This is a genomic window from Polaromonas sp. CG_9.7, assembly GCF_015752205.1.
Classification (GTDB): Bacteria; Pseudomonadota; Gammaproteobacteria; order Burkholderiales; family Burkholderiaceae_C; genus Polaromonas.
The window spans coordinates 55,803-168,501 of sequence record NZ_JADOVG010000004.1 but is presented as its reverse complement, the minus strand read 5'-3'; the positions used below and the strand labels follow the sequence as shown (position 1 = coordinate 168,501).

The following is a 112,699-nucleotide window of genomic DNA, read 5'->3' as shown; positions in this document are numbered from 1 at the left end:
AGCAACAGCTTTGCCGGCACGCGCAGCACCGTGCTGTATGACCTGGACGCCGCCAGCAGCGTGCTGGCCCAGCAGGTCCCGCCGAACGACGGCACGCTGGTCAATGTGGGGGCGCTGGCCGTGCCGTTCAGCGGTGCCGCATCAATGGACATCGCCGGCGGCGCCAACGGGCTGGTGCTGGCGGCCTTGCGCACTGGCGCCAGCGGCCCGTACACGCTGTACACCGTGTCGCTGACCACCGGCGCCGCCACGCTGTACCGCAACACCACGGGCGATGCCACGCGCTCGCTGATTGGCGGCAGCGCCGGGCCGTCGGTGCTGGACCTTGCCATCAGGTTTTAGCAACTGCTCAGCGCCCTTCAAGCTGTTTGCATTCTCTTTTGTCATTGCGGACTTGATGAGCCTGCCCCGGACTTGATCCGGGGCAATCCATGCTCCCGTTTGGGGAGAAGTCATGGTTCCCGGGTCAAGCCCGGGATGACAGAGGTTCATTTCATTGCGCTTTAAACTGAAAAGTGACCTGAGTAGTTACCAGATTTAAGCCAAATCAGGCTTTTGCGCAATAGGGACGGGCGTAAGCAGCTACTTTTTCAATAGCATTGAAGATTGTCAGCTGCTCGCCCGCACCACCAGTTCGTAGCCCAGGTCAACGCAGGGCGCAGCCACGGCGTCGCCACGCATCAGCGACAGCAGCATGCGCGCAGCCGCCGTACCAATCTCGGCGCGCGGCGTGCGCACCGTGGTCAGCGGCGGCAGCATCTGGTCGCTGCCGGTCAGGTCGTTGAAGCCGGCCACCGCCACGCGCTGCGGCACGGCCAGCCCCAGGCGCAGTGCGGCCAGCAGGGCGCCCTGCGCCAGGTCGTCGTTGCAAAAGAACACCGCGTCCACATCGGGCTGCTCGCGCATGATCTGAGCGAACATCTGCGCGCCCAGCGCCATCGACGACGGCGCGGGGTCCAGCCATTCCAGCGCCGCATCGTGCAGGCCGGCCGCGCCCAGTTCGCGGCGCCAGCCATCGAGCCGCTGCAGCGTGCGTGCATCCAGCTGCGCAGCGGCAAAGGCGATGCGCCGGCGGCCACGCGCCAGCAGGTGCCGCGTCATCTCGGCGCCGGCTTCAAACTGCGAAAATCCGACGCTGTAGACGCCCGGTGCCTGGGACATTTCCATCAGGTGGACACAAGGCACGCGGCTTTGCGCAATCAAGGCGCGGGCGGCGTCGCTGCGCGCCAGCCCGGTCACCAGCAGGCCGGCCGGGCGCTGCAGCAGTTGCTCGCGCAGCAGCAGTTCTTCTTCGTCGAGGTTGTAGTGCGTCACGCCCATCAGCGTCTGGTAGCCGGCCGGCCGCAGGCTGCGCTGCACCGCTTCGAACACATCGACGAACAGCGCATTCGACAGCATCGGGATCAGAACCGTGACATGCGCGCTGCGCTGCGACGCCAGCGCGCGGGCCGCTGGGTCGGGCACGTAGCCGAGCGTGCACGCCGCCGCCTGCACCCGCTCGACCAGCGCCGGATCGACGGCGCGCTCGCCGCGCAGCGCACGCGACACGGTGATGGGGCTGACGCCGGCGGCCTGCGCCACATCGGCCAGGGTGACGCGACCGGTGGCGCGCGAGCGGATGGGTGCTGAAGTCATGAATCCTAGGGAAACTACTGAGTTGTCGATATGGGATGCTCGCATAGGATAGCGCTATCCCAAGGTGAACGCCAGCCGGAAAATCCCTGAGTTGCCGCTTCCTGGCCATTTTTAAAAAGATTTTCCCGGCATTCGCCTTTTATTTTGGCTCGGCAGGATAGCGCTATCCAAACTTTGAACATATGACGGAATCTTTGGTAATCATGGGGGTGGCCGGTTGCGGCAAGTCCAGCCTGGGGGCCGCCGTGGCGCAAGCCACCGGCCTGGCGCTGGTCGAAGGCGACGACTTCCACAGCCCGGCGAGCCGCGCCAAGATGAGCCAGGGCATTGCCCTGACAGACGCCGACCGCGAAGGCTGGCTTGGCGTGCTGGGCGAGCAGCTGCGCAGCCACCCGGAAGGCCTGGTGCTGAGCTGCTCGGCGCTGAAACTCACCTACCGCGAGCGCCTGCGCCAGGCTGCGCCCGGGCTGCGCTTCGTTTTCCTCGACATCAGCCGCGAACAGTCGCAGGCGCGGGTGTCGGCCCGGGCACAACAGCATTTTTTCTCGACCACGCTGGTGGACAGCCAGTTCGCCACGCTGGAAGACCCCACCGGCGAAGCCGGCGTGCTGCGCGTCGATGCGCTCAAACCGCTGGCCACGCTGCAAGCCGACGTCAGCCAATGGCTGGCCACTGACAAGGAGCAGGCATGCACCCCGAAACCCTGATCGAAGCGCCGAAAAGCCGCTTCCAGCGCATCAGCAACATGCTGCTGGCCGGGTGCCTGGGCGTGATGGCGCTGGCGGTGTTCGTCAATGTCGTGCTGCGCTACGGCTTTGGCAGCGGCCTGCCCGCCAGCGAAGAACTCTCGCGCCTGCTGTTCGTCTGGATGGTGTTCATCGGCGCGACCGCTGCCTACCCGGCGGGCGAGCACATGGCTTTTACCAGCCTGGTCGGCATGCTGAAGCACCGGCCCGCGCTGTTCATGGCCATGACGATTTTCATTCGGCTGCTGGTGCTGCTGGCCTGCGTGCTGATCGGCTGGGGCGCTTGGCAGCAAGTGGTGGTCGGTTATGGCAGCCGGTCGGTGGTGCTGGGCTATTCAACGGCGCTGCTGCCGCTGCCGGCCTTTTTGTGCGCCACGGCCATCGGCCTGATGGCGCTGTTCGAGATCGTCCGGCGCACGCCGCTGGACCTGGGCCACAACGTGGAAGTCGAGTAACACCATGAGCAACGAAGGCCTCGCATTCATCGTTTTTTCCGTCGGCATGCTGACGCTCATGGGCATCGGCATGAACATGGGCCTGGCGCTGGTGCTGACCGGCGCCGGCATGGCCTGGGTGCTGGACTTCTGGGACACCCAGCTGCTGGCGCAAAACCTGGTCGCCGGGGTCGACAGCTTTCCGCTGCTGGCCGTGCCGTTCTTCATCTTGGCCGGCGAGCTGATGAACTCGGGCGGCATCAGCCAGCGCATCATTGCCATGGCGCAGGCTTGGGTCGGCCACATTCGCGGCGGCCTGGGCTATGTGGCGATTGGCGCGTCGGTGCTGATGGCCAGCATGAGCGGCTCGGCGCTGGCCGACACCGCCGCGCTGGCCACCATTTTGCTGCCGATGATGCGCAAGCAGGGCTACCCGATGCACACCTCGGCCGGGCTGGTGGCCTCGGGCGGCATCATCGCGCCGATCATTCCGCCGTCACTGCCCTTCGTGATTTACGGCGTCACCACAAACACGTCGATCTCGTCGCTGTTCCTGGCTGGCATCGTGCCGGGCATCGTCATGGGCGTGGGCCTGATCGTGGCCTGGAAATGGGTGCTGCGCAGCACCGACCTGTCTGAAGGCCAGCCGCTGCCCATGAAGGAACGGCTGCGCGCCACGGTCAAGGCGTTCTGGGCGCTCCTGATGCCGATCATCATCATCGGCGGCATGAAGACCGGCCTTTTCACGCCGACCGAAGCGGCCGTGGTGGCGGCGTTTTACGCGCTGTTCGTTGCGCTGTTCGTGCACCGCGAAATGAAGCTTCCCGAGATACAGGGCGTGCTGGTGCGTGCCGCCAAGACGACGGCCATCGTGATGTTCCTGTGCGCCGGCGCCCAGGTCGCCAGCTACATGATCACGCTGGCCGACCTGCCCAGCACCCTGACCGGCTGGCTGGGTCCGCTGGTGGACAGCCCGCGCCTGCTGATGGCGGTGATGATGATCGTGCTGGTGGTCGTCGGCACCGCGCTCGACCTGACGCCGACCATCCTGATCTTTGCGCCGGTGATGCTGCCGATTGCGGTCAAGGCCGGCATCGACCCGGTGTACTTCGGCCTGATGTTTGTGCTCAATGGCGCCATCGGCCTGATCACGCCGCCGGTCGGCACAGTGCTCAATGTGGTGGCCGGCGTCGGCCGCATGCCGCTGCACCAGGTGATTCGCGGCGTGAACCCGTTTTTGATCACTTACACGCTGATCCTGTTTTTGTTCGTGCTGTTCCCCCAGATCGTCACCGCACCTGTTGCGTGGATGCGCTGAAACCCAGTTCCTTTTTCCTTTTCCTTTTTCCTTTCCCCCTTAACTCCAGGAGACTCCCATGACTTTTCTTCGCAGAACCGTTGTTGCCGCCGCTACCGTCGCGGTGCTCAGCGCCTCGTTTTCCGCGCTGGCGCAGGACATCAAGCCACGCCTGATCCGTTTCGGCTACGGCCTGAACGAAGCCAGCAACCAGGGCCGTGCTGCCAAGGTGTTTGCCGATGAAGTGGCCAAGGCCTCGGGCGGCAAGATGAAGGTGCGCGCCATCGGCGCGGCCGCGCTCGGCCCCGACACGCAGATGCAGCAAGCCTTGATTGGCGGCGCGCAGGAAATGATGGTCGGCTCGACCGCCACGCTGGTTGGCATCACCAAGGAAATGGCGCTGTGGGACACGCCTTTCCTCATCAGCAACACCAAGGAAGCCGACACGCTGCTCGACGGCCCGGTTGGCGACAAGATCAAGGACAAGCTGCAGGAAAAAGGCCTGGTCGGGCTCGTGTACTGGGAAAACGGTTTTCGCAACCTGACCAACAGCAAGCGCCCGGTCACCAAGGTCGAAGACCTGGACGGCATCAAGCTGCGCGTCATGCAGAACAACGTGTTCCTGGACAGCTTCAAGACACTGGGCGCCAACGCGATTCCGATGGCGTTTTCAGAGTTGTTCGGCGCGCTGGAAACCAAGACGGTCGATGGCCAGGAAAATCCGTACAACACGATCTTGTCGAGCAAGTTCTACGAGGTGCAAAAGTACCTGACGGTGACCAACCACGTCTACAGCCCGTGGATCGTGCTGGTCAGCAAGAAATGGTGGGACCAGCTGTCCAAGACCGAGCAGAAGATCTTGACCGATGCCGCCAAAATCAGCCGTGACTTTGAACGCAAGGACACGCGCGAAGAAGCCTCCAGTGCCATGGCCGACCTCAAGTCCAAGGGCATGCTGGTCAATGAGCTGCCACCCGCCGAGGCCGAGCGCATGCGCAGCAAGCTGACCGGCGTGTACGCCGACATCAGCAAGGAAGTCGGCATGGACCTGTGGAATGAAACCCAAAAAGAACTGGCCCGGATTCGCGGCACGAAGTAATCGACGGGGCGGGGCGTCAGGTTTTGCGCTCTGCGCTGACAGGCCGCCCGGTTAAAATTACTATCAAATAAATAGCTGCTTGTGCTTAGCCGTATTGCGCAAACAGCAATTTTTTCTTGTAATTTTGTAACTACTCAGGTCACTTTTCAGTTTAAAGCGCAATGAAATGAGCCTCTGTCATCCCGGCCCCGGATCAAGCCCGGGGTTTCAGCACCCGGGAACCATGACTTCTCCGCAAACGGGGTCATGCATTGCCCCGGATCAAGTCCGGGGCAGGCTCATCAAGTCCGCAATGACAAAAGAGATTACGGAGAGCTTCGAGGGAGCTGAGTCATTACGTAATTTTGCTTTGGCGGCAATAACGGCTTGGTCATGCTCGCATTTTCAGCAAGACAGACTGCCGGAAATCTTTCACGCCGGGCACAACGGCGGCGGTCTGCGGCTTGAATAGTGGCCGGCATCCTGAATGGCAACACGATGCGCCTGTTGGGCACGGCGCAAACGTCGTTTTGAAACAGGCCGGCATTCGTCTTGCAGGCAGTCGGGAATAAACACTGCGCGCGCCAGTCTGGCAGCGACCTATAGTGAATGACATCACCTCGCGTTGGTGGCACGGCTTTTTTACGGGCCAAGCGCGCGTTGTTTTATCAGGAGTTTTTATGTTTCCCGAATACCGCGACCTCATCACCCAACTGAAAACCACGGACAACCACTTCACCCGCCTGTTCGACGAACACAATGCCGCGGACCAGAAGATCACGAACATGGAGTCGGGCATCGACATGGCAACGCCCGACGAGATCGAAGTGCTGAAAAAGGAAAAACTGCAGCTCAAGGACCAGCTTTACGCGATCCTGAAAAAGGCTGAAACCGAAAGCTGAAACGCCAGGACCTTGAACTGGCCATGCAGCCGGTTCAAGCCAGCAGGGCTGCCACCTCGGCACGGGTCGGGATGCCGGTGACCGCGCCATGCCGCGTCACCGACAGCGCGGCGGCCGCGTTGGCCCACTGCATCGCCGCAGGCAGCGCTTCGCCACGCGCCAGGGCTGCGGCCAGCGTGCCGGTGAAGGTGTCGCCGGCGCCTATGGTGTCGGCCACCGGCATGGCGCGGCCTGCCAGATCGACCGGCGACTGGCCACGCTGGTAGAGCCGGCAACCTGCGGCGCCCAGCGTCACCAGCACGTTGCGCATGCCGCGTGCCAGCAAGGCCAGGGCAGCCGCATCGACCGACCCCGCGCAGCCGGGTCCGGCCAGTTCAAGCAACTCGCTTTCATTCGGCGTCAGCACATCGACCAGCGCCAGCAGTTCCTCGGGCAGCGGGCGCGCTGGCGCAGGATTCAGCACGGTGAGGGCATTGGCCTGCCGAGCCAGCCGAAAAGCCTGCAGCGTGGCCTCGACCGGTACTTCGCACGAGGCCATGACGACCCGGCAATGCGCCAGCAGGTCCGTGGCCGCCAGCGCATGCCGCGCGCCCAGGCCGGCGCCGGCGCCCGGGTACACCGCGATGCTGTTGTCGCCGTCGTCATACACCAGAATTTGCGCCACGCCGCTGCGCTCGCCGGCAGCCTGCTCGACATGGCTTGTCGCAATGCCTTCGGCCTTCCACAGGTCCATGCCCATGCGGCCGAAGTCGTCGTCGCCGATGCGCGCGATCAGCGCCACGCGGGTGCCCTGGCGGGCGGCGGCGACGGCGGCGTTGCTGCCCTTGCCACCGGGGCTGATACTGAAGGCGCGGGCCATCAGCGTCTCGCCGCGCGCCACGGGACGGGCGACATGCGACACCAGGTCGGCGTTCCAGCTGGCGACGCAGACCACGTCGAAGGATTGGCTCGCCGTCATGTGCCGCCGTAGCCCATTTTGTGCGGCAGCCACAGGACGATTTGCGGAAACACCGTCATCAGCACCAGCGCCACCAGCAATACGCCGATGAACAGCCAGGCCTCCCGGATCATGCCCTTGAGCGACACGCCGGCCAGCGCATTGATGACGAACAGCAGCATGCCGAAAGGCGGCGTGACCAGCCCGATCATCATGTTGACGGCCAGCACCACGCCCAGGTGCACTAGGTCGATGCCCAGCAGCTTGGCGGTGGGCAGCAAAATGGGCACCAGCACCAGCAGCATGATGGAGGTGTCCAGGAAGCAGCCGAGCACCAAAAACAGCACATTGACCAGCAGCAAAAAACCCAGCGGCGACAGTTCCATGCCCGTCAGCCACGCGGCCACCAGCCCGGGAACGTTTTCGGCCGTGAAGGCGTAGTTGATGACAAACGCCGAGGCAATGATCAGCGTGACCGAGGCGCTGGCCTTGGACGACTCGACCAGGATCTCGTAGAACCGCCGCCAGCTGAGCGCGCGGTAGACGATGCTGGCCAGGAACAATGCATACAGCGCCGCCACCGACGCCGCTTCGGTCGGCGTGAAAATACCGGTGTAGATGCCGCCGAGCAGCACCACCGGCAACGTCAGCGGCAGGATGCCGCGCAGCAAGATGCGCGGATAGGCCTGCAGCGCAATCTTCTCGCCGCGCGGCAGATTGCGTTTGGCAGCGACAAAGTGCACCGCCAGCATCAGCGCCACGGCCATCAGCAGACCGGGAACGACGCCACCCAAAAACAGCGCGCCCACCGACGCACCCGACACCATGGCATAGATCACCAAGGGAATCGACGGCGGAATGATCGGGCCGATGGTCGATGAAGCGGCCGTCAGCGCGCCGGCAAATTCGGCGCTGTAGCCGTTTTTCTGCATCATGCGGATGCTCACGATGCCGGGTCCGGCCGCGTCAGCAATCGCGCTGCCGCTCATGCCCGAGAAAATCACGCTGACGATGATGTTGACATGCGCCAGCCCGCCGCGCAGGCGTCCGACAATGGCCAGCGCAAAGTCGAACAGCCGCTCGCTGACGGTGCCCGAGTTCATCACCGACGCGGCAAAGATGAACAGCGGCACAGCCAGCAAAATATAGCTGTTGTACAGGCCGTTGAGCACCTGCTCGGCCACCAGCCCCAGGTCCTGGCGCTTGAACACCAGGTAGGACACGCCGCTGATCAGCATGCCAAAGCCGATCGGCAGGCGCAGCACCAGCGTCACGACCAGCATGCCGAGCAACACCATCAAGGCCTGGCTCATAGCTGCTCCTTCCAGTTGCGCCCGAGCAAACGGACAAACTTGACGACATATTGAAGGCCGATAACCGCCACAAAGAGGATGAAGGGCGCAAACACATAGGAAAAGGGAATGTCCAGCACCGGCGTTTTCTCGCGGTGCATGAAGCGCACATAGTCAAACGCCTCGGGCAGCATCCACAGCAGCAGCCCGGCCGTCAGGGCGGCGCCCAGCAGGCCGAAAATCCGCTGCCCGCCGGGCGGCAGGGCGGAGTACACCAAATCGAGCATGACGTGTTCTTTTTCCTTGAGCAGCGTGGCCGCGCTCCAGAACACCATCAGGATGTACAGCACCACGATCAGCTCGTCCGACCAGGCCAGCGGCCGGTTGAACAGGAAGCGCATGCCGACCTGCACCACGAACACCCCGAAAAGCAGGGCGAAAACGGCCGCCGCCACGCCTTCGGCGATACGCCGTGAACGCTCCAGCATGGACATCTCCTTTATTTGGTCTGGTTCACGCGCTCAAGCAGCCCCTTGGGCCAGACCTTGGCGTAGTCCGAGTTCTGGTAGGTCGCTTGCACCGACTTGCGAAAGGCATCCACATCGGGCGTCGTCACCTGCAGGCCCTGCTGCTTGAAGAATTCGACCAGCTGGCCTTCTTCCTTGAGGCGGTTGTCGTTGTTGTAGGTGGACGCGGCCTGCGCCGCTGCCGTGACCTTCTGCTTTTGCGCCGCATTCATGGCGCCCCAGGCCTTGTTGGAAATGGCAATGAAGATGCCGTCCACCAGGTGACTGGTCATCACGATCTGCTTGGTCACTTCGTAGAACTTGGCAGCCCGCACCGACGGCAGCGGATTGTCCTGGCCATCGATGGTGCCGGTCTTCAGCCCCAGATAGACCTCGCCAAAGGCCAGCGGCGTGGCGGTGGCGCCCAGTGCTTCGCCCAGGAACAGCCATTCCTTGGTGCCCGGCATGCGCAGCTTCACGCCTTTCAGGTCGGCCGGCGTCTTGACATTGCGCACTTCGCGCAGGTTGACCTGGCGGGTGCCCAGGTAGACGGTGGACAACGGCGTCACGTCCATCTTTTCCGCCACCGTCTTGAACATCTCGGCGCCGATCGGGCCGTTGAACACCTTTTGCTGGTGCGCCGGGTCGCGAATGACATAGCCGGCGGTGAAGAGCGAAAACTCCGGCACCAGCTTGGCGATGTCGAAGGCGGAAATCGACGACAGCTCCAGGTTGCCGCGCGCCATGGCGGCCGGCTCGGTGCCCTGCTTGAACAGCGAGGCGTTCAGGTTGATCTGCACGTCGAATTCACCGGGCGCGGATTGTTCCAGGTTGTCCTTGAACACCGTCCACATCTTGGCGTGCCAGTCGTCGGGCACGGCCGGGGTGGACACGCGCAGCACCACCTTGTTCTGGGCCTGGGCGGGGGACAGCAGCGAGCCCATCAGCAGCACGGCTGAAGCACTGGCCAGCAGGGTGCGGCGAAGCAGGGGAATGTTCATGAATTTGTCTCCTTGTTGTTTATCGGTGGCTAACGTGTCAAAACCGGCTCCATCGGCTGAAACGGGCTCAGTCGGATTCTGGATCAATGCCGAAATCCCGAAGGGTTTTTTCCAGCCGCTGGAACGCTTCGGGCGTCAGGGCGACCAGCGGCGGGCGCACGCGCAGCCAGCCGGGCTCGCCGCTGAGCATCGCCATGATGCCCTTGAGCGCCGGCATCAGCGAATAGTCGTCCAGCAGGCCGATCAGCCGGACCACACGTTCGCGTTCGGCCGGCGTGGCCGGCGCATCGGGTTGCGTCACCAAACGGCTGACCACGCGCGGCATGAAGTTGGCCAGGCCGCTGATGGCCCCGGTGCTGCCGCGCCGGCCCATCTCCGGCAGGTCGGGCTCGAAGCCGACGTACACCGTCAGGTCTTGCATGAAGGCCTCGGCCAGTCCGATGGAATGCGCGGTCGAACAGGCGCTGTCCTTGATGCCCAGGATGGTGTCGGGGTACATCGCCTTGAGCGTGGCGATGACGTGGTGCGACAGGCTGACGCCGCTGACCTGCGGGATGTGGTACAGGTACAGCTTGAGTCGGGGCAGGTCGCTGCCCATGCCGTCAATGACATGGCGGTAGCCGTCGATCACGCCCTGGTCGGACACGCCCTTGAGGAAAAACGGCGGCAGCATCAGGCAGCCGTGCACGCCGGCGCTGACCGCATGGCGCGTGAGTTCGAGCGTTTCCGGCAGCGCGGCGCAGCTGGTGGACACCATGATCTGCGCGGCCGGAATGCCGTTGGCAATCAGCTGCTCGATGGCCTCCTTGCGCTCGGCCATGGAAAAAGACGGCCCTTCGCCGGTGGTGCCAAAGGCCGTCACGCCGTGGCAGCCCCGGGCAATCAGCGACTTGCAATGGGCCGCCAGCAGGGCGTGGTCAATGCCCAGGTCGGCCTTGAGCGGGGTGAGCAATGCCGGCCAGATGCCACGGAAGGCGGCGGATTTTTGTTCAGGATTGGGGGGCATGCTCATCCAGGGTTCTCCAAAGACCACGGCATTGCAGGCCGTGGCAGTCCAAGCACGCGAAGGTGCGCGCTTTCAATGTGGTGGCCCAGCCGCTCCAGCACGGCCTGCGCGTCGCGCCGCTTGAGGGCCTCGATAAACCAGAGGTGTTCTTGCATGGCCGGCACCAGCACCTGCGGCGACAGGGTCGAGCCTTCGAGCTTGATCAGTCGCACGCGCAGGCTGTTGATGCGGTACACCTCGGAAATCAGCTCGTTGCCCAATGCGTCGATCATCAGGTCGTGCAGGCCCCAGTCCACCGCCGTGGCGTCCTTGAGCAGCGCATCGTCAATCGCTCTTCCGCTGCGCGCGCGCTGCACGATGTCCAGATGGCTTTGCTCGATGGCGGCCAGGTCGCGGTCGGACACCGTGGTGACGAAACGGCTGGCGGCTTCGCGTTCGAGCAGCTGGCGCAGCTGGAAGGCGTTGTTGATCAGCTTCAGATCGACATGCGCCACCTGCAGGCCGCGTTGCGGCACGGTCTTGAGCAGCCCTTCGGCTTCCAGGCGCGGAATCAGTTCGCGCACCGCGCCCAGCGGCATGCCGAGCAGCTGCATCAGTTCGCGCTGCGAGATGAACTGGCCGGGCCGGATATTGGCATCGACGATCTGCTGCTGAAAGCTTGCGTAAGCCTGTGCGCGCAGGCTCAAAGGCGAGGCGTGGGGCAGGGTGCTCATGCGTCGTCCCCCGCGTCGCTGGCGATGACGCCCTTGCGCAGCAAAATGTTGCCGTACTTGCGCGTCTCGCCGGTGCGCAGGATCAGGAAAGCCGACTGTGCGCGCTGGTAAAAATCAAAGCGTTCCAGGGTGGCAGCGGGCACTTCTCCGGCTTGACGCAGTTCGGCCGCGAACTCGGCCACGGGTTCGGGAATCGCATCCGCGTCGCCGACCACCTGCATGGTCCAGGCCGCTTGCGGCACAAAATCGTCGAGCGGCAGGACCTGCAGCACGGCCTTGAGCGCCTGCGTGGCACTGGCGCCGGCCAGCTGCACCAGCCGCGCGCCCCTTTTGCCGGCCATGCCGGCTGCCGGAAAATTCGCATCGACGATCGCCACGTCATCGCCATGGCCCATGCTGGCCAGCGCATGCAGGGCATCGGGTGTCAGCAGCGCAGGGATATTTTTCAGCATGGGTCAAGCGTGGTTTGCGGATCAGTGAAGCGTTTTTCAGGGCATGAAAGGCGTGCAATTCATAACAGAAACTCCGGGATATCCCGGTATCAATGACTGACATGTTAGCTATACGATAGTTAAACTTTTATTGGGATTTACCCTGAAATGACCTTTTTCTTTCCTCCCTGCGCCGGCAGCGGCCTGCGGCTCGGTCTGGGTGGCGCGCCGCTGGGCAACCTGTTTGAAGCGGTCGGCGACGACGCAGCGCGGCAACTGGTGGAGGCGGCCTGGCAGAGCGGCTGCCGCAGTTTTGACACCGCGCCGCATTACGGCCACGGCCTGTCCGAGCACCGGCTGGGCGCGGCCCTGCGCGGCCAGCCGCGCGGCGACTTCGTGCTGTCCAGCAAGGTGGGAAGGCTGCTCGCGCCCGATGCGGACGCCCCTCGCGCCCAGCATGGCTATGTGGACATCCTGCCGTTCCGGCAAAGCTGGGATTACAGCGCCGCCGGCACGCGCCGCAGTGTCGAGGACAGCCTGCAGCGCCTGGGCCTGGCCCGGCTCGACGTGGCCTACGTGCACGACCCCGATGCGGCCACGCACGGGGCGAACGCGCCAAGCGTGCTGCGGCAGGTGCTGGACGACACCCTGCCGGCGCTGCGGCAGCTTCAGGCCGAAGGCCTGGTCGGCGCCATCGGCCTGGGCACAAACGATGTCGAGGTGGTGCTGCAGGTGCTCGCCGAGGGCGACCTGGATGTGCTGATGCTGGCCGGCCGCTACAGCCTGCTGGACCCCAGCGCCCTGCCCGAGCTGCTGCCGCAGTGCACGGCGCGCGGCGTGCGCGTGGCGCTGGGCGGGGTGTTCAATTCGGGCATTTTGGCCACCGGCACGCGCGCCGTGGCGCCCACCTTCAACTACGCACCGGCCGCGCGTGAATGGCTGGAACGCACGGCGCAGATCGAGTCGGTGTGCGAGAACTTTGGCGTCCCCCTGCGGGCAGCGGCGCTGCAGTTTCCCCTGGCGCATCCGGCGGTGGACATCGTCATGCTGGGCGCACGCACCGTGGCGCAATGGGAAGACGCACACGCCATGCTGCGGCATGCGGTGGCGCCTGAATTCTGGACCGCGCTGCGGGCGCAGGGGCTGATTTCGGCCGAGGCACCGACCCCATGAGCATCGACGCCCACTTCCATTGCTGGCAACTGGCGCGCGGCGACTATGGCTGGCTGACGCCCGCACTGGCGCCCCTCTACCGCGATGTGACGGTTGGCGACTGGCAGGCGCAATCAGCGCCGCACGGCGTGACCAGCGGCGTGCTGGTGCAGGCCGCGCCCACGGAAGCGGAAACCGCTTTCCTGCTGGCGCAGGCCGACGCCCACCCGGCCGTGCTGGGCGTGGTCGGCTGGGCCGATCTGGCCGCTGGCGATGCACCCGCGCGCATCGAACAACTGGCGCGCCATCCCCGGCTCAAGGGCCTGCGTCCCATGCTGCAGGACCTGCCGGACGCCGAATGGATCTTGCAGCCCGCACTCACACCCGCGCTGCAGGCCATGGCCGACTGCCATCTGGTGTTCGATGCCCTGGTCAAGCCGGTGCATCTGCCGCACCTCCTGACGCTGGCACAGCGCCATCCCGATTTGCGCATCGTCATCGACCACGCCGGCAAGCCCGACATTGGCGCCGGCCAGTGGCAGCCGTGGGCCGACGCCATGGCCCGGCTGGCTTCGCAGACCAGCGCCTGGTGCAAGCTCTCCGGCCTGCTGACCGAGGCCGGACCCGCACCCGCGCCTGGCGCCGTGCAGCCGTGGGCTGCGCATGTGCTGGCCTGCTTTGGCGCCGGCCGGCTGGTGTGGGGCAGCGACTGGCCGGTGCTTGAACTGGCTGGCCGCTTTGGCCCATGGTTTGCCGAAACGCGGCAATTGCTCGCTGGACTGAGTCCGCAGGCGCAGCACGCCGTGATGGAGGGCAATGCCCGGCGGCTTTACCGGCTGCCGCCGGCATCCGATATCTGAATCTTTCCATTTCACGCAATCACCACTTAAAAACGGAGACATTCCCATGAAAAAACCGCCTGCCACGCATTGGCTGCCTGACGACGGACTCACCGGAACACTGGTGGGCCGCGCGTGGGTTCCCGGCCCGGTGCCGGGGCCATCGGTCATCGTGCTGCGCCCGGACGGGGTGTACGACCTGTCGGCGCATTTCGCCACCATGAGCGACCTGCTCGATGCGGCCGATCCGGTGGCAGAGGTGCGCGCCGCCCCCGGGCGCCGGGTCGGCAGCATCGAGCAACTGATGCCCGGCGCGCAGGTGCAATCCGACGACCCGCAGGCGCTGCGCCTGCTCGCGCCTTGCGACCTGCAGGTTATCAAGGCGGCCGGCGTGACCTTTGCCGCCAGCCTGATCGAGCGGGTGATCGAGGAGCAGGCCCGGGGCGACGCTGGTCAGGCAGTTGCCGTGCGCCAGCAGGTGGTGGAACTGCTGGGCGGCGACCTGGCCGCCATCCGCCCCGGCTCGCCGCAGGCGATGCAGCTCAAGGCATTGCTGATCGAAAAAGGCCTGTGGTCGCAATACCTCGAAGTGGGTATCGGCCCCGATGCCGAGGTGTTCACCAAGGCGCCGGTGCTGTCCAGCGTCGGCAGCGGCGCGCAGATCGGCATCCATCCCGGTTCGGCCTGGAACAACCCCGAGCCCGAGATCGTGCTGGCCGTCAACAGCCGGGGCGACACCGTGGGCGCCAGCCTGGGCAACGACGTGAACCTGCGCGATTTCGAGGGCCGCAGCGCGTTGCTGCTGGGCAAGGCCAAGGACAACAACGCCTCGTGCGCCATCGGGCCCTTCATCCGCCTGTTCGACGCCAGCTATTGCCTGGACGACGTGCGCCGCTGCACCGTCAGCCTGCGGGTAGCAGGGCTTGACGGTTTCGAGTTGCAGGGCAGCAGCTCGATGGCGCAGATCAGCCGCGACCCGCTGGACCTGGTGGCGCAGACGCTGGGTGCACACCACCAGTATCCCGATGGCGTGATGCTGTTCCTTGGCACCATGTTTGCGCCGACGCAAGACCGGGGACAGCCCGGCAGCGGCTTTACCCACCGGTTGGGCGACGCAGTGCACATTTCCAGCCCGCAACTCGGCCGGCTGGTGAACGAAGTGAACCACACTGACCGGGTGGCGCCGTGGACCTTCGGGCTGCGCGCGTTCTATGCCAACCTGTCGGCACGCGGACTTCTGACGCAAACCGCAGACGCTACGACGCCTTGACAGGGTAACCAATGGCCATTTCAAAATGGCTTTTTGCTTGCGACTTTTTCATCAGGGTGAAATAAATCCCCGCGAAGGCTGAAAGCCTGCCAAGCAGGCTTTCAGCCTTCGCGGGCCAAAGCACGCTTTTGCAAACTTTGCAACGTATTGTTGTGGGGTCTTGAAGGCTTGCATTGCCGGGATATCGTCGGCCGATGAGCATCACCAGGCGTTTAGTAGAATTTTTCGCGAAGCGTACGGTGTCCGGCGCAGTGCCTCAGGCACAAGCGTGGAACGCACCGCGCTCGCCAACCACCGGTGAATTGCCCAAGGCCGAAGCTGCGCCGCCAGCACCTGCGCCGGAACCAACGCCAGCCCTCGGCCCATCGGCCCTGCTGGATGCCCGGAAAGCTCAGGGGTTCGCATTGAGCGACGCGCCTGATCCACCAAAGTCCGAGGGGTTTTCGTTTCCGCAAGGGCTGGGTCCGCGAGAACCAGTTGCCCCTGCGCTGGGGCCGGTCATGGCACAGCCAAGGCACCTTGCGGCCTTTGCCCCGTGGTTTATCGCCATTGGCGGAGCCCTGGGACTGGGTGGATGGCTGCTGCTGAACAGCGGCCCGTCAAACCTGCCTGGCGGAGAAAACCCGAATGCTGCACGGTCCGGATCGGCCGGGCCGGTATCGGCGCAAGCCGTCATGTGTCCGTCTGAGCCAGTGGTGCCTGCGGCGGGTGACAAGGACGGAAAGTTTCCCATGCAGGCCGACGTGACCGGTCTGGCGGCCATTGACATTGCCTCTTTCGTCGTCCTGAGCAATGAAGCCTCGGCGGCAGGTCGCGAACGCGACGCCGAAGTGGGTTTGTTGATGTCGTGCAGGATCTCGGACAAGCTCAAGGGCGCGGCCTCGGTCGAGTCTGCCGACGCGAAATACCGGCTGGGACAACACTATGCGGACTTGAGTCTTCGGAAAAATCCTGCAAACGCGCCCCATCGCGCCGAATGGTTGGCGCGCGCGCAAATGCTGCTGGCAGACAGCCTGCGGACGTATTCCACCCGATTTGGCGACGACGACAACCGGTCACGGCTTGCGGCCAGCGGGCTGGCGTCTGTTCGTCAGGGACTGGCGCAAAAAATGCAGCCGCAAGCTGCACTTGCTGCAGCGCCATCAGCCCCTGCTGCCCCTGTAGCACCCGTACTGTCTGTCGCGCCTGCATCGCCTGTGCTGGCGGCATCGCCGGGTGCCAGAGGTGTTACCGAAGCCGCCAAACTGCCCGCGCCTTCACGGCCCGACAGGGCGGCCCAACCGCTTGCCAGCCCTTCACCGCCGGTTCAAGCCAGGGAAAAATCCCGCCCCGCCCCGCCGGCCCTTAAAGAATGTCCTCCGGCCGTTGAAACTTTGGGGCTCTGCAATTGAGCTCCATGAACTGAAAGAAAAACAGCATGCACAAACAGGTCTTGAGCGCATTACTGACAGCCGCCATGCTTTGTCACGCCTCGATGGCGGCAGCGGAAGTAAATTACAAAATCGTCACCGCCTCTGAGCGCGGCACCTACATCAAGATCGGGCGCGATCTCGCGCAGTTCGTGGCGCCGGTTGCCGACATCCAGCTCGAAGCGGTGCCTTCAGCCGGATCGGCCGAGAACGTCAAGCTGCTGCGTTACGAGCCCGGCGTCAAGCTGGCACTGGTGCAGTCCGACGTCTACCAGTCGTTTCTTGATGTGGCAGCCGCCGGAAATTCTGCCGCACGCGACTTGATCAAGCCACTGCGCGTGATCATGCCGCTCTACAACGAGGAAATCTACTTCATCGTGCGGGCCGATTCGGAGCGCAACTTCATCCACGAGATCAGGAACGCCAAGCTCAACGCCGGCGAGTCCGGAAGCGGCACGGCGCTGACATCGGCCACGCTTTACCGCCTGATGTTTAAAGAAACCATGCCCGAGAGCACCAGCTACCTGTCTAACGAAGAAGCCCTGGCCAAACTGGTCACCGACAAGACGCTCGATGTGGTCGCCGTCATTGCGGGCCAGCCCGCCAAGCTGCTGGTGGACATGAAGCCCGAGTCGCGAAAGCTGATCAAGCTGCTCAAGTTCGACCCCGGCCATGCCTCCAGCGAAGCCGTTCTCAAGACCTACTTTCCAGTCAACGTGCGCGCCAGCAATTACCCCAGCCTGCTTGAAACCGACATTCCGGGACTGGCGGTCAAGGCCTTTTTGGTGACCTACGACTTTCAGCTCAGGGACACCGAAAACCACCTGCGCGGCATGGCGCGGTCGCTATGCCAGAATTTTTCGCAGCTCAGGGAAAAAGGCCATCCGAAGTGGGGCGAGGTGGAACTGGCCCTGCCCGAACTCGGCCGGGGCTGGATCTACTACCGCCCGACGACGCGCGAACTGCGGAACTGTGTGGCCGAAACCGCCCGGCCGGCTGCAGCGGTCAAATCACGCCAGCCGGCCAAAATGTGTTCGCAGCAGGAACGCATTCTTGGCCTGTGTCCATAACGCCCCAGGCATTGGTACCTCAACCCGGTGGAATCAAATGCTGGCCCCAACCTTGCCGGCGGCCAGGACAATTTCCTGCCAGGTCTGCAGGTCTATTTCAATGCCGTCCTGCTCGCGCTGCAGGCGCATCGCCCGCTCGGGCTCGCCGGCAATCTGCACAGTGTCAAATCCTTCTGCCGGCGGGCTCTGGCGCAGCCAGTCCACAAAAGCCCGGGCCTCGGTGTCAAACGCCGCCTGGGTGCCCAGCTTGGCCGGGTCAATCAGCACCGTCAGCATGCTGTTGAGGATCGCCCGGCTGTGGACGTTGGTGGAATGCCAGGTGCCGCCGCCGGTCAGCGCGCCGCCCAGCAGTTCACAGGCAATGGCCAGTCCGTAACCCTTGTGTTCGCCAAAGGGCATCAAGGCACCAAAAAATCCGTTCGGCTGCGGCACGACGACCACGCCGGGGTCGGTGGTCGGCTGGCCGTGCGCGTCCATCAGCAGGCCGGGCGCCACCGTCTTGCCCTGGTTGTAGGCGACGCGCATCTTGCCCTGGGCCACGCGGCTGGTCGCAAAGTCCAACACGAAGGGCGGCTGGTCTTTCAGCGGAATGCCGATACAGCACGGGTTGGTGCCAAAGCGCCCGTCGCTGCCGCCCCAGGGCGCGACCACGGCGCGCGACTTGACGTTGACAAAATGCAGCGACACCAGCCCTTCGGCCACGGCCATTTCGGCAAAGTGGCCGATGCGCCCCAGGTGGTGCGATTCGGCCAGCGCCATGATGCAGCTGCCGTGCAGCCTGGCGCTGGCGATGCCCAGTGCCATCGCCTGCTCGCCGATGACCTGGCCGTAGCCGCGCTGGCCGTTCAGGCTGAGCAGGGCGCCGGCATCGAGTACCGTTTGCACGCTGGCGTTGGGCACCAGGCCGCCTTCGAGCACTGCATCGACATAGCGCGGCAGCATGCCCACGCCATGGGAGTCGTGGCCGCTCAGGTTGGCCATGACCAGGTTGGCGGCGACTTTTTCGGCTTCTGCCGCCGAACTGCCGGCCGCTATTAAAACGCTAGCGCATTGCGCACGCAGGGTATGCGCCGGAATCACTTTTTGCATAAAAATCCTTGGGTTTACATCACCGCGCCAACTTGCCACGGTACAAACTCGTTCTGCCCGTAGCCGTGCTGCTCGCTCTTGCTTTGCCGGCCCGACGCCGTGGCCAGCACCTGCTCGAAAATGCGTTGCCCCATGGCCTGCACCGACACGCCGCCGTCGATGATCTCGCCGCAGTTGATGTCCATGTCTTCTTCCTGCCGCTGCCAGAGCGCCGAGTTGGTGGCAATTTTTAGTGATGGCGAGGGCGCGCAGCCATACGCCGAGCCGCGTCCGGTGGTGAAGCAGATCACGTTGGCGCCGCCCGCCACCTGGCCGGTGGCGCTGACCGGGTCGTAGCCGGGCGTGTCCATGTAGACAAAACCGTGGGTGCTGACCGGCTCGGCATATTCGTAGACCGCTTCGAGGTTGCTGGTGCCGCCCTTGGCGACCGCGCCCAGCGACTTTTCCAGGATCGTCGTCAGCCCGCCCGCCTTGTTGCCGGGGGACGGGTTGTTGTTCATCTCGCCGCCGTTGATCTCGGTGTAATGCTCCCACCACTTGATGCGGGCAATCAGCTTTTCGGCGATGTCGGGGCGCACGGCGCGGCGCGTCAGCAGGTGTTCGGCGCCATAGATTTCAGGCGTTTCGCTCAGGATGGCGGTGCCGCCGTGAGCCACCAGCAAGTCCACTGCCGCGCCGAGTGCCGGGTTGGCGCTGATGCCCGAGTAACCGTCCGAGCCGCCGCATTGCAGGCCGATGGTGATGTGCGCGGCGCTGCACGGCTCGCGCTGCACGTCGTTGGCGCGCGGCAGCATCTCCCGCACCAGCGCAATGCCTTTTTCCACCGTCTTTCGCGTGCCGCCGCTGTCCTGGATGTTGAAGACGCGAAAATTGTCGCCTTCCTTCAGCGCGCTGTGCGCCAGCCAGGCATTGATCTGGTTGGCCTCGCAGCCCAGGCCGACGACCAACACACCGGCAAAGTTGGCATGCGTGGCATAGCCCGCCAGCGTGCGCTCCAGAATCTGCATCCCCATGCCCTCGGTGTCCATGCCGCAGCCGGTGCCGTGGGTCAGTGCCACCACGCCATCGACGTTCGGAAAATCCTGCAGCGCCGACGGGTGGGTCTGGCGCGAGAAATGGTCGGCAATGGCGCGTGCCGCCGTGGCCGAGCAGTTGACGCTGGACAAAATACCGATGTAATTGCGCGTCGCCACGCGGCCGTCAGCCCGCCTGATGCCCATGAACGTGGCTTCTCGCAGCGGCGCGGGCGGCCTCACGTCGGCGCCAATGGCGTAGTCGCGTGCAAAGTCGCCCTTGTCGGGCCCCATGTCCAGGTTGTGGGTGTGCACATGCTCGCCGGGCGCAATCGGCTTGCTGGCAAACCCGATGATCTGGTTGTAGCGCCGCACCGGCTCGCCGGCCGCCAGCGCGCGCGTGGCGACCTTGTGGCCGGGCGGGATCAGGCCCTTGACGGTGATGTGCTCAACCTGGGTGCCACCGACCAGCTGGGCCCGGGCAATCAGCACGTCGTCGGCGGGATGAAGGCGGATAAAGGGAGTCATAAAAATAGCCTCTGCAATCGATTCATCGGGTCAGTAAAACATTTTCGGCAGCCACAGCACCGCCTTGGGAAAGTAGGTGATCAGCCCCAGGCTGACCAGCAAGGGCACCAGCCACGGCAGGATCGCCATGGTGGTGCGCTCGACCGACAGCTTGGCCACCCGCGCCAGCACGAACAGCACCATGCCCATCGGCGGGTGCAGCAAGCCGATCATCAAATTGAGCACCATCACCAGCCCGAAATGCACCGGGTCGATGCCCAGCTTTTGCGTGATTGGCAGCAAGATGGGCACCAGGATGGTGATGGCGGCGGTGGGCTCCAGGAAGCAGCCGACGAACAGCATCAAGAGGTTGGCCAGCAGCAAGAACACCCAGGCTTCCTGCGTGAAACCCAGCACCCATTCGGCAATCCCGGCGGTCACGCCGGTGGCCGTCAGCATCCAGCCAAAAATCGATGCAGCGGCGACGATGAACAGCACGGTGGCTGTGGTTTCCACCGTGTCCAGGCAGACCTTGACGAACATCCTGAACTTGAGCGTGCGGTACCAGGCAAAGCCCAGCACCATGGCCCAGACGCAGGCCGCAATCGCGCCTTCGGTTGGCGTGAACAATCCGGTGGTCATGCCGCCGATCAGCAGCACCGGCGTCATGATGGGCAGCACGGCTTCAAAGCGGAAGACCTTGTCCAGCACGAACAGCAGGACCAGCCCCAGAAACACCGTGAGCTGCGACGGCGCGCCCGCCTGGATCAGCCCCCACATCGCCAGCGGCCAGCCCGCCACCACGGCCAGCTCGACCATCGCCTTGCCAAAGCGGCTGCCTGAAAAGTGGATGTCGCCGCCCCATTTGTTCTTGTGGGCAAAGTAAGCCACGGTCACCATCATCAACAGTGCCAGCATCAGGCCCGGCAACAACCCGGCCAGGAACAGCGAGCCGATGGACACATTGGCCATCATCCCGTAAATCACGAAGGGCAGGCTGGGCGGAATGATCGGGCCGAGCGTGGCCGACGCCGCTGTCACGCCGACGGCGAATTCGGATGAATAGCCGTGCTCTTTCATCGCCTTGATCTCGATGGTGCCCAGCCCGGCCGCGTCGGCAATCGCCGTGCCGCTCATGCCGGCAAAAATCACCGAGCCGACGATGTTGACATGGCCGAGCCCGCCCTTGAGCCAGCCGACCAGCGCCAGCGCGAAGTTGTAGATGCGCGTGGTGATGCCGGCGTTGTTCATCAGGTTGCCGGCCAATATGAAAAAGGGCACAGCCAGCAGCGGAAAGCTGTCAATGCCCGAGACCATGCGGTGAATCACCACAAACGGCGGCAAGCTGCCGCTGAACAGGATGTAGACCAGCGATGCGCCCGCCATGGCGATGGCCACCGGAATGCCGGCGCCCATGAAGATCAGGAAGAAAATTTTCAGCATGTCGTAGCCTGTTGAATGACAGAGGATTTACCGGTCCTGCATGGTGGAGTCGGGCCGCTCCAGCACGCTGTAGCCGCGCCGGTAATGGACCACGGCGACCTGCACCGAGCGCAGCAGCATCACGGCAAAGCCCAGCAGGCACAACCCATAGACGATGTTCATCGGCAGGTCCACCACCGTCATTCGCGTCTGGTTGCCGATCTTGAGCATCATCTGCACCGTCATGACCACGGCGGCGGCAAAAAAGGCGATGCGCACCCAGTCCACGAAGCCCGACATCAGCCGGCCCATGCGTGTGGGCATGTGGCGGTAAAAGAAATCGACATGGATGTGGTTGTTCTTCACAACGCCGATGGCCGCGCCGATGAACACCACCGCAATCAACTGGTAGCGGGCGATTTCCTCGGTCCAGGCGGCCGAGTCGTTGAACACATAGCGGGTGATGAACTGGTAGAACACCGTCAGCCCGAGCAGCCAGAAAAAGGCCAGTGCCAGCCAGGCCTCGGGTGTGGTGGTGGACAGGTCGAATTCCTCATCCTCGGTGTGGAATTCGCCGTCGTCGCTAATGATTTTGTCGTTCATGGGCACTCCGCAAACAGTCAATCGGGTCACAAGACGGGCCGCCAGGCCCGAAAGCAAGGCGGCCAGCGCGCATCGCTTATTTCAGCGCGGTGATGCGGTCGTAGTCCTGCTGGCGGTAGCCGTGGTCGGTCGGCTTGGTGTTTTTCAGCACCGCTTCGCGAAAGGCGTTCTTGTCCACCGTGATGACGTTGTTGCCCCTTTTCTTGAACTCCTCGGCCAGGCGGATTTCAGAAGCGATGATCTCGCGGCCGGTCTTTTCGGCGGCTTCCTGCATCACATCGGAAAAAATCTTTTTCTCGTCGGCCGACAGCTTGCTCCACAACTGGCCCGAGGTGATGGTCAGCAGCGAGTCAATGATGTGGCCGGTCAGCGAGATGTTCTTTTGCACCTCGAAAAACTTTTTCGCCTCGATGGTTGGCAGCGGGTTTTCCTGCGCATCGACGGTGCCGTTTTGCAGCGCCAGGTAGACCTCGGCAAAGGCAATCGGCGTGGCATTGGCGCCCAGCGCCTTGGGGAAGGCCAGGTAGGCCGGCGCGTCGGGCACGCGGATCTTCAGGCCCTTCATGTCCTCGGGCTTGGTCACCGGCTTGGCCGCGCTCGACGTGACATGGCGCGCGCCGTAATAATTCAGGGCGGTGATGTGGTTGCCGCTCTTGTCGTCATAGCCCTTGGCGAGTTCCTTGAACACATCGCTCTTGGCATAACTCAGCAGGTGCTCGGCGTCGCGAAAGATAAAGGGAAAGTAGGTGACAGCCAGCGGCTTGTAGGTGTTGCCGGCAAAGCTGGCGCCGCTCAGGATGATGTCCACCGAACCCAGCGTCAGGCCCTGGTTGATGTCGGCTTCCTTGCCCAGCGTGGACGCCGGGAACACCTGCACCTCGTACTTGCCGTTGGTGCGTTTCTTGATTTCGTCGCCGGCCCACACCGACCATTTGTGAAACGGCTCGGAGGTTTCATAGACATGCGCCCATTTCAGCTTGGTTTGCGCCGATGCAATGCCGGATATGCCAATTGCGCAGGCTAACAGGGCGCAGGACGCTATGGTTTTAATAGTATTTCGCTTTTCTGGACAGTTCATGATGTCTCCTCTATGGGTGGGTTGCTGGCTTGGCGGGGCGGGGCGGGCGATGCACATGCCAGTCGTGCACCGCTTGTGGGGTAGGGGCGCTATCGGGGCTTTTGCGCCTGCCGCCAGCTCACGCTGAAACGGGTGTGCGAGTTGTCCATGTGCTGGTGCATCGCCAGCCGTGCAGCGGCCGGGTCGTGGCTGCGGATGGCCAGCAGGATCGCGTCATGCTCGGCAATGGCGGCGCGCCAGGAATCCAGGGTTTCAAAATAGCCGGTCAGCCGCTCGAACAGCGGCCCGCGCCGCGAGTCCCAGAAGCGCTGGACGGTCTCGATCAGCACCACATTGCTGCAGGCTTCAACGATGGCGGTGTGAAAGTCGCGGTCGCCTGCCAGCGGCAGCACGTCCTGATCGGCGTCAAGTTGCATCCGGGCCAGCGCCTGGGTCATGGCCGCGATGTGCCCGGGCCTGGCCTCGGTGGCGGCGAGGGCGGCGGTTTCGCCTTCGACCACCCGGCGGGCACGAATCAGCTCCAGCGGCCCCCATTCGTCGGCCGGAATCTGCGGCTGGCGGGCGGCGGCATGGCTGGCCTGGCTGCTGCGGTCCAGCACATACACGCCCGAGCCGGTGCGCACCTCGACCCAGCCTTCGACTTCCAGCGCAATCAGCGCCTCGCGCACCGACGGCCGGCTCACGCCCAGTTGTTTGGCCAGGTCGCGCTCGGCCGGCAGGCGGCTGCCGACGGCCAGTTCACCTGCGCTGATCAGCGTGCGCAACTGCGCGGCAATCTGCCGGTACAGGCGCTGGGGTTCGACGGTTTGCAGGGACTTCATGCGACAAGGTGTAAAACCGAGAATTAAGGGTTAGCCAGAATGGGTCAAGTGGTAAGGCCAATTAATAATCCCATGAAACCGGTTTCTCCCCATCAGGCAAAACCCTGAGCCTGTGCTTTTTATCGATCAGGCACGCGGGCCTGCTGGTGAAAAACAGGGCGCGTGGCCGGTCTGTCGTTGAAAAACCCAAGGAAGCAAACATGAGACTCGAAGGAAAAACTGCACTCGTCACGGCGGCCGGCCAAGGCATTGGCAAAGCCAGTGTGCTGGCGATGGCTGCCGAAGGCGCCCAGGTCTGGGCGACCGATGTCAATGCCGCGCTGCTGGCCGGTTATGAGGGCGTAGCCAATGTCCGGACGGCGGTGCTCGATGTGCTCGACAAGCAGGCGATTCAAACGCTGGTCAACGACTTGCCGCCGCTCGATGTGCTGTTCAACTGCGCGGGATTCGTGCATGCCGGATCGATTTTGCAGGCCACCGATGCCGAATGGGACTTTGCCTTTCAGCTCAACGTGCGCGCGCAGTTCTGGATGATTCAGGCGGTGCTGCCCAAGATGCTGGCCAACCAGGGCGGCAGCATCGTCAACATGGCCAGCGTCTGCGGCTTCAAGGGCTTGCCAAACCGCTTTCTGTATGGCGCCTCCAAGGCTGCCGTCATCGGCCTGACCAAAAGCGTCGCCGCCGACTATGTGGGGCAGGGCGTGCGCTGCAATGCGGTCTGTCCCGGCACCGTCGATACGCCGTCGCTGCAGCAGCGCATCAACGTGTTTGACGACCCGGTCGAGGCACGCAAGGGATTTGTCGCCCGCCAGCCGATGGGCCGGCTGGCGCAGGCGCATGAAATTGCACCGCTGGTGGTGTTTCTGGCCAGTGACGAGTCGGCGTTTGTCACCGGCCAGGCCTACAACATCGACGGCGGCATGTCGATCTGACGCTCAATTGATTCACCCCAGTAAAAAAGGAAACCCATGAAACTCGTTCGTTATGGCCCACCCGGCCAGGAAAAACCCGGCCTCATCGATGCGTCTGGCCAGCTGCGCGACCTCAGCAGCGTGGTCGGCGACATCGGCCCCGAGCAGCTTGGCGATGCGGCGCTCGACGCGCTGCGCCGGCACGACGCCAGTGCGCTGGCGGCGGTCGACGGCTCGCCGCGCCTGGGCAGCCCGCTGACCGGCGTGCGCAAGTTCATCGCCATTGGCCTGAATTACGCCGACCATGCCGCTGAATCCGGCCTGCCGATTCCCGCCGAACCCATTGTTTTCATGAAAGCCACCAGCTGCATCCAGGGGCCAAATGATGCAGTCATGCTGCCCCGGGGCTCGGTCAAGACCGACTGGGAGGTCGAGCTGGGCGTGGTCATCGGCACCCGTGCGCGCTATGTGGACGAAGGCGAGGCACTGAACCACGTCGCTGGCTACTGCACCATCAACGACATCAGCGAGCGCGAATTCCAGATCGAGCGCGGCGGCACCTGGGACAAGGGCAAAGGCTGCGACACCTTCGGACCGCTTGGCCCCTGGCTGGTCACGCGCGACGAGGTTGCCGACCCGCAGAACCTGGGCATGTGGCTGGATGTCAACGGCCGGCGCATGCAAACCGGATCAACCCGGACGATGATTTTCAGCGTCGCCAAAATCGTCAGCTATGTCAGCCAGTTCATGACGCTGGAGCCCGGCGATGTGCTGACCACCGGCACGCCGCCCGGTGTCGGCATGGGCATGAAGCCGCCGGTTTACCTGAAGGCGGGCGACGAAATGGCACTGGGGATTGAAGGGCTGGGCGAGCAGCGGCAGGTGGTGGTCGCCTTCCTGCGCTAGGCGAAGGTTGCACGGAAAAGCGTAACGGCGCAACACCCTCAGAGCTTTTCGTATGCTCTTTTGCCATTGTGGCTTCCATTCCAATGGCACTGCCTTGAACGCCAGCCTCAGTCCTTGAGCGGCGTGGCTGCTGTGAAGTTGACCTGTGAGTAAAGCGCGGGGCCGGGTTCAAAAGATCATTTTTTTAGCCGCTGCTTGCTCACAGGGCTTGAGGCGCGGCCTGGTCATTTGCGCAGAAACAGACGCCGTCGGCTGCATGGGGTTAGGGGACGTTGCATGGTTGCGAAAGTTCAAGCGGCCACCAACCGCAGGAAGGTAATTTCCGAAGGCGAGCCAAACCGGTTCGGCGGTCCCCAGTAACCTGTCCCCCGACTGGTATAGACCCACAGCGTTTCCCACCGGTGCAGGCCCGCCGTGAACGGCTGCTGCAAGGGCACGAACAAATTCCACGGGTAAAACTGCCCGCCATGGGTATGCCCTGACAGCTGAAGGTCGAATCCGGCTTCAGCCGCAGCGGCAGCGCTGCGCGGCTGGTGCGCCAGCAGCACCCGCACCGCATCCGGCGGCGAGCCCGCCAGCGCCCGCACCGGGTCGCTGTGGTGGGCCGGGTCAAAATGCCCTGCGTTGAAATCGGTCACGCCGGCCAGCACCAGCGGCCTGGCCGCCACGCCGGCAACATTTAGGGCCTCCACGGCCGGAATCACCACATGCTCGTTGAGCAGCACCGTCAATCCCAGGCGCCGCAGTTCCTCGATCCAGGCAGATGCACCCGAATAGTATTCATGGTTGCCGGTCACGAAAAACGTGCCGTGGCGCGAACGCAGGTCCGCCAGCGGCGCCACGTGTTCTGACAGTTCAGACACCCGGCCATCGACCAGGTCGCCGGTCACCGCCACCAGATCGGCCTGCAGCGTGTTGACGCGCTCGACGATGCGGCGCACATAGTGCTGGCGGATGGTCGGCCCGACATGGATGTCGCTGATCTGCGCCACGGTAAAGCCGTGCCACGCTGGCGGCAAGCCGGAAATCGGCACATCGATCCGCACCACCGGCGCCGTGCGCCGGGCACTCAGCAATCCCAGCAACGCCGACAGCCCACCGAGCAAGGGAACGGCTTGCGCCGAAAGCGTTCGCCAGGGTGCCAGTTTCAGCCCGCCAGACAGCAGAAAATTCAGCATCCACAGCAGGCCCAGCGCCGCATCGCGCAGCAGCGTCAGCACCATCAGCGTGGAAAACAAACCCATGCACAGCAGGCCAGCCCAGCCCAGCCGGTTGGCCAGCGGCACATTGGCCAACCGGCGGGCCATCAGCCCCAGCGGAATCAGCATCGCCGAGAGCAGCAGCACAGCGCCCAGCCCAAGCTCGGCTGACGCGAATGGCGCCAAGTCCGGAATCAGGCGCAGGGCGACGTATCCATGAAGCACGGCGCTCATGGCGGCCAGGGTTAGAAAGTTCATCAAGTTCCGGGATAATGGCGATTTTTGTTTTCAACGTTTTCAGATGGGCGCAATCTGCATGCATTCAATGCCTGAGGCGACTCGGACGCCGGGTCATTTCTCCGCAGCGTTTCACACGCTAACAAATGCCGCTTCGCGCCGCCGGGAAGGCCGCGCTTCCTGCGCTACCCTCGGGTCTCCAGACAGCAGGGGCATCACCACCCCGTCGGTTTCTGCCTTTCTTCGTTCACCAAGCCCTGCCCGCCCATGACTGTCGCCACGCCCACCACCTTTGAAATCAAGAGCGCCAATTTACCGCTGGTCGCGCTGCTGCTCAAGTCCACGGACCTGAGGGCGCTGGCGCGCGAGATGACGCTGCGCTTCGGCGACATTCCCGATTTTTTCGACCAGGACGCGCTGGTCATCGACCTGTCGCCGCTGCAGGGCCGGGATGTGGCCGACATTGACTTTCCCGCGCTGCTGGACCTGCTGGCCAGCTATCGGCTGGTGCCCATTGCCGTCAAGGGCGGCAATTCGGTACAAATGGCCGCTGCCTTCAAGGCCGGCCTGGTACCCGGCAACGATGCACACCTGCTGACGCCCCGGCCCGCGCCGGTGTCACCCGAACAGCCGCAAGAACCGCAACAGCAGGTACATGCGCCACCGCTGGGGGCGCTGGTCATCGACAAGCCGCTGCGTTCCGGCCAGCAGGTGTATGCGCGCGGACGCGACCTGGTCGTTCTGGCGATGGTCAATGCCGGGGCGGAAGTGATTGCCGACGGCCACATCCATGTGTATGCGCCGTTGCGCGGCCGGGCCATTGCCGGTGCGCGCGGCAATGGCGAAGCGCGTATCTTTGCCTTGAACCTGGAGGCTGAACTGCTGTCGATTGCCGGCATCTACCGCACCAGCGAGAACCCGCTGCCGCCCGAAGTCACCGGCCGCCCCACGCAGGTCCGGCTGGTGGATGGCCCGGACGGCGAAAAGCTGATCATGACGCCGATGCTGTGAAATTGAAGCATTCAAGGCTCACTCCGCATCAATGCGCCTATTAAACCTTACTGTCGAGCTGGATTTGATGCATGATGCTGCACTCACGGCCTGCCGACCTGACTGACTTACCTACCGTTTTCAAAAGGACTTTTTCGAATGGCAAAAATCATTGTGGTCACCTCCGGCAAGGGCGGCGTCGGCAAAACCACCACCAGTGCCAGCTTTTCATCCGGCTTGGCCCTGCGCGGGCACAAGACCGTCGTGATCGATTTTGACGTGGGCCTGCGCAACCTGGACCTCATCATGGGCTGCGAGCGCCGGGTGGTGTACGACCTGATCAACGTCATCCAGGGCGAAGCCACGCTCAACCAGGCGCTGATCAAGGACAAGCAGTGTCCTGAACTCTTCGTGCTGGCCGCCTCGCAAACCCGTGACAAGGATGCGCTGACGATGGAAGGCGTGAAAAAAATCCTTGACGACCTGGCGGCCATGGACTTTGAATACATCATTTGCGACTCGCCCGCCGGCATCGAAACCGGCGCGCTGATGGCGATGCATTTCGCCGACGAGGCGCTGGTGGTGACCAACCCCGAGGTCTCGTCGGTGCGCGACTCGGACCGCATCCTGGGCATGCTGTCGAGCAAGACGCAGCGCGCCATCGACGGCGGCGACCCGATCAAGGAACACCTGCTCATCACCCGCTACAACCCGAGCCGTGTCGACCAGGGGCAGATGCTGTCGCTCGAAGACATCCAGGACATCCTGCGCATCAAGCTGATCGGCGTGATTCCCGAATCCGAAACCGTGTTGCAGGCGTCCAACCAGGGCGTGCCGGCGGTCCACATGGAGGGCAGCGACGTGTCGGAAGCCTACAAGGACGTGATTGACCGCTTTCTGGGCGAAAACAAGCCGATGCGCTTCATCGATGCGCAAAAACCCGGATTCTTCAAACGCCTGTTTGGGGGAAAGTAAAAAGCCATGGCCTCATTTTTCTCCTTCCTTCTGGGTGAAAAGAAGAAAACGGCTAACGTTGCCAAAGAGCGGCTGCAGATCATCCTGTCGCATGAACGCTCGGGACGCACCAGCTACGAACCCGACTATTTGCCGGCCCTGCAGCGCGACCTGATTGCCGTGATCGCCAAATACATCAACATCAACCCGGACGACATCAAGCTCAACCTGGAGCGGCAAGACAATCTTGACGTGCTTGAAGTCAAGATCGAGTTGCCCGACAAGTAATTGCTGCTTTTCTCGTTACCCGTTCGAGACATGCACGGTAACGGGTTCTTTTTGGGGAAAACTCCGGTTGCTTGTGGCAACCGGACCCCGTCAAAGGCAACATGCTCAGCCTTTCGAACTGTTCAGGTGCGCCCTGATACGGTTTCGCAAGGCATGGCTACCGGCGCGCTGTAACCGGACTCAAAAAAACATCACGCCTGGCGGCTAATGGCCGCCCGAAGTGCCACCGCTTTTCCCCTGCCGTGACTGCGAATGGTTGCCACTGCCAATATGCGCCACGCGGTCGCTCCGGCTTTCCGCGGTTCGCCGGCCTTCGTTCTTTTGCGTGGGCTCCTGGTCGCCCACCTTGTTGGTGTCGTTTTCAACCTTGCCGCCGTGTCCCTGGCCAGTTTCCTCGTCTTGTGCGGGTGGGTTGTCAGTCTGGGTCGGTTTTTTGGACATACGCATCCTTCTGGAGTGTGAAGAAAATCGGAATTTTTAAATCCCTTCGCGGTTCGCCCGGCTTGCCATCCCTTCCCGAAAGTTCTCCCCGCGCCCATAAAGCACAGGAAAAATGTCTGTGAAACGTTGACACCGGCCGATGGTGTCATTCTGCGCGCCCGGCACCAGCGTGCGGTGTCAGACAACGACGCCATCCACGGCGAAAGGGCGGGCAAGGGAAATATGGCGTTGTTCCGGATTTTTTAAGCTGCTATATTTTTAGTAGCATAAAACGCTTGGCAGATAAGCGGAAATGACACATTCGTCATCACTGAAATTTTGCCCTCAGCCATTGGCCTGCAGCGCAAAACAGGCGGACCATGGCTGGCCAGCCAATCCCGCAGTTTTTCCGAGTTACTGCCCTTTTGCTAAGCTGGCTTGAATGAATGATTTTCTTAACTGGTTTCAAACCACCGGTATTTTTTCCTTGTCCCTTGCCAGCCTGTCACTGGCCATTGCCGCCACGCTGATTTCCTACCTGCTGATGCGCATGGCCTTGCGTTTTTCCGTGGGGCGCATGCGCAAGATTGCAGCGCACACCACCAACCGTGTCGATGACACGGTGGTCGAAGTGCTGAGCAGCACCAACCGCTGGCTGATGCTGCTGGCTGCACTGCTCATCGGCTTGGGCATGCTCGATATGAACGACCGCTGGAATTCACGTGTCGGGCAGTTGTGGTTTGTCGCCGTTGCCCTGCAACTTGGGCTGTGGCTCACGCGGGCCATCACCATCGGCCTGCGCCGCTACCAGGACCGCCACACGCCCTCCGGCATGACGCAGGCAGGTGCCTCGGCCACGCTGATGTCGTGGGCGCTGCGCACCGTGCTGTGGGCGGTGGTGCTGCTGGCCGTGCTGTCCAATGTCGGGGTTAACATCACCGCCTTTGTCGCCAGCCTGGGCGTGGGTGGCATCGCGGTGGCGCTGGCGGTGCAGAACATCCTGGGCGATTTGTTCGCCTCGCTGTCGATTGCAGTGGACAAGCCATTCGAGGTCGGCGACTTCATCGGCATCGACAGCTTTGTCGGCACGGTGCAGTTCATCGGCCTCAAGACAACGCGCATCCGCAGCCTGAACGGCGAGCAGATCATCATCAGCAACACCGACCTGCTCAAGCAGGTGGTGAAGAATTACAAGCGCATGGAAGAGCGCCGCATCGTCTTCAAGTTTGGCGTGACCTACAGCACCACGCCGGAGCAGGCCGAGGCGATTCCGGAACTTGTCAAGCGGCTGGTCGAAGCCATCGACACGCTGCGTTTTGACCGCGCGCACCTCTTGGGTTTTGGCGACAGCTCGCTCGATTACGAAGTGGTTTATATCGTCAAGGAGCCAAGCTACAACGCCTACATGGACGCCCAGCAGACGCTGAACCTGCAACTAATGCGCGAGCTGGCCGCACTGGGCGTCGATTTCGCCTTCCCGACGCGCACGGTGTACCTGGTGCCGGGAAGCGAGGCCGCTGTGTTGGCGGATGCGCCTGCAAGCGCTGTTGAGAATGCAAACAGAGGCGCTTGGCGTGCGCCGACCGGGCCGACGCTCAACGCCTAATCAGCTTGGCCTGGCAAGGCGGCCATCCGGGCAATCGCTTCAGCCACGCAGCACACTGAACTTACGAAACAACTCGGCTGGCAAGGGTGCCTGAAGCCGCCAAGTGATGGAAATGGGCCGGTCGCCTTCATGCGAAACCAGGTGAACCGGCCCGACCGCAACATAAGCTGCATCGCGATGCTCCCGGACAAAAAGCTGAAACGACCAGCCATTGCCAGGACTCTGAACATAGCGGCGCCCCGTCATGTTGTCCGGTCCCGCTCTGTTTTGCGTTTGCCAGTGGAACAATTCCGGACTGATCGCATAATCATTAAACTGGACGTTTTCAGCAAACCCTTCGCGCTTGTCCAGCGTGACAAACAACAGCTCAATCCTGCAATCTTCCAAAACCAGGCAGCCGCCGTCCGATAGAGGCCGCACCGATGCATTGGCATGCCCGACGGCGGCCAAAAGCTCCGTCCTCGTGTAGCGTCCATGCAAAATCAGGGTCCAGGCATCTGGCGTACCCGGCAGATGAACGGGCGCCAGTGAACTGCGCTCTCTGAGCAATTCGCAAATCTCGCGAAGCTCCGCCAGCACCACCGGGTTGCTGCCGATTAACGCCAAAAATGCCTTGGGCGTCACCAACTCGCTGCGCGACGGCAGCAACTGATGCGCGAGCATCTGAACGCGGCGCCCATTGGCAGGTTTGCCGTCAAAGGCATCAAGCCAGGCGCCCAACAGCAAGGGATCGTCAGCATGCAAAATGCTGAAAATTCGCCTTGCGATATCCGGCTCGCGTTCTCCCACGGCGCGGGTTTCAAGCCCTGCGCGCCGCTTCAGGCTGGTCCAGGAGCGCGCCTGGCTGCCGCTGGTGTAGATCTCGGACAGGTCCAACTGGCAGTCCAGCAAAAATTCGCGCAGCGACACGGACCGGCCGTTTTGAAGCGAAGCCCAGGCCGTCAACTCGCTGCACAAGCGGGCAGCATTCAGGTTCAGCGATTGCTTCAAATTTTCCAGCACCCGATGACGCGCCACGCGATCAAACTGGATATGAACACCAGCGGGCAAGGTGCCAAAGCCGTTGGCCACTGCGTTCTGGATGTGGCGCCGAGACATGCCAGTGAGGGCGCGCAGCAGCACATCAAAGCGGAAACTGGCGTTGTGCACCCCCACAAAATCAAGCACCAGGCAGGCTTCCTTGCCGCTCGCCAAGCGCAGGCCACGGCCGATTTGTTGCTGAAAAATAACCGGACTCTGCGTCGGGCGCAGCAGAAAGACTGCATTGGCTTCGGGTATGTCGATGCCTTCGTTGAACACATCACAGCTGCAAATAATCTTGATTTCACCGCTACGCAGCCGGTGCACGGCAGCCGCCCGCTCTGCCTGTGAATCAGCACCCGACAAGGCGACGGCCGGCAAACCGGAACGGCAGAAATACGCCGCCATGAGCCTGGCATGGGCAACGCTGACGCAAAACGCCAGGCCCTTCAATGCATCCAGGTCTGACACATACGTGGAAACGGCGTTCACCACAGTTCGAGCGCGAATATCGTTGCCGGTCACGAGGTTCGACAACTGCGCAACTTCCGAACCACGGCCCCATTCGACCGCGCTCAGGTCCGTGTCATCGGCGCTTGCGTAGTATTCAAACGGGGCCAGCAGTTGTTGATCGAGCGCATCCCACAGCCGCAGCGAAACGGCAGGCGAGCCGTCCGGCCGGGAATCGAAATAGGGGCTGAGGCTTTGTCCGTCTGAGCGTTCCGGGGTTGCCGTCAAGCCCAGCAAATAGTGCGGCCGCACGGCGCGCATGAATTGATCGAAGGTGGCTGCGGGCAAATGGTGTGCCTCGTCAACAATGACCACGCGCCAGAAGTCTGCGCCCAACTGCCCCACCAGGCGGCGGCCGTGAATGGTGTTGATCGTGGCGAACAAATGCCCGTATTGCTCTGGCGTGTTGTTGCCATCGAGCAACTCGCCAAAAGCCGGATCACGAAGCACTTGCCGAAAGGTGGAAAGCGCTTGCGCGAGGATTTGAGATTGATGCGCAATGAACAAAAGCCTGGGCGCCGTACCTTCTTCATTTTTCAGGCGGAGATAGTCAAAAGCCGCGACCACGGTTTTCCCAGTTCCTGTCGCGGCCACCACCAGGTTCCGGCGTCGCCCAAGCCGGCGTTCAGCGGCCAGCCGGTCCAGCATTTCCTGCTGATAGGACTTGGGCTGCAGGTCAAACCAGGTTTGAATCGCGACGACATTGCCGTTGGCGCTGGCAGCGCCTTGCTTATTTCCATGTCCACGCTCATTGGCCAGTGCACGCGTCAGGGCTTCTCTGTGTTGCGCATCGTGGGGATCGTAGGGCTGGAACTCCCGGTCATTCCAGAGCGTTTCGAAGTTTGCGACAGCTGCCGAAAACAGCGACGACCCGCTGGCTTGTGCAAATTTCACGGTCTATTCGATACCGCCAATCAATGCCGATTCAGACAGGTTGGCGCTGCCGACAAAGGCCGTTCCAAAGTGAGTTTTCCGGTGAAAAATCCACGCTTTGGCATGCAGCCTCGTTCGGCGACCATCGAGCGAAATACGCAATTCGACACCCGGCAGTTTTGCAAATGCATCGACCGCACGCACTTCGGTGGCGCCGATGTAGGTGGTGGTGAGAATCCTGAATTTCGTCCTGGGCTGACCGTTGGCATCGAGCGCCGTCACCTGCGTCAGCACATCGAGCAATTTGCGCACGCCGCTCCAGGTGATAAAGCTGACCAAGATATCCACGCGGTCCACGTTGCGCAGTTCCGCGCGCAGTTCGTTGAGCAAGGACGGATCAGCCCTGGCTGAAGTGAACAGCCAGGGATGGCGCAATCCGGTGGCCGGGAAGGCAATTTCTGCGTTCGGTGCATGAACCGACTTCAGCAGCTGCGGAGGCATCGCCAGCGGGCGCTCGCCATTGTTCTGTGAACGCAAGGTCATCAGGAGATGGCTGATCAGTTCGATTTCAGCTTTCGCTTTTTCGCTGGCCTCGGTCTGAGCGGAGCCTGCCGCATCCAGCAACTCAGGAAGCCGATGAATCAATTCAGCAATGAACTGCTCTCGCCGCTGGTGCGATGTTGGCGCTTCCATCAAGGCCTGGTGTTGATCGGAAAGACGGGTCAGCTCGCCCATCTCGTCCGCATACACGAGTCGGTCATACAAGCCCGATGGAAGATTCATGGCTACCTTTTTGTCATCCACAACGCAGCGCGCAAGCGCACAAAACGGTCATCCAGACCGATTTATGTCAGCAGCACCATGCACCCATCGCCTTGCAAAAATTCACGCTGGCGCCAGCACCGCCAAACGCCGCGCCCGCACCGCCGCCGCCAGCGTCTCCAGCACCGGCACGGTCTGCGCAAAACTGATGCAGGCATCCGTCACCGACACGCCGTGCTTCAGGGGTTGGCCAGCGACGATGTCCTGCCGGCCTTCGTTCAGGTGGCTTTCGATCATCAGGCCCATGATGCGGTGGTCGCCCGCCGCCACCTGGCCGGCCACGTCGGCGGCGACCTCGATCTGCCGCTGGTGCTGCTTGCTGCTGTTGGCGTGCGACACGTCGATCATCACCTGCTCGCGCAGGCCGGCGGCCAAAAGCTGCGCGCAGGTCGCATCGACATCGGCTTTGGCGTAGTTGGTCTGCTTGCCGCCGCGCAAAATCACATGGCAATCGTCGTTGCCACGGGTTTCAAAAATCGCCGCCTGGCCCATCTTGGTCATTCCCATGAAAGCGTGCGGCGCTTGCGCGGCCTGGATGGCGTCGGCTGCAACTTTGACGCCGCCGTCGGTGCCGTTCTTGAAACCGACCGGGCACGACAGGCCGCTGGCGAGCTGGCGGTGGCTCTGGCTTTCGGTGGTGCGCGCGCCAATCGCGCCCCAGCTCACCAAGTCGCTGATGAACTGCGGGCTCAGCAAATCGAGAAATTCTGTGCCGACCGGCAGGCCCAGCGCCAGCACGTCGAGCAGCAGCTGGCGCGCCATTTCCAGCCCTTCGTTGATGGCAAAGCTGCCGTCCAGGTGCGGGTCGTTGATGTAGCCCTTCCAGCCGACGGTGGTGCGCGGCTTTTCAAAATACACGCGCATCACGATCAGCAAATCGTCCTGCAGTGCATCGGCTTGGGCTTTGAGCTGGCGGGCGTAGTCCATGGCTTGCGCGTGGTCATGGATGGAACACGGCCCGACCACCACCACCAACCGGTCATCGGCGCCGTGCAGCACGCGCGAAATCGCAGCGCGGCTGGTGGCCACCAGCGCCTGTGCGCTGTCGGGGGCCGGCAGCCATTCCTGCAGCAGCGCCGGCGTGATCAGCGGACGCACCGCGCCGATGCGCAGGTCGTCGATGCGGGTGGTGTCGTGGGTGGAAAGTGGCGTAGCGGGGCGGACACGATTGTTCATAAGCTGGATTTTTGGTGTTTATGGGCTCTAGCGCACGTCAGGAGAGCGCTGATAGCTATTTATTTAATAGCAAATAGAAAAATTCACGCTTGGGCGTGCCTGGCCATGAAATTGCCGACTGCCGCTTTGGCGCAACGCTGCAAGGCCATCAGCAAGGCGTTGTCGGGTTGCGCCACGCCGTGGCGGGTACGCAAATCGTGGTGGATCTGGCCCAGCAGGCCGGCGGCCATTTCCGCATCGGCCAAGGCCCGGTGCGCCTGGCCGGTGCGCGGCAAACGGTGGTAATCGACCAGCGATCCGAGCTTGTGATTCGGTGCCAGCGGGTAGAGCCGGCGCGACAGCAACAGGGTGCAAATAAAGGGTTGCGGTGCATCCAGCCCGGCCTGGGCCAGTTCGGCCTGCCAGAACTTGCGGTCAAACGCAGCATTGTGCGCCACCAGCGGCACCGCGCCAACAAACCGGCTGGCGTCCCGCATGACCTGCCCGGCATCTGGGGCGCTGGTCACCATGGCGTTGGTGATGCCGGTCAACTGCGTGATGAAGGATGGAATGCGGACGCCCGCATTCATCAGGCTCTGGAAACGGTCAACCACCTGGCCGCCTTCGAGCAGCACAATGGCGACCTCGGTGGCGCGGTCGCCGCAGCCGGGCGAAATGCCGGTGGTTTCAAAGTCGATGACAGCAGTAAGGGTCATGGGAAACAGATCATAAAACGCGTGACGTCAGGGCTGATCAAGGCTTGCCTTGTCGCATGCTCCAGAAAACCTGAAGCATCGCCAGGCCCGGAGGCGTGAACGGTGAAAAATTCAATTCACTGTTCAATTGGCTCCACTGCGCGGTCGAGAGCGCCAGATGTTCCGACCGCGTCGTCAAGGCAGAACCCATGGCCCAGTCGCTGAAGGTCCGCTTTTGAATTGGTAGGTTCATGAACTCAAGCACATCGGTGTGCTGGCGACTGCCAAGGATGCGTTGGTACACCCGCTGCACGGCATCTTCAGGGCCTTCGAAGCATTGCATGAAATTATCGCCACTTTGGAGCAGTACGCCCGTGATCGCATTCTGGCGATTGAAATTCCTCGCATCTACAAGCAGCGCCTCCAGATCACCGGAGTTCATTGGACTCACAGCAGTGCTGGTGTAAACAATGGAACGAAGTGGTGACATGTTGGACTTTCCTGATTCGAGGTCGCGAGCTAAATACAGCTTTCAATAATTCACAGATTCAATTTTTGGCACCAAATCCGTTTGACTGGTATCTCAACAGACAACACATCAGTATTTTTAGCTATTTAAATAATAGCTACTAACGCTTACCCAGTGTGCGCTAGAGGCGTATTTTGTTATAAAGAATGCAACTATGCAGATCACTTTTCAGATTGAAGTGCAGTGACATTACCCTCTGTCATCCCGGGCCTGACCCGGAAACCATGAATTTTTCCAACACGGTCATGGATTGCGGATCCCCAGATCGAGTCCGGGGCACAGGCTCAGATCGCAATGACAGAAAACAATACGAAAAGCATGGAGAAAGCTGAACAGTTGCCAAAAATTTGCTTGCCGGCCAGAACGCATGCGCCTTGGCGCTTACCTTGAGCAGCAAGCCCTTGCTCACACCTGAAAAAACATCAAATATCGATATTCCCGGCGCGCAGCGCGTTTTGTTCGATGAACTCGCGGCGCGGCTCGACCTCGTCGCCCATCAGCATGGTGAACACGCGGTCGGCTTCGATGGCGTCGTCGATCTGCACCTTGAGCAGGCGGCGCACTTTCGGGTCAAGCGTGGTTTCCCAAAGCTGCGAGGGGTTCATTTCACCCAGGCCTTTGTAGCGCTGGCGTGAGCTGCCGTTTTCAGCCTGGCCGATCAGCCAGCGCATGGCCTGGCGAAAGTCAGTGATCTTTTCTTCCTTGCGCCGGTCGCCTTCACCGCGCATGACCTTGGCACCACTGCCGATCAGGCCACGGAACGCAGAAGCCGCTTCGGCCAGGGTGGCGTAGTCGGCACCGATCACGAAGTCCTGCGTCAGCACGCTGCTTTTGACATTGCCATGGTGGCGACGGCTGATACGCAAAATCGGCTTGTCGCTGCGTTCGTCGAACTCGCCCGCAACGTCGGCGGGAGCACCGGTTGTGTTCAGTTCCCGCAGTTTGGCTTGCAGTGCAACAGCGGACGCTTCGGCGTCAAGCACCGTGTCGAGGTTGATTGACACGCCATCGGCAACGGCGCGCAGCGCTTCGGCATCCATGAAACCGCTCAGGCGGTTGATGACCGACTCGGCACGCTGGTGCTTGCGTGCCAGTTCAGCCAGCGCTTCGCCGGTCAACACGGCGTTTTCATCGACGCTGGTTTGAACCGCTGCGTCCCTGAGCGCAATTCGCAGCAAGAAGCCGTCGAGTGCAGCGGTGTCTTTCAGGTACTGCTCTTCCTTGCCGGCCTTGACTTTGTACAGCGGCGGCTGGGCAATGTAGATGTGGCCGCGCTCGATCAGCTCGGGCATCTGGCGGTAGAAAAAGGTGAGCAGCAGGGTGCGGATGTGCGCGCCGTCCACGTCGGCATCGGTCATGATGATGATGCGGTGGTAACGCAGCTTGGCCACGTTGAAGTCGTCGGTGCCGGGTGTGCCGCCCACGCCGCCGCCCTTGCCGATGCCGGTGCCCAGGGCAGTGATCAAAATCAGGATTTCGTTGCTGGTCAGCAGCTTTTCATAGCGCGCTTTTTCAACATTCAGAATCTTGCCCTTGAGCGGCAAAATCGCCTGAAATTTCCGGTCGCGTCCCTGCTTGGCCGAGCCGCCCGCGGAGTCGCCCTCGACCAGGTAGATTTCACACATCGCCGGGTCTTTTTCCTGGCAGTCGGCCAGCTTGCCGGGCAGGCCCATGCCGTCGAGTACGCCCTTGCGCCGCGTCATGTCGCGCGCCTTGCGGGCGGCTTCACGGGCGCGGGCCGCTTCGATGATCTTGCCGACGATGATCTTGGCGTCGTTCGGCCGCTCCTGCAGGTAGTCGTGCAGCAGCTTGCTGACAATGTCTTCGACCGGGCCGCGCACTTCGCTGGACACCAGCTTGTCCTTGGTCTGGCTACTGAATTTTGGCTCGGGCACCTTGACCGAGAGCACGCAACACAGGCCTTCACGCATGTCGTCGCCGGTGACCTCGACCTTCGCTTTTTTCGCCAGCTCGCTGTCGTCAATGTATTTGTTGATGACGCGCGTCATCGCCGCGCGCAGGCCGGTCAGGTGGGTGCCACCGTCACGCTGCGGAATGTTGTTGGTGAAACACAGCACCTGCTCGCTGTAGCCGCTGTTCCACTGCATCGCCACTTCGACGCCGATATTCGTGCCCTGGTCGCTCTGGCGGTCGCCCATGGCGGCAAACACGTTCGGGTGCAGGATGGTCTTGCCCTTGTTGATGAAGGCGACAAAACCCTTGACGCCGCCGGTGCCAGAGAAGTCGTCTTCCTTGCCGGTGCGCTCGTCCTTGAGGCGAATGCGCACGCCGTTGTTCAAAAAGCTCAGTTCGCGCAGGCGCTTGCTCAGGATTTCGTAATGGAAATCACTGTTTTCCCTGAAGATGTCGGTGTCCGGCAAAAAGTGGACTTCGGTGCCGCGCTTGTCGGTCGGCCCCATCACCTTCATCGGGGACACCTCGATGCCGTTGACCGATTCCAGGATGCGGTTTTGCACAAAGCCCCTGGAGAACTCCATGACATGCACCTTGCCGTCGCGGCGAATCGTCAGCCGCAGCATTTTCGACAGCGCGTTCACGCAGCTGACACCCACGCCGTGCAGGCCGCCCGACACCTTGTAACTGTTCTGGTTAAATTTGCCGCCGGCGTGCAGTTCGGTCAGCGAAATCTCGGCCGCCGAACGCTTGGGCTCATGCTTGTCGTCCATCTTGATGCCGGTCGGAATGCCCCGGCCGTTGTCCACCACGCTGACCGAGTTGTCGGTGTGGATGGTCACCAAAATGTCATCGCAATGGCCGGCCAGCGACTCGTCGATCGAGTTGTCCACCACCTCGAACACCAGGTGGTGCAGGCCGGTGCCGTCCGAGGTGTCGCCAATGTACATGCCGGGCCGCTTGCGCACGGCTTCCAGGCCTTCGAGGATCTGGATGGAGCCTTCGCCATAGGCTTCGGACGCGCCGGCCTGGTTGGTGTCGATCTTGGGCTGGAAATTGGAGCTTCCTTCGCCCGCCAATCCGTCCGAGACGTGGACTTGATCGGCTTCGTTCAGTTTGTTTTCTTCAGTCATGGCCAGCTGTTCCCAATTTCTTCAATCTCTTGAATGACCAAACCCGCGAAGCGTCGCGGGTCTGTCTTACGTTTCAGGCGTATTGCGCTTCCGATTGCCTCAAATGCGCATCGGCATCACGACGTATTTAAAGGCGGTATTGTCCGGAATGGTGAGCAGGGCCGAACTGTTGGAGTCGGACAGTTCGATTTTCACCATGTCCTGACTCATGTTGTTCAGGGCGTCAATCAGGTAGGTCACGTTGAAGCCGATCTCGATCGAGTCACCGCCGTAGTCAATGTCAAGTTCATCAATGGCTTCTTCCTGCTCGGCATTGTTCGAGGCCACGCGCAATGTGCCAGGCTCGATGTTCAGCCGCACGCCCTTGAATTTTTCACTGGTCAGAATAGCGGTGCGTTGCAGGCTGGCCAGCAGAGGCGCGCGGCCCAGTGTGATGATGTTCTTGTGGTTTTTCGGAATGACGCGGTTGTAGTCGGGAAACTTGCCTTCGACCAGCTTGGTGACAAATTCCATGCCTTCAAAGCTGAACTTGGCCTGGTTGCCAGCAAACTGCATTTCGATCGCGCCTTCCTTGTCGCTGAGCAGACGCTGCATTTCCAGCACCGTCTTGCGCGGCAGGATCACTTCCTGCTTGGGCACTTCGACGTCGAGCGTCGCCGACGAAAACGCCAGCCGGTGGCCATCGGTGGCAACCAGGCTCAGCTGCTTGCCTTCGGCAACAAACAAGATGCCGTTGAGGTAATAGCGGATGTCGTGCACCGCCATGGCAAACGACACCTGGTTCAGCAATTCCTTGAGCACCTTTTGTGGCACCGAGAACACCGGGCCGAAGCTGGCCGCTTCCTGCACCAGCGGAAAGTCCTCGGCGGGCAGGGTTTGCAACGTGAAGCGGCTTTTCCCGCCTTTGAGAATCAGCTTGTTCTGGCTGGATTCGAGCGACACCGTCTGGTCGTTCGGCATGGACCGCAGTACATCGATCAGCTTGCGGGCGCCCACCGTGGTGGTGAAGTCACCGTCATCCCCGCCAAGCTCGGCCGTCGTGCGAATCTGGATTTCCAGGTCGCTGGTGGTCAGCTGCAACTGCGCACCCGTCTTGCGGATCAGCACATTGGCCAGAATGGGCAAGGTATGCCTGCGCTCCACGATTCCGGCAACCGATTGCAGGACGCCTAAAAACTTGTCTTGGGTGGCTTTCAGAACGATCATGTTTTCCTCTGTCTTATCTCTTTAATTCTTTAATTCAAATTAGTAGCAGTAGTAAAGGAGGCGCTTTTCTGTGGACAGCACCATTATTCCCTTTCCGATCAATCACTTGGCAGTTGTTTAACCATGTGCTGCCACACCCTGCGAAGGGTATGTCCAACATGAACAACTTCTGATTGTCATCTGCTCCTGTGGATAAGTGGTGACTTGTTCAAAACTTGTCCACAGCTTTTAAAAGTGTCTGGTTTTCAGCCCTTGAGTGTTTGCTCCAGCACATGGAGCTGCTGGTTGAGTTCGGTCATCAGCTGCCGTTCGGCCGCCATTTTTCGTACAGCATGCAATACCGTCGTGTGGTCACGCCCGCCAAACAGCTCGCCGATTTCAGGCAGGCTCTTTTGCGTCAACTCCTTGGCAAGATACATGGCGATCTGGCGCGGCCGGGCAATGCTGGCCGGCCGTTTCTTGGAATACATGTCGGCGACCTTGATCTTGTAGTAGTCGGCCACCGTTTTCTGGATGTTCTCAACCGAAATCTGCCGGTTCTGAATCGACAACAGGTCGCGCAATGCCTCGCGTGCCAACTGGATGGAAATTTCCTTGTGGTTGAAGCGCGAGTACGCCAAGATCTTGCGCAATGCGCCTTCGAGTTCCCTCACATTGGAGCGGACATTCTTGGCAACGAAAAACGCCACTTCCTCGGGCATCACCGCGCCCTCGACATCCGCCTTGCGGATCAGGATGGCAACGCGCATTTCCAGCTCGGGCGGCTCGATCGCCACCGTCAAGCCGGAGTCAAAGCGTGACACCAGTCGTTCGTGGATGTCGGTCAGCCCCTTGGGGTAGGTGTCGCTGGTCATCACGATGTGCGATTTTTTCGTCAGCAAGGCTTCAAACGCATTGAAAAACTCTTCCTGCGTGCGGTCCTTGTTGGCCAAAAACTGCACATCGTCGATCAGCAGCAGGTCCAGCGAGTGGTAACGTTCCTTGAATTCGTCAAACGTCTTGCGCTGGTAAGCCTTGACCACATCCGAGACAAACTGCTCGGCATGGATATACAGCACTTTCGCGGCCGGATTGTCAGCAATCAGCTTGTTGCCGATCGCATGCATCAAGTGGGTTTTCCCCAAGCCGACGCCGCCATAAATAAACAACGGGTTGTAGAGCTGGCCCAAACTGCTGGCAACATGCAGCGCTGCAGCCCGGCCCATGCGGTTGGCCGTGCCTTCGATCAGCGTGTCGAACGTCAGTGCGGAATTGAGTCTGTTTTTGAAGGCTGAACCCGCATCTTCTGCCGTTGCGACCGTTGGGGCCTGTTCGGCGATGCCTGCGACAGCATCGAATTTTCGAATCAGCGGCTCTGACTTCGTGGGCGCATCCCGAGGTGCGAGAGTCAACTCTATCGGAATTCGCTGGCCAGAAAACTGTTCGAGCAGCGCCGCAATACGCGCCGCGTATTGCGCCCGCACCCAGTCGAGTTTGAAGCGATTGCCAACTTGGACAGTCGCCTTGGACAAGTCGGCTTCAACCACCACGACGAGAGGCTTTATCCAGGTGTTGAACTGCTGTTCAGGCAACTCCTGGGCCAGATGATCAATGCAGATTTGCCACAAGTCATCGGTTTGATCCGAAACAGAAGCTTTGCTCATGACAATTTATGTCCTGCAAGCCAAAGCAAAGCAGCAGCCCGCTGCTTGTGGATATTGTTAATTTTGAGCACCCGCAATTGTAGTCGGGGTGGCCAGTTATCCACAAATCAGGGATTTCCCAAACCTGTCGGACAACTTAAACATCGTCCTGCGGTGTTTTTTTGTTTATTAGCCAACCGGCATAAGGTCTGCACTCCACAGATGCGGGCCAAACGCTGGGGATAACTTTTTAGCAAGTGATGACTTATCCACAGGCTTCTGGAAAAACGTAAAGTTGTTCATATTCCGCCGACTACTTTCATAGCGTTTTGCTATGTGGTTAAACAAACGCCAAGCCTTTGATATAAAACACAAAAATCGGGCTGTCCACAGAAAAGCGCGCCCCTTACTACTGCTACTAATTTGAATTAAAGAATTAAAGAATTAAAGAATTAAAGAATTAAAGATGAAGACAGCGGCAGCAACTCCAGCGAAGCAGATGACCGGTTTGAGGCCTTGCCCTCGTTTCAGGGCTTGAATCGGTTCCCTGTCGGCCTGGATTTCGGTCTGTACCAGCAGTCTGTCAATTTCCCCGGTTGCCACCGCCAAGAAATCTGTGATAATCACGGGTTTTCCCGATTCGTAGCGGCTTGATGTTGCCTGCGCAGCTTTGTGTGTGACTTCGTATCGAATTCACCTGTCAGGGTGAAGCAGATGTGACGCCGGTTGTTGAGACTTGCCAGATTGGTCGTGGTTTCGTACAGCCACCAAGATCATTCGAATCGCCAAATGAAGCTTTACAGCTGACAGCCCAGTAACAAGCCCGTGAGGGCCACCAGGATTTATCATGAAACGCACCTACCAACCTTCCAAAGTCAAACGCGCCCGTACCCACGGTTTCCTGACCCGCATGAAAACACGCGGTGGCCGTGCCGTGATCGCTGCGCGTCGCGCCAAAGGCCGTAAACGTCTGGCTGTTTAATCTGATTTTTCTGCAGGCAATCTCATTTTTTTGCGCTTCAACTGATGCTGGGTGCCAGTGCTTCGGCTTAAAACGCGGGCACAGTTTCAGGCCGTTTTAGCTGGAACCATCATTGCAAAAACACCACACTTTGCTCTGCACCGGAATCGGCTCGATGCCAGGATTGCGCTATTGCCGACGGTCGAACCGGCCAAGATCGACAGATTGTTTCACCCACAGGACACGTGGATCGGTGCGATGGTTCCAAAACGCTGGGCCAAACGGGCTGTGACCCGAAATGCCATCAAAAGACAAATTTACGCGGTGAGTGCCGATTTTTCCCAGATGTATCCCCAGGCTGCGTTTGTGGTTCGCTTGCGCAGCGGTTTTGCACGAACGGAATTTGTCAGTGCTGTTTCAGATCAGCTCAGGGAAGCGGTTCGTCGTGAAATTCAAACCCTGATGCAAGCTGGAGCCAAGGCCGCATGAGCCGCATTTTGACCACCTTGGTATGCCTTCCGCAAAAAACCTTGATGGGTCTGGTTATGGCTTACCGCTTGCTGATCAGCCCTTCGCTGGGTTCAAACTGCCGTTTTGAGCCGAGTTGCTCAGCTTATTCTCTGCAGGCATTGCGCCAGCATGGTGCAGCGACGGGCAGTTACCTGACATTGCGCCGCCTGGCGCGCTGTCATCCCTGGTGCGATGGGGGACATGATCCGGTGCCGCCGCCACAATCCGCCTCTTTTTTCAGCCGCCTGTTTACGCCTGCGGCTTCCATTCCTTCTAAAAAGACGCCGTCATGAACGACATCCGCCGCACCATCTTGTGGGTGATTTTTGGTTTTTCCATGGTTTTATTGTGGGATCAGTGGCAGGTCTCTCATGGCAACAAAGCCACTTTTTTCCCCTCGAGTACCCAGACGGCCAAAGCGCCCGTTGCCGCTGCACCAGCGTCTGCAGGCAGCGCTGCCGTGCCGACTCCCGCAGCCAGCGTCGCGTCCGGTTCTCCGGCAGCGGTACCTTCAGGCGCGCCATCGGTTGCACCGTCTGCTGCCAGGGAACGCCTGGTCGTCAATACCGATGTACTCTCCCTGACGTTCGACAGCGAGGGTGGGACACTGGTTCACTCGGCTTTCGTCAAGTACAAGGACATGGTCAACAAGGACAAGGGATTTGTGCTTCTTGATGAAAGCGCCAACCGCGTCTATGTGGCGCAAACCGGCTTGATTGCCGGCGCCAGTGGTGGTACTTTCCCCACCCACAAGACATCAATGACCTTGTTGCCAGGCGAGCGCACATTCAAGGATGGACAAAACGAATTGCAGGTGCAATTTGAATCAGCCGACCTGGGCGGTGTGAAACTGCTCAAGACCTACACCATCAAGCGCGGCGCCTATGACCTGGCGGTGCGCCATGAAGTTATCAACACCGGCAGCACGCCAGTGGCTCCGCAGCTTTACCTGCAACTCGTGCGCGACGGAAACAAGCCGCCCGGCGAATCGTCGTTTTATTCAACTTTCACTGGCCCGGCAATTTACACCGAAGCCCAGAAGTACCAGAAAGTTGAATTCAAGAAAATCGAAGACAACTCGGTGGATGTAGAAAAACAGGCGACAAACGGCTACGTGGCCATGGTGCAGCATTATTTTGCATCGGCCTGGATACTGCCCGACGGCCTGAAACGCGACCTGTTTTTTCGCAAGGTGGACGCCAACCTTTATGCCGTCGGCATGATCACACCACTGGATTCAATCGCGCCGGGTGCGACAAAAACCATCGATTCGAAATTTTTCGTCGGTCCTCAAGAGGAAAAAGTTCTGGAAGCCCTGTCGCCAGGACTGGAACTCGTCAAGGACTATGGTTGGCTGACGATTCTGGCCAAACCGCTCTACTGGCTGCTCGACAGATTGCACAGCTTCATCCAGAACTGGGGCTGGTCTATCGTGGCCTTGGTGTTGCTGCTGAAAATGGCTTTTTACTGGCTCAACGCCAAGGCCTATGCCAGCATGGCCAAGATGAAGGCCATCAATCCCAAGATCACGGAAATGCGTGAGCGCCTCAAGGACAAGCCGCAGGAAATGCAGCAGGCGATGATGAAAATCTACCGCGAGGAAAAGGTCAACCCGATGGGGGGCTGCTTCCCAATCATGGTCCAGATTCCGGTTTTTATCGCGTTGTACTGGGTGCTGCTTTCCAGCGTCGAGATGCGGGGTGCACCCTGGATATTGTGGATCAGGGACTTGTCGTCGCCAGACCCCTATTACATTTTGCCTGTCGTGATGGCCTTGACCACCATGTTGCAGACGGCACTGAACCCCGCGCCGCCTGATCCGATGCAGGCCAAACTGATGTGGTTCATGCCGCTGATTTTCAGTGTGATGTTCTTCTTCTTCCCCGCCGGTCTGGTGCTGTACTGGATTACCAACAACATCTTGTCGATTGCCCAGCAGTGGGTCATCAATACCCGGATGGGTGTTCCTCCGCAGTTCAACCTGCCGAAGTTCAAATAATAAAAAGGGCCGCTCAGCGGCCCTTTACCATTGAGGCGTCATGCTGGCTCGCCATCACCATCCCATTGTTGCGATTGCCACTGCGCCGGGTCGCGGCGCCGTGGGTATCGTCCGTGTTTCAGGCCGTGGCATTGCGCCGGTGGTTCAGGCACTGTGCGGTCGCGCGCTTTCTCCACGCCTGGCGACCTACTTGGCCATCCGGGATGCCCACGGGCAGGTGATTGACAAGGGACTGGCGATTTTTTTCCCCGCCCCGCATTCTTTTACCGGTGAAGACGTGCTGGAACTGCAGGCGCATGGTGGCCCGGTCGTTCTGCAGCTGTTGCTGGCACGGTGCCTTGAAGCAGCGGCTGCGACTGATCCGGTAACCGGCCAGCCAGTGCTGGCAGGGATACGGGTGGCCGAGCCTGGCGAATTTTCCGAGCGGGCTTTTCTCAATGACAAGATTGATCTGGCGCAGGCCGAAGCCATTGCCGACCTGATTGACGCGAGCACTGAAACAGCTGCGCGGTCCGCCGCGCGTTCGATGTCAGGCGAGTTTTCGCAGGCAATCAATCTGTTGCTGGAGCAACTGATTCATTTGCGCATGCTGGTCGAGGCGACGCTGGATTTTCCGGAAGAGGACATTGATTTTCTGCAGCAGGCCGATGCGCAAGGCCAGTTGCTGCGGCTGCAGGCTACTCTGGCCAGCGTGTTGCAGCGTGCGACCCAGGGAGCGATTCTGCGCGAAGGCATCAAGGTGGTAATTGCCGGACAACCCAACGTCGGAAAAAGCTCATTGCTCAATGCCCTGGCGGGTGCCGAACTGGCCATCGTCACCCCAATAGCCGGCACCACCCGCGACAAGGTGTCACAACTGATCCAGATTGAAGGCGTGCCGCTGCATGTGGTGGACACGGCTGGCTTGCGCGAGGCACTCGACGAAGTTGAAAAAATCGGCATTCAGCGCGCATGGGTGGAGATCGAAAGTGCCGACGCCGTGCTGTTCCTGCGTGACCTGTCCCAAAAGAATACCGGCGACAGCGTTGAAAGCGCTATTAATTACATAGCTGAAGACCTTCGTCTGCAAAGCGCGCTGGCTGTAAAACTTCATAAAAATACACCAGTCATCGATGTCTGGAACAAATCCGACATGGCCAGCCCGGAAGCCTTGAATCAAGTGAACGGCGGCGTGTTGATTTCTGCCAAGACCGGCGCCGGCCTTCAAAGCCTGCGAGAGCAGTTGCTAAAGGTCGTCGGCTGGCAGGCTTCGCCTGAAGGGGTTTTCATGGCGCGTGAACGCCATGTCAGCGCCTTGCGCAAGGTGGACCTGCAGTTGATGACTGCCCAGGACCAGTTGGCCTCGGTGATGCCCGCACTCGACCTGCTGGCTGAGGATTTGCGGCAAGCGCAGTTGCATCTGAGTTCGATCACGGGTGCCTTCAGCGCTGATGATTTGCTGGGCGAGATTTTTTCCAAATTCTGCATTGGGAAATAGAACTCACCAGATGACGGTTTTTTCAGCCGACTGGCGGCTCAACGAGAGGGCTGCAGCGAGCAAGGTAAATCCGACTCCACCCTTGCCATAACAACCGTGTCGGGCTGCGCTGTGAACCAAAAATCCTGTCCCGACATCCCGTTGGCTAAAAAAATGAAAGAAGCTGACCGGCAAGAAGTGAGCCGGGTGACATGTCATTTTTGCAAAAGAGGTCTTGATTCAACGGACCTTGTGCAGACCGCTGTAGTTTCAAGCAAAAGTACTTCGGGCAAGGACAGTTCCTGTGGTGTCCAGCACCAGCGCCTCACCCATTGCCATGCCTTCCCCGGTCAGTGCGGTCATGTTGACCTGGTGCGTGATCCACACCTCAAACCTACCTGCGGGTATTTCCTTCAAAGCAGCGCGCAACTGCGCTGTCTGGGGTTCTCTGGTGCGGGATTCAGTAAAAAATGAATTGAGCGCCGGCCATACCTTGTGACGGCCAAACGCCAGGTCTGCAGTGTCCTTGCAGCGGCACCAGGCGCTGGACTGGACGGCGCTGGGTTCCAAACCGCGCGATTTGAACCATTCGCCGATGCGTTCGGCGTCGGCACGTCCTTCCGCGCTCAAATTGCGCTGGGTACTGCACTGGTCCAGTTGAAAGCCCGAGGGGTCACCAATGCCGGAGTCAGTTGGCGCATGGCGCAAAAGCACAACGCAAGCGCCAGCGCGCAATCGCGCGCTCAGCGCATCGGGTTGCGCCTGCGCCAGCCAGGGTGTAGCCAGCAATACGCCGGTAAAGTGTCGTCTGAGCATGCAGGTGTGAATCGTTAGCCGTCCAAAAGTTTCTGCTCGGCCAGCGCCAGTGCCTCCGGTTTGCCCGACAGGACCAAGGTGTCACCCCCCTCGAGGCTGATGTCGTCGAGCGGCTTGAGCGTCTTGCCATTGTTTCGCCGCAGGCTGACCACGCGCACATCGACCATCTGCAGTGCCATGTCGCCGAGTGTCTGGCCAACAGAACTGAGACCCGGAACCAGCATCACGGTAGACAGACGCTCCTGCTCCAGCTCGTCTGCCGTGTCGTCGTCAGCACCCCGAAAATAACCCCGCAGCAGGTTATAGCGTTCGTCACGCTGGTCCTGCACCACGCGGATCACGCGGCGCATGGGAACCCCTACCAGCGCCAGTGCATGGCTGGCCAGCATCAGGCTGCCTTCAATCGCCTCCGGAACGACTTCCGTTGCACCGCCTGCCTTGAGCTTTTCCAGGTCGCGGTCATCCACCGTGCGCACAATAATTGGCACCGTGGGCGCGTGCGTGCGTGCGTTGGCCAGCACTTTCAAGGCGCTGGCTGTGTCCAGATAGGTCACTACCACGGCGCTGGCCCGTACCAGTCCGGCCGCGATCAATGCCTGCAAGCGAACCGCGTCGCCAAACACCACCGAGCTGCCTGCGGCAGCAGCTTGGCGCACGCGGTCCGGGTCCAGGTCCAGCGCAATATAGGGAATGCCTTCGCGTTCCAGCATGCGGCCCAGATTCTGGCCGCAACGCCCGTAGCCGCAAATGATCACGTGCCTGTTGGCGCTCATGGACTTGCTGGCAATCGTGGTCATCTGAAGCGACTGCTGCAGCCATTCGCTTGAGACCAGCTTCATCACGATACGGTTGGCGTAGAGGATGATGAAGGGCGTGGCCAGCATCGACAGCACCATGCTGGCCAGGACGGGGTTCATCAAGGCGGGCGGAATGAGCTTGCTGTCTTGCGCCAGCGACAGCAAGACAAAACCAAACTCACCGGCTTGCGCCAGGTACAGGCCGGTGCGCAGCGATACACCCTCGGTCGCGCCCAGAACGCGTGCCAGCAGCGTGACCAGGATCAGTTTGAACAAGATTGGCAGTGTCAGCAGCAGCAACACCAACGCCCAATGGTCAACGACCTGGTGCCAGTCCAGCATCATGCCCACGCTGATGAAAAAAAGGCCCAGCAGCACATCGTGAAAAGGCCGGATGTCGGTCTCGACCTGGTGCTTGTACTGGGTTTCGGAAATCAGCATGCCTGCGATAAAAGCGCCCAGCGCCAGGCTCAGTCCAGCGAGTTCGGTCAGCCATGCCAGCGCCAGTGTCACCAGCAGCAGATTGAGTACGAACAACTCTTCACTTTTTCGCCGCGCCACGATCGTGAGCCACCAGCGCATGACGTGCTGCCCGCCTGTCAGTAGCAGACCCAGCAGCACCGTAGCCTTCAACGCGGCAATGCCCAGGCTCATGAACAACTCGTCGGCAGGCGAACCGAGTGCCGGAATCAGCACCAGCAGCGGTACCACGGCCAGATCCTGGAAAAGCAGCACGCCCATCACCCGCTTGCCATGTTCGGACGCCATTTCCAGCCGCTCGGCCAGCAGTTTGACCACGATGGCGGTGCTGCTCATGGCCATGGCGCCGGACAGCGACAATGCGGTTTGCCACTGCATGCTCCAGAGCGTCGGCGCCATGACCGTTAAAAACAGCGAACCGGCCGTGACCAGCAGCATCGTGAGCGCAACCTGAAGCAGGCCAAGGCCGAACACATGGCGGCGCATCGATCGCAGCTTGGGCAGGTTGAATTCCAGCCCGATCACGAACATCAGAAACACCACGCCGAATTCGCCCAGGTGGCGCACGCCTTCGGAGTCCTGCGACAGAGCCAGCGCATGCGGGCCGATCACCACGCCGACGGCAAGGTAGCCCAGCATGGGCGGCAATTTGAACGAGCGGCAAACAACCACCCCCAGTACGGCGGCCAGCAGGTACAAAAGGGTCAGTTCAAGCGCACTCATTGAGTGATGGTAGCTGAAGGCTATTGCATGACTGGCCAGTCTTGAGGGCCTTTTGGCATGGCTGTCGGTGACCGGCATCGATAGAATGCAGCCATGAATTTTGATGCTGCGACTATTGATGCCGGGCAGGCTTTGAGCCTGGCCAGGAAAACGTTTGAAATCGAAGCCGCGGCTGTGCTGGACCTGGCCAGCCGCATCGGCGATGAGTTTGTTCAGGCGGTCGGGTTGATGGTGGCCTGCCCTGGCCGCGTGGTCGTCATGGGCATGGGGAAAAGCGGTCATATTGGGCGAAAGATTGCTGCCACGCTGGCGTCGACCGGTACAGCCGCCTTGTTCGTGCATCCGGCTGAAGCCAGCCACGGCGATCTGGGGATGATCCAGGCCAGCGACGTGGTGCTGGCCATTTCAAACAGTGGCGAAAGCGAGGAACTGGTCGCGATTCTTCCCGTATTGGGCCGCTTGGGCGTGGCGCTGGTTGCCATGACTGGCGGCCGGGAATCCACGCTGGCCAGACAGGCCCGCATCACGCTTGATACCAGCGTTGCCAGGGAAGCCTGCCCGCTGAATCTTGCGCCCACAGCCAGCACCACGGCGCAACTCGCCATGGGCGATGCGCTGGCCGTGGCGCTGCTTGATGCGCGCGGCTTTCGCGAAGAAGATTTTGCCCGTTCACACCCTGGCGGTGCGCTGGGCCGCAAGTTGCTGACCCATGTGAGCGACGTGATGCGCAGCGGCAGCGCTGTTCCGCAGGTGCTTGCAGAAACTTCATTTACCGAACTCATGCGCGAAATGAGCGCCAAGGGATTGGGCGCTGCCGCTGTCGTGGACAGAAGCCAGCAGGTCCTTGGAATTTTTACAGATGGCGACTTGCGCCGGCTGGTTGAGAAAGGCGCGGATTTGCGAAGCCTTCACGCCGCTGACGTGATGCATGTCGATCCGCGCACCGTAAGCAAAAGCGCGCTTGCCGTGGAAGCTGTGGCGTTGATGGAACTGCACCGCATCAACAGCATGCTGGTGGTGGATGAAGCTGGAAGGCTTTGTGGCGCTCTCAGTACCAACGACCTGATGCGTGCAAAGGTCATCTGACATGCCAACTACTTGTCTTACAACGACTGTGCCGTTCCTGAATTTTCCACCGGAACTTCTGCTGAAAGGCCAAAGCATCAAGGTGGCATTTTTTGATGTGGATGGCGTCCTGACCGATGGCGGCTTGTATTTTTCGGAATATCCGGACGGACACGAACACGCTCGGGTGGAAGATGGGTTCAGAGCGTCTGGCGAAACCATCAAGCGCTTCAACACGCTGGACGGTCACGGACTCAAGTTGCTGCAAAAAGCAGGCATTACGCCTGTTGTCATCACGGGCCGGGACAGCGCCGTGCTGCGTGGGCGACTGCGCGCGCTGGGAATCCAGCATTGCCACTTCGGAACCGAAGACAAGCGCCCGGCCGCCGAGCAAACCCTCACAGCGCTTGGACTGGACTGGAATGCCGCTGCTGCAATGGGCGACGACTGGCCCGACCTGCCGGTCATGAGCAGGGCGGCATTGAGTTGCGCGCCTGCCCATGCCCATCTTGAAGTCAGGTCACGCGCCCATCACATCACACAGGCCCGCGGAGGCCAGGGGGCGGTTCGCGAATTTTGTGATTTGCTGCTGGTGGCCAGCGGCCACTATGCCGGGCTGTTGCGCGGGTATTTGGAATGACGGAAAGCTCGATCAGCCGTACCAGCGGCGGCAATGTCTCAATGCCGCATAAAAGTGGATGGCGAAGAGTTCTATCGCTCTGGGACCGGACGGCTATGTACATGCCGCTTCTCATGATGGGAGCGCTGGCTTTGGGAACCTATTGGCTGGTGCGCAATACGCCAACTTTCAGCGCGCCGGAGGCCGTCAGGGAAGTGGGCCATGAAATTGATTATTTCATGCAGAATTTCACTATTAAAACCTTTGATGTAGACGGCAAACTCAAAAGTGAAATTACGGGAACAGAAGCCCGTCATTTTGTAGATACCGACATTTTGGAAATCGATCAGGCACGTATTCACAGCATCAACATCAACAGTCAACTCACGACTGCCACTGCCAACCGGGCTTATTCAAATGGCGACGGCTCGGAGGTTCAATTGACTGGCAACGCACGGGTTGTACGTAAAGCAAGTCGTGATGCACAGGGAAAGGAATCACCCAGGCTGGAGTTTCGTGGTGAATTTCTTCATGCTTTTTTGAATGAAGAACGCGTCCAGTCGCATTTGCCTGTGGTGTTGATTCGAGGGGCTGACCAGTTCACCGGCAATGTCTTTAGCTATAACAATCTGGACCAGGTCGCCGTTTTGACGGGCCGGGTTCGTGGCGTGTTGATGCCAAATTCAGCAAACCGATCCCTTGCACCTGCTCCCGCGCCATAGCGGGCAAATATTTGCTGCTGCCAGCCCGATGAAATGCTCGCCCAAATGAGATTCAGACCTGATGAACGCAATGGCTGGATGCAGAAATTTCCTGCACTGATCACGACCTTGCGCTTTGCGCAGGGCGGTCACGAAAATTAACCAATCACATCCAGATTTCCAGTAGGGAAAGAACCACCCCGGTTCTTTATTGGCCTTGGAAAATTGTGAGCTGAAATGCAAAACGGCTTCAAAACCTGAGTCCTGAAGCCGTTTCAAGCGCTTTTGGTCAGAAACCAAAAGCGCTGTTTTTACAGGCCAGCTGGCCTGTCGGGAAATAGCAGGGCTTAGTAGCCGCCGCGTCCACCGCCGCCGCCACCGGAACGTCCGCCGCCAGCGCCGCCGCCACCGTATGGGCTGCGGAAACCACCGTCGCCGCCGCCACCACCGGAAGAACGACCGCCGCCGCCGCCATATCCACCACCACCGCCACCACCGCCGGAACGATCGCCACCACCGTAGCCGCCACCGCCGGAGCGTTCGCCACCACCGTAGCCGCCGCCACCGCCGAAGCCGCCGGTGCGTGGAGGACGGGCCTCCATCGGACGGGCTTCATTCACCACGACGCTACGGCCACCCAAAGGTTGACCGTTCATGCCGTTGATGGCTGCTTGTGCTTCCGCATCGCTGGCCATTTCGACAAAGCCAAAGCCCTTGGAGCGACCGGTGTCGCGTTCCATCATGACTTTGGCGCTGGTCACAGCGCCGAATTGACCAAAAGATTGCTGCAGGTCTTCGTCACGCACCGAGTAAGGCAGGTTGCCGACGTATAGTTTGTTGCCCATGAAGGGACTCCTCTAAAACACATAAATAAAAGCGATGGGGTCCCGAAAGCACAACAAACTTTCAATGTACCGCTGTAGCGCGCGAAACTGACCGATCACCTAACAAGTACAAACTCTAAATTTGTACCCGCACATTATGCTTTACTTCCCCGAAAGAACAACACTGGAATTCGTTCTGAAAGTCTTGGTTATTAAAATTTGGTAGGTACATATACTTATATTTGAGAAGATTTTTTTAACTTCGAAGTTGTTTCAAACCGACCTCTATATCCAACACAACAAAAGCCCGAATTTCTTTTGTTTGCACTGGTTGCATAAAGTTACCAATTGACTTCGTTTTCAGGTGTTGCGCTAATGCGGTGAATTGAGCGGTCGGCACCTTCGAATTCCTCCTCGTGCGTCAATCTCAATCCCAAAGTCATTTTGAGTGCGCCATACACGACGCATCCCATTAGCACTGCCCATGTCACGCCCATTGCCGTTCCAATCAGTTGCGCGCCAAAACTGACACCGCCCAGGCCGCCGAACGCTTTGCTGCCAAAAATGCCTGCAGCCAACCCGCCCCAAGTGCCGCATATTCCATGCAGCGGCCAGACACCGAGCACGTCGTCGATTTTCCATTTGTTCTGCGTCAGCGTGAACATCACGACAAACACGGCGCCAGCCACGCCGCCGACAACCAGCGCGCCCAGTGGATGCATCACATCGGACCCTGCGCACACGGCCACCAGTCCGGCCAGCGGCCCGTTGTGCACAAAACCCGGGTCGTTTTTGCCAAATGCCAGCGCTGCCAATGTACCTCCCACCATCGCCATCAATGAATTAACTGCGACCAGACCGGAAATCTTGTCAAGTGTCTGCGCGCTCATCACGTTGAAGCCGAACCATCCGACGATCAGTATCCAAGCGCCCAGCGCCAGGAAAGGAATGCTTGAGGGCGGATGTGCCGATATCGCGCCGTCCTTTCGGTAACGGTTGCTGCGTGCGCCAAGCAACAGCACGGCAGGAAGCGCCAGCCAGCCACCCAGCGCATGAACGACGACAGAACCGGCAAAATCATGAAATTCGCTTCCGGTCAACGACTTGATCCAACCCTGTATGCCAAAGTGTTGATTCCAGACGATGCCTTCAAAAAAGGGATAGACAAATCCGACGATGACCGCCGTTGCAATCAATTGAGGATAAAAGCGTGCGCGCTCGGCAATCCCACCCGAGATAATCGCCGGAATGGCAGCGGCGAAAGTGAGCAGGAAAAAGAAACGGACCAGTTCATAGCCGTTTTTGGCGGCCAGTTCCTCAGCACCCACAAAAAAGTGGGTGCCGTACGCCACGCCGTAGCCAACGGCAAAATAAACCACGGTAGAGACTGAAAAATCGACCAGGATCTTGGCCAGTGCATTGACCTGGTTCTTTTTACGCACCGTGCCGAGTTCCAGAAATGCAAAACCGGCATGCATCGCCAACACCATGATGCCGCCTAACAAAATGAACAAGGCATTTGAGCCCTGATTTGGTGCTTCCATAACGCGCCTCTTGAATAAATATGATTTGTTGGTGCGTTTTTTGAGGAATTCGAAAAACCGCACCAAAACAAAGCAAGAAATGCGCCGTCAAAAAAACGCCGTTATGGTGCGGAGCGGTCATTCCCCGAATGGAATTCCACCTTCGCTGGTCTTGCAAGCCACCCCTATAATTCTGGCTGTCATTGGGGAGTAGCCGCCCTTCTTCACTGAGAGGGGTTTGCGTCAACAGACTTGTGGGGCCTTGCAACAAGGCCAGCATGGCGCAAACAGTTTTCAAGCCTGGCGAGACCTTTGACTGCACAGCCTCCAGAACTTTTAAAAGCTTCGGGCCGGGGACGTCGTGCAGTCATTGGTTTTTTTGAGCCGGCCTGGGCTGTTTTTTTGCATGGAAGCTTTCCTCGTCTCCACCGGTATCGTCGGCCTTGCCGAAATGGGTGACAAAACCCAGCTGCTTGCGCTGGTGCTGGCCGCGCGCTATCAAAAACCCTGGCCCATCGTTTTCGGCATCCTGGTGGCCACGTTGGTCAACCATGCGATGGCTGGCGCACTTGGCGCCTGGGCGACCACCTTTCTCGGTCCTCAAATCCTGCGCTGGATTCTGGGGGTTTCCTTTATCGCCATGGCGGTGTGGATGCTGATTCCGGACAAGCTCGATGAAGAAGACCTTGACAGGAAGCCGCCCCGCTTCGGCGTGTTTGCCACCACGCTGCTGGTATTTTTTCTGGCTGAAATGGGCGACAAGACGCAAATCGCGACGGTGATGCTGGCCGCACGCTATGAGGCTTACTACTTCTGGGTCGTGGCCGGCACCACGCTGGGCATGATGCTGGCCAATGCGCCGGTGGTCTGGCTCGGCAGCCGCTTCATGCACCTGATTCCGCTGCGCGTGGTGCATGTCGTGTCGGCACTGGTTTTTGCCGCGCTGGGCGGGCTGGCGCTGCTGATGCCGGCCTAAGGGTCTGCCGGATGTCCGGATTGCTATACTGATAAAGCGCCGATTTGCTCAGCTTGCGGGCGCTTAAAAAGTACGGCTAAAGACGATTCTCCCCCTCAACCCGGACTCGCCTTGGCGATGCCGGGTTTTCTTTTTTTATGCCTCGTCTGGCTGTTTTTCCTGTCCTGATCTTGAGTCTGTTTTACCGTGGATCCAACTACAGTGCCTATTGCCCCTCTACTTGTCGCCACGCCGGAATCGATGCATTTTGCCGAGGCCTTGCCCTTGCGCAGCGGTGCCTCGATTCGTGCCTACGACCTGAGTTATGAAACCTATGGCCAGCTCAATGCCGACAAGTCCAATGCGGTGCTGGTCTGTCATGCGCTGAACGCCTCGCACCATGTGGCGGGCGTCTACCTGGACGAAGCCGGGCAGGTCACGAAAAAGTCCGAAGGCTGGTGGGACACCATGATCGGCCCCGGCAAGCCGGTGGACACCGACCGGTTTTTTGTCATTGGCGTGAACAACCTGGGCTCGTGCTTCGGCTCCACCGGACCGATGCAGACCCACCCGGACACGGGCGAGGTGTACGGCGCCGATTTTCCGGTCGTCACGGTGCAGGACTGGGTCAACTCCCAGGCCCGGTTGCTTGATGTGCTCGGCATCCAGACGCTGGCCGCCGTCATGGGTGGCAGCCTGGGCGGCATGCAGGCACTGGCCTGGACACTGCAGTACCCCGAGCGCGTGCGCCATGCGGTGGTGGTGGCCAGCGCACCCAACCTGACGGCCGAAAACATTGCCTTCAACGAAGTTGCGCGCCGCGCCATCGTCACCGACCCCGACTTTCACGGCGGGCACTTCTACCGGCACGGCGTACTGCCCAAGCGCGGCCTGCGCATCGCCCGCATGATCGGCCACATCACCTATTTGAGCGACGACGTGATGAACGCGAAGTTTGGACGACAGTTACGAGCCCCCACGCTCCCCGCTGCGCGTGGTTCGCTGCCCCCCGAGGGGGCCGCTGCGCCTGCGAACCGGCAAAGCCGGATTCGCGGCCCTGGCTTGGACGGACTGCCAGCCGCTTTGGCCAACGCTGCGCCCTACCGCTACACCACCCAGGACGTCGAGTTTGAAATTGAAAGCTATCTACGCCACCAGGGCGACAAGTTCGCCGAATACTTTGACGCCAACACTTATTTGCTGATCACCCGGGCACTCGACTATTTCGACCCGGGGGCTGAATTCGGCGGCGATCTGAGCCGTGCCCTGGCCAACGCCAGCGCCAAATTTCTGCTGGTGAGCTTCACCACCGACTGGCGATTTTCCCCGGCGCGCAGCCGCGAAATCGTCAAGGCCCTGCTCGACAACCAGATCGATGTGAGTTACGCCGAGATCGACGCGCCGCACGGGCATGATGCCTTTTTGCTCGATGACGCACGCTACATGGGCGTAGTGCGCTCTTATTTCGAAAGCAAGGTGGCCGCATGACCGGAACCACGCAAACCGGCTCTCCGCTGTCACCGGACCAGTTGTCGATTGCCCGACTGGTGCCCAAGGAGTCCCGTGTGCTCGACCTGGGCTGCGGCACCGGCGCGCTGCTCGACTACCTGATCAAAGTGCGCGGCTGCTCGGGTTATGGCGTCGAGATTGACGACGCCAACGTGCAGGCTTGCGTGGCGCGTGGCGTCAACGTGATCCAGTTCAACCTTGAAGAAGGGCTGGCGCTGTTTGGCGACGCTTCGTTCGACGTGGTGCTGCAGATCGACACGCTGCAGCATCTGCGCAACGCCGAAGTCATGCTGCGCGAAACGGCCCGCGTGGGGCGCATCGGCATCGTTGCCTTCCCCAACTTTGGCCACTGGCCGAACCGGCTGGCCGTTCTGCGTGGCCGCATGCCTGTGACCAAGGTGCTGCCCTACCAGTGGTACGACACGCCCAATATCCGCGTCGGCACACTGCGTGACTTTGCCGCGCTGGCCCGTCAAAACCAGTTGCAGATTCTGGATTCCTTCGGCCTGCAGGACGGCCAGGAAATCCGCTTTTGGCCCAACGCACGCGCCAGCCGGGCGGTGTTCAAGCTGCAGCGCGCTTGAACACCGCCCGGTGCATTAAATAAATCAAGACGACACATGAACCATTCCACGGCTAAAAAGCCATCTCCCGTTTCCTTCGCCGAAGCCTTTCGCTTCTGGCTGCAACTCGGCTTCATCAGTTTTGGCGGCCCGGCCGGACAGATCGCCATCATGCACCGCGAGCTGGTGGAAAAGCGCCGCTGGGTGTCTGAAAAGCGCTTTTTGCACGCGCTCAACTTTTGCATGGTGCTGCCCGGCCCCGAGGCGCAGCAGCTGGCCACCTACCTGGGCTGGCTGATGCACCGGACCTGGGGCGGCGTGGTGGCGGGCAGCCTGTTTTTCCTGCCGTCGCTGGTGCTGCTGATTGCCTTGAGCTGGGTTTACATGGCGTTTGGCGAGCAGCCGCTGGTGGCGGGGATTTTCTATGGCATCAAGCCGGCGGTGGCGGCAATTGTGTTGCACGCGCTGCACCGCATTGCCACAAAATCATTAGGAAATCCAATGTTTTCGCCCGTCCCATGGGCGATAACAGCTATGAGTTTTATAGCAATCTGGGCGTTGAAGCTGCCTTTTCCGCTGGTCGTTCTGAGCGCGATGCTGACCGGCGCCGTGCTGGCGCGCATTGCCCCGGGCAGCCTGGCGCACGGCAAAGGCCATGCGTCGGCCAACCCCGCCCTGCGCGAGACTGCCCTGATTGATGACGACACGCCCACGCCACCCCATGCGCTGTTCAGCCTGTCGCGTCTGGCCATGGTGTTGCTGGCGGGCGCGGCGCTCTGGCTGCTGCCGATGGCCGCGCTGTTTTTGACCTACGGCTGGAGCGACACGCTGACGCAGATCGGCTGGTTTTTCACCAAGGCCGCGCTGCTGACGTTTGGCGGGGCCTACGCCGTGCTGCCTTACGTCAACCAGATGGCGGTCGAGCATTACCAGTGGCTGAGCACGGCGCAAATGATGGACGGTCTTGCCTTGGGCGAAACCACGCCCGGCCCGCTCATCATGGTGGTGGCGTTTGTCGGCTTTGTTGGCGGCTGGGCCAAGCAGGTGCTGGGGCCGGAGGCTTTGTTTCTGGGCGCTGCAGTGGCCGCCTGCGTGGCGACCTGGTTCACCTTTTTACCGTCCTTCATCTTCATCCTGGCGGGCGGGCCGTGGGTCGAATCAACCCGTGACAACCTCAAACTGACTGCACCGCTGGCGGCCGTGACGGCCGCCGTGGTCGGGGTGATTGCCAATCTTGCTCTGTTTTTCATAGCTGCTGTCGCTTATCCCGTAAGCGCAGGCAGCGGTTTTGATGAAAAACCTGACGCCGTGGCGCTGACGCTGGTCGCGCTGGCGGCGCTGGCCTTGTGGCGGCTCAAGTGGGGGGTGATTTCGGTGATTGCCGCTTCGGCCGCTGCCGGCCTTGCGCTGCGGCTGCTGGGCTGGGCTTGACCACGGCGGCGCCGGCCTCAAGCCTGCCGTGCGCTGCCGGCGCTTTCAGCGTAATCAGCGTAATCAGCGTAATCATCGCTATCGGCCAGCGGTATGCTCAAGACCATGAACGCCGCCCCTGAAAGTCCCCGCGCTGCCTCGGCGCGCCGCTTCGCCAGCCGACTGCTGGAGCGACTGTTCGGTCACTGGGTCCACTGGGTCACGCCGACCACGCTGCGCGCCGATGCCATGGCCGGCCTGCTGGGCGCGGTGCTGGTGCTGCCGCAGGGCATTGCGTTTGCCACGCTGGCCGGGCTGCCTCCCGAATATGGCCTGTACACGGCGGTGGTGCCGTGCATCATTGCCGCGCTGTTTGGCTCCAGCTGGCATGTCATGTCGGGGCCGACCAACGCCAATTCACTGGCACTGTTTGCCATGCTGTCGCCGCTGGCCCTGGCTTTCAGCCCGTCCTACATTCAACTGGCGCTGGCCGTGACCGTGATGGTGGGTGTGCTGCAGTGGCTGATTGGCGCACTGCGGCTGGGCATGCTGGCCAATTTCATTTCGCCGTCCGTGCTGTTCGGTTTCACCTCCGGTGCGGCATTGCTGATTGGCGTGCATGCCTTGCCCGATTTTTTGGGGATTGCCGCCTCGCCCGAACACGGTGCGGGCGCGGTGCTGGCGCATGTGTTCACGCAACTCCTGTCTGCCAAACCTGCTGCACTGGCCGTGGCCGCCATCACGCTGGCGGCTGCGCTGGGACTGCGCCGCTACCGCCGCAACTGGCCCTACATGCTGATCGGGCTGGTGGTGGCGACGGCGCTGGCGTGGGTGTGGACTCGCTTTCTGGGCGGCGGCGCAACACCGGCTTCGGCACTGCGCCTGATCGGGCAAATCGCCACGCCATGGCCGCGTTTCGAGCTGCCGCACATCAGCTGGGCGCAGGCGTCGGACCTGGTCGGCCTGGCGTTTGCACTGACCATCGTGGCGCTGGGGCAAGCGATTTCGATTGCCAAGACCGTGGCGATGCACTCGGGCCAGCGCATCGATGCCAACCGCGAGTTCAGAGGGCAGGGGCTGTCGAACATCATCGGCGGGTTTTTTTCCAGCTATGTGTCCTGCGGCTCGATGAACCGCTCCATGCCGAATCTGCAAGCCGGTGCCCGAACACCGCTGGCGTCGGTGTTCTCGGCGCTGCTGCTGCTGGCGCTGGTGGCGGTCAGCTCGCAATTGCTGGCGCAAATTCCGATGGCCGCGTTGTCGGCGCTGCTGCTGCTGGTGGCGGTGAGCCTGCTGGACTTTGCGCGCTGGCGCCAGCTGTTCAGCCTGAGTCGCACCGATTTTGGCGTGGCCCTGGCCACCATGGTCGCCACCGTCACCATCCGGCTTGAAATGGCCATTTTGCTCGGCATGCTGCTGTCGCTGATGTCGTTTCTGTACCGCACCTCACGGCCCGCGATGCGCAGCATGGGCTTTGACAGCCGCGGACCAGACCGGCAGTTGGTGGTGATTGACGATGCGCCGCAATCATTCGAAGACGCCAGGGCAGCGCCTTCATCTGGGGGCAGCGCAGAGCATGTCGTGGCAAGCGTGGGGGCAACGGCCGCCAGCGCCGGGCAGCCCCAAGCCAGGCCAGCCCCCTCGGGGGGCAGCGCAGCACACGAAGTGGCAAGCGTGGGGGGAACGGCCGCCAGCGCCGGGCCGCCCCAAGCCAGGCCAGCCCCCTCGGGGGGCAGCGCAGCACACGAAGTGGCAAGCGTGGGGGCAACGGCCGCCAGCGCCGGGCCGCCCCAAGCCAGGCCAGCCCCCTCGGGGGGCAGCGCAGCACACGAAGTGGCAAGCGTGGGGGCAACGGCCGCCAGCGCCGGGCCGCCCCAAGCCAGGCCAGCCCCCTCGGGGGGCAGCGCAGCACACGAAGTGGCAAGCGTGGGGGCCACATTCCTCCCGGAGTGCCCGCAACTCAAGCTGCTGCGCATGGAGGGCGAGGTGTATTTCGGCGCGACCCAGCATGTTGCCGACATCCTGCACGCCCTGCGCAGTCAGCCGAATCCGCAAAAGCACCTGCTGGTGATGGCCAAGAGCATGAACTTCATTGACCTGGCGGGTGCTGAACTGTGGGAGTCCGAACTGGCCGCGCGCCGGGCCATGGGCGGCAACCTGTACTTTCACCGGCCGCGCCCGGAGGTGATCAGCATGTGGCGCAAGACCGGCTTTACCAACGTGCTGGGATGGGAGCACCAGTTCTCAGACAAATTCACAGCCATTTCCACCATTTTCAGCAAGCTCGACCCGGACATCTGCCGGCATTGCAGTGCCCGGATTTTCGAGGAATGCAAGACGGCTGCGGGCGCTGACGATCCCGCGAATCAGCCTGCGCGCTGAAGGCTCTGCTCAAAGCAAACGGCCTGCCTGGTCATTCCAGCGCAGTTTGACACCGGAATGTCCCAGCCGCCGGGTTACGCGCAAGCACCGGACTGTCCGCGCATCCGCGTCATGGCGGGCGTGCTGGCGAGTGAGAAGCCTGTCGCGCCAAGCCACCATTTCAAACATCAACCCGCGCGGCGAAACGTGAGGTTGATGCGCTGGCGCCCCGCGCGCGGGTGGTCGCCGTCGGCCAGCGGTGACACACCGTGAAACGCCAGCCGCGATGCGCCCCCCCACACCGCCACGTCTGCGTGCACCATCCGCCAGCGGGCAGGGTGGTCGCTGCGCTGCAAACCGCCAAACAAAAAAACCGCCGGCAGTCCCAGCGACACCGAGACGATGGGCGCGCCCGGGTCGCTTTCGTCGCGGTCCTGGTGCAGCGACATGCGCGCGCCCGGTTCGTAGCGGTTGATCAGGCAGGCGTCGGGCGCGAAGCCTTCATAACCCGCCTCAGCCGCTGCCCGCGTCGCCAGGTCGGCAAAACAGGCGGGCATGGACGGCCAGGGCTGGCCCGAGAGCGGGTCGGCGCTGCTGTAACGGTAGCCCGTGCGGTCGGAAACCCAGCCCAGTGCGCCGCAGTTGCTCATTGCGACCGACATGACGTGTCCGCCCGGCGTCAAAAGATGGCGCAAGGGCGCGACCGCGATGATCTGCTGCACGGCCTGAAGCAGCGCTTCAGCCTGGTCCAAGGCAAAACCCCGCAGCAGAAAAGCGCCTGGTGCGATGGATTCGGGCGCGGTGTAGTGCGTTAGCGGTTCATCGAAAAGGCTGCGGGTCAAAAATCGCCTCTATTTCTGACTGATTTCATGATGAAAAGTGCCATTTGCGCAATGGACATAAGCTTAAGCTGCTATTAAAAATATAGTTGAGTAAAGCCTGGCCATAAATTTCCAGGCAAGCGTGTCATGGCGCTTTCGTGTGGCGGCTTCGCTGTCCAGCCGCTACTTTAATGAAACTTGGATTCTTGACTTGAGCAGTTCGGCTATCAGGTCTTCAATGTTTTTCCTTGCCGCGCCTTCGTTTGCTAATTTAAGTCGTTCGCTCCCAACAAACGCATCACCCATTTTTGCGGTGTACGGCGTCGGAATCGAGCGCAAGAAAATCTCTCTTCCTGAGCTTCGCTCAATAAGTGAATAGCTGACCGTTGCGGTGACCGTCATGTTGAAACCAACCATCGGCTGATCAAGACCCGTCTAGTCAGCCGTTGGCTGGTAAGGACCATAGCGGCCAACAGGGCTGAGCAGTCCAGTAGTCCGCAGAGAGTTCTCCAGCGCGCGCTGGAAATCTGAACTATCAACCTGAGAGGTCCACATTGGACTGGTTTCCTTGCCACCAGTGACATCCGTTACGGAAAGGCTGTTTTCAAGTTTAGTGTCTGCAGGCGCTGGTCGGATGCGGCGCTGAAGCGGATTGACATACGCATGGGCGACGTGCGTGGCGTTGACCCGACGCGCCTTGGGGTCTGCGAGCCGCGCTGCGCAGGGCAGCGCTGCACCATCGAGAACACCCAGGGTCTGGTGCGTCAATATCCGGCGCGTTGGCCGGGTGTTTCAGGGTCCGACGACCATGCCGCCGACCTGCACCATGGCTTGTCGCAAATCCGCATCCAGCGTCGCCAGGGGGAGGCCTTCACGCAAGGCCAATTCGAGATAAGCGGCATCGTAAGACGATAGCTTGAAGCGCCGCGCCAGTTGCAGGGTATCGCCCAAAGCCCTTGAGGCTGTGCTTGGGTCTGCGGTGATGGCCATTTCTCCCAGCAAACCCACGAAGGCGCTGGCGCGCGCCTCCGACACCAAACCCTTGGCCTGGGCTTTGACAAGTACGTTGGCAACTTCCAGAGACCAGATACCGGGGACTACCGCTTCGCCAGTGTCCTGCGTCAACAGTTCCAATACGTGGGCAGCGTAAGCCAGCCGTTCGTCGCTGCCATCCTTGAACAACCATCGCATGACCACCGAGTTGTCCAGTACAAACCGCATCAGTCGCGGCCAGCCTCAAGCAACGCTTTGATGTCAACAGTTTGAAGCGGGGGGGCCTCATGCATCAAGGTTTGCATGCGCGCCGCAGCCAGTGTGCCCAAACGGCGGGCGCTGGTGCCCGCAGGCACCAGGTCCGCCACGGGCTCTCCTCGCTGGGTGATGGTGAAGCCCTGCCCATCGCGCACCCGGCGCAACAAATCCGCCAAATGCGTTTTAGTTTCGTAGGAACCTATGGATTGAAGCTGCATGAGATGGCCTGCGATTGATATAGACCAGATTGTAGACCAGTTGCGAAAAATGGCATGGGCTGCTGATGGCTTGTGATGCATTGCCGCCTCGGCCTTGAAAAAGTCCACGCTCTTTTTGCGCATAAATGGACTTTTTTTTCATCAGTAAGCCGTTCCAAAAAAGCGAATGCTGCTTTCGCGCCAGGACATCACGTCCGCCAAACAGTATTTCCAGGTGCGCGGAAATGACGGATCAACCACGCTGGGCATTGGCCATAATTTAAGAAAAATAGGCGTTATCCCCAATCAGGGAAAGTGCAAGAAGCTACTCAATAAATAGCAAAAAGCCACACGCCTATCCCGCCAAGCCGCTCAAAATCGGGCAGTCTGGCCGGTTGTTCCCGGCGCAGCAATGCGCCAGTTCCGCCAGCGTCTGCCGCATCGCTTCCATTTCGGCGATGCGCCGCTCCAGGTCGGCGACATGGGCCAGTGCGATGCGTTTCACGTCGGCGCTGGCCCGCTGCTGGTTTTGCCAGAGCTTGAGCAACTCGGCAATTTCCAGCATGCTGAAGCCCAGCGTCCGGGCGCGGCGGATAAAGCGCAGGGTATGGACTTCCTTGTCGCCGTACTGCCGATAGCCGGCATCGGTGCGGTGCACGGCAGGCAGCAGGCCCAGCGATTCGTAGTGCCGGACCATCTTGGCCGACACGCCCGACTGGCTGGCGGCCTGGCCGATGTTGAACGGGCCTGCGATCACAGAAGTTACGGATTTTTCGGGGCTTTTAAGGGCAGTTGTCATTGCGAGCTTCCTTTCCAGCGCCGCAGCAGCAGCGCATTCATCACCACGCTAAAGCTGCTAAAAGCCATCGCCGCGCCGGCAATCACCGGACTGAGCATTCCAAACGCCGCCAGCGGAATGCCGACCGCGTTGTAGAAAAACGCCCAGAACAGGTTTTGCCGGATCTTGGCATAGGTGCGGCGTGAGATGTCGATGGCGTCGGCCACCAGCGCCGGGTTGCCGCGCATCAAGGTGATGCCGGCGGCCTGCATCGCCACGTCGGTGCCGGTGGACATGGCAATGCCGACATCGGCGGCGGCCAGCGCGGGCGCGTCGTTGATGCCGTCGCCGACCATCGCCACGTGGCCGCCGCTGTCCTTCACCTGGTCTTTCAGCTGGCCAATGATGTCGGCCTTGTTTTCAGGCAAGACCTGGAAATGCACGATGTCGATGCCGAGTTGCTTCGCCACCGCTTCGGCGCTGCCCCGGTTGTCGCCGGTGACCAGCGCGGTCTGGATGCCGAGTGCGTGCAGGCTGGCGACGGCGGTGGCGCTGCTGGCCTTGACGGTGTCGCCAAAGGCCAGCAGCGCCAGCAGCTCGGGCACGCCAGTCAGATCGGCCAGATAAGACACGGTGCGGCCTTCAGCCTCCAGCGCCTCGGCGCGCGCGGCGAAGGCGCCAAGGTCCACGCCCAGCTCCTGCATGAAGCGTGGGCTGCCCAAGCGCAGTTCATGGCCTTCGACCACCGCTGACATGCCGCGTCCGGCCACTGCGCGGACCTTGGAGGCCGCCGGCACACTGCGTTCTTCCTGCACAGCCAGTTGCGTGACCGCTTTCGCCAGCGGATGCTCGCTGCCCGCCTGGATGGCGGCGGCCCAGCCCAGGGCCTCATCGCGCGACATTCCGGCGGGCTCCAGGGCGACCAGTTCAGGCTTGCCCTCGGTCAGCGTGCCGGTCTTGTCGAAAGCGACGATTTTTACCTGGTGCGCCACTTCCAGCGCTTCGGCGTCCTTGATCAAAATACCGTGCCGCGCCGCCACGCCGGTGCCGGCCATGATGGCGGTCGGCGTTGCCAGCCCGAGCGCGCACGGGCAGGCAATCACCAGCACCGCGACGGCGTTCAGGATGGCCGTTTCCCAGTTGCCCGTTGCCAGCCCCCAGCCGAGCAGCGTGAGCGCTGCAATGCCGATGACCACGGGCACAAACACGGCGCTGACCTGATCGACCAGCCGCTGGATCGGCGCTTTTTTGGCCTGCGCCGACTCGACCATCCGAACAATGCGCGCCAGCGTTGATTCAGCGCCGATGGCGGTGGTGCGCACGATGATTAAGCCTTCGGCATTGACCGCGCCACCCGTGACGTGGTCGCCGGCCTGCTTGCTGACCGGCAGGCTTTCGCCGGTGATCAGCGACTCGTCCACTTCCGTCATGCCTTCGATGATTTCGCCATCGACCGCGATGCGTTCGCCCGGCCGTACGACGACCTGATCGCCGACCCTGACCTTGTTGATCGGCACATCCGTGTCCACACCATCCCGGCGGAGCCGCGCGGTTTCAGGCCGCAGCGCATTGAGCGCCCGGATGGCTTCGGTGGTCTGGCGCTTGGCGCGCGCTTCCATCCATTTGCCCAGCAGCACCAGCGTGATGACGACGGCCGACGCTTCGAAGTAAAGATGCGGCATGCCGTCAGCGCCCTGCGTGAGCAGCAGGTAAACGCTCAACCCGTAGGCCGCTGATGTGCCCACTGCCACCAGCAAGTCCATGTTGCCCGCGCCGGCGCGCACGGCTTTCCAGCCGGCCTTGTAAAAACGCGCCCCCAGCCAGAACTGCACCGGCGTGGCCAGCAGCCACTGAACCCAGGGGTCGAGCATCCACGACTGGCCAAACAGCATGCCGACCATCGGCAGCGCCAGTGGCGCCGACAGCGCGGCGGCCACGGCAATCGGCCACCAGGGCGCGCCGGACGGTGTGGCCGGGCTGGCGCCGCTGGCGGCATCGGCATTCGCCTCTGCCCGGTAGCCGGCTTTTTCCACCGCCGCTATGAGTTGCGGCAGCGCGGCCGCGTCATCCGTCAGGGTGACTTCAGCAGTTTCCGTCGCCAAATTGACTTCGGCCGACAGCACGCCGGGCACCTGCCTCAAGGCTTTTTCGACCCGCCCCGCGCACGATGCGCAGGTCATGTCGCCAATCTTCAAGCGTACCGACGCCTCGCCCAGCGCGGCACCTGCCGTGCTGCCCACGGCATAACCGGCTTTTTCCACCGCCGCCTTCAATATGTCCAGCGTGACTTCGCGATCCGCCTTGACGCTGGCTTGCTCGGTGGCGAAATTGACGCTGGCTTCCTCGACGCCCGGCGTGGCGGCCAGGGCTTTTTCAACCCGGGCCACGCACGACCCGCAGGTCATGCCTTCCACGGGAAAGCGCCATTCCTTCAAAGTGGATGCAATGGCCAGCGGGGCTGGCAGGGTGTGGCTGACGCTCATGCGTGTCTCCTGAAAATATGACGATAGGGCAAGTCTGAACCTTCCTATCATGGCAGGGTCAAGCATTGGTCGATATTAATCCTGAAGGATTTCAGGATTTGCACAAAACCCGTTGACTTTGCCACCGTGGGAAGGTTCAGACTGCAGCCTGGGAATCTGGCGAAGCACTGCATTGGCAGGCGTCATTTCCCCAAAGGCGCGAAAAACAGCGTCCCCAGTTCTTTTTAACTTTTACTTCCCAAGGAAATCCCATGGAATTCAATGTTCCCGACATGAGCTGCGGCCACTGCGCCGGTGTCATCACCCAGACCGTCAAGCAACTCGATGCTGGCGCGACAGTCCACATCGACCTTCCGGCGAAAAAAGTCACCGTTGAAACCACCCAGGACCCGCAAACCGTGGCCGCTGCCTTGACCAGCGCGGGATATCCGCCGAACTGATGGCTGCTGCAGGGGGGCGCAAATGATTGCAGGCCATTTGAGCAGGCCTCTATAGAATCGTCCTTCCTTTCACTTTCGTCAGTGCCTGTGTCCGACCGTTCTGCTGTTTTGCCCCAATACCTGTTGCCCAAACAGGCGCTCACCCACTTCGCCGGTTTTGTTGCGTCGCGTGAGCGCGGCTGGGTGACGACCGAGATCATTCGCCGCTTTGTCGCCAAGTACCGGGTGAACATGGACGAGGCGCTCGATTCGGACATCAGCACTTACCGCACCTTCAACGAATTCTTCACCCGCGCCCTGAAGCCCGGTGCGCGGCCGATTGCGCAGGCCGAGCTGGTTTGTCCGGTCGATGGCGCCATCAGCCAGTTCGGCCCGATTGCGGGCAACCAGATCTTCCAGGCCAAGGGCCACCACTATTCGACCACTGCGCTGGTCGGCGGCGATGCGGCGCTGGCGGCGCACTATGACAACGGCAGCTTTGCCACGATTTACCTCAGTCCCCGGGACTACCACCGCATCCACATGCCGTGCGAAGGCCGCCTGAGCCGCATGATTTACGTGCCGGGCGAATTGTTCTCGGTCAACCCGGTCACGGCGCGCGGCGTGCCGGGGCTGTTTGCGCGCAATGAACGCGTGGTCTGCGTGTTCGAGTCGGCGCGCGGGCCGTTCGTGCTGGTGCTGGTCGGCGCGACGATTGTCGGCAGCATGGCAACGGTGTGGCACGGTGTGGTGAATCCCCCGCGCGGCAAGGTGGTGCGCGAATGGCTGTATCCGGCGTCCGGCCAGCCTGAAGTGATGCTCCAGCAGGGCGAGGAAATGGGCCGGTTTCTGCTGGGCTCGACGGTGGTTTTGCTGTTCCCCAAGGGGCCGTTGCGCTTCAACCCTGACTGGGCGCCGGGCGGCGCGGTGCGGCTGGGCGAGGCGATGGCCCACTGCGCCTGAAAAACTGCCAGCAGTTCATCAAAAAAGCCCCTGGACGTCACTGCCAGAGGCTTTTTTAGTTCAGTTTCAAGCCGGCTTGCAGCCAGCTTTCAGATCAAAACTTGTGACGCACGCCAACGGCGACGGCCGAGTTCTTGTAAGTCTCAGCGCCGGCCGCATTCTTTGCCTTGGTGTCCATCCAGCCAGCATACAAGGTCGTGCGCTTGGACAGGTCATACACACCCACCAGGCTGTAGCCCGAGCCGTTCTTGCCATCCGTGCCGGCAATTTCGCCATCGCCCTTGGCGTAGCCGAATGCCACGCTGGCAGCTTTGCTGAAGGGGACGGTCACGCCGACCTGGTATTGCTTGTCTTTCGCGTTCGTTGCGTCGGCCTTGGCCGTGTTGTAACCGGCCGTGAGCTTGGCAAGCCCGAAGTCATACGAACCGGCAATCAGCGTGTACTTGGTGCTTGTGGTGCCCGTTGAGGCTGCAGTCGTCGCAGCGGTTTGTGTTTTTTGCTCCTGGTAAGCCACGCCCACCAGCAGCGGGCCCGAGGCGTACTTCGCATGCAGGCTGACGGTTTGTCCGGCATCCACACTGACGTTATTAAGACCCAGTCCCTTGTTTTCGCCAAAGTTCACCGCCACCGCACCGCTGAAGCCGCTGTAGTTGGCCGAGGTGAAGGCGATGGAGTTGCTCAGGCGAGATTCGTAGGCAGCCACTTCGCTGTAGTTTTTGTCTTTGCCCCAGACGATGTCCGTGGCGGTCAACGCTTTGGAGTCGTAGGTGTTGTTGGTGCTGGAACGCAGTGCGTCGTAAGGCGTGGCCTGACGGCCCATGGTCACGGCACCGAAAGCGCCCGACAGGCCCACGGTGGCGACACGGTCGAAGACAGAGCCAGCCGTTTTCTGCTCGCCGGTGTCCATCTTCATGCCGCCTTCCAGCACGAAATTGGCTTTTAAACCGCCGCCCAGGTCTTCAGCGCCTTTGAAGCCCCAGCGCGAACTGCTCAGACCGTCGGAATCGACCACCGTTTGCTTGAGTTGCTTGCCGGGTGCGCCTTTTTCCGTCTGGCCAAAAAACAGGTCGGCCACGCCATACAGGGTGACAGAAGATTGAGCAGAAGCAACACCTGCAAAAGACAGCACCGCCAGCGTAATGAGAGACTTTTTCATTGGGAATTTCTATAAAAGTGTGGTCACAGGACTTCGTAGCCCCTACTTCCCGCGTCTTGCGGGAAAGTGTTACCCATTTAACAAAAACTTAATGACAAATCAGTGAAAACCCGTGTCCGCTTATTGTGGGCATGTGTAGTTGAACCGGATCAATGGATCGCGGCTTTGCCCGGCGTCAGATTCGATGCATTGCTTGATGCCGGCTGGCGCACCGCTGGCCGACGGCGTAAAGTAGCGGCTTCACAGCTTTGTGCTGAGCTGCTACTTCGGAGTCCCCGCCATGAATGCCCCCCTGCACCGCGAAATTCCCGCCCATATCCTCAACGCTGCCCAGGCCCTGTCCCAGGTCACCACCCAGTGGGACGAGGACATCGTTCGGCAGCTGACCGACTACATCGCCATTCCTGCCAAGTCACCCACCTTCGACCCCGACTGGGAGAAGCATGGCCACATCGACACCGTGATGCGCCATGCTGCCACCTGGGTGGAAGCGCAAAAGGTCGAAGGCTTGACACTCGAAATCGTCCGGCTCGAAGGCCGCACACCGGTGCTGTTTTTTGAAATCCCGGCGACGCGTGCCGGCTCCACGCAGACCGTGCTGATGTACGGCCACCTCGACAAGCAGCCCGAATTCACCGGCTGGCGCAACGACCTGAGCCCATGGAAAGCCACCTATGAAGATGGCAGGCTCTACGGCCGGGGCGGCGCCGACGACGGCTATGCGGTGTATGCCAGCATCGCCGCCGTGCAGGCGCTGAAAAGCCAGAACGTGCCGCACCCGCGCATCGTCGGTCTGATTGAAACCTGCGAGGAAAGCGGCTCCTACGACCTGCTGCCGTATGTGAATGCGCTCAAGGACCGTCTCGGCGAGGTCGCGCTGGTGGTCTGTCTGGATTCGGGCGCCGGCAACTACGACCAGCTCTGGCTGACCACCAGCCTGCGCGGCAATGCGGCCGGCGTGCTCAAGGTCGAGGTGCTGACCGAAGGCGTGCATTCCGGTGACGCCAGCGGCCTGGTGCCGTCCAGCTTTCGCATCATGCGCCACGTGCTTGACCGGCTGGAAGACAGCGCCACCGGCCGCCTGCTGCCGCAAAGCTTTCACTGTGAAGTGCCTGCCGACCGGCTGGTTCAGGCGCAGGCCACGGCGGCTATTTTGGGCGACGAAATCTACAAGCGCTTTCCGTGGGCGCATTACGACTGCGAAGGGGCCGCCGCCTTTGCGCTGCCGACCACCACCGACCCCGTCGAGGCATTGCTGAACCGCACCTGGCGCCCGACGCTCAGCGTGACCGGCGCCGAGGGCTTTCCGTCCTTTCGCGACGCCGGCAACGTGCTGCGGCCTTACACCGCCTTCAAGCTGTCATTGCGCTTTCCGCCGCTGGTCGATGCCGGCGTGGCGGTGCAGGAACTGAAAAAGCTGCTCGAAGACAACGCGCCCTACCAGGCGAAAGTCACGTTTGAAAGCAACGGCGGCGCCACCGGCTGGAATGCGCCCAGCACCGCGCCGTGGTTTGAAACTGCCTTGAACGCCGCATCGCAGAACTTCTTTGGCGCGCCCTGCGGCACGATTGGCCAGGGCGGCACGATTCCGCTGATGGGTATGCTGAGCAAAGGGTTCCCGAAAGCGCAGATGATGGTCTGTGGCGTGCTCGGCCCCAAGAGCAATGCCCACGGACCCAATGAATTTTTGCATGTGCCGTATGCCAAGAAGCTGACGGCGGCGGTGGCGCAGGTGATGGCCAGCGTGCCGGGCTGAGGCAGGGGCCAGGCTGAAACAGGCCCTGGTTCTTCTTTGGCTGTCATTGCGGACCTGATCCGCAATCCATGCCACCGCCCCCCAGCTGAATCGGCCAACGTCTGGCGTTTTAAAAACGCCTTGACGGCGCGCCAATGGATCCCGGGTCAGGCCCGGGATGACAGCGATGACAGTGATGTCATCGCTTCATGCCTCAAGCCTGGCGCAGCCGGCGCTGCTGCAGCCCCAGCCAGCCCAGCGCCAGCCCGGTCAGCCCGAGCGGCAGCAGCGAGCCGATATTCAGCAGCGTCCAGCCCTGCGTCGTCACCAGCACGCCCGACGCCAGTGACGACACCGCCAGCACCACGAACACGCAGAAATTCAGCGCGCCTTGCGCCTTGTCTTTTTCTTCCGGCCGGTAGGCCGTCAGGGCCAGCGTGGTGGCGCCGGTGAACAGGAAGTTCCAGCCCAAACCCAGCAAAAACAGCGCCGCCACAAACTGCTGGAACTCGACGCCTGACAGCGCGATCAGCACGCAGGCGATGTTCAGCGCCAAGCCGGTCGCCATGATGGGCAGCGTGCCGTAGCGCTTGATCAGGTGGCCGGTGAAAAAGCCTGGCGCGAACATGCCGATCACATGCCATTCCAGCACCCAGGCCACGTCGGAAAACGGCAGGCCGCAGACCTGCATGGCAATCGGCGTGGCGGCCATCAGGAGGTTCATCACGCCGTAGCCCAACGCGCCGGCGGCGGCTGCGACGATGAACACCGGCTGGCGCATGATGACGCCCAGCGGCCGGCCGCCGCCGCTGGCATGTTTCAGCGGTGGCGCTGGAAAGTCGATGAAGGCCAGCAAGGCCATCGCCAGCAGTGCCACGCCCGCCAGCGCTAGATAGGCGCCGGCAAACGGCACCTCGGTCAGGCTGCGCGTGCCGGCCGCCAGGTTGGGCCCGGCCACCGCACCGATCAGGCCGCCGGCCATGACCAGCGAAATCGCCTTTTCGCGAAATGCCGGCAGCGCCAGTTCGGCAGCGGCGAAGCGGTAGAGCTGCGCATTGGCGTTGTAGTAGCCCGCCACCAGCGTGGCTGCCACCAGCAGCCAGAAGTTGCGGCTGTAGGCCGCGTAGCAGCACAGCAGGGCCGACGCCAGGCCCACCAGCAACCCGAGCTGGAACGAGGTTTTGCGGCCGAAGCGGCGCTGGGTGTGCGCCACCAGCCCGGTCGACAGCGCGCCGCCGACCACATACGCCATCACCGGCAGCGTGGCCATCCAGCCCAGAGGCGCCAGACTCAAGCCGACCAGGCCGTTGATGGCGATGAAGGTGACGTTGTTGGTCAGGAACAAGCCCTGGCAAATTGTCAGCAGCCAGAGGTTGCGGTTCATGTTTTCAGTCCAGATTGCGTCGGGGTTCAGTCGAGATTCAGCAGCGACAGGCAGGCCAGCGGCGCAGTTTCGGCGCGCAGCACACGCGGCCCCAGCGTGACCGGGCTGAAGCCGCAGGCGATGGCGGCGGCTTCCTCGGCCGGGCTCAGTCCGCCCTCAGGGCCGTTCAGAAAGGTCAGGGCGCTGCCCGGCTTCACGCTGGCAATGGCCTGGCGCAGCGGGCGGCTGCCGTCCTGCAGCGACAGCAGCAAGCGCATGCCGGCCTCGGCGGGCAGGGCGGCGGTCTTTTTCAGCCAGTCGGACAGCGTCACCACGTCCTGCACGCGCAGCAGGCGATTGCGCCCGCACTGCTCGCTGGCAGCCATCGCGATGCCTTGCCAGTGGGCGACCTTCTTGTCGGCGCGCTCGGCCTTCAGGCGCAACACGCTGCGCTCGCTCATCACCGGCTGGATGCTGGCCGCGCCGAGTTCGGTGGCTTTTTCGATCAGCCAGTCCATGCGGTCGTTCGCCGGCATGCCGACGACCAGATGAATGCTGCGGCCGGCCTCGCGCGCCGTAGCGGTGAACGCGCCGATGGTGACGTCCACCTCGCTGCGCCCCATGCGCTCGACCGTGGCGTCGAATTCGCCTTCTGCATCACCCCGGCCGTTGAACAAGGTGATGTGTCCGCCGGGCTGCAGGCGCAGCACTTGTACATGGCGCGCGGTTTGGTCGGGCAGCGTGATGCTCTGGCCGGGAACAAGCGCGATGTCGGCGTAAAAACGGGCGCTCATGGCGTTGGCGCCGTTGGTAAAGACGCTGGATTGACTATCAAATCAATAGCTTCTTGCGCACGGCCAGCCTGCGCGAAAGGCCAGTTTGGCATCAAAATGTATACCCCACACGGGTTTCGTTGCCCTCGATTTCGTCGAGTAGCACCATCAGCGGCCCGAGCTGGCGGTACCGGGCGCAGGTGGCACGGGCGTACTTGATGAAGCGCGGCGTGTCGGCCAGGTATTTGGGCTTGCCGTCGCGCAGGCTCAGGCGCGCAAAAATGCCCAGCACCTTGAGGTGGCGCTGCAGGCCCATCCATTCGACGGCGCGGTAGAACTCGCCGAAATCATCGCCGACCGGCAAGCCCGCCTTGCGCGCTTTTTGCCAGTAGCGCACGGTGATGTCGAGCACAAATTCTTCTTCCCAGCTCAGGAACGCGTCGCGCATCAGGCTGGCGATGTCATAGGTGACCGGGCCGTACACCGCGTCCTGAAAGTCCAAAACGCCGAGGTCGCCGTTGGCGTCGACCATCAGGTTGCGCGGCATGAAGTCCCGGTGCACATAGACGCGTGCGCCATCCAGCGCGTTCAGGTTGCTGGCCTTGATTTGCGCGAACAGCGGATCGAGCTTGCCCATCAGCGTGGCATCCAGCGCAAAACCCCGGTACTTGCCGACATACCACTCGGGAAACAGCGCCAGTTCGCGCGACAGCAGCGCGTCGTCGTAAGGCGGCAGCACGCCGGGCTGGGACGCGAGCTGCCACTGCACCAGCACGTCGACCGCCTGCATGTAGAGATCGAAATGCGCCGGCGTCGCCTCGATGCGGGCATCGACGGCGGCGGGCGGCGCGATCACGTCCATCATGGTTTGCGCACCCAGGTCGCTCAGCAGCATGAAGCCCAGCGGCGCGTCCCAGGCCAGCACGCGCGGCGCCTTCAGGCCGGCGTCCGACATCAGGCCGGCCACCTTGACGAAAGGCGCGCAGTCTTCCTGGGCCGGCGGCGCATCCATGATGATGAAGCTGCCCGCGCCGTTGGCGGCATCCACGCGGAAGTAGCGGCGAAAGCTGGCATCGGCCGACGCCAGCCGGACGGTCTCTGGCTGCAAACCGTGGTGCGGCGCCACGGCGGCGAGCCACCGTGCAAAGGCGCTGGCGCGCGCGGGGTCAAGCCAGTCGGGAGGAAGGGAAGCGGTCATGTTTTCAAAGCCCTTGGTCGGTGCGGCAGCCCGGCGCGGGCCGGGGCAGGAGGGTCATGGATAATCAACCCTGATTTTACAAACGGGTTTATCTCATACAAACGATGCGCCACGCATCCCGCCCCTTCTTTATTCTTTCCCCGGTAGCCCATGCGGTCTCCCGGCTGGCGATGCTTGCCGCGCTGGGGCTGGCCGTCGCCGGACCCGGCCATGCGCAAACGGCTGCCGTGGTGGCCGACAGCGCCATGGCGTCCGCGCCCCTGGCGCTCAAAAGCTCGCCCCTGCTGGCCGAAAGCGTTTCAAAAGAGCCCGGAGACGAGGGACCGACCTTCGTCTTTGGCGACACCATTTCGGGCCGACCGGACCTGGAAACCGTGATTAAGGGCAATGCCGAACTGCGCCGTGGCGCTACATCAATGCGCGCTGACCGCATCGAGTACTACCAGCCCGACGACCAGCTCATCAGCACCGGCAATGTGCGCATCAACAATGCCGGCAACCGCTTTGAAGGCCCCGAGCTGCAACTCAAGCTCGACCGTTTCGAAGGCTTTTTCACCACGCCGCGCTACCGCTTTCTGCAAAACGGCGGCAACGGCCAGGCCGAGCGCGTCGATTTCATCGACGACAAGCATTTCAGTGCGCTCCGCGCCACCTACACCACCTGTGAGCGGGGCAACGAGGAAAGCTGGAAGCCGGCCTGGGAAATGACCGCGACCCGTGTCGACTTTGACCTGGACCGCGAAGTCGGCGTGGCCACGGGCGCTGTCGTGCGTTTCAAGGAGGTGCCGATCCTGGCCTTCCCCAAGATCAGCTTTCCGCTCAGCGACAAGCGCAAATCGGGCTTCCTGCCGCCCACGCTGGGCCTGGATTCGCTCAACGGCTTTGAAGTCCGCCAGCCGTATTACTTCGACATCGCACCCAACCGGGATGCCACCTTCTCGCCCGCCATCATGACCAAGCGCGGCGTTGATCTGGCCGGCGAGTTCCGCTACCTGGAGCCGACCTACAAGGGCCAGTTGCGCGCCAATGTGCTGCCTGGCGACAAGCTGCGCGACCGCGACCGCTGGTCGTACTCGCTGCAGCACAGCGGCGCCATCGACACCGGCGTGCCATCCATCGGCGGCGTGGGGCTGAACCTGAATTTGAACAAGGTCAGCGACAACGACTATTGGCGCGACTTTCCGGTGGCCACCGGCCAGGTCACGCAGCGGCTGCTGACGCAGGACGCTACGCTCAGCTGGAACAAAGGCTATTTTTCATCGGCGGTGCGGGCGCTGAAGTGGCAGACGCTGCAGGATGTGAACTCGCCCATCATCCCGCCGTATGACCGCCTGCCGCAACTGACGGCGGCCTACACCCGTGTCGATGCCCCGTTGCTGGGGCTGGGCAGCGGCTTTGACTGGTCGGCTGAAACGGATTTCACACGCTTTTCCGCCGACCAGAACCTGACGAAGCAGCCCAATGGCAACCGCGCGTTTACCAAACTCCAGGTCAGCCGCCCGTGGCTGGCACCCTGGGGCTACGTCACGCCCAAGGTGCAACTGCATGCCAGCAGCTACCAGTTCGAGTCGCCGCTGGCCAATGGCGCCACGTCGGCCACGCGCGTCGTGCCGACCTTCAGCCTGGACAGCGGCCTGACCTTCGAGCGCGACGCCAGTTATTTCGGCCGCAGCTTCACCCAGACGCTGGAGCCGCGCGCCTTTTATGTGCGAACGCCTTACCGCAACCAGGATTTCCTGCCGAACTACGACTCGGGCGCGAACAGCTTCAACTTCGCCACCGTCTTCACCGAAAACGCCTTTGTCGGCAACGACCGCATCTCGGACGCCAACCTGCTCACGCTGGGCCTGACCTCGCGCCTGCTGGACCCGGCCACCGGCGTCGAGGCGGTGCGCCTGGGCGTGGCGCAGCGCCTGCGCTTCGACGACCAGCGCGTCAGCCTCCCCGGCATCGGCACCACACCCGTGCCCGGCGCACTGCCGGTGACCGACCGCGTCAGCGACCTGCTGGTCGGCGCTTCGGTCAACTGGGTACCCCAGTGGTCGTTCGACGGCACGGTCCAGTACAACCCCAAGATCAAGGAGTCGGAACTGGCGTCCATCGGCGTGCGCTATAACCCGGGCAATTACCGCACCGTCAGCGCCGCCTTTCGCCGCCAGCGCAACATCAGCCAGCAGGTCGACGTTGGCTGGCAGTGGCCGATCAATGACCTGTGGGGCGACAAGGGCCAAGACCTGGGCGCCGGACGCGGCCAGGGCGGCGGGCGCTACTACAGCGTGGGTCGGCTGAACTACAGTACGCTGGAGAAAAAGCTGGTCGACGCGGTCGTGGGTGTTGAATACGATGGCTGCTGCTGGATTGGCCGCGTCGTGCTGCAGCGCTCGCAAAACAGCACCGCGACGTCCAGCACGCGCATCTTGTTCCAGCTTGAATTGGTGGGTTTTTCACGCCTTGGCTCGAGCCCGCTTGAAACCCTCAAGAACAACGTGCCACGCTACCAGAACCTGCGTGACAAAATCAGCCCTCCCAGCCGCTTCACCACTTATGACTAAACACCGCTTTTTTACTGTCCGGCCGCTGTCCGCCGCGCTGGTGCTTCTGCTGGCGCTGCCCCTGGGCGCCGTGCACGCCCAAATCACCCGCCCTTCGGCCACGCCGCGGCTTGTGGTGCCTGCACCGCCGTCTGCCAGCACGGCGCCGCGCGAAGGCGCCCAGCGCCAGGCCGATTTCATCGTGGCCGTGGTCAATTCCGAGCCAATCACCAACAACGAAGTGCGTGCCAAGCTGCTGCGCACCGAGCAGTTGCTCAAGCAGCAGGGCAGCGCCGTGCCGCCGCGCAACCAACTGTTGCCTCAGCTGCTCGAGCGCATGGTCAGCGACAAGGCACAGCTGCAGGCCGCGCAGGCCTCGGGCCTGAAGATCGACGACAACGCCGTCGAGGGCGCGGTGCAGACGGTGGCCCGACAGAACCAGATCACGGTTGACGAGTTGCGCTTGCGGCTGAAGGCCGACGGCATCGACTATGACCAGTTCCGCTCCGAGATCCGCGACGAACTGCTGATCAGCCGCCTGCGCCAGCGCGAAGTCAAGGTGAATGTCAGCGAGTCGGAGATCGACGCCTACCTGCGCGATCAGCAAGGTCAGCCGGGTGCGGCCAGCGCAGCGCCGGCGGCGCTCAATCTGGCTGAAATCCTGGTGGCGGTGCCTGAAAAAGCCACGCCCGACCAGATCGCCATCCTGCAGGCCAAGGCCCAGCAGGTGCTGGAACGCGCCCGTTCCGGCGCCGACTTCGCCGGGTTGGCGATCGAGGTTTCGGCGTCGCGCGGCAATGGCGGCCAGATGGGTTTGCGCAGTGCTGACCGCTACCCGCCGCTGTTTGTCGAGGCGACAAAAAATCTGCGCGCCGGTGAGCTGGCCGGTCCGGTGCGCAGCCCCGCTGGCTTTCACATCCTGAAGGTGATCGAGAAAAGCCAGGGTGGCCTGCCAGACGCCGTCGTTGCGCAAACCCATGCGCGCCACATCCTGCTGCGGCTGACGCCCCAGCTGACCGAGGCAGCTGCCATCGAGAAACTTGCGGGCTTCAAAAAGCGCATCGAGGCCGGCCAGGCCGACTTTGCGACACTGGCGCGCGAGAACAGCCAGGACGGCTCGGCCAAAGAGGGCGGCGACCTGGGCTGGGCACCTGCCGGCGCCTTTGTTCCGGAGTTTGAAAAAGTCATGAATTCTCTGGCGCCCAACCAGGTGTCCGACCCGCTGGTGTCGCGTTTCGGCGTTCACCTGCTGCAGGTGCTGGAGCGCCGCGAGGTGCCCGTGTCACCGCGCGAACAGCGCGAGATGGTGCGCGGCGTGGTGCGCGAGAAAAAGCAGGAGGAAGCGCTGGTGCGCTGGGCCGAGGACATTCGCGGCCGTGCCTACGTGGAATTCCGCGAAGTGCCTCAATGACCCCCACGCTTGCCATTTCGTGTGCTGCGCTGCCCCCCGAGGGGGCTGCTGCCCTTGCAGGGCGCCACACCGCCAGAGGCGGCGCATCTGCAGGCTGTCCAAGCCCGCGCAGGCGGGCTTGGAGCCGCAGCCTGCAGCCTGCGGCCCGGCAAAGCCGGTTCCGCGGCCCCTGCTGGAGTAGAGAGAAAACCATCGTGCTCACTGCTTCACGCGGTTCAATGGTTTGCGTTGCATGAAGCACATCCCACGCAAACGCTTCGGCCAGCATTTCCTGACCGACCGGCTGATCATCGACGGCATTGTTGACGCGATTGCACCGTTGCCCGGCCAGCCGATGGTCGAGATCGGGCCTGGGCTTGCGGCGATGACACGGCCCCTGGTGGCGCAGCTTGGGCACCTGACGGTGATTGAGCTGGACCGCGATCTGGCGCGCCAGTTGCGCACGAATCCGCAGCTGACCGTGGTCGAGTCGGATGTGTTGCGGGTCGATTTCAGGCAACTGGCTGAGCAAATCCGGTTGGAGTCTCCTGAAGCGGCGAGCGTGGGGGCTCCCAAGCTCCGAGTGGTCGGCAATCTGCCCTACAACATTTCCACGCCCATCCTGTTTCACCTGCTCGATGCGGTCGATGTGATTGAGGACCAGCATTTCATGCTGCAAAAGGAAGTCATCGACCGCATGGTGGCCTCGCCCTCGACCAGCGACTATGGCCGGCTCAGCGTCATGCTGCAGTGGCGCTATGCCATGGAAAACGTGCTGCACGTCCCGCCGCAGAGTTTTGATCCGCCGCCGCGCGTGGACAGCGCCATTGTGCGCATGGTGCCGCATGCCGAGCCGGAAAAGCTCGACGTCAAGCTTCTCAGCGAACTGGTCCGGGTGGCGTTCAGCCAGCGGCGCAAGCTGCTGCGCCACACGCTGGGGAAGTGGCTGGAACAAAAAGAATTTTCCGGTGACTTCGATGTCAAGCGGCGTGCCGAAGAAGTGCCGGTGGCTGAGTATCTGGCGCTGACGCAGCAGGTTGAAGCCGGCACTGCTCAGACTAAAGACACTGAAGCACTGTAAAAACAGTAGCTGCATAGGTTCGTCAGATAAGTGCAAATGGTTGTTTTTGGCCATAAAAAAACCCGCAAGTTGCGGGTTTTTTGTTTTCAGCCTGAACCGTGGTTCAGGCTGCTGCAAGCCAGTAGCTTGCATTGAAAGGACTGCTCATGCGCAACGCCAACGGCGACACATCGAGAAGTTTGTCGGTCGGCATCGGTTCATCACCATCTAGCACGACTTGCTGGGCCTGATTCGCCCGATCCCCTTGGCCAATGTCCGGGGAGCGGGCTACAGAAAAGAATAGAAGCAGCGGAACGGTATCTTGCGGTCTGCCCAGTAGTCGGACGCGTCCCTGAAGATGTCGAGCAGTTGCTCGCGCGCTTCCTTGTCGAACTTGGCGTGTGCGGGAATCTGTTCCAGCACGACGATGAAGCCGGGCTGCGGGCCTGACTTGTGCACTAGGTCGGTCATGCAGTCGTACAGGGCGTCAAAGTTCTTGCCGAAATGCGCCGGAAAGGTGTATTGGGCCGCGATCATGTCCAGGATGTCCTGCTTGCTCTGGGCGTTGCCCAGGTTGGCATACAGGAAATGCTGGTTCAGCTTCGTGGCCGCTTCCTGCAACTCGGGCACCCGGAAGGCGCGTATGGACTGCACAATGTTGGGCCTTATGCCCTTCAAAGGTATTTCGTCGTCCTTACGAAGTGGTGTATCCATCTCCGCTTCTCTTTCTCTTAGTTCTAAAGTCAAAATAACAACCACAGTTCTGGTTAATGAACGATTTTGCGAAAACTCGCATAGTGATCATCGGTGTAAAAACAGGCATCGGGCGCTGCGGCTTGCAAGCCACCACACACGATGCGCCGGGCACCTCGGCTGCGCTCTCCAGGTGTTCGGACGGTGTATTCGCGGTAATAAGCGCGAACATTTGCCGGAAGCAGCCGTTCACGGTTGCCAAACACCACGCCGTCCTTGTCATGCCTGAAAGGTCCGCCCTGATAAATCAGCGTCAGCATGCTGCGTCCCTGGGGAGGCAACTCGGCGAGCGCAACGGTGTCGGCCAGCGCCGGCGAAGAAGTGGTTCTGGCAAGGGCCGCGCCAAAAGGCACTATCGCCATACCGGCCGAAACCGCCAGCAGCACCGTCAAGCCAGCTTGACGCCAGCGTCCGGACCCATTACTGCGCAATCCCTGCATGAAAAATACCTTTCTTGAATTCAGCGTCAACCAGCCAGATTTTCGGGTTAACCCTTAAATTTCAAGAAGGGTAGTTTGCCGCATGCTGAAACAAAAGGCAAGCAATTGCTGAAATTTTAGGCATTAAAAAGAGGGCTCAAAAGCCCTCTGATGTTGTTGTGGCCGTAAAGGAACTGGCTTATCGCGCAGCGTTGGCGTCTGCCACCGTGAGAGCCGTCATGTTGACGATCCGGCGCACCGTGGCAGTCGGTGTCAGGATATGCATCGGCTTGTTGGCGCCCAGCAGCACCGGGCCAATGGCAATGTTGCCACCGGCGGCGGTCTTGAGCAGGTTGTAGGAAATATTGGCGGCGTCGATATTGGGCAGCACCAGCAGATTGGCTTCGCCATTCAGACTGCTGTTGGGCATGATGAGCCTGCGGGCTTTGGCGTCGAGTGCGACGTCGCCATGCATTTCGCCATCAACTTCCAGCCACGGCGTCTGTTCGCGCAGCAGCTCCAGCGTGCGGCGCATCTTCAGCGCGCTCGGGTGGTTGGACGAACCGAAATTCGAATGCGACAGCAAGGCCGCCTTGGGCTTGATGCCGAAACGCATCATTTCCTCGGCGGCCATGGTGGTGATTTCCGCCAGCTGCTCCGCCGTCGGGTCGTAGTTCACGTGGGTGTCGAGCAAAAACACCTGACGGCCCGGCAGCATCAGCCCGTTCATGCAGGCATAGGTGTTGACGCCCTGGCGCTTGCCGATTACCTGGTCCAGATAGGCCAGGTGGTGCGCCGTGGTACCCCAGGTGCCGCAGATCAGGCCATCGACATCGCCCTTGAGCAGCAGCATGCCGGCAATCAGGGTGAGCCTGCGGCGCATTTCGATCTTGGCCATCTGCACCGTCACGCCACTGCGCTCGGTCATGCGGTGGTAGGTCTGCCAGAAGTCGCGGTAGCGGTGGTCTTGCTCGACATTGACAACGTCGTAATCCAGCTCTTCCTTCAGGCGCAGGCCAAACTTCTCGATGCGCTGGGCAATGATCGCCGGGCGGCCAATCAGCGTTGGCCGGGCCACACCTTCATCGACCACGATCTGGCAGGCGCGCAGGACCTTTTCTTCTTCACCTTCGGCATAGGCGATGCGTTTGCGGGCGGCTGCCTTGGCAGCAGTAAAAATCGGCTTCATGATCGTGCCGGAGGCATAGACAAAGCTCTGCAGCCGTTCGCGGTACAGGTTCATGTCCTGAATCGGGCGCAAAGCCACGCCGCTGTCGGCCGCCGCTTTTGCCACCGCAGGCGCAATCTTCATCATCAGGCGCGGATCGAAGGGCTTGGGAATCAGGTATTCCGGGCCGAACGACAGCTTTTCACCGACATAGGCGGCCGCCACCACTTCGCTTTGCTCGGCTTGCGCGAGTTCTGCAATGGCATGGACAGCGGCGATTTCCATCTCGATGGTGATGGTCGAGGCACCTGCGTCGAGCGCACCGCGAAAGATATACGGGAAGCACAGGACATTGTTGACCTGGTTCGGGTAATCAGTGCGCCCGGTGGCGATGATGGCGTCATCGCGCACGGACTTGACGTCTTCGGGTGATATCTCCGGATTCGGATTGGCGAGTGCAAAGATGATGGGCCGCGCCGCCATCTTCGCGACCATGTCTTTTTTCAGCACGCCGCCCGCCGACAGGCCCAGGAAAATGTCGGCGCCTTCGATGATCTCGCCCAGTGTGCGCGCCGCCGTGGGCTGTGCAAACTGGATTTTGTCCTCGTCCATCAGCTCGGTCCGGCCTTCGTACACCACGCCGGCCAGGTCGGTGACATAGACGTTTTCACGCGGAATGCCGAGCTTGAGCAGCAGGCCCAGGCAGGCCAGCGCGGCTGCCCCGGCGCCGGACGTCACCAGCTTGACTGTTTTCGGGTCCTTGCCGGCCACTTTCATGGCGTTGAGCATGGCTGCGCCGACGGTGATGGCGGTGCCGTGCTGGTCGTCGTGGAACACCGGAATCTTCATGCGCTTGCGCAACTCGCGCTCGACATAAAAGCAGTCGGGCGCCTTGATGTCTTCGAGGTTGATGGCGCCAAAGGTGGGTTCGAGCGAAGCAATGATCTCGACCAGCTTGACCGGGTCCTTTTCGTCGATCTCGATGTCGAACACATCAACGCCAGCGAACTTCTTGAACAGCACGGCTTTGCCCTCCATCACCGGCTTGGACGCCAGAGGGCCGATGTCGCCCAGGCCCAGCACGGCCGTGCCGTTGGTGATCACGGCGACCAGGTTGCCCCGGCTGGTGTACTTGAAGGCGGCGTTCGGGTCCTTGACGATTTCCTCGCAGGGCGCGGCGACACCCGGCGAATAAGCCAGCGCCAAGTCGTGCTGGTTGGTCAGCTGCTTGGTGGCGCTTATGGCGATCTTGCCGGGCGTGGGGAACTCGTGGTACTCAAGCGCGGCACGGCGCAATTCAGCGCGCTTTTCGTTACGCTCGTTTTCAAGATCGTGGGGCGTCGCAGCAGATGGTATGGACATCGATAAGTCTCCAGCTAGGACGGTCAGTGCGGCCGTCAGCTCTTTTTTGTACGGTTTTCGATTGTAGGCCGCACAAATTACGGAGCCCGTGTGGAAAACCGCATTCCAGGGCGGAGTGCTTTTGACTTATTCACACAGATCAGCGTTTTTAAGGATCGGCACCACTTCCTGCTCCAGATGCCCAAAATAAAAGGGTTAACCCGCATTCTGTTCGGGTTGTACCTTGCGTAAAATTGGTTGCACTTACTTTGCAACAAAGGTGCAACCCATGTCTACAGTCACGCTCGGCCTCAAAGTTGACGAAACGCTCCGAGACCGCATCCGGGAGGCCGCAGCCCAGCAGGGCAGGGCGCCGCACTGGCTCATCAAGCAAGCGGTTTTGCAGTATGTTGAAAGCCTGGAGCGGGGTTTGTCGCCACTCGGTGCAACCCCGGGGGCAACCGGTCTCGCCGAGCTGGCTGAATCTGAAGAGGCGGACGATCCGGCGCTGGTGGCCAGCGTGGGGCATCCTGCGCCGCCTTTCCTTGACTGGGCGCAAAACGTGTTGCCGCAGACCGACCTGCGCGCCGCGATCACCGCCGCCTGGCACCGGCCCGAGGAAGAATGCCTGCCGCTGCTGGTGCAACTGGCGCATGCCGCTGATGCGACGCAACGCACCGCCATTGAAACGCTCGCCACCCGTTTGGTGGAAGGTTTGCGCGGCAGACAAGACACCGGCGGCGTCGAAGCGCTGGTGCAGGAGTTTTCGCTCTCCAGCCAGGAAGGCGTGGCGCTGATGTGCCTGGCCGAAGCGCTGCTGCGCATTCCCGACAATGCCACCCGCGACGCGCTGATTCGCGACAAGATCAGCCGCGGCGACTGGCATGCGCACCTGGGCAACTCGCCGTCGATGTTTGTCAATGCCGCCGTTTGGGGCCTGATGCTGACCGGCAAGCTGACCTCGACCAGCAGCGAGAAAAGCCTGGCCTCGTCGCTGACCCGGCTGATCGGCAAGGGCGGCGAGCCGCTGATCCGCCAGGGCGTGCACCGCGCCATGAAGCTCATGGGCGAGCAGTTCGTGACCGGCCAGACCATTTCCGAAGCGCTGGCCAACAGCCGGTCGCTGGAAAAAGCCGGCTTTCGCTATTCCTACGACATGCTGGGCGAAGCCGCCATCACCGAACAGGACGCCGAGCGCTACCTGGCGTCTTACGAGCAGGCGATCCATGCCATCGGCAAGGCCTCGCACGGGCGCGGCATCCATGAAGGGCCGGGCATATCGGTCAAGCTGTCGGCGCTGCACCCGCGCTACAGCCGGGCCCAGCGCGACCGCGTGATGGGCGAGTTGCTGCCGCGCCTGCTTCAACTGGCGTTGCTGGCGCGCCAGTACGACATCGGCCTGAACATCGACGCCGAAGAGGCCGACCGGCTGGAGTTGTCGCTCGACCTGCTGGAAAGCCTGTGCTTCGAGCCGGCACTCAAGGGCTGGAACGGCATTGGTTTTGTGGTGCAGGCGTATTTGAAGCGCTGCCCCTACGTGATCGACCATCTGATTGACCTGGGCCGCCGGAGCAGCCACCGGCTGATGATCCGGCTGGTCAAGGGCGCCTACTGGGACAGCGAAATCAAGCGCGCCCAGCTCGATGGCCTGGACGGCTACCCGGTGTACACGCGCAAGGTGCACACCGACGTGTCTTACCTGGCCTGCGCGCGCAAGCTGTTGGCCGCGCCCGACGCGGTCTATCCGCAGTTTGCCACCCACAACGCGCAGACCGTTGCAAGCATCTACCACATGGCCGGCAACAACTACTACAGCGGCCAGTACGAATTCCAGTGCCTGCACGGCATGGGCGAGCCGCTGTACGACCAGGTCACGGGCAGCGTGGCCGACGGCAAGCTGGCGCGGCCGTGCCGCATTTACGCCCCGGTCGGCACGCACGAAACCTTGCTGGCCTACCTGGTGCGCCGCTTGCTGGAAAACGGCGCCAACACCTCGTTTGTCAACCGCATTGGCGACGCCAATGTGCCGGTGGCCGAACTGGTGGTGGACCCGGTGGCCGAAGTGCGGCAGATCGAGCGTGACACCGGCCATCTGGGCGCGCCGCACCCGAAGATTCCGCTGCCGCGCCAGATGTTTGCCGACCTGGGCGCGCAGTCGCGGCTGAACTCGTCGGGCCTGAATTTGGCAAACGAGCAGCAACTCGCATCGCTCTCTGCCGGCCTGTTGCGCAGCACACAAGGCATTTATACCGCTTGCGCAGGTGGTACGGGCGTGAGCAGCTTCTCTATTAATAGCGCTGCTGCCGACGGCTGGCAGCCGGTGCTGAACCCGGCCGACACCCGCGACCAGGTTGGCTGGGTGCGCCCCGCCACGTCGCAGGATGTCGAGCAAGCGGTCAGCCGCGCTGCCCGTGCCGCGCAAATCTGGCATGGCACGCCGCCGCAAGAACGCGCTGCTTGCCTGACACGCGCCGCCGACGTGCTGGAGCAGCGTACGCAAAGCGTGCTCGGTCTGATCGTGCGCGAAGCCGGCAAGTCCCTGCCCAACGCGATCGCCGAAGTGCGCGAGGCGGTGGATTTCCTGCGTTACTACGCCGCCCAGGTGGCCGCCACCTTTGACAACGACACGCACCGCCCGCTGGGCGTGGTGCTGTGCATCAGCCCGTGGAACTTCCCGCTGGCGATTTTTGCCGGCCAGGTCGCCGCTGCGCTGGCCAGTGGCAACTGCGCGCTGGCCAAACCGGCCGAGCAGACGCCGCTGGTGGCCGATGTGATGGTCAGGATCCTGCATGAAGCCGGCGTGCCGGTCGATGCCGTGCAACTGGTGCCCGGCACCGGCGACACCGTCGGCGCCGCGCTGGTGGCGCACCGCCAGGTGGCAGGCGTGATGTTCACCGGCTCGACCGAGGTGTCACGGCTGATTGCGCAGACGCTGGCCAAACGCCTGAGCCCGCAGGGCCACCCGATTGCGCTGATCGCCGAAACCGGCGGTCAGAACGCGCTGGTGGCCGACTCGTCCGCGCTGGCCGAGCAACTGGTGGACGACGTGCTGTCGTCGGCGTTCGATTCCGCCGGCCAGCGCTGTTCGGCATTGCGCCTGCTGTGCCTGCAGGAAGACGGCGCCGAGCGCGTGGTGGACATGGTCAAGCACGCCATGCGCGAATGGGTCATGGGCAACCCCGACCGCATGCACACCGACGTGGGCCCGGTGATTGACGAAGACGCCCGCGCCCAGATCGAGCAGCACATTGCGCAGATGCAGGCCGAAGGCCAGCGCGTCACCCGCATGGGGCGCGACGAAAGTGCGGCCCAGGGCCATTTCGTGATGCCCGCGCTGATCGAGATCGACAGCATCGAGCGCTTGAAGCGCGAAGTCTTCGGCCCGGTGCTGCATGTGCTGCGTTACCGCCGCGACCAACTGGGCAAGGTGCTCGATGCGCTGAACGCCACCGGCTATGGCCTGACTTTCGGCGTGCACAGCCGCATCGACGAAACCATTGCCCAGGTGACGCAAAAAGTGCAGGCTGGCAACATCTACGTCAACCGCAACGTGATTGGCGCGGTGGTCGGCGTGCAGCCCTTTGGCGGCATGGGGCTTTCCGGCACCGGCCCCAAGGCGGGCGGCCCGCTGTACCTTTATCGCTTGCTGCAGGCCGGCCCGGCGCAGGGCAACCAGGCGCTGGCCATGCTGCCGGCGATGCCGGTGAGCCGCGGCGCAGCGCCGGTTGCCGTGCCAAAACCGGCCGACCTGCCTGCCTTGCGGGCCTTGCAAATCCTGGGCGAAGCGCTGAAAGGCCCGGTATTTTTAGCGCTCGACGGCTGGCAGACCAGCGGTGACGCGGCCCGTGCCGAAACCGCCTGCAACGCTTACCGCGCCAGCAGTGTGCTGGGCCAGTGGTTCACCTTGCCCGGCCCGACCGGGGAGTCAAACCGTTACCGGCTGCTGCCGCGCGGCGCCGTCTGGGCCGTGCCGCAAACCGCGCTTGGCCTGGTGCAGCAGGTCGCCGCCGCACTGGCCAGCGGCAACCCGTGCTGGCTGGAAACACCTGCGGCGCACAGCCCGGTGGCGCTGGCGTTGGCCGCGCTGCCGGCCGAGGTGAAGGCTTTTGTCCAAACCCGAAGCGCCGGGAAATTGATGGGTGAAACGCAGCTGAGCGCGATGCTGTTCGAGGGCGACGGCGATGCTTTGCAGGCCTTGTTGCCGCGCATTGCCGAGCACCCTGGCGCCATCGTGCGGGTTGAAAACCTGACGTCGGCGCAACTGGCCGCCGGCGCCGTGTACGACGTGAGCGCGCTGATGCACGAGCAAAGCATCAGCACCAACACGGCCGCCGCCGGCGGCAACGCGCAACTCATGACCATGGGCTGAGCGTCAACTTTTTCTTCGTCCGGTCACCTTTCCCCTCGACGGCCGCCCTGACATCCCGGGGCGAGCCGGCGCTATCTGCCTGACGGCAGGGACCGCGCTTATCTTTTGATTCATCACATCCTACTTTGAGGAGACACCCATGAACTTCACGGATCCCACCGTCATCACCTTCGGCATCTACCTGATTGGCATGCTGTTCATCGGCTTTCTGGGCTACCGCGCCACCGACAACCTCGACGACTACATTCTGGGCGGCCGCAGCCTGGGCAGCTTTGTCACCGCGCTGTCGGCCGGCGCTTCTGATATGAGCGGCTGGCTGCTGCTGGGCTTGCCGGGCGCGATTTATCTGTCGGGCCTGAGCGAAGCCTGGATTGGCGTCGGCCTGATCATGGGCGCCTACCTGAACTGGCGATTCGTGGCGGCGCGGCTGCGGCTCTACACCGAGCGCGCCGGCAATGCGCTGACGCTGCCCGACTATTTTGCCAACCGTTTCGAGGACAAGGCCAACCTGCTGCGTATTTTGACGACTGTGGTGATTCTGGTGTTCTTCACCGTGTACTGCGCTTCGGGCGTGGTCGCCGGCGCCAGATTGTTCGAAAACATGTTCGGCCTGCCTTACCAGACTGCGCTGTGGGTGGGCGCTGCCTGCACCATCGCCTATGTGTTTATCGGCGGCTTTCTGGCCGTGAGCTGGACCGACACCATTCAGGCGTCCTTGATGATCACCGCGCTGATCGTGGCGCCGGTTGTGGCCTACCTTGCCGTCACCGGCGGCCTGCAGCCCACGCAAACGATTGCCGACCTGGTGGAGCCGGCCAGGCTGGACATGATGCAGGGCGCTTCATTCGTCGGCATCGTGTCGCTGCTGGCCTGGGGGCTGGGCTACTTTGGCCAGCCGCACATCCTGGTGCGCTTCATGGCCGCTGAATCGGTGGCGACCATTCCGGCCGCGCGCCGCATCAGCATGACCTGGATGATCCTGTGCCTGTTCGGTGCAGTGGCGGTCGGCTTCATCGGCATTCCCTACTTCCTGGCGCATCCCGAAGGCGCTGCAGCCGTCAACGCCAATTCCGAAACCGTGTTCATCGAGCTGGCCAAGCAACTGTTCAACCCGTGGATCGCCGGTGTGCTGCTGGCCGCCATCCTGGGCGCCGTGATGAGCACGCTGTCGTGCCAGTTGCTGGTCTGCTCCAGCGCGCTGACCGAAGACATCTACCGCACCTTTTTGCGCAAGAGCGCCGGCCAGACCGAACTGGTGTGGGTCGGCCGGGCCATGGTGATGGCCATTGCGCTGGTCGCCATCGGCATTGCCAGCGACCCCGAAGCCAAGGTGCTGGGCATGGTCAGCTACGCCTGGGCGGGTTTTGGCGCGGCCTTTGGCCCGGTGATCATCCTGTCGCTGTTCTGGTCACACATGACGCGCAACGGCGCACTGGCCGGCATCGTGGTGGGCGCGGTGACGGTGCTGGTCTGGAAGCAGGGCGGCTGGTTCGGCCTGTATGAAATCGTTCCCGGTTTCATCCTGGCCTGGCTGGTCACCGTGGTGGTCAGCCGCATGGGCCAGCCTTCGGCCACCATGCTGAAAAGCCACCAGGCGGTGGAAACCGAACTGGGCACGGTCCAGGCCTGAGGCCTGTCGCGCGCCGGCGCGGGCTACAAGACCACGCGTTTTGATTCGGCCATGCGCTGCGCGGTGCGGCTGCCCGACAGCACAAAGCCGCGCTGCACACCGGCCTCGTCCAGCCACTGCCAGAGGCCGGCTTCCGGTGCATGCCACTGGCCGGCTGTTCCGGGGCTGGGCGGGGCTGCCACCAACGGCAATGCCGGTGTCTTGACGGACACCGGCATCAGTGCAAACACCGCGTCGCTCGGCGTTCCGGCCAGCGTGGCCGCCAGCGCCCGGGCCGCCGTCATGATGGGCATGACATAGGGCAGGGTGACCCCATGCGCATACTGCGCGCAGTCGCCCAGCGCATGAACGTGCGCCGCGCTGGTCCGGAGCTGGCGGTTCACCATGATGCCGCGCTCGACGGCCAGCCCAGCAGCCTGCGCCAGGCGCGTGTCCGCTCTCAAACCAATAGCGCTCAACACACAGTCAGCCTGCGCCAGCAGCCCATTTGACAATAAAACCTGCAAATTTTCCGCATTCTGGGTCGCGTCAACGCGGCGCACGGTGGTGCCGAAGTGAAACGTCACCCCCAGCGCTTCCAGGGCCTGGCGCAACTCGGCGCTGGCCGCTTCGGGCAGCAGGGCGGCCAGCGGGCGCAGGCCCGGGTCCACCACGCTGACGCAAAAACCGGCACTGGCCAGGTCATTGGCAAACTCGCAGCCGATCAGGCCCGCGCCCATGATCAGCACCGGGCGACCGCTGCCGGCTTGCAACTGCGCATGCAGCACTGCGAAGTCGTCCAGCGAATTGACGCTGAGCACCCGGTCTGCCGCATCGCCCTCGACCGGCACGCGAATCGGCTGCGCGCCGGTGGCCAGCACCAGGTCACGAAAGGCAATGCTGCCTGCGGGGGTCATGACCGACTGCGCTGCAGTGTCGAGCGCCTGGACGCGGGTGTGGGCCAGCAAGGTGACGCCCAGTGTCTCGGCCATCCTGGCGGCTGGCGTGCTGACGAGCTGGGCCGGCAACCGGCCTTGCGCAAAGGCGTTGGACAGCGACGGCTTGGCGTAGAAGTCCCCACTGTCGCCGGTGATCAAGGTCACCGGCGTGGTGCTGTCGAGTTTGCGGAACTCGCGCACCGTGGTCCAGCCGGCCAGACCCGCGCCAATGACAACTACGGTATTTGTCATGCCGCAGCGCCTGCCGGCGCCGACGTGGCCTTGGCTTTGCCGCCCCAGCGCTGCCAGGCTTTTTCATGGAAGAAAAAGGCAAACGCCTGCACCGTCGGCTCCAGCAGGCTGAGTGTCAGCGACAGCAGAAAGTTGCCGGTCACTGCATAGGCCACCAGCGCCGCCACCGTGACGTGCACCACGTAATAGGTGGCGGTTTTCTTCAGTGTGGGCAAATTGTCACGGGCAAATTTGGGCATGGGGAAACTCCTTCAAGGCAATCAAAAAACAGAAATGCAGGTTGTCAGTTAAATCTCGACCGCTTCAAACTCGGCCTTGGCCACACCGCAATCCGGGCAAATCCAGCTCTCTGGCACATCGGCCCAGCGCGTGCCCGGGGCAATACCGTCTTCGGGTAAGCCTGCGGCTTCGTCATAGATGAAACCGCAAATGAGGCAGAGGTAGGTCTTCATGTGAATTCTTTCAGTTCTATCGGTGAAAAAGACTGTTTGCGCAACATTGACAAGCTTATTATGCTATTAATAACATAGCTAAACACATGGCGCGACCTGTGCACCAGTGGCACCTTTTCCGGACTTCGGCAAGAGTGTGAAAGCCGGGGTACTTTTCGCAAAAGTCTCAGGTCTTGCCGTTAAAGCGCAGTGTGCCCATCGTAAAACGTCCTCTTGCAATAGAATTAATTTAATTAATATAGATTAATGATATTTAAAAACTATCAATCTGACCATTTGTTTTTGTCTAAGCAGGCGATAGGCAGAGCGTGCACCTTTAACGCGTTGATTGAGAAGTCATGGTTGTTCCGTCTTGAAATCAGCACACGCTGCAACGGCCAAAACAATGCAGGGACTTGCCGGATTGACCTGCAAACCGAATCAGTCCGCGCTCTCGGCACCGGGGGCGTGCCGGGTCAGCTTGCGAGTCGCGCTGCACAGGTCGGCAATCGCATCGGCCGCGGGCCGTGTGTCTGGTGCGCTTTTCGGGCTGACAGGGTGCTGGCTCTGTGCCAGCCGCCGCAATACGGCTTTTTTTTCTGCAGCCCCCGCAGGCGGGTCCACAGGGCTGCGTCGGACATTGTTTCCTGTTGATCAGCCAGGCTGCGCCTGCTGAACGCATGGCCGGTATGGCAGCGGTAGCGTACCTGGCGCCTGTCGTCCGTCTCGAACAGCAAGCCGCCGCAATCGGGGCAGGTAAAGGGCGAGGGGCTGGCGGTGGCCTGGAGGTTTTCCATGCCACTGATCCCCAGGCTGATCGGACAAAGGCCATGGCCAGTACGCTCAAACCAAAGGCCAGCGACACCCCGGTCAGGCCGATGCCCACGCCCGGAAAGGCTGCCGCGATCACGGCGCTGCCGCAACCCCCGAGCACCAGCCAGAAAGTGCCGAAGAACTCGGCGGCAAGTCGATTGGACAAGGGAATTTTTTCTCTCCCGAAGTTCGAAGGTGCTGGCATATTGCGCAGGTGGCCGGCGCGTGCCGGTATGCCGGAAAAAAAAGAATACCGCCTTTGCCTTTTCGGGCGCAAGCGGTTCAGGGTGAACGCAATGGCGCCCACGCAACGCAAGATGACCCTGTTGCGGCGCGGCCAGCGGCTCCAGATCGGGGTGTTCCCCTCTGTCAACACCGGCAAGGCAAGGCTGAGAAAGCGGCGACCGACATTACAAATCAATGGCTTTAATACCGCATTTTTTGGGTTGATGGTTACCTGACGTCCGGCTTTTCGGCGGGGCAGGCCGGACGGAAAAAACACTTTCAGCCGTGCTTTTAAAGCCTGGGCGTGGCCCGCCCGCCAATGGCGCGTGTTTTCCTGAGCGCCATGGCCTGAACGCCGTCTTGAAGAAACATGCCGACTGGCGCAAAATGCGCCAATCAGGAGATTTTTCATGGCTTCACCTTCCATCGGTTTTTCATCTGTCAAACTTCCCGCCGCCCTGGTGCAGCAAGCCCGCGAAGCCGCCCAGCCGCTGCGGCGCTCGGTCGCCGGCCAGGTTGAATACTGGGCCACGCTGGGCCGCATCGTCGAGCATTCGGGCTTGACGGCGCAGGAGGCGCAGGCGGCTATCGAGGGCTATGAGGCGGCGGCCAAAGCAGTTCGCCAAAAAATACCCGATTCGCTGGAGGCACTCAAGCTTCGCGTTCTCGCCGCCAGCAACAGCGGGGTCTTGCAGGCGAATATCCGGACGTTGGTTGAAGACAACCGCCAGCTGGCCGCCGCGCTGCGCGCAGCTGCTTGAGTCCGCCCATTTTTCACCTTCTGGCCGGACCGAACGGCGCAGGCAAATCCACGCTTTAACGCGCCTTGGTGGCCAGCGGCACCATTGAAAACCATCTGGAATTCGTCAATGCCGACCTGTACGAAAGGGACTGTTTGCAGCATGTCCCTGACCTGCAAAAGCGTTCCGAAGCGGCGCGTGAATGGGCTGACACACGGCGGGAGACATTGCTCGATGCCCGGGCCGGTTTTGTCAGCGAAACCGTTTTTTCGCACGAATCAAAGCTTGACCTGATCCGCCATGCGCAGTCGCTGGGCTATCAGGTGGTTCTGTATGTGGTGGCCCTGGACGATCCGCAGCGGCTGGTGGCCCGCGTCAGCCAGCGTGTCAGGGAAGGCGGCCACAACGTTCCGGCCAGCCGCATCTTGGGGCGTTATCCGCGCACCATGGCCTATCTTGGGCAGGCAGTGCGTCTCGCCGATCTGGCCTTTCTCTACGATGCGGTCGAAGTGGAGCTGGGCGCGCACCGATTGGTGGCGCTGTGCGAGAAGGCGCTGACGACTGTGCTGGCGGACGAGTTGCCGCTCTGGGCGGCGGCGATGCTGGCGGCGAAGTAAGCTTTTTACCTGTCGCGGCCTTGAAACGCGCTACACCTGCCCGCCCTCAAGCCGCCACGAACCGCCCGCGCAAATACGCAATGATCTTGTCCGAGTCGTAAAGCCACTCGCTTTTGCCGGCCTTGTCGGTGATCTTCAGGCAGGGCACCTTGGCCTGGCCGCCGCCCTGGAGCAAGGCCTGCCGGTCGGGGCCGGCGGGCTGCGCGTCGATGCGCTGGATGTTCAGCGACAGGCGGCTCATTTCCTGCCGGACCTTGCTGCAAAACGGGCAGGTCTTGTACTGGTACAGCGTCAGCGACTTGCATTGCCGGTTGACCTTGTCCTGCGCGGCCTGGATGCGCACCACGCCCCGGGGCCGGGTGAGCGTTTCCTTGAGCACCACCACCGGGCCCAGGACGACGCGCACGGTTTTAAAGAAGAATCGGATAAAAGTTTTCATGGCTGATTTTAGGGCGTGCGTCGCCACGGCCCGGCGGCAGGCGCAGGTCAGCCGCGCATCAAGGCCTCGATCTCGTCGGCCTTCACCGGAACGCCGCGCGTCATCAGCTCGCAGCCTTTGGCGGTGACCAGCGCATCGTCCTCGATGCGGATGCCGATGTCCCAGAATTTCTTCGGCACGCCCTTGGCCGGGCGCACGTACAGGCCGGGCTCGATGGTCAGCACCATGCCGGGTTTCAGGATGCGAGACGGCTTGCGCATGACCATCTGGCCCAAGGCGTCTTTCTCGGGCTGCGGCTGGCTGCCGGGCTCGGTGTAGTCGCCGCAGTCGTGCACGTCCATGCCCATCCAGTGGCCGGTGCGGTGCATGTAGAACTGGCGGTAGGCGCCCGATTCGAGCACGTCATCGACGCTGCCGTGCTTGGCCCTGGCCAGCAGGCCGGTGTCCAGCATGCCTTCGATGAGCACCCGCGTGGCGGCGTTGTGCGGGTCGATGAAACGGTTGCCCGGCCGCGTGGCGGCTATGGCCGCTTCCTGCGAGGCCTGCACGATGTCGTAAAGAATGCGCTGCGCCGGGGTGAATTTGCCATCGGCCGGAAAGGTGCGCGTGATGTCGCTGGCGTAGCCTTCGAGCTCGCAGCCGGCGTCGATCAGGCACAGCTGGTCGGGTATGAGTTCGGCGTTGCCGGCGCGGTAATGCAGCACGCAGGCGTTGGCACCGGCGGCGACGATGCTGGTGTAGGCCGGGAATTCGGAGCCGTGGCGGCGGAACTCGTGCAGCAGTTCGGCTTCGAGGTGGTATTCGCGCAGTCCGCCTGGCACGCCATTTTTACCGGCGCGCAGCATCGCCGCCGAGGTCTGCATGGCGCGCACATGGGCACCGGCCGAGATGGCACCGGCGCGCCGCAAAATGGCGATTTCATGCGCGTCCTTGACCAGCCGCATTTCGTCGAGCAATTTGCATAAATCGTGCTGGCTTTGCGGGCATTCGGCGCCAAAGCGCACACGGGCGCGCACCTTGTTCAGCCACCCATCGACCGTTGTTTCCAGTCCCTTGTGGGTGGCGAAGGGAAACCACACGGCGTTCTGGTTCGCCAGCAGCTCGGGCATTTTCTCGTCGAGCATGTCCGCGCTGAAAGCCGCTTCGACACCGAGTTGCGCAGGCGCCGCTTCAGGGCCGAGGCGAATGCCGTCCCAGATTTCACGCTCCAGATCCTTGGGCCGGCAAAACAATGTGCTCTTGATGGTTTTGCCGCTGGCTTCGATCACCAGCCAGGCGCCCGGCTCGCTGAAGCCGGTGAGGTAGTAAAAATAGCTGTCGTGGCGGTAGGGAAAGTCACTGTCGCGGTTGCGCGGCATCTCGGGCGCCGTCGGCAGCACGGCGACGCCGCCGCCGGCCTTGATCAGGGCGCGGCCAATGGCAGCGCGGCGTTTGGCAAAGACAGCAGAAGGGTTCAACAGGGTGCTCATGGGGGAGGATGCTTTCAGTTCGGGAAATTTTGATTCAGTTCGGCCAGTCGCTCGGGTGTGCCGACATCGGTCCAGGCGCCCAGGTACAGCTCGGCGCTGACTTGCTGGCGGTCCATGGCCTCGCGCAGCAGCGGCGCCAATGCGACCGCCAAGCCTGGCGAATTGCCGAAGGGCAGGGCGTCGAACAACTCGCGCCGGTACAGGCCGATGGTGCTGTAGGTGTATCGCGGCGCGGCATCGCCGGCCGGCAGGTTGCGCGCCAGGCCGCCTGCGCCCAAGCCAAAATCGCCGTGCGGGTTGTGCGGCGGATTGGGCACCAGCCACAGGTGGGCGAGCTTGCCGCCGGCCACAAAGCGGCTGACGGCTTCGGGCGAGAATTCAAAACCGGGCACGAACACATCGGCGGCCAGCAGCCAGAACACGTCGCCCAGCAGCGGCAGCGCCCGCGCAATGCCACCAGCGGTTTCCAGCGCGTAGCCAAAATCATCGCCTTCGTGCGAGTATGAAAATGATAGCTGCTCGTTCCCGCCGGTAGTGCGCAAAAGGTCTAAATGGCTTGAAATTTGTTCGCCCAGCCAGGCGGTGTTGACGACCAGTTCGTGAAAACCGCCGCGTGCCAGCGCCAGCACATGCCAGTCGATCAGCGCCTGGCCGTGCACCTTGAGCAGCGGCTTCGGGCAGTCGTCGGTCAGCGGGCGCATGCGCTCGCCGCGCCCGGCAGCCAGGATCATGGCCGGGATCGGCGGGCTCATCTGCACCGCCCAAACAGCCGGTGAACGCGGCAGAAAAAAAGGCTGGCGCAGAAGGGTTTGGTTTGCATAAGCACGACTTTAGGGCATTTGCCGCCGCCGCTGTTTCGGCGCTGCACAAAGCAGCGACAAGAGGCAGTCAGCGCATCGGCCGTTAAAATGCCGGATTACCTTGACGATCGAACTTTCCGGAGCTTAGCCTGATGGCCAAAAACGAAATGATGGCGAATGCGATACGCGCACTTGCAATGGACGCGGTGCAACAAGCCAACTCCGGTCACCCCGGCGCGCCCATGGGCATGGCCGACATGGCGGTCGCGCTCTGGGGCGACCACCTCAGGCACAACCCGGCCAACCCGCACTGGATGAACCGCGACCGCTTCGTGCTGAGCAACGGCCATGCGTCGATGCTGATCTATTCAGTGCTGCACCTGACCGGCTACCAGTTGCCCATCGAAGAGCTGAAGAACTTCCGCCAGTTCGGCTCCAAGACCCCCGGCCACCCCGAAGTGGACGTGACGCCAGGCATCGAGACCACCACCGGCCCGCTCGGCCAGGGCCTGACCAACGCCGTCGGCATGGCACTGGCTGAAAAGCTGCTGGCCAGCGAATTCAACCGCGTCAGCGGCAAAACCGACCACACCATCGTTGACCACCACACCTATGTGTTCCTGGGCGACGGTTGCCTGATGGAAGGCATCAGCCATGAAGCCATCGCGCTGGCTGGCGCCTGGAAGCTGAACAAGCTGGTTGCGCTGTACGACGACAACGGAATTTCCATCGACGGCCAGGTCGCGCCCTGGTTCATCGACAACACGCCGATGCGCTTTGCCGCCTGCGGCTGGAACGTGATCGACGTGGTGGACGGCCATGACGCCACCGCCGTGTCGGCCGCCATTGCCGGCGCCAAAAGCAGCCTGGACAAGCCAACGCTGATCGTCTGCAAGACGCACATCGGCAAAGGCTCGCCCAACCGCGCCAACACCTCCAAAGCCCACGGCGAGCCGCTGGGCGCCGAGGAAATCGGCCTCACGCGCACCGCCATCAACTGGCCGCACACCGCCTTCGACCTGCCCAAGGAAACCTACGCGGCCTGGGACGCCAAGGTCAAGGGCGCCAAGGCCGAGGCCGCCTGGGACAAGAAGTTTGCCGCCTACACCAAGGCCCATCCCGAGCTGGCGGCTGAATTCGTTCGTCGCATGAAAGGCGAGTTGCCGAAAAGCTTCTCGCAACTGGCCGTCGACACCGTTGTAAGCGCGCACACCAGGGCCGAAAACGTGGCGTCGCGCAAGGCGTCGCAACTGGCCCTCGAATCGTTCACCGCCGGCCTGCCCGAACTGCTGGGCGGCTCGGCCGACCTGACCGGCTCCAACCTGACCAACACCAAGGCCACGCCTGCGCTGCGCTTTGACGCCAGCGGCGAGGTGGTGAAAACCGAAGCGGCCAACGGCAGCCTGGTCGGCGGGCGCCACATCAACTACGGCGTGCGCGAATTCGGCATGGCGGCGGTCATGAACGGCGTGGCGCTGCATGGCGGCTTCATTCCCTACGGCGGCACGTTTTTGACGTTCAGCGACTACTCGCGCAACGCCATCCGCATGGCTGCGCTGATGAAATTGCGCGTCATTCACGTCTTCACCCATGACTCCATCGGCCTGGGCGAAGACGGCCCGACGCACCAGTCGATCGAGCACGCCGCCAGCCTGCGGCTGATTCCCAACCTCGACGTCTGGCGTCCGGGCGATACCGCCGAGACCGCTGTGGCCTGGGCCGTGGCGCTGGAAAACAAGAGCCGTCCAACAGCCTTGCTGCTGAGCCGCCAGAACCTGCCCTACGCGCCGAAAGACGATGTCGGCCAGATCAGCAAGGGCGCCTACGTGCTCGCCGAGCCGGCAGAAGTCGGCCTGAACAAAAAGGCCCAGGCCGTCATCATCGCCACCGGCTCCGAAGTGCAGCTGGCGCTGAAGGCGCAGGAACTGCTTGCGGCGCAAAAAATTGCCGTGCGCGTCGTGTCCATGCCGAGCAACACGACGTTTGACCGCCAGGACGCCGCCTACAAGTCGAAAATCCTGCCCGAAGGCATTCCCCGCATCGCAGTGGAAATGGGCGTGACCGACGGCTGGTGGAAATACGGCTGCGCCGCCGTCGTCGGCATCGACACCTTTGGCGAGTCGGCGCCGGCGGGCGTGCTGTTCAAGCATTTCGGCTTCACGCCGGAAAACGTGGTGGCGACGGTACGCAAGGTGCTGCGTAAAAAGTAAGGACTGGTGCCACAAACCCGGCGCCAGGCAGGCAATCCGTTCACCCTTGACCTTGCGCAAACCACGCGGTCCGGTCTGAACGGATGATCAAAAGTTAACTACAGGAGCGAAAGAGAATGACGATCAAGATGGGTATCAACGGCTTCGGCCGCATTGGCCGCAACGTGTTGCGCGCCGCTGTTCAAAACTTTAGCGACATCGAAATCGTCGCGATCAACGACCTGCTGGAGCCGGACTACCTGGCTTACATGCTGCAGTACGACTCGGTGCATGGCCGCTTCAAGGGCGAGGTTTCGGTCGAAGGCAACACGCTGATCGTCAACGGCAAGCGCATCCGCCTGACGCAGGAACGCGACCCCGCCAACCTGAAGTGGGCCGAAGTCGGCGCCGATGTGGTGCTGGAAGCCACCGGCCTGTTCCTGGACAAGGCTGCCGGTGAAAAACACCTGACCGCCGGTGCCAAGAAGGTCATCTTCTCGGCACCGTCGAAAGACGACACCCCGATGTTCGTCTTCGGCGTGAACGACAAGACCTACGCCGGCCAGGCCATCATCAGCAACGCCAGCTGCACCACCAACTGCCTGGCACCCATCGCCAAGGTGCTGCACGACAAATGGGGCATCAAGCGCGGCCTGATGACCACGGTGCATGCCACCACCGCCACGCAAAAAACCGTGGACGGCCCGAGCAACAAGGACTGGCGCGGCGGCCGCGGCATTCTGGAAAACATCATTCCCTCGTCAACCGGCGCGGCCAAGGCCGTCGGCGTGGTGATTCCCGAGCTGAACAAAAAGCTCACCGGCATGTCGTTCCGCGTGCCCACGTCCGACGTGTCGGTGGTGGACCTGACCTGCGAGCTGAGCAGCGAAGCGACGCTGAAGGAAATCTGCGCCGAAATGAAGGCGCAAAGCGAAGGCGCGCTCAAGGGTGTGCTGGGCTACACCGAAGACAAGGTTGTCGCGACGGACTTCCGTGGCGATACCCGCACCTCGATTTTTGATGCGGACGCCAGCATTGCGCTGGACGGCACTTTCATCAAGATCGTCGCCTGGTACGACAACGAATGGGGTTATTCAAACAAGTGCCTTGAAATGGCGCGGGTCGTGTCGAAGTAAATCTTCTTCAACTGCAAAAAAAATGCGCCTCAGGGCGCTTTTTTTTTGCCCTGAAATTTTTCGAAAGTATCTATTCTCGTTAATGAGAAAAATCGCGAATTTACTTATGATGAGGGCTGAAAGTATTCATGCATAAATCTATTCATCATTTCCTTACATGCCAACCCACGCGCTGACTGACGCCCTGTTGACGGCCCTGCGCGCGCAAGGCGGTGTCGCCACCAGCATTGAACTGCAGGCGCGCCTAAGCGTAAGCCAATCGACGGTGTCGCGCGCGCTGGCGCCCCTGCTGGCGGCAGGCGATGTGTTGCAGAGCGGCGCGGCGCGGGCGCGGCGCTACCTGCTGCCGCGCCGCATTCCGGGCGCGGGCAGCGAATTGCCGGTGATGCGCGTCGATGCGCGCGGGCAGGTCACGCCCTTTGGCCGCATCGTGCCGCTGCCCGGCGGGCGCTTCTGGGTCGATGAGGCCGATGGCGTGAGCGAACTGCACGACGGCCTGCCCTGGTTTCTGGACGACATGCGACCGCAAGGCTTCATGGGCCGCACCTTTGCCCATACCCATCCCGTCCTGGGGCTGGCGGCCGATCCGCGCCACTGGAGCGCCGACGATGCGCTGAAGGCGCTGGCCAGCTTTGGCGACGACTTGCCAGGGAACCTGATCGTCGGCGAGCCGGCTTTCGAGCGCTTTCACACACTGGGCGAACGCGCTTCGCGGGCGGACTCCAGCGCTGACTATCCGCGCCTGGCGCAGCAGGCCATGCTGGGCGCGCTGCCCGGTTCGTCGGCGGGTGGCGAGCAGCCCAAGTTTTGCACCTTGATTGGCGGTCGCGCGGTGATTGTCAAGTTCTCTCCAGCAGGCGATTCCGACGTGGACCAGCGCACCCGCGACCTGCTGGTGTGCGAGCACCTGGCGCTGCAAACGCTTGACAGCGCCGGCCTGCCCGCCGCCCGCACGCAGGTGTTTTTTATCGAGGGCCGCATGTTCCTTGAGTCCGAGCGCTTTGACCGCACCGCCGCCGGGCGCATCGGCATGGTGTCCTTGCAGGTCTATGACGCGCAGTATGTCGGCGAGGAAGACAACTGGGCGGCTACCGCCCGCCGCATGGAAGCACGCTCGCTGTTGCGCCCGCAGGACGCGGCGCACCTGCGCTTTCTGGAAGCCTACGGCGTGCTGATTGCCAATACCGACCGCCATTACGGCAACATTTCCCTGTTGCTCGAGGGCGACGACTGGCGGCTGTCGCCCACCTACGACATGCTGCCCATGCTGTACGCGCCGGTGGGCGGCGAACTGGTGCCGCGCGACTTTGCCGCCCGCCCGCTGCAACCCAGTGCCGCGACGCTCGACCAGTGGACGCAGGCCAAAGAACTGGCCATCGCCTTCTGGCAAACCGCCGCGCTGGACGCACGCATTTCGGCCGGTTTCAGGGCAGTGGCATCAGGCAACCTGCAAACCCTTCGCATGTTGTGACGCTGCCCGTGCGCTGCAGCGCATTCGTTCAGAGCGATGCAAACCTTTTTAAGAATCAAAAGGTCATTTGCGCATGCTGCATATGCATATACAGCTATGAATACCGTAGCAAGCATGCAGAATTCCTGGCCCGCTGTGATTTTCAGTCAAGCGAATCCGCTTTGACCGGCTACGGCGCCCACGCAAGGTTCATCCGGCGCGGCGACGGGCCGCTGCCTGGGCAATCTCGGGCGGCAGGCGCTTGAGCAGCCAGCGAATCGCCAGCGGCACCAGCACCAGGTCGTCAACCAGGCCGATCACCGGCAGCACGTCGGGAATCAGGTCGATGGGCGAAAAGAGATACAGCGCAATCAGCGCCGTGCCCCACTTCAGCCAGCCTGGCGCGTCCGGGTGGCGCAGCGCAAACCACAACTGCCGCGCGTCGCCGCGTAAAACAGTCCAAAGCAGGGTCAAGCGTTTCAACATGGCAATCAATCTCCTTACTGATCGGCTCCTGATGGACCCGCGTCCAATACAAATGGCGCTGGCCGGGGCGACTGCAAGGGTTTTTCACCGGACGTTACATTCGGCGCTTCGCGCTGCTTGCAGCCCTCAGACGCGTTTGAAAATCGTGGTTGTGCATCAACGCGGCCGACCCTGCACAGGCAGCGGCAGCGCCGTTTTGTAGCGCACCTGCTTGAGCGCAAAACTGGAGCGGATCTTTTCGATGCCCGTAATCGGCGTGAGCTGTTCCACGATGAATTTTTCCAGGGCGGCAATGTCGGTGATGGCCACGCGGATCAGGTAATCGCTGTCGCCGCTCATCAAATAACACTCCATGACCTCGTCGTGCTCTGCAATGCGTTTCTCGAACTCGGCCAGCGCGGCCTTACTCTGGCTGGTGAGGCTGATGGAGATAAAAACGTTCGGGCCAATGCCCAGGGCTGCGGCGCTCACCAGCGCCACGTAGCGCTCTATGACGCCATCGTCCTTCAACGCCTTGACGCGCGCCAGACAAGGCGAAGGCGACAGGTGGACCTGCCGCGCCAGTTCCACGTTGGTCAGTCCACCGTTGCGTTGCAAGGCATCAATAATGCGTAAGTCAACTGAATCCAGCATAAAAATTTTAAAAGTTAAGGTAGTGCAGCTCATTGTGCTGCGAGTTCGGGTAAGTCTTCCCCGAGATCAGCAGCCTGTGCGCACTTTATTTGCGTAAATTCGTCCATATGACCTGCTTGTTTTAAATCCATGAATTTTGCACACATGAATGAACCGCTCGATACCGATCCCGAAGAAACCGGCGAGTGGCAGGACGCCCTGGCAGCCCTGCTGGCCACGCAGGGACCGGAGCGTGCCCGCTTTGTGCTCGACACCCTGGCGCGCCAGGCGCGCACCGCCCGCATCGGCTGGCAGCCTGAGTTGTGCACGCCTTACGTGAACACCATTGCGGTGGACCAGCAGCCGCCGTTTGCGGGCGACCTGGCCATTGAAGAGCGGCTCGCCTCGCTGATGCGCTGGAACGCCCTGGCGATGGTGGCGCGGGCCAACCAGGCCTACGGCGACCTCGGCGGCCACATTGCCAGTTATGCCAGTGCCGCTGATCTGTTCGAGGTCGGCTTCAACCACTTTTTTCATGCCCGAGACCAGCGCCCCGAAGGCGGGCATCTGGGCGATCTGGTGTTTTTCCAGCCGCACAGCGCGCCCGGCGTGTATGCGCGGGCCTACCTCGAAGGCCGCTTGAGCGAGGCAGACCTGGGCTACTACCGTCAGGAACTGACCAGCCCCGCCGCGCTGGGCGGAACGGGCGCACGCGGCCTGTGCAGCTATCCGCACCCCTACCTGATGCCCGATTTCTGGCAGTTTCCCACCGGCTCCATGGGCATCGGCCCGATCAGCTCGATCTACCACGCCCGCTTCATGCGCTACCTGAGCCACCGGCAATTGCTGGACTGCGCGAACCGCAAGGTCTGGGGCGTGTTTGGCGACGGTGAAATGGACGAGCCCGAAAGCATGAGCGCGCTGACGCTGGCGGCCCGTGAGGGGCTGGACAACCTGGTCTGGGTCGTCAATTGCAACCTGCAGCGGCTGGACGGGCCGGTGCGTGGCAATGGCCGCATCATCGACGAGCTGGAAAAGCTGTTTTCCGGGGCCGGCTGGAACGTCATCAAGCTGATCTGGGGCAGCGACTGGGACGGGCTCTTCGCCCGCGACACGAGCGGCGCGCTGACCCGCGCATTTGCCAACACCGTCGATGGCCAGATGCAGACGTTTGCCGCCAAGGACGGACGCTACAACCGGGAAACATTTTTCGGCCAGAACGAAGCACTGGCCCACCTGGCGCAAGGCATGACCGACGAGCAGATAGACCGACTCAAGCGCGGCGGCCACGACCTGGTGAAGATTCATGCGGCCTATGCCGCTGCTGCCGCGCACCAGGGCCAGCCGACAGTCATCCTGGCGCACACCAAAAAAGGCTATGGCATGGGCAAGGCCGGGCAGGGCAAGATGACCACCCACAGCCAGAAAAAACTCGACGAAAAAGAGCTGATCGAATTCAGGAACCGCTTCAACCTGCCATTGAGCGACGCGCAGGCCACGTCGCTGGCGTTTTTCAAACCCTCGGCGGACAGCCCTGAAATCCAGTACCTGCATGCGCGCCGCCAGGCTTTGGGCGGCTACCTGCCGCGCCGCGACACCGCGTGCGCAACCCTTCCGGTGCCCGAGCTGGCGCGCTATGCCGCCTTTGCACTGCAACCGCAAGGCAAGGAGATGAGCACCACCATGGCCTTTGTCCGCATGCTGGGCGGACTGCTGAAAGATGCGGTGCTGGGTCCGCGCATCGTGCCCATCGTGGCCGACGAAGCGCGCACCTTCGGCATGGCCAATCTTTTCAAACAGGTCGGTATCTATTCGAGCCTGGGCCAGCGCTATGCGCCTGAAGACATTGGCTCGGTCCTGAGTTACCGCGAAGCCATCGACGGCCAGATCCTGGAAGAAGGCATCAGCGAGGCCGGCGCCATGGCCAGCTGGACGGCGGCGGCCACCAGCTACAGCGTGCATGGCCTTGCCATGCTGCCGTTTTATATCTATTACTCCATGTTCGGGTTCCAGCGGGTGGGCGACCAGATCTGGGCGGCTGCCGACCAGCGCGCACGGGGTTTCCTGCTGGGCGCGACCTCGGGGCGAACCACCCTGGGCGGGGAAGGGCTGCAGCACCAGGACGGCAGCAGCCACCTGATCGCCGCGACCATTCCGAACTGCAAGGCCTACGACCCGGCCTTTGCCGGTGAACTGGCCGTGATCCTCCAGCACGGCATGCAGGAAATGCTGGTCGAGCAGCAGGATGTGTTTTATTACCTGACGCTGATGAACGAGAACTATGCCCAGCCCAATTTGCCGCCCGATGTGCACGCTGACGTGATTTCGGGCTGTTACCGGTTCGGCCACTATCCGGCGGCCGCCGGGGCGCGCCAACCGGGCAGCGCTGCCCTCAAGGTCACGCTGATGGGGTCAGGGGCGATCCTCACCGAGGTGATCAAGGCGGCCCATCTGCTGGCAGCGCAAGGCGTTGACGCCGAAGTGATCAGCGTGACCAGCTGGAGCGAGCTGGCGCGCCAGGCCCAGGCCAGCACATCAGACGCAACCGGCGCAACCGGCACCGCCTGCGATACTGATGCGGGCGCAGCGTTTGTCACGGCGAAGCTCCTGCAGACCGAGGGCCCCATCGTGGCGGCGACCGACTACGTGCGCGCCGTGCCTGAAAGCATCCGGGCTTACCTGCCGACTGGCCGCGCCTACACCACACTGGGCACCGATGGCTTTGGCCGCAGCGACACCCGGGCGGCGCTTCGCCGTCATTTCTCGGTGGACGCGGCCAGCATTGAACGCGCGGCATGGCGCGCGCTTCGGGCCAGTCCATGAGTGCATCACGAAGAATTCTTGCGGCCGATTGAATAGGATAAAAATGTGATTCACCTGAAAAATGTGCACAAGAGTTACGTGGTCAAGGACAAGCAGATTCCGGCCCTGAGCGGAGTTGACCTGTCCATCGTCAGGGGGGAGATATTTGGCGTGATTGGCCATTCGGGCGCGGGCAAGTCCACGCTGCTCAGGCTGATCAACCTGCTGGAGCGGCCGTCCGGGGGCGAGATCATCGTCGACGGCGAGGCCATACTGGCCTACGACAACCTGGCGCTGCGGAACTTCAGACGAAACATCGGCATGATCTTTCAGCATTTCAATCTGCTGAGCTCTAAAACGGTGGCTGAAAATGTCTCGTTTCCCATCCGCATTGCCGGCGAGCGGGACACTGCAAAAATTGATGCGCGGGTCGACGAGATGCTTGAGCTGGTGGGGTTGAGCCGGCACAAGCACAAATACCCGAAGCAGCTGTCGGGCGGTGAAAAGCAGCGCGTGGGCATTGCCCGCGCCCTGGCCAACCGGCCCAAAATCCTGCTGTGCGACGAGGCCACCAGTGCGCTCGATCCGCAGACCACACGGTCCATCTTGCAACTGCTGCGGGAAATCAATGAAAAACTGAACCTGACGATTGTCCTGATCACGCACGAGATGGATGTCATCCGCACGATTTGCGACCGGGTTGCCGTGATTGACGGCGGCAAGATCGTGGAAAGCGGGCCGGTGACCCAGGTGTTTTTGCATCCCCGGCATCCGACGACCCGCAACTTTGTCATGGAGGCGGAAGACTTCTCCGAGGACGAATTCAGTGAAGACCTCAAGCAGGCCGGCGACGGCATGGTGCGGCGCCTGACCTTCATGAACGAATCCATGACGCAACCGGTTTTTACCCGCATCGCCAGGCAATGCGAGGTTGATTTTCTGATCCTCAATGGCCGTTTTGGAAAAATCAAGTCAACCCCCTGCGGGCAACTGACCGTCGCTTTCAAAGGTGACACCGAGAACGCATTGGCGGCCATCAAACAACTCGCCGAGGCCGGTGTGGTTGTCGAGGAGAGTTTTTAATGAATGAATTTTTTCAAAGCCTGATGTCGGGCGGTGTGGCCTGGGATGACATCGGATGGGCGTCGGTGGACACGCTGCTGATGCTGGGCGGCGCCCTGTCGCTGACGCTTTTGCTGGGTTTGCCGCTGGGCATCCTGCTTTTCCTGACGAGCCCCAAAAAACTGCTGGCTTCACCGCGAACCTACGCTTCGGTTTCTTTCGGCGTGAATATCCTGCGGTCCCTGCCCTTTGTCATATTGCTAATTGCCATGATTCCGGTGACCGTTTTGCTGACAGGCACATCGCTGGGTGTGGCTGGCGCCATTCCGCCGCTGGTCGTCGGCGGGACGCCGTTTTTTGCACGTCTGGTGGAAACCGCGCTGCGCGAGGTCGATCACGGCATCATTGAAGCCTCCTTGGCGATGGGGGCAAGCGTGCGGCAGATCGTGACCGGTGCGCTGCTGCCCGAAGCCTTGCCCGGCATCATTGCAGCGGCCACTGTCACGGCCATTGCGCTGGTGTCTTACACCGCCTTGTCTGGCGTGGTCGGCGGTGGCGGCCTGGGCGACCTGGCCATCCGTTATGGTTACCAGCGCTTTCAGCTGAATGTGATGTTCATCACCATCATCTTGCTGCTGATTCTGGTCCAGATCCTGCAATGGGCCGGGGACCGGCTGGTCACGCATTTCAGTCGCTGAGGTTTGGTTTTTTTAACGCAAGGAAAATCTATGAAGAAGTTATTGATGGCGCTCGTACTGGGCACTTCCCTGATGGCACATGCCGCTGACAAGCTGGTGATTGGCGCCAGCCCGACGCCGCATGCCGAGTTGCTCGAACACCTCAAGCCCATGCTTTTGCAGCAGGGGGTGGACCTGGAAATCAAGGTCTACACCGACTATGTCCAGCCCAATGTCCAACTCGTCGAGAAACGCATCGATGCCAATTTCTTCCAGCACAAGCCGTACCTGGATGAATTCAACCGCAGCCGTGGCGCGTCCATCCAGGCGGTGGCCGATGTGCTGATTGCGCCTTTTGGCGCTTACTCAAAAAAGATCACCAATATCTCGGAACTGAAAGACGGCGCGGTGGTGGCCATACCGAACGATGCCGTGAATGGCGGCCGCGCCCTGCAGCTGCTGGACCAGGCCAAGGTCATCAAGCTGACCGATCCCAAAAACAACATGGCTACCGAAAAAGACATCACGCAGAACCTGAAAAACATCAAGATCAAGCAGCTTGAAGCCCCCATGCTGCCGCGCGTGCTCGGTGAAGTCGATCTGGCCATCATCAACACCACCTTTGCGCTGGAAGCCAAGCTCAGCCCGAGCAAGGATGCGCTGATCCTTGAAAGCGGCCAGTCCAACTACGTCAACCTGCTCGCGGCCAGGGCCGACAACAAGGACAGCCCCGCCATGAAAAAACTGGTGGCGGCATTGCAGTCGCCAGAGTCAAAGAAGTTCATTCTCGAGCGATTCAAGGGCAATATCGTCCCGGCTTTCTGAATCTCTTGCCCCTCTTGTCTGTCTGCTCCATTTAATCCCTACGCTCTGAAAACCCCATGAAACCCGGAAAACAATACAAAATCGAAACCCTGGCGGTGCATGCCGGACACTCTGTCGATGTCGGCACTGGCGCGGTCACCGAAGCCATCCACCTTTCAACCACTTTCGAGCGCGATGCGGACGGGGGTTATTCGCGTGGCTTTCTTTATTCGCGTAATCACAACCCGAACCGCAATGGGCTGGAAGCTGCGCTGGCTGCGCTTGAAGGCGGCGCTGCAAGTGCCGCCTTCGGCTCCGGCCTGGCGGCCGTGACCGCGATTTTCCAGGGCTTGATGCCGGGCAACCATGTCATTGCACCGGTCGATATTTACCACGGCACGGCCAATGTCTTGAAGCATCTTTTCGCCAAATGGGGCGTCACCGCTTCGTTTGTCGACATGACGAATCTGGACAGCGTGCGCCAGGCGTTGACGCCGCAGACCAAAATCATCTGGATCGAAACGCCGTCAAATCCGCTGCTGCAATGTGTCGACATCACCGCCATCGCAGAGATTGCCCGCCAGCATGGCGCGCGCGCCATTGCCGACAACACGTTTGCCAGCCCCGTGCTTCAGCAGCCGCTGGCGCTGGGTTGCGACATGGTGATGCATGCCACCACCAAGTACCTGGGCGGGCGCAGCGACGTGCTGGGCGGAGCCGTCGTGTCGCGGCTGGATGACGAGCATTTCGCCCAGCTGCGTACCGCGCAGCTTTATGGCGGCGCCGTGCCTTCGCCGTTCGACTGCTGGCTGGTCATGCGCAGCCTGCCCACCCTGCCGTACCGCATGCAGGCGCACTGCGCCAATGCGCAAAAGGTCGCCGAATTTTTGCAGCAGCATGAAAAAGTCAGCGTGGTGCATTACCCCGGCCTGCCGGACAACGCTTTTCATGCCATTGCCAGCAAGCAGATGTCCGGCTTTGGCGGCATGCTGTCGTTCGAGGTCAAGGGCGGCAAGGACGCAGCCATGGCGCTGGCCGCGCATGTGGAAATTTTCACCCGTGCCACCAGCTTGGGCGGCGTCGAAAGCCTGATTGAGCATCGCGCCTCGATCGAGGGCCCTGAAAGCAAGACGCCACAAGGCTTGCTGCGGGTGTCTGTCGGACTTGAAAATGCCGACGACCTGATCGACGACCTGAGCTCGGCGCTGACGCACTGTTCATGAACCAGCGGCGGTGGGCCGTTGCGTTGATCGTGTTGGCCCAGTGGCTGGGCACGTCGCTGTGGTTCAGTCCGAACAGTGCCGCCGATGACCTGATGGCGGCCTGGCATATCGGCCCTGCCCAGTTTGCCTGGCTGATTGCGGCAACCCAGTCAGGCTTCATTGCCGGCACGCTGTGGCTGGCTTACTCCGGCTGGGCCGACCGGTATTCAACCAGTCGGATTTTTGCGATGGCCTGCGTGTCAGGCGCCCTTGTCAACACGGCGTTCTCAGGGGGCTGGATCGGTTTCGAGTCGGGGCTGGTGCTGCGCTTTGCAGTCGGCTTGTGCCTGGCGGGAATCTACCCCCTGGGCATGAAGATGATTGTCGGCTGGGTGGGCGGCAAGTCCGGGGCTGCGCTGGGACTGCTGGTGGGCATGTTGACGCTGGGCACCGCATTGCCCCATGGCGTGCGGGCGCTGGGCGCAACCCTGCCCTGGCAAACCGTGGTCCAGGTGTCTTCTGCCTTGGCGTTGGCAGGGGCAGTGCTGGTGTACTTTCTGGGGGATGGTCCTTACCTGAAAAAGAGCGACAGCCACCGGGGCGCTTCATTGGGCAGGGCGTTTGGCGTCTTCAAAATTCCCGATTTCAGGGCCGCTGCCCTGGGCTATTTTGGCCATATGTGGGAGCTGTATGCTTTTTGGGCGGTGTTGCCCTGGCTTGCCGCCCAATTGCTGCTGGATGCCGGTCAAGCCCACTGGGGTCTGCCGGGGTCGGTTGCCGCCATCAGCTTTTTTTGCATTGCGGCAGGTTTTCTCGGCTGTGTCTGCGGCGGGCGTGTCAGCATCAGGCTGGACAGTGCTTATGTGGCGGCATTCGCCTTGCTGGCCTCGGGCCTGTTGTGCCTGATGTATCCCTTGCTGCCCCCCGACTGGCTGATGCTGCGCTTTGTGGTGCTGCTGGCCTGGGGGTTTTTTGTGGTCGCCGATTCTCCGCAATTCTCGTCCATCTCGGCCCGGAGCTGCCCGCCGCAATCGGTGGGCAGTGCGCTGGCTGTGCAGAACAGCATCGGGTTTTTGATCACCATCGTCAGCATCACCATTTTATTGAGCGTCATCGAAGGGCTGGGCAGCAAGGCTGTCTGGATCTTGCTGCCAGGACCGCTTCTGGGTCTGGCGGGCATGTGGCCCTTGCTGAAAAAAACCAGAGCCGGCGTTGCCGTTTCAACACCCCCACTATAGGAATCAGGCATGACCGAATCAGTCACGGACATTTCGAGGCGCTACCAGAGTTACATGGTGGCGCTGCGGCGCAAGATACACAGCCACCCTGAACTGTCGTTCGAGGAACAAGGCACCTCAAAACTGGTGCAGGACGAATTGAACAAACTGGGCATTCCCTTTGAGCTTGCAGGCGACTACGGAATCGTTGCAACCATCGAGGGCAAGCATCCGCACCAGATGGTTGCCCTGCGCGCCGACATGGACGCCTTGCCCATCCATGAAGACAACGGACATCTGCCCTATTGCTCCAAAACCCCCGGTGTCATGCATGCCTGCGGCCATGACGGCCACGTTGCCATGCTGCTGGGCGCCGCACAGGTTTTTCAGCATGTCAAAGACTCGATGAATGGAACGGTGAAACTGTGTTTCCAGCAGGCCGAGGAGCGCGGCGGCGGCACGGCGGAAATCCTCAAACTACTGGCGCCGTTCCCAGTCAAAAGCGCGTTTGCCATTCACCTGTGGTCAGAGATTGAAAGTGGAAAATTTTCCGTGCAGGCCGGGCCGCGCATGGCAGCGGGCGACAACTTTGAAGTGGTCATCCACGGGGTGGGCTGCCACGGGGCCACGCCGCACCGGGGGGTGGACCCGATTGTGGTGGCGTCGGCCATCGTGATGAACGTGTCTCATCTGATCGCGCGGGAAATTGATCCGACGCACGCCGCAGCGCTCACGTTTGGCAAGCTGCACAGCGGCGAAGCGGGCAATGTCATTCCTGACAAGGCCGTTTTGGCAGGCACCCTCAGGACCACGGACAAGGCGGATCAGGTTCATCTGCAAGCGGCGTTGCGCCGGGTGGTGCAAAGCACGGCGGACGCCTTTCGGGCCACTGTGGAGGTGAGCATCAAGCGCGGCGGTCCCATGCTTTTCAACGAGGCGCGCTGCAGCCAGCTGGCCGAGCAGACCGTTCAGGATCTGTTCGGGGCCGGCGACCTGATCGCATTTCCGCCACTCATGGTGTCTGAAAATTTCGGTGACTTTCTCGATGTGTACCCGGGGCTGATGGCCTTCATCGGGGTACGCAACGAAAGCCGGGGTGCGTGCTTTGCGCACCACCATCCCCGGTTCAATATTGACGAAGACGCGCTGTACCGGGGCGCGGCGCTGCATGTGGGGTATGCGCTGAAGTGTTTTGAAAGCCTGTAGTTTGGCGTGCCTCGCCCCGTGCTGTGGCTGCAGCAGTTCCCGGTCTATCGTCTAAGCCACCTTGAGACCCAGACCCGGGCCGCTGAAGGTGAGTTCCATGAATGCCCTCAAGGCATCTGCGGCGCTGGACAGCGGCTGCTCAATGCCCCAGGCCAAACCGATTTCGATGGAGGGCAACCCGTTCATCAAGGGCCGCGTCTCGATTCGCAGCCCTTCGCTGGAAAACGGCCGGTAAATCACATCCGACAGAATCGTCACGCCCATGCCTTGTGCCACCAGGCTGCGCACCGCTTCAACCGAACTGACCCGGTAGCGAATCTTCGGCTCCAGCCCCGCCTGTTGCCAGAACAAAAGCGTGTTGCGCGGCGTTTCGTCGGCGTTGTAAAGCACGTAGGGCAGCGCACTGATGTCGCTCAGTGAAACGTTGCGCTTGTTCAGCAGCGGATGCGAGGCGGGCAACCACAGCTGCCGGCGCGAACGGGTCAAGGGCACGGTATTGAAGGCGGCCGGCTGATCCAGGTTGATCAGCCAAAGCACGCCGATATCGACTTCAGCGCGCAGCAATGCACTTTCCAGCAGCGGGCGCTCCAGCTCGATCACCTCGACCTCGATCTGCGGGTAAGCGCTTAAAAAACGGGCAATCGCCGGCACCATGTAAGAGCCCAGCATCGTGGGCGTTGCGCCAAGCCGCACGCGGCCAGAAATCTCCTGGGATATCAGCCCGGGGTCGTGAAGGGCCGAATTGACGGCTGCCATGATGCTGTAGGCGTGATGCAGAAACTTTTGGCCATCGACCGTCAGCGACACGCCCGAGGCGTGATGGCGCAAAAACAGCTTCAGGC

Annotated in this window: 102 protein-coding genes, 1 pseudogene and 1 riboswitch (2 of these 104 only partly in view); of the genes and pseudogenes, 51 read left to right on the top strand and 52 right to left on the bottom strand. The window is 61.8% G+C overall.

The genetic code is table 11. The annotated features are described in order from the left end of the window. Window positions 1-342, top strand: partial view of a DUF4394 domain-containing protein gene (locus IWX87_RS05965; RefSeq protein WP_196862597.1) — the 3' portion only. It extends 1,284 nt beyond the left edge of the window; the window shows 342 of its 1,626 coding nt (coding positions 1,285-1,626); the start codon falls outside the window, past its left edge; its stop codon occupies window positions 340-342. Window positions 343-609: 267 nt separating this feature from the next. Here the strand turns inward: IWX87_RS05965 and IWX87_RS05960 are convergent, their stop codons facing one another. After that, window positions 610-1,635 (bottom strand): LacI family DNA-binding transcriptional regulator, encoded by a 1,026-nt coding sequence (locus IWX87_RS05960; RefSeq protein ID WP_196862596.1) that lies wholly within the window; start codon window positions 1,633-1,635, stop codon window positions 610-612. A gap of 182 nt (window positions 1,636-1,817) precedes the next feature. On the opposite strand from IWX87_RS05960, the gene IWX87_RS05955 reads away from it, so the two are divergent. The 5 genes from IWX87_RS05955 (at window position 1,818) to IWX87_RS05935 (ending at window position 6,092) form a co-directional block, all read left to right on the top strand. Beyond that, on the top strand, window positions 1,818-2,342 hold the full coding sequence (locus IWX87_RS05955; protein WP_196862595.1) for a gluconokinase: 525 nt from the start codon (window positions 1,818-1,820) through the stop codon (window positions 2,340-2,342). Continuing rightward, on the top strand, window positions 2,324-2,836 hold the full coding sequence (locus IWX87_RS05950; protein WP_196862594.1) for a TRAP transporter small permease: 513 nt from the start codon (window positions 2,324-2,326) through the stop codon (window positions 2,834-2,836). Before IWX87_RS05955 ends, IWX87_RS05950 begins: the two co-directional genes overlap by 19 nt. A gap of 4 nt (window positions 2,837-2,840) precedes the next feature. Then, entirely contained in the window at window positions 2,841-4,133 is a 1,293-nt protein-coding gene (locus IWX87_RS05945; RefSeq protein WP_196862593.1) for a TRAP transporter large permease, read from the top strand. Window positions 4,134-4,191: 58 nt separating this feature from the next. Continuing rightward, on the top strand, window positions 4,192-5,211 hold the full coding sequence (locus IWX87_RS05940) for a TRAP transporter substrate-binding protein (RefSeq protein WP_196862592.1): 1,020 nt from the start codon (window positions 4,192-4,194) through the stop codon (window positions 5,209-5,211). A 659-nt stretch (window positions 5,212-5,870) separates the two neighbouring features. After that, on the top strand, window positions 5,871-6,092 hold the full coding sequence (locus IWX87_RS05935) for a YdcH family protein (protein ID WP_036807443.1): 222 nt from the start codon (window positions 5,871-5,873) through the stop codon (window positions 6,090-6,092). A gap of 34 nt (window positions 6,093-6,126) precedes the next feature. Here the strand turns inward: IWX87_RS05935 and IWX87_RS05930 are convergent, their stop codons facing one another. The 7 genes from IWX87_RS05930 to IWX87_RS05900 form a co-directional block, all read right to left on the bottom strand. Further along, window positions 6,127-7,050 (bottom strand): ribokinase, encoded by a 924-nt coding sequence (locus IWX87_RS05930; protein WP_196862591.1) that lies wholly within the window; start codon window positions 7,048-7,050, stop codon window positions 6,127-6,129. Next, the gene (locus IWX87_RS05925) at window positions 7,047-8,342 is read right to left on the bottom strand and encodes a TRAP transporter large permease (protein ID WP_196862590.1); all 1,296 of its coding nucleotides are present in this window, start codon (window positions 8,340-8,342) and stop codon (window positions 7,047-7,049) included. The genes IWX87_RS05930 and IWX87_RS05925 overlap by 4 nt, the downstream gene beginning before the upstream one ends. Beyond that, window positions 8,339-8,809: a TRAP transporter small permease gene (locus IWX87_RS05920; protein WP_196862589.1), complete on the bottom strand. Its 471-nt coding sequence runs from the start codon at window positions 8,807-8,809 to the stop codon at window positions 8,339-8,341. Before IWX87_RS05920 ends, IWX87_RS05925 begins: the two co-directional genes overlap by 4 nt. Window positions 8,810-8,820: 11 nt before the next feature. After that, window positions 8,821-9,828: a sialic acid TRAP transporter substrate-binding protein SiaP gene (locus IWX87_RS05915; RefSeq protein WP_196862588.1), complete on the bottom strand. Its 1,008-nt coding sequence runs from the start codon at window positions 9,826-9,828 to the stop codon at window positions 8,821-8,823. 67 nt (window positions 9,829-9,895) lie between these two features. Next, the gene (locus tag IWX87_RS05910) at window positions 9,896-10,840 is read right to left on the bottom strand and encodes a dihydrodipicolinate synthase family protein (RefSeq protein WP_231374619.1); all 945 of its coding nucleotides are present in this window, start codon (window positions 10,838-10,840) and stop codon (window positions 9,896-9,898) included. Then, window positions 10,837-11,547 carry a GntR family transcriptional regulator gene (locus IWX87_RS05905; RefSeq protein WP_196862587.1) on the bottom strand — a complete coding sequence of 237 codons (711 nt, stop codon included), beginning with the start codon at window positions 11,545-11,547 and terminating at the stop codon, window positions 10,837-10,839. Before IWX87_RS05905 ends, IWX87_RS05910 begins: the two co-directional genes overlap by 4 nt. Next, window positions 11,544-11,999 (bottom strand): RbsD/FucU family protein, encoded by a 456-nt coding sequence (locus tag IWX87_RS05900; protein WP_196862586.1) that lies wholly within the window; start codon window positions 11,997-11,999, stop codon window positions 11,544-11,546. Before IWX87_RS05900 ends, IWX87_RS05905 begins: the two co-directional genes overlap by 4 nt. A gap of 147 nt (window positions 12,000-12,146) precedes the next feature. Here IWX87_RS05900 and IWX87_RS05895 point away from each other — a divergent pair, with 147 nt between their 5' ends. The 5 genes from IWX87_RS05895 to IWX87_RS05875 all read left to right on the top strand — a co-directional run bounded on the left by IWX87_RS05895 (window position 12,147) and on the right by IWX87_RS05875 (window position 17,718). Continuing rightward, window positions 12,147-13,151 carry an aldo/keto reductase gene (locus tag IWX87_RS05895; RefSeq protein WP_196862585.1) on the top strand — a complete coding sequence of 335 codons (1,005 nt, stop codon included), beginning with the start codon at window positions 12,147-12,149 and terminating at the stop codon, window positions 13,149-13,151. Next, window positions 13,148-13,990: an amidohydrolase gene (locus tag IWX87_RS05890; RefSeq protein ID WP_196862584.1), complete on the top strand. Its 843-nt coding sequence runs from the start codon at window positions 13,148-13,150 to the stop codon at window positions 13,988-13,990. Before IWX87_RS05895 ends, IWX87_RS05890 begins: the two co-directional genes overlap by 4 nt. 46 nt (window positions 13,991-14,036) lie before the next feature. Further along, window positions 14,037-15,239 carry a fumarylacetoacetate hydrolase family protein gene (locus tag IWX87_RS05885; RefSeq protein ID WP_196862583.1) on the top strand — a complete coding sequence of 401 codons (1,203 nt, stop codon included), beginning with the start codon at window positions 14,037-14,039 and terminating at the stop codon, window positions 15,237-15,239. Window positions 15,240-15,490: 251 nt separating this feature from the next. After that, on the top strand, window positions 15,491-16,630 hold the full coding sequence (locus IWX87_RS05880; RefSeq protein ID WP_196862582.1) for a hypothetical protein: 1,140 nt from the start codon (window positions 15,491-15,493) through the stop codon (window positions 16,628-16,630). A 26-nt stretch (window positions 16,631-16,656) separates the two neighbouring features. After that, window positions 16,657-17,718: a TAXI family TRAP transporter solute-binding subunit gene (locus IWX87_RS05875; protein ID WP_196862581.1), complete on the top strand. Its 1,062-nt coding sequence runs from the start codon at window positions 16,657-16,659 to the stop codon at window positions 17,716-17,718. 33 nt (window positions 17,719-17,751) lie between these two features. Here IWX87_RS05875 and IWX87_RS05870 read toward each other — a convergent pair whose 3' ends face one another. The 6 genes from IWX87_RS05870 to IWX87_RS05845 form a co-directional block, all read right to left on the bottom strand. After that, the gene (locus tag IWX87_RS05870; protein WP_196862580.1) at window positions 17,752-18,807 is read right to left on the bottom strand and encodes a malate/lactate/ureidoglycolate dehydrogenase; all 1,056 of its coding nucleotides are present in this window, start codon (window positions 18,805-18,807) and stop codon (window positions 17,752-17,754) included. Window positions 18,808-18,821: 14 nt separating this feature from the next. After that, window positions 18,822-20,348, bottom strand: coding sequence for a UxaA family hydrolase (locus tag IWX87_RS05865; protein WP_196862579.1), 1,527 nt, complete (start codon window positions 20,346-20,348; stop codon window positions 18,822-18,824). A gap of 30 nt (window positions 20,349-20,378) precedes the next feature. Then, complete coding sequence (locus IWX87_RS05860) at window positions 20,379-21,770, bottom strand: TRAP transporter large permease (protein ID WP_196862578.1); 1,392 nt, start codon at window positions 21,768-21,770, stop codon at window positions 20,379-20,381. 27 nt (window positions 21,771-21,797) lie between these two features. Next, window positions 21,798-22,352, bottom strand: coding sequence for a TRAP transporter small permease (locus IWX87_RS05855; RefSeq protein ID WP_196862577.1), 555 nt, complete (start codon window positions 22,350-22,352; stop codon window positions 21,798-21,800). Window positions 22,353-22,428: 76 nt separating this feature from the next. Further along, complete coding sequence (locus tag IWX87_RS05850; protein ID WP_196862576.1) at window positions 22,429-23,430, bottom strand: sialic acid TRAP transporter substrate-binding protein SiaP; 1,002 nt, start codon at window positions 23,428-23,430, stop codon at window positions 22,429-22,431. A gap of 89 nt (window positions 23,431-23,519) precedes the next feature. Next, window positions 23,520-24,251 (bottom strand): FadR/GntR family transcriptional regulator, encoded by a 732-nt coding sequence (locus IWX87_RS05845; protein WP_196862575.1) that lies wholly within the window; start codon window positions 24,249-24,251, stop codon window positions 23,520-23,522. A gap of 200 nt (window positions 24,252-24,451) precedes the next feature. On the opposite strand from IWX87_RS05845, the gene IWX87_RS05840 reads away from it, so the two are divergent. Both IWX87_RS05840 and IWX87_RS05835 read left to right on the top strand, forming a co-directional pair. Beyond that, complete coding sequence (locus IWX87_RS05840; protein WP_196862574.1) at window positions 24,452-25,183, top strand: SDR family oxidoreductase; 732 nt, start codon at window positions 24,452-24,454, stop codon at window positions 25,181-25,183. A gap of 36 nt (window positions 25,184-25,219) precedes the next feature. After that, complete coding sequence (locus tag IWX87_RS05835) at window positions 25,220-26,068, top strand: fumarylacetoacetate hydrolase family protein (protein WP_196862573.1); 849 nt, start codon at window positions 25,220-25,222, stop codon at window positions 26,066-26,068. Window positions 26,069-26,358: 290 nt separating this feature from the next. Here the strand turns inward: IWX87_RS05835 and IWX87_RS05830 are convergent, their stop codons facing one another. Continuing rightward, window positions 26,359-27,525, bottom strand: coding sequence for a metallophosphoesterase (locus tag IWX87_RS05830; RefSeq protein WP_196862572.1), 1,167 nt, complete (start codon window positions 27,523-27,525; stop codon window positions 26,359-26,361). Between the two features lie 246 nt (window positions 27,526-27,771). Here IWX87_RS05830 and minC point away from each other — a divergent pair, with 246 nt between their 5' ends. From minC to minE, 3 genes are all read left to right on the top strand, one after another. Further along, the gene (gene minC / locus IWX87_RS05825) at window positions 27,772-28,515 is read left to right on the top strand and encodes a septum site-determining protein MinC (RefSeq protein WP_196862571.1); all 744 of its coding nucleotides are present in this window, start codon (window positions 27,772-27,774) and stop codon (window positions 28,513-28,515) included. A gap of 138 nt (window positions 28,516-28,653) precedes the next feature. Beyond that, window positions 28,654-29,469, top strand: a complete 816-nt coding sequence (minD, locus tag IWX87_RS05820) for a septum site-determining protein MinD (protein ID WP_196862570.1) — start codon at window positions 28,654-28,656, stop codon at window positions 29,467-29,469. Between the two features lie 6 nt (window positions 29,470-29,475). Further along, window positions 29,476-29,736 (top strand): cell division topological specificity factor MinE, encoded by a 261-nt coding sequence (gene minE, locus IWX87_RS05815; RefSeq protein WP_196862569.1) that lies wholly within the window; start codon window positions 29,476-29,478, stop codon window positions 29,734-29,736. 204 nt (window positions 29,737-29,940) lie between these two features. On the opposite strand, the gene IWX87_RS05810 is transcribed toward minE, so the two are convergent. After that, window positions 29,941-30,177 (bottom strand): hypothetical protein, encoded by a 237-nt coding sequence (locus IWX87_RS05810; RefSeq protein ID WP_196862689.1) that lies wholly within the window; start codon window positions 30,175-30,177, stop codon window positions 29,941-29,943. Window positions 30,178-30,598: 421 nt separating this feature from the next. On the opposite strand from IWX87_RS05810, the gene IWX87_RS05805 reads away from it, so the two are divergent. Beyond that, window positions 30,599-31,762, top strand: coding sequence for a mechanosensitive ion channel family protein (locus tag IWX87_RS05805; protein ID WP_196862568.1), 1,164 nt, complete (start codon window positions 30,599-30,601; stop codon window positions 31,760-31,762). A gap of 39 nt (window positions 31,763-31,801) precedes the next feature. Here IWX87_RS05805 and IWX87_RS05800 read toward each other — a convergent pair whose 3' ends face one another. From IWX87_RS05800 to IWX87_RS05765, 9 genes are all read right to left on the bottom strand, one after another. Further along, window positions 31,802-34,186 carry a DUF3427 domain-containing protein gene (locus IWX87_RS05800; protein ID WP_280757258.1) on the bottom strand — a complete coding sequence of 795 codons (2,385 nt, stop codon included), beginning with the start codon at window positions 34,184-34,186 and terminating at the stop codon, window positions 31,802-31,804. 3 nt (window positions 34,187-34,189) lie between these two features. After that, on the bottom strand, window positions 34,190-34,948 hold the full coding sequence (locus IWX87_RS19585; protein WP_231374617.1) for a hypothetical protein: 759 nt from the start codon (window positions 34,946-34,948) through the stop codon (window positions 34,190-34,192). A 102-nt stretch (window positions 34,949-35,050) separates the two neighbouring features. Then, window positions 35,051-36,163, bottom strand: coding sequence for a 3-deoxy-7-phosphoheptulonate synthase (locus IWX87_RS05795; RefSeq protein ID WP_196862567.1), 1,113 nt, complete (start codon window positions 36,161-36,163; stop codon window positions 35,051-35,053). 83 nt (window positions 36,164-36,246) lie between these two features. After that, a complete protein-coding gene (locus IWX87_RS05790) occupies window positions 36,247-36,858 on the bottom strand; it encodes a PolC-type DNA polymerase III (RefSeq protein ID WP_196862566.1) in 612 nt (203 codons plus the stop codon). A gap of 37 nt (window positions 36,859-36,895) precedes the next feature. Then, a complete protein-coding gene (locus IWX87_RS05785; protein WP_196862565.1) occupies window positions 36,896-37,327 on the bottom strand; it encodes a BLUF domain-containing protein in 432 nt (143 codons plus the stop codon). Between the two features lie 461 nt (window positions 37,328-37,788). After that, entirely contained in the window at window positions 37,789-40,413 is a 2,625-nt protein-coding gene (gene gyrB, locus IWX87_RS05780) for a DNA topoisomerase (ATP-hydrolyzing) subunit B (RefSeq protein ID WP_196862564.1), read from the bottom strand. 99 nt (window positions 40,414-40,512) lie between these two features. Next, window positions 40,513-41,619, bottom strand: coding sequence for a DNA polymerase III subunit beta (gene dnaN / locus IWX87_RS05775; protein ID WP_196862563.1), 1,107 nt, complete (start codon window positions 41,617-41,619; stop codon window positions 40,513-40,515). 245 nt (window positions 41,620-41,864) lie between these two features. Continuing rightward, window positions 41,865-43,262, bottom strand: coding sequence for a chromosomal replication initiator protein DnaA (dnaA, locus tag IWX87_RS05770; protein WP_196862562.1), 1,398 nt, complete (start codon window positions 43,260-43,262; stop codon window positions 41,865-41,867). A 423-nt stretch (window positions 43,263-43,685) separates the two neighbouring features. Beyond that, entirely contained in the window at window positions 43,686-43,868 is a 183-nt protein-coding gene (locus tag IWX87_RS05765) for a hypothetical protein (RefSeq protein WP_196862561.1), read from the bottom strand. Between the two features lie 220 nt (window positions 43,869-44,088). Between IWX87_RS05765 and rpmH the strand changes: the two genes are divergently transcribed. The 5 genes from rpmH to mnmE are packed head-to-tail and all read left to right on the top strand — an operon-like array spanning window position 44,089 to window position 48,188. Next, window positions 44,089-44,223: a 50S ribosomal protein L34 gene (gene rpmH / locus IWX87_RS05760; RefSeq protein ID WP_007862708.1), complete on the top strand. Its 135-nt coding sequence runs from the start codon at window positions 44,089-44,091 to the stop codon at window positions 44,221-44,223. Window positions 44,224-44,280: 57 nt separating this feature from the next. After that, the gene (locus IWX87_RS05755; RefSeq protein ID WP_196862680.1) at window positions 44,281-44,691 is read left to right on the top strand and encodes a ribonuclease P protein component; all 411 of its coding nucleotides are present in this window, start codon (window positions 44,281-44,283) and stop codon (window positions 44,689-44,691) included. Then, the gene (gene yidD / locus IWX87_RS05750) at window positions 44,688-45,005 is read left to right on the top strand and encodes a membrane protein insertion efficiency factor YidD (protein ID WP_196862560.1); all 318 of its coding nucleotides are present in this window, start codon (window positions 44,688-44,690) and stop codon (window positions 45,003-45,005) included. Before IWX87_RS05755 ends, yidD begins: the two co-directional genes overlap by 4 nt. Next, entirely contained in the window at window positions 45,002-46,711 is a 1,710-nt protein-coding gene (yidC, locus tag IWX87_RS05745; protein WP_196862559.1) for a membrane protein insertase YidC, read from the top strand. The genes yidD and yidC overlap by 4 nt, the downstream gene beginning before the upstream one ends. A gap of 40 nt (window positions 46,712-46,751) precedes the next feature. After that, entirely contained in the window at window positions 46,752-48,188 is a 1,437-nt protein-coding gene (mnmE, locus tag IWX87_RS05740) for a tRNA uridine-5-carboxymethylaminomethyl(34) synthesis GTPase MnmE (protein WP_196862558.1), read from the top strand. A 249-nt stretch (window positions 48,189-48,437) separates the two neighbouring features. On the opposite strand, the gene IWX87_RS05735 is transcribed toward mnmE, so the two are convergent. Further along, window positions 48,438-48,983, bottom strand: a complete 546-nt coding sequence (locus tag IWX87_RS05735) for a histidine phosphatase family protein (protein ID WP_196862557.1) — start codon at window positions 48,981-48,983, stop codon at window positions 48,438-48,440. A gap of 14 nt (window positions 48,984-48,997) precedes the next feature. Then, window positions 48,998-50,983, bottom strand: a complete 1,986-nt coding sequence (locus IWX87_RS05730; protein WP_196862556.1) for a monovalent cation:proton antiporter family protein — start codon at window positions 50,981-50,983, stop codon at window positions 48,998-49,000. 93 nt (window positions 50,984-51,076) lie between these two features. Between IWX87_RS05730 and IWX87_RS05725 the strand changes: the two genes are divergently transcribed. From IWX87_RS05725 to lptC, 3 genes are read left to right on the top strand one after another with little or no spacing between them, the layout of a single operon-like run. After that, on the top strand, window positions 51,077-52,069 hold the full coding sequence (locus tag IWX87_RS05725; RefSeq protein WP_196862555.1) for an SIS domain-containing protein: 993 nt from the start codon (window positions 51,077-51,079) through the stop codon (window positions 52,067-52,069). A gap of 1 nt (window position 52,070) precedes the next feature. Then, complete coding sequence (locus IWX87_RS05720; RefSeq protein ID WP_196862554.1) at window positions 52,071-52,688, top strand: HAD family hydrolase; 618 nt, start codon at window positions 52,071-52,073, stop codon at window positions 52,686-52,688. Further along, the gene (lptC, locus tag IWX87_RS05715; protein ID WP_196862553.1) at window positions 52,685-53,389 is read left to right on the top strand and encodes an LPS export ABC transporter periplasmic protein LptC; all 705 of its coding nucleotides are present in this window, start codon (window positions 52,685-52,687) and stop codon (window positions 53,387-53,389) included. Before IWX87_RS05720 ends, lptC begins: the two co-directional genes overlap by 4 nt. 326 nt (window positions 53,390-53,715) lie before the next feature. Here the strand turns inward: lptC and IWX87_RS05710 are convergent, their stop codons facing one another. Continuing rightward, on the bottom strand, window positions 53,716-54,213 hold the full coding sequence (locus IWX87_RS05710; protein ID WP_196862552.1) for an RNA-binding protein: 498 nt from the start codon (window positions 54,211-54,213) through the stop codon (window positions 53,716-53,718). Between the two features lie 320 nt (window positions 54,214-54,533). Beyond that, the gene (locus IWX87_RS05705; RefSeq protein ID WP_196862551.1) at window positions 54,534-55,736 is read right to left on the bottom strand and encodes an ammonium transporter; all 1,203 of its coding nucleotides are present in this window, start codon (window positions 55,734-55,736) and stop codon (window positions 54,534-54,536) included. A 172-nt stretch (window positions 55,737-55,908) separates the two neighbouring features. Then, window positions 55,909-56,060: riboswitch (yybP-ykoY riboswitch) on the top strand. A 61-nt stretch (window positions 56,061-56,121) separates the two neighbouring features. Here IWX87_RS05705 and IWX87_RS05700 point away from each other — a divergent pair. The 5 genes from IWX87_RS05700 (at window position 56,122) to IWX87_RS19580 (ending at window position 62,534) form a co-directional block, all read left to right on the top strand. Next, a complete protein-coding gene (locus IWX87_RS05700) occupies window positions 56,122-56,691 on the top strand; it encodes a TMEM165/GDT1 family protein (RefSeq protein ID WP_196862550.1) in 570 nt (189 codons plus the stop codon). 240 nt (window positions 56,692-56,931) lie between these two features. Further along, window positions 56,932-58,158, top strand: a complete 1,227-nt coding sequence (locus IWX87_RS05695) for a homoserine O-acetyltransferase (RefSeq protein ID WP_196862679.1) — start codon at window positions 56,932-56,934, stop codon at window positions 58,156-58,158. Continuing rightward, window positions 58,155-58,763, top strand: a complete 609-nt coding sequence (metW, locus tag IWX87_RS05690; protein WP_196862549.1) for a methionine biosynthesis protein MetW — start codon at window positions 58,155-58,157, stop codon at window positions 58,761-58,763. The genes IWX87_RS05695 and metW overlap by 4 nt, the downstream gene beginning before the upstream one ends. A 36-nt stretch (window positions 58,764-58,799) precedes the next feature. Further along, window positions 58,800-60,173, top strand: a complete 1,374-nt coding sequence (gene chrA / locus IWX87_RS05685; RefSeq protein WP_196862548.1) for a chromate efflux transporter — start codon at window positions 58,800-58,802, stop codon at window positions 60,171-60,173. Window positions 60,174-60,278: 105 nt separating this feature from the next. Then, window positions 60,279-62,534: a SulP family inorganic anion transporter gene (locus IWX87_RS19580; protein ID WP_255532124.1), complete on the top strand. Its 2,256-nt coding sequence runs from the start codon at window positions 60,279-60,281 to the stop codon at window positions 62,532-62,534. Window positions 62,535-62,701: 167 nt separating this feature from the next. Here IWX87_RS19580 and alkB read toward each other — a convergent pair whose 3' ends face one another. The 6 genes from alkB to IWX87_RS05645 form a co-directional block, all read right to left on the bottom strand. Then, on the bottom strand, window positions 62,702-63,355 hold the full coding sequence (alkB, locus tag IWX87_RS05670; protein WP_196862547.1) for a DNA oxidative demethylase AlkB: 654 nt from the start codon (window positions 63,353-63,355) through the stop codon (window positions 62,702-62,704). Between the two features lie 162 nt (window positions 63,356-63,517). Next, window positions 63,518-63,736, bottom strand: a complete 219-nt coding sequence (locus tag IWX87_RS05665; RefSeq protein ID WP_196862546.1) for a hypothetical protein — start codon at window positions 63,734-63,736, stop codon at window positions 63,518-63,520. A 390-nt stretch (window positions 63,737-64,126) separates the two neighbouring features. Next, the gene (locus IWX87_RS05660) at window positions 64,127-64,555 is read right to left on the bottom strand and encodes a type II toxin-antitoxin system VapC family toxin (protein WP_196862545.1); all 429 of its coding nucleotides are present in this window, start codon (window positions 64,553-64,555) and stop codon (window positions 64,127-64,129) included. Further along, window positions 64,555-64,926, bottom strand: a complete 372-nt coding sequence (locus tag IWX87_RS05655) for a type II toxin-antitoxin system Phd/YefM family antitoxin (RefSeq protein WP_196862544.1) — start codon at window positions 64,924-64,926, stop codon at window positions 64,555-64,557. The genes IWX87_RS05660 and IWX87_RS05655 overlap by 1 nt, the downstream gene beginning before the upstream one ends. A gap of 211 nt (window positions 64,927-65,137) precedes the next feature. Then, window positions 65,138-65,581 (bottom strand): Cu(I)-responsive transcriptional regulator, encoded by a 444-nt coding sequence (gene cueR / locus IWX87_RS05650; protein WP_196862543.1) that lies wholly within the window; start codon window positions 65,579-65,581, stop codon window positions 65,138-65,140. Further along, window positions 65,578-68,043, bottom strand: coding sequence for a heavy metal translocating P-type ATPase (locus IWX87_RS05645; RefSeq protein WP_196862542.1), 2,466 nt, complete (start codon window positions 68,041-68,043; stop codon window positions 65,578-65,580). The genes cueR and IWX87_RS05645 overlap by 4 nt, the downstream gene beginning before the upstream one ends. Window positions 68,044-68,294: 251 nt before the next feature. Here IWX87_RS05645 and IWX87_RS05640 point away from each other — a divergent pair, with 251 nt between their 5' ends. Together IWX87_RS05640 and asd are read left to right on the top strand one after the other, a co-directional pair. Further along, a complete protein-coding gene (locus IWX87_RS05640) occupies window positions 68,295-68,483 on the top strand; it encodes a heavy-metal-associated domain-containing protein (RefSeq protein WP_196862541.1) in 189 nt (62 codons plus the stop codon). Between the two features lie 87 nt (window positions 68,484-68,570). Then, window positions 68,571-69,425 (top strand): archaetidylserine decarboxylase, encoded by an 855-nt coding sequence (gene asd, locus IWX87_RS05635; protein WP_196862540.1) that lies wholly within the window; start codon window positions 68,571-68,573, stop codon window positions 69,423-69,425. A gap of 94 nt (window positions 69,426-69,519) precedes the next feature. On the opposite strand, the gene IWX87_RS05630 is transcribed toward asd, so the two are convergent. Beyond that, entirely contained in the window at window positions 69,520-70,581 is a 1,062-nt protein-coding gene (locus IWX87_RS05630; protein WP_196862539.1) for a porin, read from the bottom strand. Window positions 70,582-70,861: 280 nt separating this feature from the next. Here IWX87_RS05630 and IWX87_RS05625 point away from each other — a divergent pair, with 280 nt between their 5' ends. Then, the gene (locus IWX87_RS05625) at window positions 70,862-72,337 is read left to right on the top strand and encodes a M20 family metallopeptidase (RefSeq protein WP_196862538.1); all 1,476 of its coding nucleotides are present in this window, start codon (window positions 70,862-70,864) and stop codon (window positions 72,335-72,337) included. Between the two features lie 193 nt (window positions 72,338-72,530). Here IWX87_RS05625 and IWX87_RS05620 read toward each other — a convergent pair whose 3' ends face one another. From IWX87_RS05620 to IWX87_RS05610, 3 genes are all read right to left on the bottom strand, one after another. Continuing rightward, window positions 72,531-73,700 carry an MFS transporter gene (locus IWX87_RS05620; protein ID WP_196862537.1) on the bottom strand — a complete coding sequence of 390 codons (1,170 nt, stop codon included), beginning with the start codon at window positions 73,698-73,700 and terminating at the stop codon, window positions 72,531-72,533. A gap of 26 nt (window positions 73,701-73,726) precedes the next feature. Then, window positions 73,727-74,473, bottom strand: a complete 747-nt coding sequence (locus IWX87_RS05615) for a 16S rRNA (uracil(1498)-N(3))-methyltransferase (RefSeq protein ID WP_196862536.1) — start codon at window positions 74,471-74,473, stop codon at window positions 73,727-73,729. A 91-nt stretch (window positions 74,474-74,564) separates the two neighbouring features. After that, window positions 74,565-75,650 carry an aminoglycoside phosphotransferase family protein gene (locus tag IWX87_RS05610; RefSeq protein WP_196862535.1) on the bottom strand — a complete coding sequence of 362 codons (1,086 nt, stop codon included), beginning with the start codon at window positions 75,648-75,650 and terminating at the stop codon, window positions 74,565-74,567. 104 nt (window positions 75,651-75,754) lie between these two features. Here IWX87_RS05610 and IWX87_RS05605 point away from each other — a divergent pair, with 104 nt between their 5' ends. The 3 genes from IWX87_RS05605 (at window position 75,755) to rsmA (ending at window position 80,652) form a co-directional block, all read left to right on the top strand. Then, window positions 75,755-78,202 carry an LPS-assembly protein LptD gene (locus tag IWX87_RS05605; protein ID WP_196862534.1) on the top strand — a complete coding sequence of 816 codons (2,448 nt, stop codon included), beginning with the start codon at window positions 75,755-75,757 and terminating at the stop codon, window positions 78,200-78,202. After that, a complete protein-coding gene (locus IWX87_RS05600) occupies window positions 78,195-79,592 on the top strand; it encodes a peptidylprolyl isomerase (protein WP_196862533.1) in 1,398 nt (465 codons plus the stop codon). Before IWX87_RS05605 ends, IWX87_RS05600 begins: the two co-directional genes overlap by 8 nt. Before the next feature lie 232 nt (window positions 79,593-79,824). Beyond that, the gene (gene rsmA, locus IWX87_RS05595) at window positions 79,825-80,652 is read left to right on the top strand and encodes a 16S rRNA (adenine(1518)-N(6)/adenine(1519)-N(6))-dimethyltransferase RsmA (protein ID WP_196862532.1); all 828 of its coding nucleotides are present in this window, start codon (window positions 79,825-79,827) and stop codon (window positions 80,650-80,652) included. Window positions 80,653-80,919: 267 nt separating this feature from the next. On the opposite strand, the gene IWX87_RS05590 is transcribed toward rsmA, so the two are convergent. The 3 genes from IWX87_RS05590 to IWX87_RS05580 all read right to left on the bottom strand — a co-directional run bounded on the left by IWX87_RS05590 (window position 80,920) and on the right by IWX87_RS05580 (window position 84,333). After that, on the bottom strand, window positions 80,920-81,345 hold the full coding sequence (locus tag IWX87_RS05590; protein ID WP_196862531.1) for a barstar family protein: 426 nt from the start codon (window positions 81,343-81,345) through the stop codon (window positions 80,920-80,922). Window positions 81,346-81,398: 53 nt separating this feature from the next. Continuing rightward, window positions 81,399-81,824, bottom strand: a complete 426-nt coding sequence (locus tag IWX87_RS05585) for a ribonuclease domain-containing protein (RefSeq protein ID WP_370583781.1) — start codon at window positions 81,822-81,824, stop codon at window positions 81,399-81,401. A gap of 178 nt (window positions 81,825-82,002) precedes the next feature. After that, a complete protein-coding gene (locus tag IWX87_RS05580; RefSeq protein ID WP_231374615.1) occupies window positions 82,003-84,333 on the bottom strand; it encodes an NADP-dependent malic enzyme in 2,331 nt (776 codons plus the stop codon). Window positions 84,334-84,601: 268 nt separating this feature from the next. On the opposite strand from IWX87_RS05580, the gene putA reads away from it, so the two are divergent. Both putA and putP read left to right on the top strand, forming a co-directional pair. Beyond that, a complete protein-coding gene (gene putA / locus IWX87_RS05575; RefSeq protein WP_196862530.1) occupies window positions 84,602-88,681 on the top strand; it encodes a trifunctional transcriptional regulator/proline dehydrogenase/L-glutamate gamma-semialdehyde dehydrogenase in 4,080 nt (1,359 codons plus the stop codon). A gap of 139 nt (window positions 88,682-88,820) precedes the next feature. After that, on the top strand, window positions 88,821-90,311 hold the full coding sequence (putP, locus tag IWX87_RS05570) for a sodium/proline symporter PutP (RefSeq protein ID WP_196862529.1): 1,491 nt from the start codon (window positions 88,821-88,823) through the stop codon (window positions 90,309-90,311). A 23-nt stretch (window positions 90,312-90,334) separates the two neighbouring features. Here the strand turns inward: putP and IWX87_RS05565 are convergent, their stop codons facing one another. The 4 genes and pseudogenes from IWX87_RS05565 to IWX87_RS05550 all read right to left on the bottom strand — a co-directional run. Further along, window positions 90,335-91,480 carry an FAD-dependent oxidoreductase gene (locus IWX87_RS05565; protein WP_196862528.1) on the bottom strand — a complete coding sequence of 382 codons (1,146 nt, stop codon included), beginning with the start codon at window positions 91,478-91,480 and terminating at the stop codon, window positions 90,335-90,337. Beyond that, window positions 91,477-91,719, bottom strand: coding sequence for a DUF2061 domain-containing protein (locus IWX87_RS05560; RefSeq protein WP_196862527.1), 243 nt, complete (start codon window positions 91,717-91,719; stop codon window positions 91,477-91,479). Before IWX87_RS05560 ends, IWX87_RS05565 begins: the two co-directional genes overlap by 4 nt. A 48-nt stretch (window positions 91,720-91,767) precedes the next feature. Then, window positions 91,768-91,932 carry a rubredoxin gene (locus IWX87_RS05555; RefSeq protein WP_196862526.1) on the bottom strand — a complete coding sequence of 55 codons (165 nt, stop codon included), beginning with the start codon at window positions 91,930-91,932 and terminating at the stop codon, window positions 91,768-91,770. Between the two features lie 802 nt (window positions 91,933-92,734). Beyond that, window positions 92,735-92,896, bottom strand: a pseudogene (locus IWX87_RS05550) (aquaporin); the annotation flags it as partial. 61 nt (window positions 92,897-92,957) lie between these two features. Between IWX87_RS05550 and IWX87_RS05545 the strand changes: the two are divergent. From IWX87_RS05545 to IWX87_RS05535, 3 genes are all read left to right on the top strand, one after another. Further along, entirely contained in the window at window positions 92,958-93,185 is a 228-nt protein-coding gene (locus tag IWX87_RS05545; RefSeq protein WP_196862525.1) for a hypothetical protein, read from the top strand. 174 nt (window positions 93,186-93,359) lie between these two features. After that, window positions 93,360-93,710: a hypothetical protein gene (locus tag IWX87_RS05540; protein WP_196862524.1), complete on the top strand. Its 351-nt coding sequence runs from the start codon at window positions 93,360-93,362 to the stop codon at window positions 93,708-93,710. A 68-nt stretch (window positions 93,711-93,778) separates the two neighbouring features. Next, the gene (locus IWX87_RS05535) at window positions 93,779-94,306 is read left to right on the top strand and encodes a zeta toxin family protein (RefSeq protein ID WP_280757261.1); all 528 of its coding nucleotides are present in this window, start codon (window positions 93,779-93,781) and stop codon (window positions 94,304-94,306) included. 46 nt (window positions 94,307-94,352) lie between these two features. On the opposite strand, the gene IWX87_RS05530 is transcribed toward IWX87_RS05535, so the two are convergent. From IWX87_RS05530 to IWX87_RS05520, 3 genes are read right to left on the bottom strand one after another with little or no spacing between them, the layout of a single operon-like run. Continuing rightward, window positions 94,353-94,745 (bottom strand): glutathione S-transferase N-terminal domain-containing protein, encoded by a 393-nt coding sequence (locus tag IWX87_RS05530; RefSeq protein WP_196862523.1) that lies wholly within the window; start codon window positions 94,743-94,745, stop codon window positions 94,353-94,355. 47 nt (window positions 94,746-94,792) lie between these two features. Next, window positions 94,793-96,214, bottom strand: a complete 1,422-nt coding sequence (locus IWX87_RS05525) for an aminopeptidase P N-terminal domain-containing protein (RefSeq protein ID WP_196862522.1) — start codon at window positions 96,212-96,214, stop codon at window positions 94,793-94,795. Window positions 96,215-96,228: 14 nt separating this feature from the next. Next, complete coding sequence (locus IWX87_RS05520; protein WP_196862521.1) at window positions 96,229-96,966, bottom strand: nucleotidyltransferase family protein; 738 nt, start codon at window positions 96,964-96,966, stop codon at window positions 96,229-96,231. A gap of 200 nt (window positions 96,967-97,166) precedes the next feature. On the opposite strand from IWX87_RS05520, the gene tkt reads away from it, so the two are divergent. From tkt to yjjJ, 3 genes are all read left to right on the top strand, one after another. Then, a complete protein-coding gene (gene tkt / locus IWX87_RS05515; RefSeq protein WP_196862520.1) occupies window positions 97,167-99,224 on the top strand; it encodes a transketolase in 2,058 nt (685 codons plus the stop codon). Between the two features lie 116 nt (window positions 99,225-99,340). Then, the gene (gene gap, locus IWX87_RS05510; protein ID WP_196862519.1) at window positions 99,341-100,339 is read left to right on the top strand and encodes a type I glyceraldehyde-3-phosphate dehydrogenase; all 999 of its coding nucleotides are present in this window, start codon (window positions 99,341-99,343) and stop codon (window positions 100,337-100,339) included. 157 nt (window positions 100,340-100,496) lie between these two features. Then, window positions 100,497-101,810 carry a type II toxin-antitoxin system HipA family toxin YjjJ gene (gene yjjJ, locus IWX87_RS05505; RefSeq protein ID WP_196862518.1) on the top strand — a complete coding sequence of 438 codons (1,314 nt, stop codon included), beginning with the start codon at window positions 100,497-100,499 and terminating at the stop codon, window positions 101,808-101,810. Between the two features lie 189 nt (window positions 101,811-101,999). Here yjjJ and IWX87_RS05500 read toward each other — a convergent pair whose 3' ends face one another. After that, on the bottom strand, window positions 102,000-102,275 hold the full coding sequence (locus tag IWX87_RS05500) for a YkvA family protein (RefSeq protein ID WP_196862517.1): 276 nt from the start codon (window positions 102,273-102,275) through the stop codon (window positions 102,000-102,002). 156 nt (window positions 102,276-102,431) lie between these two features. Further along, window positions 102,432-102,908, bottom strand: coding sequence for an Lrp/AsnC family transcriptional regulator (locus tag IWX87_RS05495; protein ID WP_231374614.1), 477 nt, complete (start codon window positions 102,906-102,908; stop codon window positions 102,432-102,434). A 144-nt stretch (window positions 102,909-103,052) separates the two neighbouring features. Between IWX87_RS05495 and mdeB the strand changes: the two genes are divergently transcribed. Genes mdeB through IWX87_RS05460 form a run of 7 tightly spaced genes read left to right on the top strand, consistent with a single transcriptional unit; the run spans window position 103,053 to window position 111,857 of the window. Then, complete coding sequence (gene mdeB, locus IWX87_RS05490; protein WP_196862516.1) at window positions 103,053-105,710, top strand: alpha-ketoglutarate dehydrogenase; 2,658 nt, start codon at window positions 103,053-103,055, stop codon at window positions 105,708-105,710. Between the two features lie 45 nt (window positions 105,711-105,755). Next, window positions 105,756-106,772, top strand: coding sequence for a methionine ABC transporter ATP-binding protein (locus IWX87_RS05485; RefSeq protein ID WP_196862515.1), 1,017 nt, complete (start codon window positions 105,756-105,758; stop codon window positions 106,770-106,772). Further along, window positions 106,772-107,449: a methionine ABC transporter permease gene (locus IWX87_RS05480; RefSeq protein ID WP_231374613.1), complete on the top strand. Its 678-nt coding sequence runs from the start codon at window positions 106,772-106,774 to the stop codon at window positions 107,447-107,449. The genes IWX87_RS05485 and IWX87_RS05480 overlap by 1 nt, the downstream gene beginning before the upstream one ends. 30 nt (window positions 107,450-107,479) lie before the next feature. Further along, entirely contained in the window at window positions 107,480-108,253 is a 774-nt protein-coding gene (locus IWX87_RS05475; protein ID WP_196862514.1) for a MetQ/NlpA family ABC transporter substrate-binding protein, read from the top strand. Between the two features lie 56 nt (window positions 108,254-108,309). Then, window positions 108,310-109,455 (top strand): PLP-dependent aspartate aminotransferase family protein, encoded by a 1,146-nt coding sequence (locus tag IWX87_RS05470; RefSeq protein WP_196862513.1) that lies wholly within the window; start codon window positions 108,310-108,312, stop codon window positions 109,453-109,455. After that, the gene (locus IWX87_RS05465) at window positions 109,452-110,672 is read left to right on the top strand and encodes a nitrate/nitrite transporter (protein ID WP_196862512.1); all 1,221 of its coding nucleotides are present in this window, start codon (window positions 109,452-109,454) and stop codon (window positions 110,670-110,672) included. Before IWX87_RS05470 ends, IWX87_RS05465 begins: the two co-directional genes overlap by 4 nt. Before the next feature lie 9 nt (window positions 110,673-110,681). Beyond that, window positions 110,682-111,857 (top strand): M20 family metallopeptidase, encoded by a 1,176-nt coding sequence (locus IWX87_RS05460; protein WP_196862511.1) that lies wholly within the window; start codon window positions 110,682-110,684, stop codon window positions 111,855-111,857. Between the two features lie 51 nt (window positions 111,858-111,908). Here IWX87_RS05460 and IWX87_RS05455 read toward each other — a convergent pair whose 3' ends face one another. Further along, a protein-coding gene (locus tag IWX87_RS05455) for a LysR substrate-binding domain-containing protein (RefSeq protein ID WP_196862510.1) crosses the window boundary here: on the bottom strand, window positions 111,909-112,699 show its 3' portion. It continues 136 nt past the right edge of the window; 791 of the gene's 927 nt are visible here — the last part of the coding sequence; its start codon lies beyond the right edge, outside the window — the gene reads right to left on this strand; the stop codon is at window positions 111,909-111,911.

What these genes read in the sequence shown, in the direction of transcription:
- IWX87_RS05960 (WP_196862596.1), bottom strand. Translation starts at nt 1,635, where the DNA reads ATGACTTCAGCACCCATCCGCTCGCGCGCCACCGGTCGCGTCACCCTG.
- IWX87_RS05955 (WP_196862595.1), top strand. Translation starts at nt 1,818, where the DNA reads ATGACGGAATCTTTGGTAATCATGGGGGTGGCCGGTTGCGGCAAGTCC.
- IWX87_RS05950 (WP_196862594.1), top strand. Translation starts at nt 2,324, where the DNA reads ATGCACCCCGAAACCCTGATCGAAGCGCCGAAAAGCCGCTTCCAGCGC.
- IWX87_RS05945 (WP_196862593.1), top strand. Translation starts at nt 2,841, where the DNA reads ATGAGCAACGAAGGCCTCGCATTCATCGTTTTTTCCGTCGGCATGCTG.
- IWX87_RS05940 (WP_196862592.1), top strand. Translation starts at nt 4,192, where the DNA reads ATGACTTTTCTTCGCAGAACCGTTGTTGCCGCCGCTACCGTCGCGGTG.
- IWX87_RS05935 (WP_036807443.1), top strand. Translation starts at nt 5,871, where the DNA reads ATGTTTCCCGAATACCGCGACCTCATCACCCAACTGAAAACCACGGAC.
- IWX87_RS05930 (WP_196862591.1), bottom strand. Translation starts at nt 7,050, where the DNA reads ATGACGGCGAGCCAATCCTTCGACGTGGTCTGCGTCGCCAGCTGGAAC.
- IWX87_RS05925 (WP_196862590.1), bottom strand. Translation starts at nt 8,342, where the DNA reads ATGAGCCAGGCCTTGATGGTGTTGCTCGGCATGCTGGTCGTGACGCTG.
- IWX87_RS05920 (WP_196862589.1), bottom strand. Translation starts at nt 8,809, where the DNA reads ATGCTGGAGCGTTCACGGCGTATCGCCGAAGGCGTGGCGGCGGCCGTT.
- IWX87_RS05915 (WP_196862588.1), bottom strand. Translation starts at nt 9,828, where the DNA reads ATGAACATTCCCCTGCTTCGCCGCACCCTGCTGGCCAGTGCTTCAGCC.
- IWX87_RS05910 (WP_231374619.1), bottom strand. Translation starts at nt 10,840, where the DNA reads ATGAGCATGCCCCCCAATCCTGAACAAAAATCCGCCGCCTTCCGTGGC.
- IWX87_RS05905 (WP_196862587.1), bottom strand. Translation starts at nt 11,547, where the DNA reads ATGAGCACCCTGCCCCACGCCTCGCCTTTGAGCCTGCGCGCACAGGCT.
- IWX87_RS05900 (WP_196862586.1), bottom strand. Translation starts at nt 11,999, where the DNA reads ATGCTGAAAAATATCCCTGCGCTGCTGACACCCGATGCCCTGCATGCG.
- IWX87_RS05895 (WP_196862585.1), top strand. Translation starts at nt 12,147, where the DNA reads ATGACCTTTTTCTTTCCTCCCTGCGCCGGCAGCGGCCTGCGGCTCGGT.
- IWX87_RS05890 (WP_196862584.1), top strand. Translation starts at nt 13,148, where the DNA reads ATGAGCATCGACGCCCACTTCCATTGCTGGCAACTGGCGCGCGGCGAC.
- IWX87_RS05885 (WP_196862583.1), top strand. Translation starts at nt 14,037, where the DNA reads ATGAAAAAACCGCCTGCCACGCATTGGCTGCCTGACGACGGACTCACC.
- IWX87_RS05875 (WP_196862581.1), top strand. Translation starts at nt 16,657, where the DNA reads ATGCACAAACAGGTCTTGAGCGCATTACTGACAGCCGCCATGCTTTGT.
- IWX87_RS05870 (WP_196862580.1), bottom strand. Translation starts at nt 18,807, where the DNA reads ATGCAAAAAGTGATTCCGGCGCATACCCTGCGTGCGCAATGCGCTAGC.
- IWX87_RS05865 (WP_196862579.1), bottom strand. Translation starts at nt 20,348, where the DNA reads ATGACTCCCTTTATCCGCCTTCATCCCGCCGACGACGTGCTGATTGCC.
- IWX87_RS05860 (WP_196862578.1), bottom strand. Translation starts at nt 21,770, where the DNA reads ATGCTGAAAATTTTCTTCCTGATCTTCATGGGCGCCGGCATTCCGGTG.
- IWX87_RS05855 (WP_196862577.1), bottom strand. Translation starts at nt 22,352, where the DNA reads ATGAACGACAAAATCATTAGCGACGACGGCGAATTCCACACCGAGGAT.
- IWX87_RS05850 (WP_196862576.1), bottom strand. Translation starts at nt 23,430, where the DNA reads ATGAACTGTCCAGAAAAGCGAAATACTATTAAAACCATAGCGTCCTGC.
- IWX87_RS05845 (WP_196862575.1), bottom strand. Translation starts at nt 24,251, where the DNA reads ATGAAGTCCCTGCAAACCGTCGAACCCCAGCGCCTGTACCGGCAGATT.
- IWX87_RS05840 (WP_196862574.1), top strand. Translation starts at nt 24,452, where the DNA reads ATGAGACTCGAAGGAAAAACTGCACTCGTCACGGCGGCCGGCCAAGGC.
- IWX87_RS05835 (WP_196862573.1), top strand. Translation starts at nt 25,220, where the DNA reads ATGAAACTCGTTCGTTATGGCCCACCCGGCCAGGAAAAACCCGGCCTC.
- IWX87_RS05830 (WP_196862572.1), bottom strand. Translation starts at nt 27,525, where the DNA reads ATGAACTTTCTAACCCTGGCCGCCATGAGCGCCGTGCTTCATGGATAC.
- minC (WP_196862571.1), top strand. Translation starts at nt 27,772, where the DNA reads ATGACTGTCGCCACGCCCACCACCTTTGAAATCAAGAGCGCCAATTTA.
- minD (WP_196862570.1), top strand. Translation starts at nt 28,654, where the DNA reads ATGGCAAAAATCATTGTGGTCACCTCCGGCAAGGGCGGCGTCGGCAAA.
- minE (WP_196862569.1), top strand. Translation starts at nt 29,476, where the DNA reads ATGGCCTCATTTTTCTCCTTCCTTCTGGGTGAAAAGAAGAAAACGGCT.
- IWX87_RS05810 (WP_196862689.1), bottom strand. Translation starts at nt 30,177, where the DNA reads ATGTCCAAAAAACCGACCCAGACTGACAACCCACCCGCACAAGACGAG.
- IWX87_RS05805 (WP_196862568.1), top strand. Translation starts at nt 30,599, where the DNA reads ATGAATGATTTTCTTAACTGGTTTCAAACCACCGGTATTTTTTCCTTG.
- IWX87_RS19585 (WP_231374617.1), bottom strand. Translation starts at nt 34,948, where the DNA reads ATGAATCTTCCATCGGGCTTGTATGACCGACTCGTGTATGCGGACGAG.
- IWX87_RS05795 (WP_196862567.1), bottom strand. Translation starts at nt 36,163, where the DNA reads ATGAACAATCGTGTCCGCCCCGCTACGCCACTTTCCACCCACGACACC.
- IWX87_RS05790 (WP_196862566.1), bottom strand. Translation starts at nt 36,858, where the DNA reads ATGACCCTTACTGCTGTCATCGACTTTGAAACCACCGGCATTTCGCCC.
- IWX87_RS05785 (WP_196862565.1), bottom strand. Translation starts at nt 37,327, where the DNA reads ATGTCACCACTTCGTTCCATTGTTTACACCAGCACTGCTGTGAGTCCA.
- gyrB (WP_196862564.1), bottom strand. Translation starts at nt 40,413, where the DNA reads ATGACTGAAGAAAACAAACTGAACGAAGCCGATCAAGTCCACGTCTCG.
- dnaN (WP_196862563.1), bottom strand. Translation starts at nt 41,619, where the DNA reads ATGATCGTTCTGAAAGCCACCCAAGACAAGTTTTTAGGCGTCCTGCAA.
- dnaA (WP_196862562.1), bottom strand. Translation starts at nt 43,262, where the DNA reads ATGAGCAAAGCTTCTGTTTCGGATCAAACCGATGACTTGTGGCAAATC.
- rpmH (WP_007862708.1), top strand. Translation starts at nt 44,089, where the DNA reads ATGAAACGCACCTACCAACCTTCCAAAGTCAAACGCGCCCGTACCCAC.
- yidD (WP_196862560.1), top strand. Translation starts at nt 44,688, where the DNA reads ATGAGCCGCATTTTGACCACCTTGGTATGCCTTCCGCAAAAAACCTTG.
- yidC (WP_196862559.1), top strand. Translation starts at nt 45,002, where the DNA reads ATGAACGACATCCGCCGCACCATCTTGTGGGTGATTTTTGGTTTTTCC.
- mnmE (WP_196862558.1), top strand. Translation starts at nt 46,752, where the DNA reads ATGCTGGCTCGCCATCACCATCCCATTGTTGCGATTGCCACTGCGCCG.
- IWX87_RS05735 (WP_196862557.1), bottom strand. Translation starts at nt 48,983, where the DNA reads ATGCTCAGACGACACTTTACCGGCGTATTGCTGGCTACACCCTGGCTG.
- IWX87_RS05730 (WP_196862556.1), bottom strand. Translation starts at nt 50,983, where the DNA reads ATGAGTGCGCTTGAACTGACCCTTTTGTACCTGCTGGCCGCCGTACTG.
- IWX87_RS05725 (WP_196862555.1), top strand. Translation starts at nt 51,077, where the DNA reads ATGAATTTTGATGCTGCGACTATTGATGCCGGGCAGGCTTTGAGCCTG.
- IWX87_RS05720 (WP_196862554.1), top strand. Translation starts at nt 52,071, where the DNA reads ATGCCAACTACTTGTCTTACAACGACTGTGCCGTTCCTGAATTTTCCA.
- lptC (WP_196862553.1), top strand. Translation starts at nt 52,685, where the DNA reads ATGACGGAAAGCTCGATCAGCCGTACCAGCGGCGGCAATGTCTCAATG.
- IWX87_RS05710 (WP_196862552.1), bottom strand. Translation starts at nt 54,213, where the DNA reads ATGGGCAACAAACTATACGTCGGCAACCTGCCTTACTCGGTGCGTGAC.
- IWX87_RS05705 (WP_196862551.1), bottom strand. Translation starts at nt 55,736, where the DNA reads ATGGAAGCACCAAATCAGGGCTCAAATGCCTTGTTCATTTTGTTAGGC.
- IWX87_RS05700 (WP_196862550.1), top strand. Translation starts at nt 56,122, where the DNA reads ATGGAAGCTTTCCTCGTCTCCACCGGTATCGTCGGCCTTGCCGAAATG.
- IWX87_RS05695 (WP_196862679.1), top strand. Translation starts at nt 56,932, where the DNA reads ATGCATTTTGCCGAGGCCTTGCCCTTGCGCAGCGGTGCCTCGATTCGT.
- metW (WP_196862549.1), top strand. Translation starts at nt 58,155, where the DNA reads ATGACCGGAACCACGCAAACCGGCTCTCCGCTGTCACCGGACCAGTTG.
- chrA (WP_196862548.1), top strand. Translation starts at nt 58,800, where the DNA reads ATGAACCATTCCACGGCTAAAAAGCCATCTCCCGTTTCCTTCGCCGAA.
- IWX87_RS19580 (WP_255532124.1), top strand. Translation starts at nt 60,279, where the DNA reads ATGAACGCCGCCCCTGAAAGTCCCCGCGCTGCCTCGGCGCGCCGCTTC.
- IWX87_RS05665 (WP_196862546.1), bottom strand. Translation starts at nt 63,736, where the DNA reads ATGACGGTCACCGCAACGGTCAGCTATTCACTTATTGAGCGAAGCTCA.
- IWX87_RS05660 (WP_196862545.1), bottom strand. Translation starts at nt 64,555, where the DNA reads ATGCGGTTTGTACTGGACAACTCGGTGGTCATGCGATGGTTGTTCAAG.
- IWX87_RS05655 (WP_196862544.1), bottom strand. Translation starts at nt 64,926, where the DNA reads ATGCGCAAAAAGAGCGTGGACTTTTTCAAGGCCGAGGCGGCAATGCAT.
- cueR (WP_196862543.1), bottom strand. Translation starts at nt 65,581, where the DNA reads ATGACAACTGCCCTTAAAAGCCCCGAAAAATCCGTAACTTCTGTGATC.
- IWX87_RS05645 (WP_196862542.1), bottom strand. Translation starts at nt 68,043, where the DNA reads ATGAGCGTCAGCCACACCCTGCCAGCCCCGCTGGCCATTGCATCCACT.
- IWX87_RS05640 (WP_196862541.1), top strand. Translation starts at nt 68,295, where the DNA reads ATGGAATTCAATGTTCCCGACATGAGCTGCGGCCACTGCGCCGGTGTC.
- IWX87_RS05630 (WP_196862539.1), bottom strand. Translation starts at nt 70,581, where the DNA reads ATGAAAAAGTCTCTCATTACGCTGGCGGTGCTGTCTTTTGCAGGTGTT.
- IWX87_RS05625 (WP_196862538.1), top strand. Translation starts at nt 70,862, where the DNA reads ATGAATGCCCCCCTGCACCGCGAAATTCCCGCCCATATCCTCAACGCT.
- IWX87_RS05620 (WP_196862537.1), bottom strand. Translation starts at nt 73,700, where the DNA reads ATGAACCGCAACCTCTGGCTGCTGACAATTTGCCAGGGCTTGTTCCTG.
- IWX87_RS05615 (WP_196862536.1), bottom strand. Translation starts at nt 74,473, where the DNA reads ATGAGCGCCCGTTTTTACGCCGACATCGCGCTTGTTCCCGGCCAGAGC.
- IWX87_RS05610 (WP_196862535.1), bottom strand. Translation starts at nt 75,650, where the DNA reads ATGACCGCTTCCCTTCCTCCCGACTGGCTTGACCCCGCGCGCGCCAGC.
- IWX87_RS05605 (WP_196862534.1), top strand. Translation starts at nt 75,755, where the DNA reads ATGCGCCACGCATCCCGCCCCTTCTTTATTCTTTCCCCGGTAGCCCAT.
- IWX87_RS05600 (WP_196862533.1), top strand. Translation starts at nt 78,195, where the DNA reads ATGACTAAACACCGCTTTTTTACTGTCCGGCCGCTGTCCGCCGCGCTG.
- rsmA (WP_196862532.1), top strand. Translation starts at nt 79,825, where the DNA reads ATGAAGCACATCCCACGCAAACGCTTCGGCCAGCATTTCCTGACCGAC.
- IWX87_RS05590 (WP_196862531.1), bottom strand. Translation starts at nt 81,345, where the DNA reads ATGGATACACCACTTCGTAAGGACGACGAAATACCTTTGAAGGGCATA.
- IWX87_RS05585 (WP_370583781.1), bottom strand. Translation starts at nt 81,824, where the DNA reads ATGCAGGGATTGCGCAGTAATGGGTCCGGACGCTGGCGTCAAGCTGGC.
- IWX87_RS05580 (WP_231374615.1), bottom strand. Translation starts at nt 84,333, where the DNA reads ATGTCCATACCATCTGCTGCGACGCCCCACGATCTTGAAAACGAGCGT.
- putA (WP_196862530.1), top strand. Translation starts at nt 84,602, where the DNA reads ATGTCTACAGTCACGCTCGGCCTCAAAGTTGACGAAACGCTCCGAGAC.
- putP (WP_196862529.1), top strand. Translation starts at nt 88,821, where the DNA reads ATGAACTTCACGGATCCCACCGTCATCACCTTCGGCATCTACCTGATT.
- IWX87_RS05565 (WP_196862528.1), bottom strand. Translation starts at nt 91,480, where the DNA reads ATGACAAATACCGTAGTTGTCATTGGCGCGGGTCTGGCCGGCTGGACC.
- IWX87_RS05560 (WP_196862527.1), bottom strand. Translation starts at nt 91,719, where the DNA reads ATGCCCAAATTTGCCCGTGACAATTTGCCCACACTGAAGAAAACCGCC.
- IWX87_RS05555 (WP_196862526.1), bottom strand. Translation starts at nt 91,932, where the DNA reads ATGAAGACCTACCTCTGCCTCATTTGCGGTTTCATCTATGACGAAGCC.
- IWX87_RS05545 (WP_196862525.1), top strand. Translation starts at nt 92,958, where the DNA reads ATGCCGGAAAAAAAAGAATACCGCCTTTGCCTTTTCGGGCGCAAGCGG.
- IWX87_RS05540 (WP_196862524.1), top strand. Translation starts at nt 93,360, where the DNA reads ATGGCTTCACCTTCCATCGGTTTTTCATCTGTCAAACTTCCCGCCGCC.
- IWX87_RS05530 (WP_196862523.1), bottom strand. Translation starts at nt 94,745, where the DNA reads ATGAAAACTTTTATCCGATTCTTCTTTAAAACCGTGCGCGTCGTCCTG.
- IWX87_RS05525 (WP_196862522.1), bottom strand. Translation starts at nt 96,214, where the DNA reads ATGAGCACCCTGTTGAACCCTTCTGCTGTCTTTGCCAAACGCCGCGCT.
- IWX87_RS05520 (WP_196862521.1), bottom strand. Translation starts at nt 96,966, where the DNA reads ATGAGCCCGCCGATCCCGGCCATGATCCTGGCTGCCGGGCGCGGCGAG.
- tkt (WP_196862520.1), top strand. Translation starts at nt 97,167, where the DNA reads ATGGCCAAAAACGAAATGATGGCGAATGCGATACGCGCACTTGCAATG.
- gap (WP_196862519.1), top strand. Translation starts at nt 99,341, where the DNA reads ATGACGATCAAGATGGGTATCAACGGCTTCGGCCGCATTGGCCGCAAC.
- yjjJ (WP_196862518.1), top strand. Translation starts at nt 100,497, where the DNA reads ATGCCAACCCACGCGCTGACTGACGCCCTGTTGACGGCCCTGCGCGCG.
- IWX87_RS05500 (WP_196862517.1), bottom strand. Translation starts at nt 102,275, where the DNA reads ATGTTGAAACGCTTGACCCTGCTTTGGACTGTTTTACGCGGCGACGCG.
- IWX87_RS05495 (WP_231374614.1), bottom strand. Translation starts at nt 102,908, where the DNA reads ATGCTGGATTCAGTTGACTTACGCATTATTGATGCCTTGCAACGCAAC.
- mdeB (WP_196862516.1), top strand. Translation starts at nt 103,053, where the DNA reads ATGAATGAACCGCTCGATACCGATCCCGAAGAAACCGGCGAGTGGCAG.
- IWX87_RS05480 (WP_231374613.1), top strand. Translation starts at nt 106,772, where the DNA reads ATGAATGAATTTTTTCAAAGCCTGATGTCGGGCGGTGTGGCCTGGGAT.
- IWX87_RS05475 (WP_196862514.1), top strand. Translation starts at nt 107,480, where the DNA reads ATGAAGAAGTTATTGATGGCGCTCGTACTGGGCACTTCCCTGATGGCA.
- IWX87_RS05470 (WP_196862513.1), top strand. Translation starts at nt 108,310, where the DNA reads ATGAAACCCGGAAAACAATACAAAATCGAAACCCTGGCGGTGCATGCC.
- IWX87_RS05465 (WP_196862512.1), top strand. Translation starts at nt 109,452, where the DNA reads ATGAACCAGCGGCGGTGGGCCGTTGCGTTGATCGTGTTGGCCCAGTGG.
- IWX87_RS05460 (WP_196862511.1), top strand. Translation starts at nt 110,682, where the DNA reads ATGACCGAATCAGTCACGGACATTTCGAGGCGCTACCAGAGTTACATG.